Source organism: Staphylococcus sp. HMSC072B07, assembly GCF_001815505.1.
Taxonomy (GTDB): domain Bacteria; phylum Bacillota; class Bacilli; order Staphylococcales; family Staphylococcaceae; genus Staphylococcus; species Staphylococcus simulans.
Map to the genome: position 1 here is coordinate 1 of NZ_KV820899.1, position 85,038 is coordinate 85,038.

81 protein-coding genes, 1 tRNA gene, 1 other RNA gene, 1 pseudogene, 2 riboswitches and 1 other annotated feature are annotated in these 85,038 nt (G+C 36.9%); of the genes and pseudogenes, 55 read left to right on the forward strand and 29 right to left on the reverse strand.

Annotated elements, in window-relative coordinates; translation table 11 throughout:
* From HMPREF3031_RS12940 to HMPREF3031_RS02045, 3 genes and pseudogenes are all read right to left on the reverse strand, one after another.
* Positions 1–142: pseudogene (locus tag HMPREF3031_RS12940) on the reverse strand (ornithine carbamoyltransferase subunit F); the annotation flags it as partial.
* A gap of 275 nt (positions 143–417) precedes the next feature.
* The gene (locus tag HMPREF3031_RS02040) at positions 418–756 is read right to left on the reverse strand and encodes a type II toxin-antitoxin system PemK/MazF family toxin (RefSeq protein WP_002480319.1); all 339 of its coding nucleotides are present in this window, start codon (positions 754–756) and stop codon (positions 418–420) included.
* Complete coding sequence (locus HMPREF3031_RS02045) at positions 750–1,007, reverse strand: AbrB/MazE/SpoVT family DNA-binding domain-containing protein (protein ID WP_002480320.1); 258 nt, start codon at positions 1,005–1,007, stop codon at positions 750–752. The genes HMPREF3031_RS02040 and HMPREF3031_RS02045 overlap by 7 nt, the downstream gene beginning before the upstream one ends.
* Before the next feature lie 153 nt (positions 1,008–1,160).
* On the opposite strand from HMPREF3031_RS02045, the gene HMPREF3031_RS02050 reads away from it, so the two are divergent.
* From HMPREF3031_RS02050 to HMPREF3031_RS02075, 6 genes are all read left to right on the forward strand, one after another.
* Positions 1,161–2,144: a thermonuclease family protein gene (locus HMPREF3031_RS02050; protein WP_070684289.1), complete on the forward strand. Its 984-nt coding sequence runs from the start codon at positions 1,161–1,163 to the stop codon at positions 2,142–2,144.
* A 161-nt stretch (positions 2,145–2,305) separates the two neighbouring features.
* Entirely contained in the window at positions 2,306–2,602 is a 297-nt protein-coding gene (rpsF, locus tag HMPREF3031_RS02055) for a 30S ribosomal protein S6 (protein ID WP_002480322.1), read from the forward strand.
* Positions 2,603–2,623: 21 nt separating this feature from the next.
* Positions 2,624–3,142 carry a single-stranded DNA-binding protein gene (ssb, locus tag HMPREF3031_RS02060; protein ID WP_002480323.1) on the forward strand — a complete coding sequence of 173 codons (519 nt, stop codon included), beginning with the start codon at positions 2,624–2,626 and terminating at the stop codon, positions 3,140–3,142.
* Positions 3,143–3,195: 53 nt separating this feature from the next.
* Complete coding sequence (rpsR, locus tag HMPREF3031_RS02065; RefSeq protein ID WP_002480324.1) at positions 3,196–3,438, forward strand: 30S ribosomal protein S18; 243 nt, start codon at positions 3,196–3,198, stop codon at positions 3,436–3,438.
* Positions 3,439–3,981: 543 nt separating this feature from the next.
* Positions 3,982–4,593 (forward strand): hypothetical protein, encoded by a 612-nt coding sequence (locus tag HMPREF3031_RS02070; protein ID WP_002480325.1) that lies wholly within the window; start codon positions 3,982–3,984, stop codon positions 4,591–4,593.
* A gap of 336 nt (positions 4,594–4,929) precedes the next feature.
* Positions 4,930–5,517 carry a histidine phosphatase family protein gene (locus HMPREF3031_RS02075; protein WP_002480326.1) on the forward strand — a complete coding sequence of 196 codons (588 nt, stop codon included), beginning with the start codon at positions 4,930–4,932 and terminating at the stop codon, positions 5,515–5,517.
* A gap of 56 nt (positions 5,518–5,573) precedes the next feature.
* Here the strand turns inward: HMPREF3031_RS02075 and HMPREF3031_RS02080 are convergent, their stop codons facing one another.
* Positions 5,574–6,740: an ArgE/DapE family deacylase gene (locus HMPREF3031_RS02080; RefSeq protein WP_002480327.1), complete on the reverse strand. Its 1,167-nt coding sequence runs from the start codon at positions 6,738–6,740 to the stop codon at positions 5,574–5,576.
* Positions 6,741–6,898: 158 nt separating this feature from the next.
* Here HMPREF3031_RS02080 and HMPREF3031_RS02085 point away from each other — a divergent pair, with 158 nt between their 5' ends.
* Positions 6,899–7,339: a carboxymuconolactone decarboxylase family protein gene (locus HMPREF3031_RS02085; protein WP_002480328.1), complete on the forward strand. Its 441-nt coding sequence runs from the start codon at positions 6,899–6,901 to the stop codon at positions 7,337–7,339.
* 65 nt (positions 7,340–7,404) lie between these two features.
* Here HMPREF3031_RS02085 and HMPREF3031_RS02090 read toward each other — a convergent pair whose 3' ends face one another.
* The 6 genes from HMPREF3031_RS02090 to HMPREF3031_RS02115 form a co-directional block, all read right to left on the reverse strand.
* Positions 7,405–8,028, reverse strand: coding sequence for an NDxxF motif lipoprotein (locus tag HMPREF3031_RS02090; RefSeq protein ID WP_002480329.1), 624 nt, complete (start codon positions 8,026–8,028; stop codon positions 7,405–7,407).
* A gap of 63 nt (positions 8,029–8,091) precedes the next feature.
* The gene (locus HMPREF3031_RS02095; RefSeq protein WP_023014895.1) at positions 8,092–8,628 is read right to left on the reverse strand and encodes a phosphatase PAP2 family protein; all 537 of its coding nucleotides are present in this window, start codon (positions 8,626–8,628) and stop codon (positions 8,092–8,094) included.
* Positions 8,629–8,823: 195 nt separating this feature from the next.
* The gene (locus tag HMPREF3031_RS02100; protein WP_002480331.1) at positions 8,824–9,150 is read right to left on the reverse strand and encodes a hypothetical protein; all 327 of its coding nucleotides are present in this window, start codon (positions 9,148–9,150) and stop codon (positions 8,824–8,826) included.
* Positions 9,151–9,308: 158 nt separating this feature from the next.
* The gene (gene ahpF, locus HMPREF3031_RS02105; protein WP_002480332.1) at positions 9,309–10,832 is read right to left on the reverse strand and encodes an alkyl hydroperoxide reductase subunit F; all 1,524 of its coding nucleotides are present in this window, start codon (positions 10,830–10,832) and stop codon (positions 9,309–9,311) included.
* A gap of 16 nt (positions 10,833–10,848) precedes the next feature.
* Positions 10,849–11,418 (reverse strand): alkyl hydroperoxide reductase subunit C, encoded by a 570-nt coding sequence (gene ahpC / locus HMPREF3031_RS02110; protein WP_002480333.1) that lies wholly within the window; start codon positions 11,416–11,418, stop codon positions 10,849–10,851.
* A gap of 381 nt (positions 11,419–11,799) precedes the next feature.
* Positions 11,800–12,576, reverse strand: coding sequence for a 2-keto-4-pentenoate hydratase (locus HMPREF3031_RS02115; RefSeq protein ID WP_002480334.1), 777 nt, complete (start codon positions 12,574–12,576; stop codon positions 11,800–11,802).
* Positions 12,577–12,720: 144 nt separating this feature from the next.
* Between HMPREF3031_RS02115 and nfsA the strand changes: the two genes are divergently transcribed.
* A complete protein-coding gene (gene nfsA / locus HMPREF3031_RS02120; protein WP_002480335.1) occupies positions 12,721–13,476 on the forward strand; it encodes an oxygen-insensitive NADPH nitroreductase in 756 nt (251 codons plus the stop codon).
* Positions 13,477–13,628: 152 nt separating this feature from the next.
* Here the strand turns inward: nfsA and HMPREF3031_RS02125 are convergent, their stop codons facing one another.
* The 4 genes from HMPREF3031_RS02125 to HMPREF3031_RS02140 form a co-directional block, all read right to left on the reverse strand.
* Entirely contained in the window at positions 13,629–14,954 is a 1,326-nt protein-coding gene (locus tag HMPREF3031_RS02125; RefSeq protein WP_371099726.1) for an L-cystine transporter, read from the reverse strand.
* Between the two features lie 360 nt (positions 14,955–15,314).
* A complete protein-coding gene (locus tag HMPREF3031_RS02130) occupies positions 15,315–16,286 on the reverse strand; it encodes a hypothetical protein (protein WP_002480337.1) in 972 nt (323 codons plus the stop codon).
* A gap of 116 nt (positions 16,287–16,402) precedes the next feature.
* On the reverse strand, positions 16,403–17,068 hold the full coding sequence (locus HMPREF3031_RS02135; RefSeq protein ID WP_002480338.1) for a hypothetical protein: 666 nt from the start codon (positions 17,066–17,068) through the stop codon (positions 16,403–16,405).
* 133 nt (positions 17,069–17,201) lie between these two features.
* The gene (locus HMPREF3031_RS02140; protein WP_070724570.1) at positions 17,202–17,564 is read right to left on the reverse strand and encodes a general stress protein; all 363 of its coding nucleotides are present in this window, start codon (positions 17,562–17,564) and stop codon (positions 17,202–17,204) included.
* Positions 17,565–17,796: 232 nt separating this feature from the next.
* Positions 17,797–17,898, forward strand: a riboswitch (purine riboswitch).
* A 393-nt stretch (positions 17,899–18,291) separates the two neighbouring features.
* Between HMPREF3031_RS02140 and xpt the strand changes: the two genes are divergently transcribed.
* The 6 genes from xpt to HMPREF3031_RS02170 all read left to right on the forward strand — a co-directional run bounded on the left by xpt (position 18,292) and on the right by HMPREF3031_RS02170 (position 26,038).
* A complete protein-coding gene (gene xpt, locus HMPREF3031_RS02145) occupies positions 18,292–18,882 on the forward strand; it encodes a xanthine phosphoribosyltransferase (protein WP_002480340.1) in 591 nt (196 codons plus the stop codon).
* On the forward strand, positions 18,879–20,147 hold the full coding sequence (pbuX, locus tag HMPREF3031_RS02150) for a xanthine permease PbuX (protein ID WP_070724571.1): 1,269 nt from the start codon (positions 18,879–18,881) through the stop codon (positions 20,145–20,147). The genes xpt and pbuX overlap by 4 nt, the downstream gene beginning before the upstream one ends.
* A gap of 33 nt (positions 20,148–20,180) precedes the next feature.
* Entirely contained in the window at positions 20,181–21,647 is a 1,467-nt protein-coding gene (gene guaB, locus HMPREF3031_RS02155; RefSeq protein ID WP_002480342.1) for an IMP dehydrogenase, read from the forward strand.
* Between the two features lie 16 nt (positions 21,648–21,663).
* The gene (gene guaA, locus HMPREF3031_RS02160; protein ID WP_002480343.1) at positions 21,664–23,205 is read left to right on the forward strand and encodes a glutamine-hydrolyzing GMP synthase; all 1,542 of its coding nucleotides are present in this window, start codon (positions 21,664–21,666) and stop codon (positions 23,203–23,205) included.
* Positions 23,206–23,678: 473 nt separating this feature from the next.
* Positions 23,679–24,458 (forward strand): VOC family protein, encoded by a 780-nt coding sequence (locus tag HMPREF3031_RS02165; RefSeq protein ID WP_002480344.1) that lies wholly within the window; start codon positions 23,679–23,681, stop codon positions 24,456–24,458.
* 518 nt (positions 24,459–24,976) lie between these two features.
* Positions 24,977–26,038, forward strand: coding sequence for a PTS sugar transporter subunit IIC (locus tag HMPREF3031_RS02170; RefSeq protein WP_031262374.1), 1,062 nt, complete (start codon positions 24,977–24,979; stop codon positions 26,036–26,038).
* 82 nt (positions 26,039–26,120) lie between these two features.
* On the opposite strand, the gene chrA is transcribed toward HMPREF3031_RS02170, so the two are convergent.
* Both chrA and HMPREF3031_RS02180 read right to left on the reverse strand, forming a co-directional pair.
* Positions 26,121–27,278, reverse strand: a complete 1,158-nt coding sequence (gene chrA / locus HMPREF3031_RS02175; RefSeq protein ID WP_070724573.1) for a chromate efflux transporter — start codon at positions 27,276–27,278, stop codon at positions 26,121–26,123.
* A 151-nt stretch (positions 27,279–27,429) separates the two neighbouring features.
* Positions 27,430–27,834 (reverse strand): NUDIX hydrolase, encoded by a 405-nt coding sequence (locus HMPREF3031_RS02180; RefSeq protein WP_002480347.1) that lies wholly within the window; start codon positions 27,832–27,834, stop codon positions 27,430–27,432.
* A gap of 163 nt (positions 27,835–27,997) precedes the next feature.
* On the opposite strand from HMPREF3031_RS02180, the gene HMPREF3031_RS02185 reads away from it, so the two are divergent.
* The 10 genes from HMPREF3031_RS02185 (at position 27,998) to HMPREF3031_RS02230 (ending at position 40,028) form a co-directional block, all read left to right on the forward strand.
* The gene (locus HMPREF3031_RS02185; RefSeq protein ID WP_002480348.1) at positions 27,998–28,594 is read left to right on the forward strand and encodes a complement inhibitor SCIN family protein; all 597 of its coding nucleotides are present in this window, start codon (positions 27,998–28,000) and stop codon (positions 28,592–28,594) included.
* Positions 28,595–28,727: 133 nt separating this feature from the next.
* Complete coding sequence (locus HMPREF3031_RS02190) at positions 28,728–30,626, forward strand: glycosyltransferase family 2 protein (RefSeq protein WP_002480349.1); 1,899 nt, start codon at positions 28,728–28,730, stop codon at positions 30,624–30,626.
* A 279-nt stretch (positions 30,627–30,905) separates the two neighbouring features.
* Entirely contained in the window at positions 30,906–31,631 is a 726-nt protein-coding gene (locus HMPREF3031_RS02195) for a phosphoadenylyl-sulfate reductase (RefSeq protein ID WP_002480350.1), read from the forward strand.
* Between the two features lie 159 nt (positions 31,632–31,790).
* The gene (locus tag HMPREF3031_RS02200; protein WP_037556148.1) at positions 31,791–33,626 is read left to right on the forward strand and encodes an assimilatory sulfite reductase (NADPH) flavoprotein subunit; all 1,836 of its coding nucleotides are present in this window, start codon (positions 31,791–31,793) and stop codon (positions 33,624–33,626) included.
* Positions 33,627–33,644: 18 nt separating this feature from the next.
* Positions 33,645–35,351 (forward strand): NADPH-dependent assimilatory sulfite reductase hemoprotein subunit, encoded by a 1,707-nt coding sequence (locus tag HMPREF3031_RS02205; RefSeq protein ID WP_002480352.1) that lies wholly within the window; start codon positions 33,645–33,647, stop codon positions 35,349–35,351.
* Between the two features lie 102 nt (positions 35,352–35,453).
* Positions 35,454–36,215 carry a uroporphyrinogen-III C-methyltransferase gene (gene cobA, locus HMPREF3031_RS02210; RefSeq protein ID WP_002480353.1) on the forward strand — a complete coding sequence of 254 codons (762 nt, stop codon included), beginning with the start codon at positions 35,454–35,456 and terminating at the stop codon, positions 36,213–36,215.
* Positions 36,216–36,373: 158 nt separating this feature from the next.
* Positions 36,374–37,288 (forward strand): sulfite exporter TauE/SafE family protein, encoded by a 915-nt coding sequence (locus tag HMPREF3031_RS02215; RefSeq protein WP_002480354.1) that lies wholly within the window; start codon positions 36,374–36,376, stop codon positions 37,286–37,288.
* Between the two features lie 15 nt (positions 37,289–37,303).
* Complete coding sequence (gene sat, locus HMPREF3031_RS02220) at positions 37,304–38,503, forward strand: sulfate adenylyltransferase (RefSeq protein WP_002480355.1); 1,200 nt, start codon at positions 37,304–37,306, stop codon at positions 38,501–38,503.
* Between the two features lie 2 nt (positions 38,504–38,505).
* Positions 38,506–39,105, forward strand: coding sequence for an adenylyl-sulfate kinase (cysC, locus tag HMPREF3031_RS02225; RefSeq protein ID WP_002480356.1), 600 nt, complete (start codon positions 38,506–38,508; stop codon positions 39,103–39,105).
* Between the two features lie 140 nt (positions 39,106–39,245).
* Positions 39,246–40,028: a (S)-acetoin forming diacetyl reductase gene (locus tag HMPREF3031_RS02230; protein WP_002480357.1), complete on the forward strand. Its 783-nt coding sequence runs from the start codon at positions 39,246–39,248 to the stop codon at positions 40,026–40,028.
* Between the two features lie 52 nt (positions 40,029–40,080).
* Here the strand turns inward: HMPREF3031_RS02230 and HMPREF3031_RS02235 are convergent, their stop codons facing one another.
* Entirely contained in the window at positions 40,081–40,551 is a 471-nt protein-coding gene (locus tag HMPREF3031_RS02235; RefSeq protein ID WP_002480358.1) for a thioesterase family protein, read from the reverse strand.
* 390 nt (positions 40,552–40,941) lie between these two features.
* Here HMPREF3031_RS02235 and HMPREF3031_RS02240 point away from each other — a divergent pair, with 390 nt between their 5' ends.
* From HMPREF3031_RS02240 to HMPREF3031_RS02285, 10 genes are all read left to right on the forward strand, one after another.
* Positions 40,942–41,574, forward strand: a complete 633-nt coding sequence (locus HMPREF3031_RS02240; protein ID WP_002480359.1) for a DUF5067 domain-containing protein — start codon at positions 40,942–40,944, stop codon at positions 41,572–41,574.
* 122 nt (positions 41,575–41,696) lie between these two features.
* A riboswitch (SAM riboswitch) is annotated at positions 41,697–41,796 on the forward strand.
* Between the two features lie 75 nt (positions 41,797–41,871).
* Positions 41,872–42,054, forward strand: a complete 183-nt coding sequence (locus HMPREF3031_RS02245; protein ID WP_002480360.1) for a hypothetical protein — start codon at positions 41,872–41,874, stop codon at positions 42,052–42,054.
* Between the two features lie 16 nt (positions 42,055–42,070).
* Positions 42,071–42,508, forward strand: a complete 438-nt coding sequence (locus HMPREF3031_RS02250) for a 2-thiouracil desulfurase family protein (RefSeq protein ID WP_002480361.1) — start codon at positions 42,071–42,073, stop codon at positions 42,506–42,508.
* A gap of 70 nt (positions 42,509–42,578) precedes the next feature.
* Positions 42,579–42,813: a binding site (T-box leader), on the forward strand.
* Between the two features lie 73 nt (positions 42,814–42,886).
* Positions 42,887–44,011 carry a 5-methyltetrahydropteroyltriglutamate--homocysteine S-methyltransferase gene (locus HMPREF3031_RS02255; protein ID WP_002480362.1) on the forward strand — a complete coding sequence of 375 codons (1,125 nt, stop codon included), beginning with the start codon at positions 42,887–42,889 and terminating at the stop codon, positions 44,009–44,011.
* A 216-nt stretch (positions 44,012–44,227) separates the two neighbouring features.
* Positions 44,228–44,551, forward strand: a complete 324-nt coding sequence (locus HMPREF3031_RS02260) for a PadR family transcriptional regulator (RefSeq protein ID WP_002480363.1) — start codon at positions 44,228–44,230, stop codon at positions 44,549–44,551.
* Positions 44,544–45,104, forward strand: a complete 561-nt coding sequence (locus HMPREF3031_RS02265) for an HAAS signaling domain-containing protein (RefSeq protein ID WP_002480364.1) — start codon at positions 44,544–44,546, stop codon at positions 45,102–45,104. Before HMPREF3031_RS02260 ends, HMPREF3031_RS02265 begins: the two co-directional genes overlap by 8 nt.
* The gene (locus HMPREF3031_RS02270) at positions 45,101–45,904 is read left to right on the forward strand and encodes a DUF4097 family beta strand repeat-containing protein (RefSeq protein WP_002480365.1); all 804 of its coding nucleotides are present in this window, start codon (positions 45,101–45,103) and stop codon (positions 45,902–45,904) included. Before HMPREF3031_RS02265 ends, HMPREF3031_RS02270 begins: the two co-directional genes overlap by 4 nt.
* A gap of 166 nt (positions 45,905–46,070) precedes the next feature.
* On the forward strand, positions 46,071–46,619 hold the full coding sequence (locus HMPREF3031_RS02275) for a hypothetical protein (protein ID WP_002480366.1): 549 nt from the start codon (positions 46,071–46,073) through the stop codon (positions 46,617–46,619).
* Between the two features lie 183 nt (positions 46,620–46,802).
* Positions 46,803–47,792 carry a ring-cleaving dioxygenase gene (locus HMPREF3031_RS02280; protein ID WP_002480367.1) on the forward strand — a complete coding sequence of 330 codons (990 nt, stop codon included), beginning with the start codon at positions 46,803–46,805 and terminating at the stop codon, positions 47,790–47,792.
* A gap of 39 nt (positions 47,793–47,831) precedes the next feature.
* The gene (locus tag HMPREF3031_RS02285; protein WP_031262377.1) at positions 47,832–48,431 is read left to right on the forward strand and encodes an alpha/beta hydrolase; all 600 of its coding nucleotides are present in this window, start codon (positions 47,832–47,834) and stop codon (positions 48,429–48,431) included.
* 190 nt (positions 48,432–48,621) lie between these two features.
* Here HMPREF3031_RS02285 and HMPREF3031_RS02290 read toward each other — a convergent pair whose 3' ends face one another.
* Complete coding sequence (locus HMPREF3031_RS02290) at positions 48,622–49,239, reverse strand: LysE/ArgO family amino acid transporter (protein WP_002480369.1); 618 nt, start codon at positions 49,237–49,239, stop codon at positions 48,622–48,624.
* A 413-nt stretch (positions 49,240–49,652) separates the two neighbouring features.
* On the opposite strand from HMPREF3031_RS02290, the gene HMPREF3031_RS02295 reads away from it, so the two are divergent.
* The 4 genes from HMPREF3031_RS02295 (at position 49,653) to HMPREF3031_RS02310 (ending at position 53,519) form a co-directional block, all read left to right on the forward strand.
* Positions 49,653–50,153: an isoprenylcysteine carboxyl methyltransferase family protein gene (locus HMPREF3031_RS02295; protein WP_002480370.1), complete on the forward strand. Its 501-nt coding sequence runs from the start codon at positions 49,653–49,655 to the stop codon at positions 50,151–50,153.
* Between the two features lie 158 nt (positions 50,154–50,311).
* Complete coding sequence (locus tag HMPREF3031_RS02300; RefSeq protein ID WP_002480371.1) at positions 50,312–51,037, forward strand: alpha/beta hydrolase; 726 nt, start codon at positions 50,312–50,314, stop codon at positions 51,035–51,037.
* 281 nt (positions 51,038–51,318) lie between these two features.
* On the forward strand, positions 51,319–51,882 hold the full coding sequence (locus HMPREF3031_RS02305) for a TetR/AcrR family transcriptional regulator (protein ID WP_002480372.1): 564 nt from the start codon (positions 51,319–51,321) through the stop codon (positions 51,880–51,882).
* Positions 51,883–52,187: 305 nt separating this feature from the next.
* A complete protein-coding gene (locus HMPREF3031_RS02310) occupies positions 52,188–53,519 on the forward strand; it encodes a sodium-dependent transporter (RefSeq protein WP_002480373.1) in 1,332 nt (443 codons plus the stop codon).
* A gap of 109 nt (positions 53,520–53,628) precedes the next feature.
* On the opposite strand, the gene HMPREF3031_RS02315 is transcribed toward HMPREF3031_RS02310, so the two are convergent.
* Entirely contained in the window at positions 53,629–54,417 is a 789-nt protein-coding gene (locus tag HMPREF3031_RS02315; protein ID WP_180363386.1) for a CPBP family intramembrane glutamic endopeptidase, read from the reverse strand.
* 310 nt (positions 54,418–54,727) lie between these two features.
* Here HMPREF3031_RS02315 and HMPREF3031_RS02320 point away from each other — a divergent pair, with 310 nt between their 5' ends.
* Positions 54,728–55,633 (forward strand): PLP-dependent cysteine synthase family protein, encoded by a 906-nt coding sequence (locus tag HMPREF3031_RS02320; protein WP_070724575.1) that lies wholly within the window; start codon positions 54,728–54,730, stop codon positions 55,631–55,633.
* Positions 55,634–55,648: 15 nt separating this feature from the next.
* Entirely contained in the window at positions 55,649–56,797 is a 1,149-nt protein-coding gene (locus HMPREF3031_RS02325; protein ID WP_070724576.1) for a bifunctional cystathionine gamma-lyase/homocysteine desulfhydrase, read from the forward strand.
* A 71-nt stretch (positions 56,798–56,868) separates the two neighbouring features.
* Here HMPREF3031_RS02325 and merB read toward each other — a convergent pair whose 3' ends face one another.
* Complete coding sequence (gene merB / locus HMPREF3031_RS02330; RefSeq protein ID WP_002480377.1) at positions 56,869–57,468, reverse strand: organomercurial lyase; 600 nt, start codon at positions 57,466–57,468, stop codon at positions 56,869–56,871.
* 106 nt (positions 57,469–57,574) lie between these two features.
* Between merB and HMPREF3031_RS02335 the strand changes: the two genes are divergently transcribed.
* Positions 57,575–58,354, forward strand: coding sequence for an arylamine N-acetyltransferase family protein (locus HMPREF3031_RS02335; RefSeq protein WP_002480378.1), 780 nt, complete (start codon positions 57,575–57,577; stop codon positions 58,352–58,354).
* A 90-nt stretch (positions 58,355–58,444) separates the two neighbouring features.
* Here the strand turns inward: HMPREF3031_RS02335 and HMPREF3031_RS02340 are convergent, their stop codons facing one another.
* Entirely contained in the window at positions 58,445–60,919 is a 2,475-nt protein-coding gene (locus HMPREF3031_RS02340; RefSeq protein WP_002480379.1) for a 5'-nucleotidase C-terminal domain-containing protein, read from the reverse strand.
* Positions 60,920–61,437: 518 nt separating this feature from the next.
* Here HMPREF3031_RS02340 and HMPREF3031_RS02345 point away from each other — a divergent pair.
* Positions 61,438–62,445, forward strand: a complete 1,008-nt coding sequence (locus tag HMPREF3031_RS02345) for a LysM peptidoglycan-binding domain-containing protein (RefSeq protein ID WP_002480380.1) — start codon at positions 61,438–61,440, stop codon at positions 62,443–62,445.
* An 89-nt stretch (positions 62,446–62,534) separates the two neighbouring features.
* Here the strand turns inward: HMPREF3031_RS02345 and HMPREF3031_RS02350 are convergent, their stop codons facing one another.
* From HMPREF3031_RS02350 to gltC, 6 genes are all read right to left on the reverse strand, one after another.
* Positions 62,535–62,831: a HesB/YadR/YfhF family protein gene (locus HMPREF3031_RS02350; RefSeq protein ID WP_002480381.1), complete on the reverse strand. Its 297-nt coding sequence runs from the start codon at positions 62,829–62,831 to the stop codon at positions 62,535–62,537.
* 358 nt (positions 62,832–63,189) lie between these two features.
* A complete protein-coding gene (locus HMPREF3031_RS02355; RefSeq protein WP_002480382.1) occupies positions 63,190–63,462 on the reverse strand; it encodes a hypothetical protein in 273 nt (90 codons plus the stop codon).
* Positions 63,463–63,542: 80 nt separating this feature from the next.
* A complete protein-coding gene (locus HMPREF3031_RS02360) occupies positions 63,543–64,325 on the reverse strand; it encodes a YibE/F family protein (RefSeq protein ID WP_002480383.1) in 783 nt (260 codons plus the stop codon).
* Positions 64,322–65,434 carry a YibE/F family protein gene (locus tag HMPREF3031_RS02365; protein WP_002480384.1) on the reverse strand — a complete coding sequence of 371 codons (1,113 nt, stop codon included), beginning with the start codon at positions 65,432–65,434 and terminating at the stop codon, positions 64,322–64,324. The genes HMPREF3031_RS02360 and HMPREF3031_RS02365 overlap by 4 nt, the downstream gene beginning before the upstream one ends.
* A gap of 95 nt (positions 65,435–65,529) precedes the next feature.
* Entirely contained in the window at positions 65,530–65,925 is a 396-nt protein-coding gene (locus HMPREF3031_RS02370; protein ID WP_002480385.1) for a hypothetical protein, read from the reverse strand.
* A gap of 198 nt (positions 65,926–66,123) precedes the next feature.
* The gene (gltC, locus tag HMPREF3031_RS02375) at positions 66,124–67,008 is read right to left on the reverse strand and encodes a glutamate biosynthesis transcriptional regulator GltC (protein WP_002480386.1); all 885 of its coding nucleotides are present in this window, start codon (positions 67,006–67,008) and stop codon (positions 66,124–66,126) included.
* A 147-nt stretch (positions 67,009–67,155) separates the two neighbouring features.
* Between gltC and gltB the strand changes: the two genes are divergently transcribed.
* The 8 genes from gltB to ffs all read left to right on the forward strand — a co-directional run bounded on the left by gltB (position 67,156) and on the right by ffs (position 78,370).
* Complete coding sequence (gene gltB, locus HMPREF3031_RS02380) at positions 67,156–71,646, forward strand: glutamate synthase large subunit (RefSeq protein ID WP_002480387.1); 4,491 nt, start codon at positions 67,156–67,158, stop codon at positions 71,644–71,646.
* A 24-nt stretch (positions 71,647–71,670) separates the two neighbouring features.
* A complete protein-coding gene (locus HMPREF3031_RS02385) occupies positions 71,671–73,143 on the forward strand; it encodes a glutamate synthase subunit beta (protein ID WP_002480388.1) in 1,473 nt (490 codons plus the stop codon).
* Positions 73,144–73,278: 135 nt separating this feature from the next.
* Positions 73,279–73,371, forward strand: a tRNA-Ser gene (locus HMPREF3031_RS02390).
* 178 nt (positions 73,372–73,549) lie between these two features.
* A complete protein-coding gene (locus tag HMPREF3031_RS02395) occupies positions 73,550–73,939 on the forward strand; it encodes a VOC family protein (RefSeq protein ID WP_002480389.1) in 390 nt (129 codons plus the stop codon).
* 138 nt (positions 73,940–74,077) lie between these two features.
* Entirely contained in the window at positions 74,078–75,505 is a 1,428-nt protein-coding gene (treP, locus tag HMPREF3031_RS02400; protein ID WP_002480390.1) for a PTS system trehalose-specific EIIBC component, read from the forward strand.
* Positions 75,506–75,602: 97 nt separating this feature from the next.
* Complete coding sequence (gene treC / locus HMPREF3031_RS02405) at positions 75,603–77,249, forward strand: alpha,alpha-phosphotrehalase (RefSeq protein ID WP_002480391.1); 1,647 nt, start codon at positions 75,603–75,605, stop codon at positions 77,247–77,249.
* Positions 77,250–77,291: 42 nt separating this feature from the next.
* Positions 77,292–78,014: a trehalose operon repressor gene (gene treR, locus HMPREF3031_RS02410; protein WP_002480392.1), complete on the forward strand. Its 723-nt coding sequence runs from the start codon at positions 77,292–77,294 to the stop codon at positions 78,012–78,014.
* An 88-nt stretch (positions 78,015–78,102) separates the two neighbouring features.
* Positions 78,103–78,370: signal recognition particle sRNA large type (gene ffs / locus HMPREF3031_RS02415), an RNA gene on the forward strand.
* Positions 78,371–78,465: 95 nt separating this feature from the next.
* On the opposite strand, the gene HMPREF3031_RS02420 is transcribed toward ffs, so the two are convergent.
* A complete protein-coding gene (locus HMPREF3031_RS02420) occupies positions 78,466–79,374 on the reverse strand; it encodes a LysR family transcriptional regulator (RefSeq protein ID WP_002480393.1) in 909 nt (302 codons plus the stop codon).
* Between the two features lie 126 nt (positions 79,375–79,500).
* Here HMPREF3031_RS02420 and HMPREF3031_RS02425 point away from each other — a divergent pair, with 126 nt between their 5' ends.
* Positions 79,501–80,682, forward strand: coding sequence for an MFS transporter (locus tag HMPREF3031_RS02425; RefSeq protein ID WP_002480394.1), 1,182 nt, complete (start codon positions 79,501–79,503; stop codon positions 80,680–80,682).
* 48 nt (positions 80,683–80,730) lie between these two features.
* Here the strand turns inward: HMPREF3031_RS02425 and HMPREF3031_RS02430 are convergent, their stop codons facing one another.
* Positions 80,731–80,916, reverse strand: a complete 186-nt coding sequence (locus HMPREF3031_RS02430; RefSeq protein ID WP_002480395.1) for a hypothetical protein — start codon at positions 80,914–80,916, stop codon at positions 80,731–80,733.
* A 224-nt stretch (positions 80,917–81,140) separates the two neighbouring features.
* Here HMPREF3031_RS02430 and HMPREF3031_RS02435 point away from each other — a divergent pair, with 224 nt between their 5' ends.
* From HMPREF3031_RS02435 to recR, 4 genes are all read left to right on the forward strand, one after another.
* Entirely contained in the window at positions 81,141–81,668 is a 528-nt protein-coding gene (locus HMPREF3031_RS02435) for a GNAT family N-acetyltransferase (RefSeq protein ID WP_002480396.1), read from the forward strand.
* Positions 81,669–81,736: 68 nt separating this feature from the next.
* Complete coding sequence (gene dnaX, locus HMPREF3031_RS02440; RefSeq protein ID WP_070724578.1) at positions 81,737–83,467, forward strand: DNA polymerase III subunit gamma/tau; 1,731 nt, start codon at positions 81,737–81,739, stop codon at positions 83,465–83,467.
* Positions 83,468–83,676: 209 nt separating this feature from the next.
* Positions 83,677–83,994, forward strand: a complete 318-nt coding sequence (locus HMPREF3031_RS02445; RefSeq protein WP_002480398.1) for a YbaB/EbfC family nucleoid-associated protein — start codon at positions 83,677–83,679, stop codon at positions 83,992–83,994.
* Between the two features lie 6 nt (positions 83,995–84,000).
* Positions 84,001–84,597, forward strand: coding sequence for a recombination mediator RecR (gene recR, locus HMPREF3031_RS02450; RefSeq protein WP_002480399.1), 597 nt, complete (start codon positions 84,001–84,003; stop codon positions 84,595–84,597).
* Positions 84,598–85,038 lie beyond the last annotated feature (441 nt).

Here is an 85,038-nt window from a genome sequence, read left to right on the forward strand (position 1 = left end):
TGTTTTTTCCTTTAAGTGTTTGTTGCTCAATACCGGCGTATTTCGCACGTTTCAAATCCTCTGAAAGGTTTAATAAATATTCTACTTCTTTTTGGCTGAAATCTAATAATGTTAGGAAATGTCTGTTTCTTAAGTTTTGCATTCTACTACAACTCCTCTTTGTGATATATTACACCTTCATTATAAGTGACTTATTTTTCAAGACAATGAAATAAATATAGTTTTAAAAAACTTTACAGAACTCTAATTATTCCTAAACAATTGCGATTCTATAATTTTGAAAATTAGGCTTTAATTGTAATCTGCTTCTTGTGGTTAGAAATAAAGGTGTGAGACATTGGTTTTGATTTATTATACACTATAACGAATAAAAATGCGTAATTATTCATAAAAAAGCACACTTTTTGAAAAAGCGTGTTAGAAATGCTCCATTTTCAGAATGTGCGTAATAATATCGTCGATTTTGTGCATGACTTCGTGCGTTGTACGATCAACGATTTTATAATGCCTCGAGCTTAAATCTAAAGTACGTATTTGACCGACATCGACAGTACCCTTAATTCGATGTTCCATAGAATATAGTTCAACATCAGTAGGATATTTAACAGCTCTACTTGTAATAGGAGAAACCCATACTAAACCTGTCTTTTGATTGAATTCATTTCTGCTTAGAACCACACAAGGTCTATATTTACCTTTCTCGCGACCAAGTGTGGGATTCAGATTAACTTCTATAATTTGATATTGTTTTACCATTGCTCACGCTCCGATGCTTCGCCCCATTCATGCGTTTTGTAATCTGAGTAATCGCCGCCCTGTTGAAAGAAACGGTTCCACTCTTTAGTAAAATCTTCATGGTTTACTTTTTTTAAAACGATAGTATCGTTGATTATTTCGTGAACTAATTGATCTCCAGGTTTTAAATTTAAAGATTCTATCACAGTATCAGGCAATGTAACGGCATGACCTTGTTCAGTTTTGAAAATTCGTGCATGTTCTTCTGACATAAATAACACCTCTTCAGACTTATCATATCTTATTTAACTTAAAATCGGCAGAAATAATGTTGGATTTATTATAAAGTGTAGATTGAATCTTATTAATAATAAAGAAATAGTTTAGAATAGAAAGAAACAAGTGCTAAAGAGGAGGTGTACAAGATGTTGGGAATACTAGGTGTGTTGTGTTTTATTATATTTATAATTTACATAGCCATGTTTGTCTTTTTATGGATAAAAGGTAAGCAGAAGAAAGCAGCAGGTATCATTGCTTTAGTAGCATTTATTTTAAGTATGATGTTCTTTGGAATGTCTGAACCAGATACAAAGCCTGAAACAACGAATAATCAAACTGCAGATACAACACAAGATCAATCAAAAGACGAATCGAAAGATACACAAAAAGACAATCAGTCAGAACAACCTAAAGCAGCTCCGAAATCAGAACAAGAATCGGACAATGGCCAAAAGAAAGAAACGAGTGAACCTAAATCTGAACCGCAAACACAACCTAATGGTTTAGTTAGAGAAGAAGTTGAATTCACACGTCCTGTAGATGGAGATACAGTAAGATTGAGATATGAAGGAAAAGAATCTGCCTTCAGATTATTGTTGATTGATACACCGGAGACGAAACATCCTAGAAAAGGTGTAGAACCATATGGTAAAGAAGCGTCTGATTTTACCAAGAATATGTTGATGCATGCTTCTAAGGTTGAAGTTGAGTTTGATAAGGGCGGTAAGACAGATAAATATGGCAGATATCTAGCATATGTCTATGCCGATGGTGTGATGGTAAATGATGCATTAGTCAGACAAGGTTTAGCAAAAGTAGCTTATATTTATCCGCCAAGTGTTACGTATTTAGACCAATTACAAGAGAGTCAACGTTTAGCGCAACAGGAGCGTCTGAATATTTGGAGTGGTAATGTCCCAGAAAATAATTATCAAAGTAGCCTACCGTCAGGCTCCCAAGGATCTCAAAATCATTCACAAAACAGTGCGTCTCAAAATGGAGGAACGAAGTATTATGCTAACTGTACAGAATTGAGAAAAGACTATCCTGGAGGAGTGTCTAAAGACCATCCGGCTTATAGAGATAAAATGGATGGAGATAAAGATGGATGGGCATGTGAGATAAATTAATGGGTATGAAAAAAGTAGAATTCGTTTGAATTCACATAATAAAAATGATTGTAAAAAGTAAATGGCTATGCTATAATTCTTGATTGTGAGTAATGAAAATTATTCCTTGCTTACTCCAATTGAGAGTAAGCCGTATAGTCCACGAGGAGGTGCAGATAAAAATGAGAACATATGAAATTATGTACGTTGTTCGTCCAAACATTGAAGACGAAGCGAGAAAAGCATTAGTTGAACGTTTCAAAAATATTTTAACTAACGACGGTGCTGAAATCATTGAAGAAAAAGATTGGGGCAAACGTCGCCTTGCTTACGAAATCGACGATTTCAAAGAAGGTTTCTACAACATTGTACGTATCAACACTGAAAACAGTGAAGCTACAGATGAATTCCAACGTTTAGCAAAAATCAATGACGATATCATTCGTTATATGGTTATTCGCGAAGACGAAGATAAGTAAAAACAGAATGGGGGCGTTTAAATGATTAACAGAGTTGTATTAGTAGGCCGTTTAACTAAGGATCCTGAATACAGAACGACACCCTCAGGCGTAAGTGTAGCGACTTTTACTCTAGCGGTTAATCGTACGTTTACGAATGCGCAAGGGGAACGTGAAGCGGACTTTATTAACTGTGTTGTTTTTAGAAAACAAGCAGAAAACGTAAGCAATTACTTGTTTAAAGGAAGTCTTGCAGGCGTTGATGGTCGCTTACAATCACGCAGTTACGAAAACCAAGAAGGACGCCGTATCTTTGTTACTGAAGTTGTATGTGACAGTGTTCAATTCCTTGAACCAAAATCACAAAACCAACGTCATGGCCAACAATCTGGCGGTAATAACCAATTCCAGAGCTATGGTCAAAACTATGGTGGTCAACAACAAGGACAAAATACGTCATCTTATCAAAACAACAATTCATCCAACGCTGGTCAATCAGACAATCCATTCGCAAATACGAACGGACCTATTGACATCAGTGACGATGATTTACCATTCTAATACGTGTAATGAACGTAAAATTTGAAAATATCGATTAAAGGAGGCAGTTAACCATGGCAGGTGGACCAAGAAGAGGCGGACGTCGTCGTAAAAAAGTTTGTTACTTCACAGCAAACGGAATTACACACATCGACTATAAAGATACTGACTTATTAAAACGTTTTATCTCAGAACGCGGTAAAATTTTACCACGTCGTGTAACTGGCACTTCAGCTAAATATCAACGTATGTTGACTACAGCTATCAAACGTGCTCGTCATATGGCTTTATTACCATATGTTAAAGACGAAAACTAAGATAAAACTTATAGATAAACCCCGTAGGCATAGGCTTACGGGGTTTTTTCATGTTCAAAAATAATAATAAAGGACGAAATAAGGATAGAAAATATTAATCTAAAAGAGGTAAGATTCTCTAAAGTTTGTTTTTTTAACAGAAAAAATACGCCCGACTTCGCGAGCGTATTATAAAAGTCATTAAGTATTTATGGATTATTTTTTAGGAGCAAAAGTGTCTACTAAGTTCACGATTAACTTGATAATACCACCAATAATATCTGCGATCATCATGATAAGCAACCTCCTTTTTTTATCTTAATTTTATTCTAGATGATTTTTCTATTTCATTGCGCAAAATTCCTTAAGTCATCATTTAACCTACTTAACTGTTAAATTTTGACTCTGGAAATAACAGTTACGTTCCCTAAGTGTTCTAAAAGTATAAGTATGATGAGTTGTACACTGTGTTTATTGCGTTTATGGACGGGTAAAATATTTTTGAAATGTATCCACTACATTGGACAAGTGAATAAATGTCAAGTTGAAAAGGAGCATCTTAATATGAGTAGACAAGGATTAAATAAAAACGATAAGAATGAAACATCTCATCCAACGCACTACGAAGGATTAGATCATAGCGGTAAAAGTGAAGAACACTTTGATCTGCATAAAGCGAATGATTTATTAACAGAGTACAAAGAAAATGAAAATAAGTGGTCAAAAGAAGAACGTACTAAAGAATTAGAATTAATCGAAGATGAAATCAAAAAACAAAAAATGTTGGTTAAAGATAGAGTGAAACCAGATAGTCAACCAGAAAAAGATCGTTTAGCTAACTTATCAGATAAAGTGACTGAACAAGTATTCGGTATTTTTGAACATACAGATGATTTAGAAGAGGCTAAAAGATTTTTAGAGTCTCATTATCAACGTGGTAAAGTTGATATTGCTTATGGTCGTTCTTTCATTTTAGTTTGTGAAGATTCACTGCTTGCACAAGCAAAAAGCGAATACTCAAGCAATAAAGATAATGAAGAGTTAGTTAATTTTATCTCTGAAAAGAATATTGAATTAAGTAAAGAAATTATGTCAGATGATTACGTTCATTTATTAGAAGTAGAGCGTGAATTCTTAAAAATCTTGATGAAAAATAATCAACTTGACGAAATTTAAAAGTTAAATAAAAATGTATGAGACCTTAACCCTGTAGCATTGATGCATATCAATATTACAGGGATTTTTTTATCTGATTTTATTTTCATTAGCTATCTGTATAGGTTGAAAGGAATGTTTGGGTGTTGTTAATGTAAGAAGTACATAAAATATAATCACTTGTACACAAGAGACCGTACAAGAATGTTAAAATTAGATAACAAACAAACATTAAGTCGATAAAATTATATAAAAACATGTTATCATTACGTTAAATCTATTTGCTCAGTGTCATAATGAAGTAAAGTGAATTGAGTAAACGGCAGAGGATAACGAGATTATAGGAGTGAACACAACGTGAAGCTTTATTTGATACGGCATGGAGAATCAACCGCAAACTATGATAATCATCATGGAAATCAATACTTTACTGGACAATTAGATGTCTCTTTAACAAAAGAAGGCGTACGTTCTGCACAAGCATTAAAAACATATTTTGAAGGTATACATATAGACCATATCTACATTTCTGATTTAACCCGTACGATTCAAACATATGAAAATGGTTTTGACAGTGCGAGTCCACATACTTTTTCACCATTATTAAGAGAACGCTCTCTAGGGGAGTTTGAAGGCTATCCAAGAGAAACACTGCGTGACAATCCCGTTTATAGTCGTTATTTTGAAGATCCACGATACAGCGACTTTCGAAACAGTTTTACACAACGTGCACCTGGCGGTGAAAACTATTCAGATGTATTAGGAAGAATAGATGAATTTTTTAAAGATATATTGGATATTAAAGACGAAGTAGTAGTGATTGTGGCGCATCAAATTTGGATACGTTGCTGCTTGTATTATTTAGGTGTAATTACTGAAGAAGAATTATTCGACAAACACATTGAGAATTGTGATCCGATTCTTGTAGATACTGAAAACATATAAAAGCGGTTGAATCCTTTGTTTTGGATTCAACCGCTTAACATTTATCTTGATTGATTTTATTTTAATTTGTCGATTGCTTGAGGTAATAACTCTTCAAACAAATCAATGAAGTTTAAATAAACATCTTTATAAACGTATTCATCAATTCGGTGTGCTTGGCTTGTTTCGCCAGGACCGAACATAATAAGTGGGAAGTCTTTTCCTTTATCAAGCATTAAGTCAGCCGCATCTGTGACACCTGGTGAAGCTTGTTTAGGAATAGATTCACCTAAATATTTTTTACCGAGTGATTGTGCTAGGTCTACTACTGGATTATCACCAGTTGTGAAGACTGCAGAACGTGACATATACGTATCAATGTCTAAATCACAATCACTGTATTTTTCTTTAACATCTTTTGCGACTTGTTCGAATAAGTCTTGGTAGCCATCATTGTCTGCTTCTGGAATTGTTCTGATATTAAATTCTGCTACTGCGCGGTCAGGAATAGAGTTGACTTGTGTACCACTATTAAAGATTGTCGCATTTGCGACAGGTTCGCCTAACTCTTCATTTGTCGCAGTAATTTTAGCTTGTGCTTCATTAATGCGATGCACAAAGTCTACTAATGGATTCAACGCATTATAACCGAGTTGAGGCATAGAACTATGCACAGATGAACCTTTTGATGTGACACGGATATCCATAGAACCTTTGTGTGCATAAATAATTTTATCTTGAGATGGTTCTGAAATAAGCAATGCATCTACATCATCCATATAACCATCTTTATAGAAGGCTCTAGCTCCGTCACCTTCAATCTCTTCGCCTACTGTCGCAAGTAAACGGATTGTGCCTTCTTTTGGTAAGCCTTGGTCGTGTAATTCAATTAAACTGATCACAAATGCAGCTAAACCAGATTTCATATCTGCTGCACCACGACCGTGTAGACGTCCTTCATCATCTTCAGTTAGTTTGAAAGGTGGTGTTTGCCAATCTTCTGGGTTACCTGGTGAAACAACATCCATATGACCAGATACCCCGATAACAGGGCTGCCGCTACCAATTTCAGCTACAAGGTTTGCGCGTGTATCTGTTAATTTAATAATTTTAGCGTCGATATTATGTTTTTTGAAAAGGTCTTGCAGATACTCTGCGACGTCTAATTCATTATCGTTCACAGATTCAATACCGACTAAATCTCTTAATATATGAATACGTTCATCTGACGTTAATTTACCCATATCATCAGCTCCCTCATAAATTTTCATACAATATAAGCGTAAAATATCGGATAATAGTATTCAAACAATTCGCACTTTTGAACGTTAAAATAAATAAGCGTAAACTCGGAGGTAGACGGAAAAATAATAAATGAGTCGAAGACATTGGAGGAATCGTATTGGATAATAGAATTCAATATCAAAACGTTGCGAAAGATAAGGTTAATATTCTATACGAAATAGAAAAACAATTGAAAAAAGCGAGCATCGATCATCACTTACAAGAATTAGTGAAAATTCGTGCTTCTCAAATTAATGGCTGTGCCTTTTGTTTGGCGATGCATACAAGCGATGCACGTAAAATCGGTGTAAGTGAGGAAGAAATTTTCTTATTGAACGCATGGCATGATACGAATATATATTCTGAGAAAACGAAACTGGCTTTAGAATTAACAGAAGCTATTACTTTAATTTCACAACATGGCGTATCTGATGAGCTATATCGCCGCGTACGGGAAGTATACTCAGAAGAAGAATATACAGATTTAGTCTTTGTGATTAATCAAATCAACTTCTGGAATAGACTCTCTATTTCAATGGGTAATGAACATAATGTTTAATATCATATAAAGAAGCGCGCGAGCACTGTTTAATGAGTGTTCGCGCGCTTTTGTATGTTCAATGATTATTTATCAATCGCTTGAGTAGATAGCTTGTGTTTCTTTAAGAAAGCTTTGATTTTCTTTTGTTGTTTTAAATTTACGTCACCTGCGTAGTTTGTAGGAACATCGACGACATTGATTGTTTTTTGTGGACTATAACTCAACTCTTCTAACTGTTGATCTGCACGTGCAACTTTATAGTTAACAGCGCTGAAGTATTTATTAATACGTTCGATATCTTCTTTTTGATTAGAAGGAACTTTATTATCTTTTAAGAATGCTTCGAAATTCATTTGATTCTTCGTTGTAATGTTAGCTAATTCTCGTAAATCTGTATCTAACTGATCTGAGACTTTTTGACGACCATCATATTGTTGGTCTAGCTTATGTTGTAAGACGTATTTGTTATCAATGATATCGTTATTCGCTTCTAAGTAACGTTTTAAATAATCACGCGTTTCTTGTTCAGTTAAATCTTTACCTTTTTCAGAGGTTTTAAAGATTTCTATTTTGTGAATCGGTGTCGCATTTTTCGGCGCATATTTTGCGTGATGTTCTTGTTTTTCGTCTTTTTGTGCACAAGCTGTAAGCGTCACAGCTAACATTAATGTGAAAGCGATGATTAATAGTTGTTTTAGTTTGCTCACTTTTGTTTCTCCTTCACTGTTCTATATGATTACTTTCATTATAGCTTAACATCCTAGCATGCGTTAAGTATCTCGTTGCCATGGAGATTCCAGTCTTGAAGTGAAAGGAACATCGAGTTGATATTTCGCGATGAAATGTTGCGCAACGTGCAGCATGAGATAGCCGAATAACACAGCACCGACGGTATCAGAAAAGTAATGCGCATGAACGTAAATGCGTGAAACCATCATAATGAAAATCATCAGATACGCGATATAATGCCAATAACGTTTGCGCATTAACGTTAAGAAGACCACTGCCGCAACGACAATTGTTAACGTATGCAAACTTGGGAAACTGAATCCTGAGATATATTCCACAGGACGTGCGCGATGAATAAAGTACTTCAATCCAATTCCTAATAAAAGTGTCACAATTGCCCAAGTCATTGTTATCAATGAGAGCTTTTTATTCTTGAAGAATAAAATAATTAAAATGACAGCCATAAAACCAACTAAGTGCCATGGTTGAAATAGGTTAGAGTAGACGATTAAGAAGCGGTCCATAAATGGTACTTGATGTAAGAGTCTGACGAAGTTATAAATCGGTTCGTCTATCATAAGGATGAAGTCCAATTTCACCAGCAGCATTAAAATAATAAAAATAACGAGGGTAATGCCGATATGTTTGGTATGTAGGACCTTCATAATAAAACCTAACTTTCTTTCTTGATTTAGATAAATTATAGCTTACTGTCTCATCTTTGCCATCCTACTTTGGAATGAACTAAACCTAACGGTAGGTGATAGGTTTGATTAATCATGGGATTGAATATATTTTTCAACTTTACGCAGTATAAAGAAGAGCAGTGCTAAATATACACCGAGTTCGACTAAAATGAGCCATGCGTGGCCAAGTTTGATAAGTATAAATAAGTCGAGGACGCTTAATGGAAGACTGACGTATAAAAGACGTTTGAAGTAACGTGTTTGCAGTGACTGATAAAAGCGTTGCAGCTGTTCCCAATTGAGGTTTCTAGGAAACGTGCGGGTTCGATTCAAACCGATGAAAAGATTGTTAAAATTGACAGTAGAACGAGAAGCTTGGCTGAGATGAACTATAGAAACAAGTAATAATAACATAGACAACCAAAGCTCCTTTTCTCAGCTATATTGTAGTGAATTATATTAATTGTAACATGAATATGTATAAAAAAAGACAGACAAAGATAGCTTTCTTAAAGAAATTTATCTTTGCCTGTCTTATTAGTTATCCGTCTTAATCAAATGATAGGGAGAGATTAGTTACGGATAATATAATCAAATGCGTTCAGTGCAGCGTCTGCACCTGTACCCATTGCGATGATAATTTGTTTGAAGCGATCGTCTGTTACGTCGCCTGCCGCGAATACACCCGGCATACTTGTTTCTTGTTTACGGTCTACGATAATTTCGCCATGGTCGTTTGTGTCAATTGCACCGTGCAACCATTCAGAGTTTGGTAATAGACCGATTTGGACGAAAATACCATCTACATCAATTTGATGTGTTTCGCCAGTTTTGTTGTCTTCATATTTAAGACCGGTAACATGATCGTCACCAAGAACTTCTGAAGACTGTGCATTTTTCAAGATTGTAACGTTTGATAATTCACCTAAACGTTTTTGTAAAATCTCATCTGCACGTAAGAAGTCTTTGTATTCTACAAGTGTAACGTGTTTTACAATACCTGCTAAGTCAATAGCAGCTTCAGCACCAGAGTTGCCGCCGCCGACAACCGCAACATTTTTACCTTCGAATAAAGGTCCGTCACAGTGAGGGCAGTATGCAACACCTTTGTTGCGTAACTCGTCTTCACCTGGAATGTTCAAGTTTTTGAAGCGTGCACCTGTAGCAATAATAACTGTCTTACTTTTTAGTTTGGCATCATTTTCTAAAGTAACAACAATGCCGTCTTCAGTTTTCTCAACGTTAGAAGCACGGATACCATCCATCACATCAATATCGTATTCATTGATGTGTTGCTCTAAAGCAGATGAGAATTCTGGACCTGTTGTTTCTTTAACTGTGATAAAGTTTTCGATACCTGCAGTTTCAGTCACTTGACCACCGATACGATCTGCCACAATACCTGTACGTAAACCTTTACGTGCAGTATAGATAGCAGCTGTACCACTTGCAGGACCGCCACCGATGACTAATACATCGAATGGTTCTTTATCATTGAATTCAGCAGGGTCTGCTTGGCTGCCTAACATGTTTAAGATGTCAGAAATAGTCATGCGGCCGTTACCGAATTCTTCACCGTTTAAGAATACAGCAGGAACTGCCATAATATCTTCAGATTCTTCTCTGAAGACTGCGCCATCAATCATGGTATGCGTGATGTTAGGGTTTAACACACTCATCATGTTCAATGCTTGAACCACATCCGGACATTTTTGACAGCTTAAGCTGATAAATGTTTCGAAATGAAGTGGTCCTTCAAGCGCTTTGACTTGATCGATAACACTTTGTTCTTCTTTCGGAGGGCGTCCGCTGACTTGTAATAAAGCCAATACGAGTGAGTTGAATTCATGACCTAATGGCACACCGGCAAATACTATGCCTGTGTGCGCATCAGGAGTATCTACACTGAAACTTGGTGTACGTTTCAGTGTATCCTCTTTAACAGTGATATGCGATGACATATCAGCAATTTCATCTAACAGGTCTTTCAACTCTTTAGATTTGTCGCTGTCATCATAGCTCGCTGTTAAAACCACGTCGCCTTCCATTAATTCAAGAAGTTGAGATAATTGTGATTTTAACTCTTTATCCAGCATTTATATGAATGCCTCCTTAAATTTTACCTACTAAGTCAAGACCTGGTTGTAAAGTTTCGCCGCCTTCTTCCCATTTAGCTGGGCAAACTTCACCTGGATGTTGACGTACATATTGAGCAGCTTTAATTTTGTGAACTAAAGTGCTTGCGTCACGGCCAATACCGTCTGCGTTAATTTCTGCAGCTTGTACTACGCCATCAGGGTCAACGATGAAAGTACCACGTTGAGCTAATCCTAGTTCTTCATCTAATACATCAAAGTTACGAGTGATTGTTTGTGATGGGTCACCAATCATTGTGTATTGTAATTTGCTGATAGCATCTGAGTGGTCATGCCAAGCTTTGTGTACGAAATGAGTATCTGTTGAGATTGAGTACACATTAACACCTAATTTTTGTAATTCATCATATTGGTTTTGAACGTCTTCTAATTCAGTTGGGCAAACGAATGAGAAGTCTGCTGGGTAGAATACTAAAACGTTCCAAGAACCTTTTAATGTTTCTTCTGAAACTTCGATGAACTCATCTTTTTTAGGATCATAAGCATTTGCTGTGAATGGTAAAATTTCTTTGTTAATTAATGACATAAAATACATCCTCCTAGAAATTAAAAAGTTTTTTTGATTAGAAAGCTAATCAGGATAGCTAAATTATCCTAATTATTTATTTATAATAATTCTAATCTCCTTGATTCCTATTATCACATTATCGTCAGAAATAGTCAATACTCGTGATTGTGTAAGTGGAATAATGCATAAAACACTGTAAATACTAGTGTATTAGAAATATTAACGACTTTTAGAATGTGTGTAAAGCAAAGAAATTCATAGGAAATTAACAATTATTTCTCAATATCAATTAGAGATTAATTTTCTCAATAAAGATGACTGATTATTAATCGCAATCTCTACAATAACGTTATACCCCGTTTCTGTCTCTATAATAACAGAAAGGGGTATTGTAACTTATTATTCAAATGTGACCTCAATTGAGCCTGGGTAACTATATTCTGCACGATACGTACCTTTTTCAGCTGGAACAGGTGGAACAAATGTACCAGAAGAAACAATTTGGCCTTTAAGCAGTTGTTTATCTTGTGATGCAAGTTTTTTAACTAACCATTTTAATGCTTCAATTGGATTACCTAGTACATCTGAAGAAACACCTGTCGCAATTTCTTCATTATCTTTTGTTAATTTTAAAGTGATATTTTCAAAGTCTTCATATGAGACACGATCAGCAGCTTCACCTAATGCGACTAAACCTGAAGCTGTGTTATCAGAAATTAAGTCGCCTAAAGTGAAGTTAGGGAACCAATCTTTATAGCGTGCATCTGGTATTTCAATACCTGGCGCTACTTTAACGCTGTTTAAGATATCTTCGTCTGATGCATCGGGACTAATATCATTTAATATCACGAACACGAGCTCAGGTTCGATAAGCGGTGCGAATAATTTGGATAATTGAACTGTTTCACCTGATTTTACAACTTTATCAGATAAAATTGTTCCGTAAGCCGGCTCATCTGTATTCGCGTAAGCTTGCGTTTCTGCACTGGTCATACTTACTTTGTAGCCTGCGATTTCACTGTTGTTTGCTTGTGTCAATTCACTGATTAAAGCATCTTGGATTTGATAGGCTACCGATTCGCTGATGCCATATTTTTCTGAAACGAAGTCAATCGGTTCATGATTTTGTTGTGCTTTAAACAATGCATTTACAATTTCTTTTTTGTATTGGACCATAGGTATCTCCCCTTATTCTGAATATTACTATTATTAGAATAACTTTTATTGTCTTAACTTTCAAAGCATTAAATTTTTATGACTTATGAAAAGAGGGTAAAATAAGAGTGCTAAAATCATTTGAAAGGTAGGAATGAAAATTCTATGTCAGATGTAATCGATCAAATTATGATGAAACACCACTCTGTAAGAAAATTTAAAAATGAACCTTTAAGTAAAGAAACGGTTAAAAAGTTAGTGGAAGCAGGCCAAAGAGCTTCTACATCAAGCTACTTACAAACATATTCTATTATTGGTATTACAGACCCTGAAATTAAAAAAGCATTGAGAGAAATTTCAGGTCAACCTTATGTAGAAGAAAGCGGCTATTTATTTGTCTTTGTGATGGACTATCACCGTCAAGATTTAATCAACAATGAAGTTGAGCAAAACTTACAAAGTTCATTTGAATCTGCAGAAGGCTTACTTGTCGGTACAATTGATGTTGCGTTAGTTGCACAAAATATTTCAATTGCGGCAGAAAGCTTAGGACTTGGTATGGTTTATTTAGGTTCATTACGTAATGATGTTGCTCGCGTGAAAGAGCTATTGAACTTACCTGAATATACATTCCCATTATTCGGAATGGCACTAGGTGTTCCTGCAGATGATGAAAATGGTTCACCAAAACCACGTTTACCATTTGAAGCTGTCTTCCATGAAAATGGATACAACCAAAACGATGACGAAGAATTAGGTTATATTAAAGATTATGACAAAGAAGTCAGCGCATATTACGACAAACGTACAAATGGAGAACGTAAAGAAACTTGGTCAGAACAAATTGCACAATTCTTAACAATGAAAGAACGTGCAGATATGTTAGACGAACTGCATAAGTCAGGTTTCATTAAAAAATAAGTGTTCATTCATCAGACACTTGATTAAAAGTAGAGAAATTAAAAAATCAGCCCTATCACGCTCACTTTAATTGTGAACGCGATAGGGCTGATTTATTTTACATAAAGCCTAATATTTAACTCGTACTTATAAGAAGTTGGCCTTCTTATCTCTTAATAGTCTGTACTTAAGTCATTATATTGATTTTCATTAAATTTCTTTTTATCCAAGTTGCCAGTTAATTTAGCACTGCCGACACCTGCGAGCATAGAGTCATTGACGTTTAATGCTGTACGACCCATATCAATTAATGGTTCTACTGAAATTAGCACACCAGCTAATGCGACAGGCAAGTTCAATGTTGAAAGTACTAAGATCGCAGCGAATGTTGCGCCGCCGCCAACACCTGCAACACCAAATGAAGAAATAATAACAACCGCAATGAGTGTCACAATAAACTGCAAGTTGACTTCAACATCTGCAACCGGTGCGACCATCACTGCTAACATTGCTGGATAGATACCTGCACAACCGTTTTGGCCGATAGATAAACCGAAAGATGCTGATAAGTTCGCAATACCTTCAGGTACACCTAAACGTGATTTTTGTGTTTGTACGTTTAATGGCAGGGCACCTGCACTTGAGCGTGATGTGAATGCGAAAATTAATACTTCAGCGACTTTACGAACATAGCGCCAAGGATTCAAGCCGAGGATGCTGACAATAATTAAATGAATGATGAACATCGTAATTAAAGCCGCATATGAGGCCAATACGAACTTACCTAATGTCCATAACGCTCCGAAATCACTCGTCGCAATGGTATTTGCCATAATGGCTAAGATACCGTAAGGCGTTAAACGTAAAACGAAAGTCACAACTGACATGATTACTGAATAGATAGCTTCAATTGCACGTTTTACGATATGACCATTTTCAGGTTGTTTACGTGCGACACGTAAATATGCGAAACCGATAAATGTCGCAAAAATAACTACAGCGATTGTAGATGTTGTACGTTGACCTGTGAAATCTAAGAATGGATTTCTTGGTAATAATTCTAAGATTTGTTGGGGTAGCGTACTTGCGGTCATATCTTTTGCTTTCTGAGCAAGTTCTGTACCGCGTGATTGTTCTGCACTGCCTAAATCAATAGATGAAGCATCTAATCCGAAGACAAGTGCTGAAATAATACCAATTGTTGCTGCGATTGCAACTGTTCCAATTAGGAACACAAAGATGTAGAAACCGATTTTCGCGAATTTTTCACCTAATTGAATTTTAGTGAAAGCTGCGACAATCGAAATGAAGATCAGTGGCATAACGATCATTTGAAGTAATGCGACATAACCATTACCTACAATGCCGAACCAATCTGTTGTAGTGGTTGTGATTTTAGAACCAGCACCATAAGCCAGGTGCATAATAGCGCCAAGTACAATTCCGATACCTAGTGCGGTGAAAACACGTTTTGAGAAAGAAACGTGTTTTTTTGCCATAACAAAAAGTCCAGCGAGAAGCAGAACGAAGATGACAATATTAAGAATAGTGAAACCCAATTGAATCAAACTTCCTTTCATAAATATTTATCTTAATAGCAAAAGATAAGACTTGATTTGAATTCAAATAACTGCTCAAAGAAGGAAGTTCATTTTATGATAACTGAACTTAGCAGATATGTATCAACTTTTTTATACAACAGTATAGGATAGTTGTAAAGTCCGTTTAAATACATAGTAAATATATCGTATATATAAGAAAGGGTCAATGGCGGTTTTTAACTGTTTCTTTAAAAATACTGTGAACAAAATAAAAAAATCCAACCCGAATTATCGGATTGGATTTGAATAGTGTTTAATTTACATACCGAATAAACGTGCGAAGAAACCTTTTTTCTCTTCTTTCTTATGATGTGGAACAGTAGGTTCATGTTGATTGTCAATCGGTATTTCTGGTTCAGGTGTTGTTGAATTTGGTGTACCTTGAACTTCTGTCTCAGGTGTTTCATTTTCTGATTTAGTTGTTTCAGATGCATCAACTTCTGGTTGTTCTGAAGTACTTTCAGATTTAACTGGTTCTGTTTGTGTCGGTTGTTCAGTTTCAGCTGATGCTGTGGCACCTTTATAATCAGAAAGCGGTGTTTCTGTAGTTTTTTGAGTTTGTTCTTCTGAAGATGTTGTTTCAGTTTTAACTTCTTCTGTTGAAGGTTTAGTTTCTTTGACTTCAGCAGTCTTAGCCACTTGTTCCTCTGCTTTAGGTTCAGTTTTAGTTTCAACAGTAGGTTGTGGTTGTGCTAAAACTTTTTCAGTATGAGATTTCATAGCTTCAGTGTTATCTTGAACTGCTTTTGCTTGATCTTTTTGTGCTGTTTCAATCGCTTTAAGTGTTTTTTCGTGTTGATCAAGCTTATCTGTCATTTGTTGTTGTAAAGTTTGTAAATCTTTTTGTTGTTGGTGCACTTGAGAAATCATTTGGCCTAGCATTTGACGTTCTTCACGCATCTTAGTGATGTCGTTATGTAAGTCACTTAATAATTTTGCGAAGTTTTGATCGCTAGGAAGTTGATTTTGATCATCCTCTTTAACAACAATTTGTAAGAAATCATTTTCTTTCTCTAATTCTTCGAAAGCTAAGTCGTAACTATTTGTTTGCTTAACTTTATCCGCAATCTCTCTGAATAACTCGATGTCTTCTTCTTGGAAGTCAGTTGCTTCACGACCACGGTATTCTGTTTTCTTTAAATGGTAACCGCGTTCTTCTAAATGTTGTACGATTTTACGTACTTGTTTCTCACTTAATTCGACGCGTTGGGCGAATTCTTTTGTTAGCATCTGATCTATATCCTTTCACTCTATGATTTTAAGTGGGACGTATGTCTTACGTCACACAAACGTTAGTCTAACCTCTATGTTAGTTTAACCCGATTTCCTTTTGATTTCAAGGGTTCTCACGATTTTCGAAGATCCATTTGTTCAAGTAGCGGATAAACGGTTTTGCGTGAAAGGTGATTTGCGAAAACATATTTTAAAATATAACAAGATTTAACACTAGTACCGTAAATGTCTTTAGTCAACGGAATGCGTGTGTGCAAGAATAATTTCAATGGAATTGGTTCGCCGCCTGGCTCTATAGCAGGACGAATATAATCGATTTCTCTTTGTTCTTCAAAGCCATGTTCTTTTAAGAAAAGGTGACGTTGCATAAGCAGATCTGCATCAGGTTCATCTAAAGAATCCGGAATCGGTAATGCTTCCATCATAAAGAAATTTACATCGCGGTCATGCACACGGTTGGCTAGATTATCCAATCCTTCTTGGAGCTTCTCTAATGTTTCAGTTAAATAACGTTCTCTTTCTGGTGTGTCTACAGCAACTAGATACATAATAAATGCTGCATTTGTAGTAGCTTCGTAGTGGCCCGTGGCAAAACTGACAACTTCATCGTTATCTAAACCGACTAAGAAGACGTAATCATTTTGGGTGCGTTTATTTTCAAGTGATTGTTTGAATACATGGTGTTTTTGTGACACATTTCCGAATTGATAGTTATCAAAGAGATTTAAAGCTGCCTCATACAATGGATCGGATGTTTGTTTCACTAATTTAAAGTCCATAGCGCTGCCCTCCCATTTTTCTTTTGATTATAGCATATTGATACACTGGGCTTATATGTAAATAAAAAAAAATCAGCAGACTAAGCTGCTGATTATCATGAATGCAAATTAAATTTCATATTCTTTATCGTGTTTATCTTTTTTTGGTTTCGTATTCGTCTTTGAACTCTTTTCGGCTGATATCATGTTTATCAGCAAGCACAACGATATTACCATTAAGTAATTCGCGTTTTAGAATTTGACGTTCTGTGTCTGATAAGTCGTATTGTAATAAGACTGCTTGTTCACCGTCTTCCCCAGTTAGAAGGCGAGCAATTCTGTCACTGAACGTTCCGCTTGTAGATTGCACTGTCATGTCCGTGCTTGCTATACTGCCAAGGTTTAATTTGTTTTTGCTGATAACTGAAATCTCGTCTTTGGTATACCCCTCATCTAATCTGCGTTTTAAAGTATCAAAAATTTCGTCTTGTGATGTAAGTACAGTAATGTTTGCCATGTTAAAGCTCCCCCTCTGTGAAATATGTTTAATGTTATAATGTATACCCTTTTTTTATATAATTGAACCATCTAAATTATACTATTATACGGCTAAGCTATCAAATAAATATAAGAAAATTCACACTATTATCAACGCAAGGACGTATTTTCTTCGATGCACAATTAGATTTTATGGAAATATGATGAATTAAGTTTCAGTTATTGAAATAAAGCTTGAAATTTGATATTATCATTAAATAATTTACCTTACTCATATAATCTAGAGAATTAGGCTTTAGAAGTTTCTACCATGTCGCCTTAACGACATGACTATGAGTCACTGATACAATACAACACAATGGTGCTTTCAAAACAAACGGGTAGACACGTGTTCATTCTACAATATAAGTTGAGGACTATTTGGGAGATGGGACTTATATTTTAGTGTTCACAAACATCGAGCGATTAAGTTTTGAAACGCGGAGAACAATAACAGCTTCTCAAACCGTCATTTATAAGTTGCTTTGGCAACACGCTTGAAGGGGTTGAACTTGCGTTAACCACAGAAGGCGTCAACAAGAATGGTCTTATATCTAATAAATATAAGATGATTTAAATTGACCTCCTGACTCCAAAGTGAACTTCATATTGATAATGATGTGTATTGCCTGTGCCACTCATAGATCCTGAAACTCATAGAGTAGTTTGGGATTTTTTTTATACACAAATTTAGGAGGTTTGTTGACGTGGAAGCGTTGAAAAAGAAGGTTAAAGAAGACGGCGTCGTCATTGGCGAAAAAATCTTGAAGGTAGATGGGTTTTTAAACCATCAAATTGATGCAGTGTTAATGTATGACATTGGCGAAACATTTTATGAACAGTTTAAAGATCAAGGCATCACTAAAATCTTAACTGTTGAAGCATCAGGCATTGCGCCAGCTATTATGGCAGCATATCGTTTTGAAGTACCATGTCTTTTTGCGAAGAAGGCTAAGCCAAGTACTTTGGCAGATGGATTTTATCAGACAGATATTCATTCGTTTACGAAAAACAAGACGAATCGTGTCATTATCTCTGAAGAATTTTTAGGAGAAAATGATCGTGTATTGATTATCGATGACTTTTTAGCGAATGGAGATGCGGCACTTGGTTTGAATCGTTTAGTTGAACAAGCAGGTGCAGAAACAGTCGGTATCGGTATTGTCGTGGAAAAAAGTTTCCAACAAGGCCGTAAACGATTAGAAGAAGCTGGCTTAAAAGTTTCTTCGCTTTGCCAAGTCGCATCGCTTCAAGGCAACCAAGTAACTTTAGTAGGTGAAGGTGAAGAGAACGCATGAAGAATTTCATCTTGAGTCTACAACATTTACTTGCAATGTATGCAGGTGCTATACTTGTTCCAATTATCGTCGGGACGAGTTTGAAATTCACACCAGAACAAATCGCGTACCTTGTAACAGTCGATATCTTCATGTGTGGGGTAGCCACATTTTTAGAAGCGAATAGAGTAACGGGTACAGGTTTACCGATTGTTTTAGGGTGTACCTTTACTGCGGTTGCACCGATGATATTAATCGGCCAGACCAAAGGTTTGGACGTATTATACGGGTCACTCTTTGTATCAGGGATTTTAGTGGTCTTAATTGCACCTGTCTTTTCTTACGTTGTTAAATTCTTCCCACCTGTCGTAACAGGTAGTGTGGTAACGATCATCGGGATTAATTTAATGCCGGTTGCTATGAACTATGTAGCAGGTGGACAAGGGGCAAAAGACTACGGCGATATGAAAAATATCATTTTAGGTTTTTCAACGTTGTTGATTATCTTGCTTTTACAACGTTTTACACATGGTTTCTTAAAGTCTATTGCAATCTTAATCGGGTTGATTGCAGGAACTTTGCTCGCTGGTGCTTTTGGTGTTGTCGACTTGAATCAAGTTGGAACAGCACATTGGTTCGAGTTCCCGAAACCATTCAGATTCTCAGGCTTTGCGTTTGATATCGGTGCGATTTTAGTATTCTTTATCGTCGCATTAGTCAGCTTGATTGAATCAACAGGTGTATACACAGCGTTAAGTAAAATCACAGGAAGAACTTTGACGCGTAACGACTACCGCAAAGGTTACACTGCGGAAGGGCTTGCGATTGTGATTGGTTCTATCTTCAACGCATTTCCATATACTGCATATTCTCAAAATGTCGGTTTGGTTTCACTTTCTGGCGTGAAAAAGAATAATATCATCTATGGAATGGTCATCTTACTCTTAATTTGCGGTTGTATTCCAAAGTTAGGCGCGTTAGCAAATATTATTCCATTACCTGTACTCGGCGGGGCGATGATCGCGATGTTCGGTATGGTAATGGCTTATGGTGTCAGTATCTTAGGCAGTATCGATTTCAAGAAGCAGAATAACTTGTTAGTTATTGCTGTGGCTGTCGGTTTAGGAACAGGTATCAGTGCTGTTCCGGAAGCATTTAAAGCAATGGGCGAACAATTCGCTTGGTTAACACAAAATGGAATTGTACTAGGTGCTATCTCAGCAATCGTACTTAATTTCTTTTTTAACGGCTTAAAGTATCAACAAAACGAAGAAAATGTGAAATAATGTAATTAAAACAAATAATGGAGGCTGTATTCAATGTGGGAAAATAAATTTGCTAAAGAATCTTTGACGTTCGATGATGTACTGTTAATTCCAGCGGAGTCTGATGTATTACCTAAGGAAGTAGATTTAAGTGTTGAGTTATCAGACAGAATCAAATTGAAAATTCCAGTTATCTCAGCTGGTATGGACACTGTAACTGAGTCAAAAATGGCAATTGCTATGGCAAGACAAGGCGGTCTTGGTGTCGTTCATAAAAACATGAACATCGAAGATCAAGCTGATGAAGTACAAAAAGTTAAACGTTCTGAAAATGGTGTTATTTCTAATCCATTTTACTTAACACCAGAAGAAAAAGTTTATGAAGCTGAAGCCTTAATGGGTAAATACCGCATTTCAGGTGTACCGATCGTAGACAATAAAGAAGACCGCAACCTCGTTGGTATTCTCACAAACCGTGACTTACGTTTTATTGAAGATTTCTCAATCAGAATTTCAGATGTCATGACAAAAGAAGACTTAATCACAGCTCCAGTCGGCACAACTTTAGACGAAGCAGAAAAAATCTTACAAAAACACAAAATCGAAAAATTACCATTAACTGAAAATGGTAAATTAGAAGGACTTATCACTATCAAAGATATTGAGAAAGTTCACGAATATCCAAACGCTGCTAAAGACGCACAAGGCCGTTTATTATGTGCAGCAGCTATCGGTATTTCTAAAGATACTGACATCCGCGCAGAGAAATTGGTTGAAGCAGGTGTTGATGCATTAGTTATCGATACTGCACACGGTCACTCACAAGGTGTTATCGACCAAGTTAAACACATTAAAGCTAAATATCCAGAAGTAACAGTTATCGCTGGTAACGTTGCGACAGGCGAAGCTACAAAAGCATTATTTGAAGCTGGCGCAGATGTTGTTAAAGTAGGTATCGGACCTGGTTCTATTTGTACAACTCGTATTGTTGCGGGTGTAGGTGTACCTCAAATTACTGCAGTGTATGACTGTGCAACTGAAGCACGTAAACACGGCAAAGCGATTATCGCTGACGGCGGTATCAAATACTCTGGTGATGTTGTAAAAGCATTAGCAGCTGGTGGACACGCAGTAATGTTAGGCAGCTTGCTTGCAGGTACTGAAGAAAGCCCAGGAGAAACTGAAATCTTCCAAGGTAGACAATATAAAACTTACCGTGGTATGGGTTCATTAGGTGCAATGGAAAGTGGTTCAAATGATCGTTACTTCCAAGAAGATAAAACACCTAAAAAATACGTTCCAGAAGGTATTGAAGGCCGTATCGCATATAAAGGTTTATTACAAGACAACATCTATCAATTGATGGGCGGTGTGAGAAGCGGTATGGGTTATACAGGCTCTCACAACTTGAAAGAATTACGTGAAGAAGCAATGTTTACACGTATGGGACCTGCTGGTTTAGCAGAAAGCCACCCACACAATATCCAAATCACAAAAGAATCACCAAACTACTCAAGATAAAAGGAGAAACTGATTTATGGAAATGGCGAAAGAACAAGAGTTAATTCTTGTATTAGACTTTGGTAGCCAATACAACCAATTAATTACACGTCGTATTCGTGAAATGGGTGTGTACAGTGAGTTGCACGACCATGAAATTTCAATTGAAGAAATTAAAAATATGAATCCAAAAGGTATTATCTTATCAGGCGGACCAAACTCAGTTTATGAAGAAGGTTCTTACACAATTGATCCTGAAATCTTCAATTTAGGCGTACCTGTACTTGGTATTTGTTATGGTATGCAGTTAACAACAAAATTATTAGGTGGAAAAGTTGAGCGTGCGAATGAACGTGAATATGGTAAAGCAATTATCCACGCAAAATCTGATGAAATCTTCTTCGGTTTACCAGAAGAACAAACAGTATGGATGAGCCACTCAGATAAAGTGATTGAAATTCCAGAAGGCTTTGAATCTATCGCAGATAGTCCAAGCACGCCTTACGCAGCAATCGAAGATAAAGAACGTCGTATCTACGGTGTTCAATTCCACCCAGAAGTGCGTCATACTGAGTATGGTAATGACATTTTACGTAACTTTGTGCGTCGTGTATGTGATTGTACAGGCGAATGGACAATGGAAAACTTCATTGAAGTCGAAATTGAAAAAATCCGTGAAAAAGTTGGAGACCGTAAAGTGCTTTGCGCAATGAGCGGCGGTGTAGACTCTTCAGTTGTTGCAGTACTCTTGCATAAAGCAATCGGCGATCAATTAACTTGTATCTTCGTAGACCACGGTTTACTTCGTAAAGGCGAAGGCGACATGGTTATGGAACAATTCGGTGAAGGTTTCAACATGAACATCATCCGTGTGAATGCGAAAGATCGCTTCATGGATAAATTAAAAGGTGTGTCTGACCCTGAACAAAAACGTAAAATCATCGGTAACGAATTCGTATATGTCTTCGACGATGAAGCATCAAAACTAAAAGGTGTAGACTTCCTTGCTCAAGGTACGCTTTACACTGACGTCATTGAATCAGGTACAAAAACAGCACAAACAATCAAATCTCACCATAACGTAGGTGGATTACCTGAAGACATGCAATTTGAATTGATTGAACCTATCAATACATTATTCAAAGACGAAGTACGTGCTTTAGGTATCGAACTTGGTATTCCTGAACACTTAGTTTGGAGACAACCATTCCCAGGTCCAGGACTTGGTATCCGTGTTCTAGGTGAAATTACTGAAGAAAAATTAGAAATCGTCCGCGAATCAGACGCCATCTTAAGAGAAGTGATTCGTGAAGAAGGTTTAGAGCGTGAAATCTGGCAATACTTCACAGTACTTCCAGGCATGCGTTCAGTAGGTGTAATGGGCGATTACCGTACGTATGACTATACAATCGGTATCCGTGCCGTAACTTCAATTGATGGTATGACAAGTGACTTTGCGCGAATCGACTGGGAAGTCTTACAAAAGATTTCAAGTCGTATCGTTAACGAAGTAGATCACGTCAACAGAGTAGTCTATGACATTACTTCTAAGCCACCAAGCACAATCGAATGGGAGTAACCAGTCTGAATATATAAAACGAAAACCCTTTAACCGCAATGGTTAGAGGGTTTTTTAAGAATACTTTACTTTTAAAATCAACACGAATTCTCAAAAGTGAATGTGTATATTATAATTTAGGTAACAAATATGATGCTAACATGATAAACACCGATCCCGATAACTATTCGCAGTAGTTACCGGGCTCTATTTAGGTGTATTGGCTATGCCGTTGCTTTTTAATACGATTATTAGCCAATAGGAAAATAACGTGATTGTTACCCCTGAAGGTCAAGTAAATACATATGGATTGGGTGTAAGCAGTCTAACCCCTTTTAATAGTGATAGTTAGAGTTTTTTCATTGCCTTATAGACAAATATAAAAGGAAAAATGGCTTAAAGCAATTTGGGTGTTTGATAATCTTAAGCTCTTTTTAAGCAAACTTCTCTTTATTGAGGTATAATTATTATACTTAAATAAAGAGAGGTACATTATGAACTTTCATCAATCAACAATCAAACATGTTAATCGAATCGAAATAAATGTTGCAGATATAAAACGCCAAACCGATTTTTACAATCATATACTGGGTCTTAAAGTTATCTCATCCACACCGACACAAACAGTTTTAGCAGTAGGTACGGATGGTCATGAAGTTGTCTTAAAACAACTAGATAATGGACGCTTTGCGAGTAAGACAGAAGCAGGATTATTCCATATCGCGTTTCTATTAAGTGATGTTAAGCAACTTGGAGCGCTCATTAAACATCTTTCAGATGAAAAGATACCGATTGCTGGGGGAGATCATCTCGTCAGCGAAGCGATTTATTTTAATGACTTAGAAGGTAATGGTATAGAAGTTTATACCGATCGTCCATCTGAGTTATGGCAATGGCAAAATGAACTAGTAGTAATGGATACGTTACAACTAGAAGTCACGCGTATTTTAACTGAAGCAAAAGGTGCAAAATGGGAAGGTATGCCTGCAGATTCGAAAATAGGACACCTTCATTTAAAAACGCATGATTTAAGTGCCTCAAGTGAATTCTATCTACAATTAGGATTTCAAGTTGCGTCTGCATTACCACAAGCATTATTTTTATCTGATCAAAAATATCATCACCATATAGCTATTAACACTTGGCAGTCGAACCAACCGCTAAAAGATGCTGAAAAGACATATGGATTGACTGCATTTAATATTGTAGACGCCAAAAAAGGCATAGAAAAATATAAAACACCTGAAGGATTAAATTTAAGTATCCAAGCATAATCAAATGAATCAAATGAATAAAATTAGAAACCTCTTAAAATGGAGGTGCCTCCTAATTGATTTTGAGAATTTTAACAACCACTGAAGGTTAGAGTAACTCTATGAAAAATAATGATGTTTTTGGACTTTTGTTATAATCGCGCTATGGATTAAGTGTTCATTTTTATGAATGCGTGAGCTATGGTGCGATTTTTCTTTATAATTCATAGACAATCAACCGTTAAGGTCAGTAAAGCATTGAGAAAAGCGTAAAATCACATATCAATAAAAAAGTTTTGAATACATTATGTTATATCTGTTATGTTCATGAATTATTATTATAAATGCGCTTATATTGTGTATGTTGATGTTTTTAAATCGTAGTTAATAACTAGGATTAGCGAGTTGTTTTGAAATTTCGTGAATAAGTACTTTATAAAAATTATTAGAAAATTCATACTATAATGAAAATAACATTTGCTTTCGTGCGCTAAAAGGTATAAGCTTGAATGAACACATGTAAAAAGGGGCTGTGCAAAATAGATATATTAATCGGTACAGGTTTATTGTTACTTATTTTAGTATTTTTCACTGTGTTCACGTATTATGCGCCAGATGGGCGTGCAGTCATGGGGGCTTTAGCAACAGCAGCAATCGCAACATTCTTAGTTGAGGCGTTGCAAGGGTTTGTATTGGGAGATATTTTCGATATTAAGTTTTTAAAGGAAACGGGTAGTCTAGCTGGGACATTGAGTGGGGTCATTGTCGCATTCCTAGTCGCATTATCGAGAAAGATCAATCCACAAAACTCAGCGTTGCTTGCGGTCGCATTTGCGGAAATCGGGCTGATTCCTGCATTGTTTGCGGCTTATCTGATGTCGTTTGTGATTCGCTTTATTGAAAAGAAAATTACAAACGGTATGGACTTTATTATCGTAGTATTATTCTGTATTCCAGTTGGACGATTGTTAGGGGTTTGGTTCACGCCACTAGTCGATGGTTCATTATTGAAAATCGGCGGTATTATCGATGTGGCGATGAATACAAGTCCATTGCTGATGGGTCTGATTCTTGGTGGTATTGTGACAGTTGTTGGAACATCACCACTAAGTTCTATGGCATTAACAGCAATGTTAGGCTTAACAGGTGTACCAATGGCAGTTGCGGCGTTAACAGCGTTTGCGTCTAGCTTTATGAATACAACGTTACTACATCGTTTGAAAATCGGTAACTTGAAATCAGTTATTTCTATTGCGATTGAGCCACTGTCAAAAGCAGACTTAGTGTCTTCTAATCCAGTGCCAATCTATGTGACGAACTTTATCGGTGGAGGACTAGCTGGTATGGTCATTGCTTACTCGGGGTTAGTCAATGATGCGCCAGGTACAGCAGCACCGACACCAGGTATTCTCGTTATGTTTGGTTTCAACCCAGCACTCGACGTATTAAAATACGCAGCCATCGCAGCTGCAATTTGTTTCATTGTCGGTTGGGTAATGTCATATGTATTTAGAAACTATCCAATCCGTAACAGTGAAGTGACGGGTTATAAATCTAAAATCATAGAAAACAAAGCTAATCCAACAGTGAATGAAGCATAGAAATAAAGAAACAACACACTAAAGGGACATACCTGATGTGTGTTGTTTTTTTAGTGCTAAAAATGACACGAACTATTAAGCTTTAATAGAACAATACGCCTATTCCAATTCCAATGAGTACGATTGCCCATGAAGGTAGTTTGAAATAAGCTAATAAGACAAATAATATCGTTGCGAATGTGAAATCTAAAGGTTGTTTAACCGTAGAAGTCCAAATAGGTTGGTAGAAAGCCGAGATTAAAATACCAACCACACCTGCGCTGATCCCTTTCAAAAAGCCTCTGGCATAAAGGTTGGACTTAAAACTATCCCAAAATGGCAAGACACCAAACAACAGTAAAAAGGCAGGTAAAAAGATTGCGAATGTCGCAAGCAACCCTCCTAGAACGCCTCCGATATTTGTGCCGATATAAGACGCAAAAGTGAATAATGGGCCAGGCACAGCTTGTGCTGCCGCATAACCTGTAATGAACTGATCAGAAGAAATCAATCCTTGCGGTACAAACTCCTTTTCTAACAGTGGCAACACGACGTGGCCGCCACCAAAAACAAGTGAACCAGAACGATAGAAACTGTCGAACATTTTAATCCATATATTTTGAGTGGTTGCGCTTAAGATAGGCAATACAACAAGCAAAGAAACAAATAACGATAAAGAGATAATCCCTAATCTTTTAGGTAAATAGAACACTTTAGAATCAGCGTCTGGCGTTGATGTAGGCTTAAGGAATAAGACACCATATAAGCCAGTTATAGCCAGCGCAACCACTTGAATATAAATACTATTGATCAATAATGAGAGTGCTAACACAAACATAGCCAATGCGATGGTTGTTTTCGTATTAGTTAATTTCTTGCCCATACCAATAATTGCTTGTGCCACAATTGCGACAGCAACAAGTTTCAATCCTTGCATCCAAGTAAAGTGTGTATCCCCATTCACAAATAAAGTTGAAAATAACATTAAAACAATCACTGAAGGCATAGTGAATCCTAGAAATGCGAGAATACCACCGAATACACCACCTCTGATGGTACCTATACCGATACCGACTTGACTGCTGGCAGGGCCTGGAAGAAATTGGCATAACGCGACTAAGTCAGAGTACTCTCTTTCATCCAACCATTTTCTTTTCTTCACATATTCATCATAAAAATAACCTAAATGCGCTGTAGGTCCACCAAAGGACATCAAACCAAGTTTTAAAGCTACAGTAAAAATGGTGAAATAATGAGACATAGGCAACTCCTTATATAAATTAGCATCAACTTATAGATTTTGCGTTAGTCTTCATTATATTTCGAAATGCGTAAAGGTGATGTATGGATTTTGTAAAGTTTATGAATGACATGTATTTGAGTTTTATGATCAATTCTATAGTATCTCTATATCAAAAGGATACTAAGAAGGGTTGTTCGTCTTCTGTTAAACATAAACGAATGCGTTCTGTGAAATTCCCCCAAGTGACCTTTTGCATGACTTCTTCATAAGTAAAGAATCCAACTTCTAAACTTTCATCGCTAGTCGTAAGTGTGCCGTCAATGTAGATTCCTTTAAATAAATGATTGATGATACTGTGTTCAGTATTTTGAAAGACACCACAGTATGTCGTGAGTTTGATGGTGACGCCGGCTTCTTCTTTCACTTCACGAATGACACCCTCTCGAATGGTTTCACCATTTTCAATTTGCCCGCCAGGAATTTCCCAGCCACGCAAAGGACTTTTGATTAAAAGTATTTTATTCTCATCATTTGTGACCACACATGAAGCGGAAACAATATGTTTTGGGGTCATCTTAATCCTCCTAGAGTTGTGTTATTGAATGATACTCGTTAAAAGTGAACAGCTAGTGTCTAAAAATATGTAAAAAATAATTTATAGTTAATAATTAGTTAATTCAATTGTAGTGTATATCTGTTTTATAATAAAAGCATGTAAATTAAAGGAGACAACAACGATGAATTTTAAACAATTTTTACTGACAGGCCTCGCAAGTGTATTACTTGGATCAGCAGGTGCACATGTATTTTCATATCAAGCAGAAGCTGCCCAATTCGGCGCACACGAATTTCGTGATTACAGCGTACAACCTAAAGAAAACTTGAAAAACTTATTGAACGCGAGTCACTATTATAAAGACATGGCGAAAGAATCAGGTGCAACATTCTACCAGAATAAATTAAACCAAGCGATTTATTTTGCTAAGAAACAACAAAAGTCTAATAATGATTCACAAGTTGTGACAGCAATTAATCAACTTTCAGCTATCTATAATGAGGTATTTCAATTGCATTTGCAAACTGAAAAAGGCAGTGCCGACATCTTAAGTAAAAAAGCAGAACTACAAAACCTAATTGTAAAAGCAAACCATTTATTAACTGAAAGTCATCTTTCAATGAATCAAGATGAAGCGCAGCTAAAACAAACTGCTGCGCAAGCACAAGCTGTATTAAACCAAACAGCACCAGACTTTGAATTAGTGAATGCGATTAACGCAGTTCAACAACACATTCAAAATGTAGAGTCATATCAGGCATTTGTAGCACATCATTAATAAAGATATAAGCGATAGAACACAGTAATCTCTATAGGGTTGCTGTGTTTTTTTATGTTCAGTTTTTTGACTGAGGGGTATATAGGTAAACATAACTACACATATGAGAGACAACATCCAAGGGGGGAATGTTATGTCTAAGGCATTATCGATTATTGTTCCTGTATATAATAAATCTCAGTTTTTACAACAATGTGTATCATCTATTGATGAGTTAAAGTTGAATCATGATGAGATAGAAGCCATCTTTGTTGACGATGTTTCAACAGATGACTCATTGGAACAATTAAAACAGTTTGAACAAACGCGTGATTACATGCGTGTTATAGAGTTAGAAGTAAACAGCGGCAGTCCAGCTAAGCCGAGAAATGTGGGGATGGAAGCGGCTGAAGGCACTTATATTACGTTCTTAGATGCAGATGACTGGTTAGATACAGAAGGTTTTCCGAAGTTGCTTGACCAAGCTTTAACTACAGAGAGTGATATAGTGTTCGGTCAAAGTTTAAAACATAAGGACCAGTCTGTGAGCCAAATTGCGCGCTTTAGTGCTTATACAAAAGAAGAAGGACTTGTGCCTTACGAAATTGATAAAATCTTTCGTGCCGTCGGTCCACCTGGAAAAATAATAAAACAATCAGTGATTCAAGATCATCATCTTTATTTTGAACCGATGAAATACGGAGAAGATAAGCTGTTCTTTACCGAAGTAATTGCGCACGCTAAAACAGCCGCTATGAATGATATCGTGGTCTATCATGTGAATCGATATGGTGCGAATCAATCATTGGTCAGTGAAACAGATATTTTTGAAAAAACAGCTTTTAATTTAGAAGTGTTAAAGCAGTTGTTAGATTTAGACATCCCGGAGACTGCACGCAAACATGCGATCAGTCGAATAGTAGAAATGGATTATTTATCACGCTTATTCATGAATCGTCGCTTCTTAAAAAGCGCAGAGAAAAATAAATTCTATGAAGCTTTTGATCAGTTAGTTTCAACTTTAGACCAACATGACTTAGATATTAAAGATTACTTGACTGAACCGAAATATGAAAAAGTATGTGAATGCTTATTAAATAGCGATAAAGAAAAAGTAGAAGCGTTGATTACTTTATTAAGCGAAGGTATACGAGCACCACATTATATTGCAGACGGATTAGTATATTATCATTTGCCGGAAGACTTGCACACCGTTGAACCCTTATACGAACCCTTCTATGCGGTCTATAGCGGCACACATCTTAAAGATAATCAGTTCTATGAGGTTATTACGTTATATAAAGAAGATTCGACAGAAGTCGACGCAGTGCATTTGGTGAAGCTTTCTGATGAATCCGTTACGCAGGAAGTAACGTTTGAGCAGCAAGACAATCAACTCTGGATACCTTCAGATGCATTAAACGTAGATTTCGATTTTAATCTGCAAGTTATTTATGATCACTACAAACCATTTTTAGTACACATGATGTTGCCAAGCATTACGGAAAATCATGCTTTAAAACGTCAAGGTCAGAAAGTAGAATACGTTTCAACACAACAAGAACAAGCATCATCAGCTGAACCTAATGAGGTGGATATTACTAAATATTATGCAGAAAACCCAGGGAAAGTATGGGCGACTAAGAAGTTTAAAGTGTATGGTGATACTGAATTTACACAAGAACAAGCTCAATCTATGGAAGTCGGTGAGGTGTTTAATGTATCAGAGATACAGTATTCTAAAAAAGGGACACCGCGATTAGTATTAGAGGATGGGAACGTGATTACTGCGAATAAAAAGTTTGTCGAACAGTTAGACAGTGATCTGTCTGAACATTATATTGTAGACTGGCCAATCACGATTCAAGTCATTAAAAAGTGTAAAGCTTATGAAGATCGTAACTTTAAAACTGAAGCAGAATTCCAACCGAAGTTAAATGACACGATAGAAATAGATAAAATTGTGTGTTCTTCTAAAGGGACACCGCGTTTAAAAACAAAAGCGGGTTATTTTATCACCGCAAATCGAGATTTTGTGCAGGTTGTAAAGTAAGAAGAAGGGATGAAAATCTCTTCTTCTTTTTGTTTGGATAACGTGGTAATGCGTTAAAGTATCATTAATTATTTTAAAGAAATCGGTTATGAATAGTATAAAATAACGTATATTGCTAGAAGGTTATTAAGTTTGTGAAATTATTATAAATATTGTTGACAGGGGATAGAGAAAACGGTAAGATTCAATACATAATTATTTTCTGACAATTCGAATATCATTGTATCAATTTGAATTGTAGGGTGCTATATCTATATACTATGAGGGGAGAGTATTTTATTGACTTCTAAAATTACTTATACAGACTTCACCTCAGACCCTTTTGAATCATTAGATGTTTCAGATGAAACAAAAGGTGCGTATCATGTTCTGAAATGGGCATATGATACTTACGGAGATGAAATTGTATATGCTTGCAGTTTCGGAGCAGAGGGCATCGTTCTGATTAACTTAATTTCGCAAGTAAAACCAGACGCACGTATCGTCTTTTTAGACACGGGTCTCCATTTCGATGAAACGTACGATTTAATCGACCGTGTTAAAGCAAAATATCCTAAATTGAACATTGTTATGAAGAAGCCAGATTTAACACTTGATCAACAAGCTCAAGAATATGGCGGTAATCTTTGGCGTAGAGATCCAAACCAATGTTGTTATATCCGTAAAGTTAAACCGCTTGAAGAAGTATTAACTGGCCAAACAGCTTGGGTATCAGGATTGAGACGTGAACAATCTCCAACAAGACGCAACACAAACTTTGTGAATAAAGACGACCGTTTTGAATCTATTAAAGTTTGTCCGTTAATCCATTGGACTTGGGATGATGTATGGGATTATATTAAATCGAATGATTTACCTTATAATGCTTTACATGATCAGAACTATCCAAGCATCGGATGCGCACCATGTACTTCACCTGTTTTTGAAGGCGGCGACTCTAGAGAAGGCAGATGGCAAAACAACATGAAAACTGAATGTGGTTTGCACATCGGACGTAAATCTTAATTTGAAAGTTACAATTAATTTTTTTGTATATAATTCCTAGTGGATATGTTGGAATTTTTAAAGCACAATGACTATACTTGAATTAAGTGTAGATATTTTTTTAGTTTCAATTCCTACTAAAAAACTAAGGATAAAATCTATCATATGGGGGGAAGACACTTGAATTTATCAGCAACAAATAGTCCGTTCAACGATGAACAGGCGCAACTCATTAATCAAGCGTTATCAACATTATCAAATGACCAGAAGCTCTGGCTTAGCGGTTATTTAACGGCACATCTCCAAGATGGCACAGCAACACAAGCACCTGCTTCTAGCGCAGCAGCAACGCAGGCACCAGCAGCACCAGCGCAACAACAAGCTGTAGAACCACGCAAAGTCACTGTATTATTTGGTTCTGAATCTGGTAACGCACAGTGGGTGGCAGAATTACTCGAAAGTAAATTAAAAGAAAACGATTTTGATGCCACATTAACTGAAATGGACCAATATAAAACGAAAGATTTAAAAAATGTTGAAGACCTACTTATCGTGACGTCAACACACGGTGAAGGCGATCCACCGGATAACGCATTATCTTTCTATGAATTCTTATACGGACGTAAAGCACCTAAATTAGAAGGCGCACGCTTCTCAGTACTTGCTTTAGGTGACCAATCTTATGAGTTCTTCTGTCAAACAGGTAAAGACTTTGATGCACGCTTAGAAGAGTTAGGCGCTGACCGTATTTTACCGCGTGTCGATTGTGATATTGACTTCGAAGAACTCGCTAATGAATGGATTGAAAACATTATTAATGAGTTAGGTGATCAAGAAGTAAAGCAAGTGGTTCAAGAGGCACAAGATGCGCCTGTTGAAGATGCTTCTGGACCCATTTACTCAAGAACATTTCCTTACGAAGCAGAAGTCTTAGAAAATATTAATTTAACTGGTCGTGGTTCTGATAAAGAAGTTCGCCACCTTGAATTATCATTAGAAGGTTATGGCGATGACTACGCACCAGGCGATTCCATTAATATCTTACCTGAAAATGATCCAGAACTTGTGGATGAAATTATCGATATGCAAGATTGGGTGGCAGAAAAAGATATTACTGTGAATACACAAGGTGACAAAATGTCGTTAGAAGAAGCATTGACGTCATACTTTGAAATCACAAAATTAACGAAACCATTAATCGAAAGTGCAGCACAGCTCTTTGATAATGAAGACTTATTAGATAGAGCCTCTGATAGTGAATGGGTGAAAGATTATATCTACGGTCGTGACTTAATAGACTTATTGAATGATTTCCCTACAGAGTCACTACAACCGAACCAATTACATCAAGTCTTAAGAAAAATCCCTGCACGCAGTTACTCTATTTCAAGCAGTCATAAAGCAAATGAAGATGAAGTACACATTACAGTATGTGCAGTACGTTATGAAGCACATAATCGTAAACGCTCAGGTGTCTGCAGTGTACAACTCGCAGAACGTGTAGAGCCGGGCGATAAATTAAAAGTATACTTGAAGAAAAATCCTAACTTTAAATTCCCATTCGATGAGAACACACCAGTCATCATGATTGGACCAGGTACAGGTATCGCTCCATTCCGCAGTGTCTTACAAGAACGAGAAGAATTGGATTTAACAGGTAACACATGGTTGTTCTTTGGTAACCCACACTTTACAACAGACTTCTTATACCAAACCGAAATTCAAGATTGGTTGAAGAGCGGTGTGTTAGAAAAAGTAGATTTAGCCTTTTCACGTGATCAAGAAGAAAAACGTTATGTTCAGCATTTAATCGATGAAAACAGTGCAGAATTTTATGAATGGTTAAGAAATGGCGCAGCAATTTATGTCTGCGGCGATGAAAAACACATGGCGAAAGATGTACATCAAGCCATCATTCATGTATTGGAAAAAGAAGGCGGCTTATCTGAAGAAGAATCAGAAGAGTACCTATCAGAATTGAAAAAAGAAAAACGCTATCAACGTGACGTGTATTAATTTTTGAGGAGGCAAATTATGGCTGAGAATAACAATGATTTATATAAAGGCTTAGATGATTTAGAACGTAATAAAGGCGAAAGCAATTATTTGCGCGGTACCATTGCACAGGGTTTAAAAGACCCTGTGACTGGTGCAATCGCTGATGATGATACCAAGTTATTAAAATTCCACGGCAGCTATATGCAAGATGACCGTGACTTACGTCAAGAACGACGCAAACAAAAATTAGAACCTCTTTACGCATTTATGATTCGTGTACGTATCCCTGGAGGCCGTGTTTCCACGGATCAATGGTTGAAGCTAGATCAATTGGCAGATGATTATGCAGGTGAACAAATTCGTTTAACCACACGTCAAACCGTACAGTATCACGGGATTTTAAAACGCAACTTAAAAAAATCAATGCAAGCGATTAACGCAGCTGTACTTGATTCAATCGCAGCGTGCGGTGACGTCAATCGTAATGTCATGTGCAACCCTAATCCCTACCAATCTGATGTGTATAGTGAAATAAATGATTATGCGGATAAAATCAGCGGACATTTATTACCGAAGACAACAGCGTACCATGAAATTTGGTTAGACGGTGAAAAAATCATCGATTCTAAACAAGAAGATCATGAACCTATGTACGGTAAAACATACTTGCCGCGTAAATTTAAAATCGGTATTGCGTTACCACCTTCTAACGATATTGATGTCTATTCACAAGACATCGGCTTAATCGGTATCGTTGAAAATGATGAATTAACCGGCTTCACAGTAACTGTCGGCGGCGGTATGGGCAGTAAGCATGATGATTTAAGAACACATCCTCAAGTCGGTAAAGTATTAGGTTATATTCCTAAAGAAACAGCACCGGAAGTTTGTGAGAAAATCTTAACGATTCAACGTGATTTCGGTGACCGTGCAGACCGTCAACAAGCGCGTTTCAAATATACAGTGGAACGTAAAGGCGTGGATTGGATTCGTGAAGAATTAAATCGTCGTTTAGGCTGGGAAATCGAAGATGCGAAACCATTTGAATTTGACAGTAACGGTGACCGTTTAGGTTGGGTTGAAGGTTCAGGTAAGTATCACTATACATTATTCATTCAAAATGGTCGTATTAAAGATACAGAAGACTTTAAGTTGAAAACAGCGATTAAGAAATTAGCGCAAACACATAAAGGTGAAATTCGCATGACACCGAACCAAAACCTGATTTTTGCGAATGTTGAGAAAGAAGATAAAGCCGCTATTGATGCGATTATCGAAGAGTATGGTTTAACAGACGGCAAAAATTACAGTGGTTTACGTCGTAACTCTATGGCTTGTGTGGCCTTTCCGACTTGCGGGCTTGCGATGGCAGAGTCAGAACGTTATTTACCTTCTTTAGTGACTAAAATTGAAGACATTTTAGATGAATTTGGTTTACGAGAAGAAGAAATCACGATTCGTATGACAGGTTGCCCGAACGGCTGTGCACGTCCTGCATTAGCTGAAATTGCTTTTATTGGTAAAGCACCTGGTAAATATAATTTCTATTTAGGCGGTAGCTTTATCGGTGAACGTTTGAATAAATTATATAAAGAAAATATCGGAGAAGCGGAAATTTTAGAAAGCTTACGTCCAATTTTAGAACAATACAGTAAAGAGCGTGAAACAGGGGAACACTTCGGTGACTTTGTAGTACGTAAAGGTATTGTAGAAAAAGTTACAGATGGTCGTGACTTCAGATAAGCAGTAAGCATTACCTCAGAAAGTGACGTATCTACGCACTTGGATACGTCCTTTCTCCAGTAATGCTCAACATCTATTTAAATAAAACAAAGAGGTGATCGAATGGGAAAAGTATATATCGTAGGCGCAGGTCCCGGAGATCCGGATTTAATCACAGTAAAAGGTGTCAAAGCTATAGAACAAGCCAATGTGATTCTATATGATCGCCTCGTTAATAAGGCCTTATTGCAATACGCAAAGCCGAATACAAGATTGATTTATTGTGGGAAAGACCCGAGTGGTTTATCAATTCCTCAAGTAGAAATCAATGCATTAATGGTGAGTTTCGCACGTAAAGGTCTTACTGTAACAAGATTAAAAGGCGGAGATCCTTTCTTGTTCGGTAGAGGTGGAGAAGAAGCGGAAGTTCTGGCAGAACATCACATCGCTTTTGAAATTGTACCTGGTATTACCTCAGGTATCGCCGCACCTGCTTATGCAGGTATCCCAGTTACACATCGAGACTATAGTTCTTCTGTCGCATTTGTGACAGGTGTTAATAAAGAGAAAACGTTAAAAGAAGATTATTGGAAACATTTAGCATTAGGTCCTGAAACACTGTGTATTTACATGGGGGTCAGCAGGTTGCCTGAAATCTGTCGCTTGTTAGTGCAACATGGCAGACCGAAAGATACACCTGCCGCATTGGTTTATCAAGGAACAAGCGGAGTTCAACAAACTGCAGTCGGTACTTTAGAAACCATTGTTGATGTCGCAAAAGATTTTAAAAATCCATCGATGATTGTAATCGGTGAAGTCGTACAATTACGTGAGAAAATCAGCTGGTTTGAATCTGTTTCAGCCCAAGCAGCAGCGCATCAATAAATGTGTCATTCCGACAAGCAAGACATATTAAGTTCATTTTTTTAACTTTAATTCCTTGTAAACTGATAAGAATAGTATTATCTGTGTGCTACACAACATAAATAATATGAAAATTCTAACAATCAAAACTTGATTATTGAAAGAAAGGAGCAAAGACAATGAAAAAACTATTAATTATTGCCTTCGTAGGGTTTTTTGCACAATTGGTTGACGGTTCCCTCGGCATGGGCTTCGGCGTAACATCATCATCGATTTTGTTATCGCTTGGTTTAGCACCAGCCATTGTATCAGCGACAATCCATTTTTCTGAAATTGCGACAACAGCAGCATCAGGTGTTTCGCACATGTCATTCTCTAACGCAGATAAGCGTTTAATACTGAAATTAGCGGTGCCGGGATCGATGGCAGCTTTCATTGGTGCAGCGGCAGTCAGCCATCTGCATGCAGGTTTAGTTAAGCCTGTCGTTGCTTTGTTCCTGATTACCATCGGTATTTATATTTTAGTTCAATTTGCGTTTAAACGCGGACAAACTAAAAAGCTGACAAGAGGGTCAGAGTTGAGTAATAAATTTATGTTTCCGCTTGGTGCGACTGCTGGATTTTTAACAGCTATCGGTGGAGGCGGCTGGGGACCAGTCAATACTTCTGCATTACTTGCACGTCGTGATATCAATGTTCGTCATGTTATCGGCAGTGTATCTATCAGTGAGTTTTTCGTAACGATTGCAGCGTCTATCAGTTTCTTGATTTTCTTACCTCTTCATTTAATTAATTGGGGATTGGTTCTGGCATTAAGTGTCGGCGGCGTTGCGGCTGCACCATTTGCGGCATGGCTCGTTAAGATCATCCCAGTGAATGTCTTAGGTATTTTTGTCGGCGGTTTGATTATCTTTACCAACAGCAATACTTTGTTGAACGCATTTGGTGCACCGGGTGAAGCGATTGCTTTCGTAAGAGTCGCAGTGGTTATTGGTTGGTTTGCATTATTGTTTGTCATTTTGCGCAAAGAAGGTAAATTATCGAACTTTTTTCACAAAAAAGAAGCAAATAAAGTAGGAAGAGTAAAACAATAAGAGGAGATGAGTTAAATGGCTACAACAACACAAATTTTAGAACATACGAACACACCGCATGGTGGTAAGTTAATTAATCGTCAACTTGAAGGAGCAGAACGTGAAGCATTAATTGAAGCAGCAGAAGCTTTTAAAACATTAACGTTAAACGCATGGAGTTTATCCGACTTAGAATTAATCGCAATTGGCGGTTTCAGTCCATTAACAGGATTTATGGGAGAAGCGGACTATCAAAACGTCGTTGAAAACTTACATCTTGCAGATGGAACGTTATGGAGTATTCCAATTACTTTACCAGTTAATGAAGCAGAAGCGGACCAATATGAAATTGGAGAACAGATTGCGCTTTATGGAGAAGATCAACAGTTATACGGTGTCTTAACTTTAGAAGAAAAATATACGTATGATAAAGAAAAAGAAGCACAAAATGTTTATGGAACGACAGAAGAAGCTCATCCAGGCGTCAAAAAAGTATATGACAAAGGTAATGTGTATCTAGCAGGTCCGATTCAATTAGTAAATCGTCCAGACCATAGTGAGTTTGAAGAATTTGAATTAGATCCGATTGAAGTACGTCAAATGTTCCATGATTTGGGATGGAAAACAGTCGTAGGTTTCCAAACACGTAACCCAGTACATCGTGCACATGAGTATATCCAAAAAAGTGCGTTAGAAACAGTTGATGGTCTCTTATTGAATCCATTAGTAGGGGAAACAAAGTCTGATGATATCCCAGCGGATGTTCGTATGGAAAGTTACCAAGTGATTTTAAAACACTATTATCCAGAAGATCGTGCACGCTTAGCGATTTATCCAGCTGCGATGCGTTATGCAGGACCGCGTGAAGCGATTTTACATGCGATTGTGCGCCAAAACTATGGTTGTACACATTTCATTGTAGGACGTGACCATGCAGGTGTAGGTGACTATTATGGTACATATGAAGCGCAAGAGTTGATTACGAAATATCAAGAAGAGTTGGGTATTCATATTTTAAAATTTGAACATGCTTTCTATTGCACGAAGTGCGGTAATATGGCGACAGCGAAAACGTGCCCGCATGGTGCAGAACATCATGTGCATTTAAGCGGGACAAAAGTCCGTGAAAAATTACGTAATGGAGAATCTTTACCGAAAGAATTCTCACGTCCTGAAGTCGCTGAAGTGTTAATTCGCGGTTTACGCAGACATAGAGAACAAAATGAGGAGGCGTAACGATGACAAAATCTCAAAACATTACATGGCATGATTCAGAAGTAACGAAAACAGAACGTCAAGCTCAAAATGGCCATAAGAGTGTAGTCCTATGGTTCACTGGTTTATCCGGTTCAGGTAAGTCTACCATCAGTGTCGCTTTAGAAAAAGCATTATTCGAACGTCGTATTCATGCGTATCGTTTAGATGGGGATAACATCCGTCATGGTTTAAATAATAACCTCGGTTTCAGTCCAGAAGACCGTAAAGAAAATATCCGTCGTATCGGTGAAGTCAGTAAATTATTAGCAGATGCAGGACTGATTACATTAACGGCGTTCATCTCACCTTATCGTGAAGATCGTGATCGTGTCCGTGAAATTTTAGAAGATGGCGAATTTATCGAGGTATATGCGAAAGCCAGTGTTGAAACGTGTGAGCAGCGTGACCCGAAACAGTTGTATAAAAAAGCACGTGCAGGAGAAATTAAGAACTTTACTGGTATTGATGCGCCATATGAAGCGCCAGAACATGCGGAAATTGTCGTGGATACAGAGACAACTTCTGTGGAAGAAGCGGTTCAGCAGATTCTAAACTATTTAGAAGACAAACAAATTATTTAATATCCCGAGCACACACAAACCTTAAATTGTGTGTGCTTTTTTGGTGGCTATTATCACGGTTAAGTTTTGCGATTATTCTGAAATTGAATTAAAATAGAAGTGTACAATAATATATGGAACAACAAGGAGAGTCGAACAACATGGCAGAAGTAAAAGGCAAAGTAGCAATGGTGACAGGCGGCGGACAAGGTATCGGAGAAGCAATTTGTCGCAGACTCGCAAAAGACGGGTTTAAAGTAGGGGTGGCAGATTTTAATGAAACAACTGCAGAAGCGGTTGCACAAAGCTTACGTGATGAAGGCTATGAAGCACTTGCGGTTAAAGTAGATGTATCAGATCGTGATCAAGTCTTCCAAGCAGTCAATACAGTGAAAGAGCACTTCGGAGATTTTAATGTGATTGTTAATAACGCTGGATTAGGACCACAAACACCACTTGATACAATTACGTATGATCAATATCGCAAAGTTTTCGATGTAAACGTCGGCGCAATTTTCTGGGGCATTCAAGCAGCGGTTGAAGCTTTTGAATCATTTGGTCACGGTGGTAAAATTATTAACGCTTCTTCTCAAGCAGGACAAGTCGGAAACCCAGGACTTGCATTATATGGCGCAACTAAATTCGCAATCCGTGGTATTACACAAACTGCAGCACGTGACTTAGCTGATAAAGGTATTACTGTGAATGCGTATTGCCCAGGTATCGTTAAAACACCGATGATGGAAGATATCGCACAAAAAACAGCTGATGAAGCAGGTAAACCATATGAATGGGGTATGGAACAATTCTCTAAAAATATCGCATTAAAACGTTTATCAGAACCTTCAGATGTAGCAGCATGTGTATCTTATCTTGCAGGACCAGATAGTGATTATATGACTGGCCAAGCTTTAATTATTGATGGCGGTATGGTCTTCAATTAATACAAGACATAAAGAAAGGCAAGTGCACCTAAACAGGACACTTGCCTTCTTTTTATTTTCTAGGAATACCAATCGCATGACCGAGTTGTTTCGGTGTTTCAAATTCCCCTTGTTCCTCATAATATGTTTTGATGTTATCAAAAACAAAATCTGGAAAAGCACTGCTGCGACGTTGTTGGTTATCAATAGCCATCATGATAACCTCATACGTTGCAGTCGGTATTTGATCTTGATTAAACATCTTTAAAAAGAAATGTACACGTTTATGGTCATAGTCATAAACATAAACTTCTACCGTAAACGTTTCATCTAGCAACATTTCTTTTAAGTAAGTGATATGTGCTTCTAAATTAAAAATTGTTGTGTCATGTTTTTGTCGGTAATCAATCGAGAACCCCATTTTCGCAAAGAAACCGACGACCGCATCACTGAAAATTGAAAAATACTGTGCATCATGTAAATGTTGATTATGATCAATCCAAGAAGGATGCACCTTATCCTCATAAGTATAAATGTACCCCATATTTAATTTTCCCCCTTTAATGCATATAACTGCAGTGTATCATATAAATGAAATCGATAGCTTGGACGTACTTTCTTTAGACTATGATGACATTCGTATGAAGTGACTAAAGTAGGAGAAACGTTCCTGAAATTGAAACAGGATTAGAATTATTTTATTCGCACATTCTAAAAATGAATTCAAATTATCAATTTAAGTAATAGATACAATACCAACTATTTTGCTGAAGTGTATTATCAATGAAATTTATCATCGAAAAAGTATAGTAAATGTTAAAGAATGTATAAAGAATAGAACTAAAATATTCTTCTGTATAAAGTTAACTATTTTATGAAATTTGTGTATAATGATTTGTAATAATGCAACACATTAAACAAATGGGGGGATATCATGAAGAGGCTATTATGTTTATTAAGTGCATCAGTATTAATTTTAGCGGCTTGTGGTGACAAAAAAGAGGAGTCGGAGAAAGAGGAAACATCTAGTTTAGATGCGAAACAAGCAAAAACAAAAGAAAAAGCTAAAATTAAAGATAACGCAGTTGAAATCAAAGGGGTAAAGGTGAAAATTGTGGGTACAGAAATTGTGCCTAAGGGGACAACAGAATATCAAGATGATGATGTTTTAGTTGTAAAATATGAAGTGACGAATAACAGTAAAGATGACAATGAAGTTAAACCAACTAGGTCTTATTTGAAAGTGTTTGAAGCGTATCAAGATAGTAAAGATTCAGAAAAGCGCTTAGATTACGGTCATGTAAGAGGAGAAACTTATGATAGTGAAAGAGATAAAGGTGAAGATAATATTAAAAAAGGAAGTACAATTTCATCTATTGAAACGTACAAGTTAAATGATTTAGAGTCACCTGTGTTATTAAAAGCGAAAGATCAAGAGAACTACGAGGATCCAAACATCGGTTCAATCAAAATTAATATTAAAGACAAGAAATCATCTGATAATAAATCATCTGATAAGAAGTCATCTGAAGACGATATTAAAAGTGAGGATATGACTGACTTATAAGAAATTAAAACACTGGAATAAACGATATTTCAGTGTTTTATTATGTTGGTTTAAATCAATAAAGTTTATCAAATAAGTTGAAAAAATAAGTTAATACGGTATGATAGTAATAAATAAAATAGTTCTTATTAAGAGTGAGTGGAGGGACTTGGCCCTGTGAAGCTCCAGCAACAACCGCAAGGTGACGTGCTAAATCCAACAAGGTAACTTGAAAGATAAGAAGACGTACGTGAAGCGCTTCTTCTTGCAAGGAGGGCTATTTTATTTATCCAAAATGAGAAAAAGGTGGTAAATAAAATGACAACATTCGCTAAACAACAAATCAGAGAGAAAATGCAAGAGCTGGAACAATGGGAGAATTATGAACCAATGAATATGGCTAGCAGTATGGGAAGAAAAGCCCAAATTCATGATATTGAGGCAACAATCAGACAAATGGTTCCATTGGAAGTGATTAAAGATTGGCTAGAAGAAAAGTAAGAAAGAAGAGAAGTTCATGATCGCAATCAGTGCGTGTTTAATTGGAGAGAATGTACGTTACGACGGCAGTCATAAATTGAATGATACATTACGCCAACTTGTTCAAGAGGATAAAGCGATAGCGCTATGTCCTGAAGTATTAGGCGGTTTGACTACACCGAGACTAGCAGCTGAAATTGTTGGCGGGGATGGTTTTGATGTGTGGTCAGGTCGTGCTAAAGTCATTGCGACGACAGGTGAAGATGTTACGGAGGCATTTAAAGAAGGTGCATTAAAGACATTGGAATTGCTACAAGCACATCAATGTACGGCAATGATTCTAAAGTCGAAAAGTCCTTCTTGTGGAACCTTGAAATCCGGCGAGGGTGTCTGTACAGCGTTATTAATACGGCACGGAATTACAATTATGAATGAATTAAACTGGAGAAAAAAATTAGATTTCACGTCGATTTAATTTTTAGTGTGAATTTTCTTATTGACAGAATATTCTTTTAACTATAGACTAGGATTAATTCAAATAATATTAATTGATTATGATGAGTAAAGTACATATTGAAGAATTAACAGAGAGCTTTTGGTTGGTGTGAAAAAGTAATTCGACAATATCGAAAATGGACTCTGAATCTGTCAGCTGAATCGTTAAGTTGGCACGTGTTAGCAAACGTTACCACTGCTCGAGTATGATAGTACTGTTAAGGAGAAGTATGGACTTCTTGAAACTGGGTGGTACCGCGCAGAATCGAATTCTACGCCCCTGTAAAGCTTTAGTATAGGCTTTATGGGGGCTTTTTTATTATTTGAAATAAGAACATAAACATAGGGGGAAGTTAAGATGAGTGAATTATTACGTTATGATATTGTAGGAAGTTTCTTAAGACCAGAGGCATTAAAAGAAGCGCGTGCAGCGTTCGAAAAAGGAGAAATCGATCAAGCTGCCTTAAGAGAAGTAGAAGACCGTGAGATTAAAACATTGATTGAGAAGCAAGTAGAGAATGGTTTGAAATCAATTACAGATGGAGAATTTCGTAGAAGTTGGTGGCATTTAGATTTCTTCTGGGGATTGAATGGTGTAGAAACAGTCAAAGATGAAGGCGGATTTGAGTTCGATGCGGTTCAATCTCGTATTGAAACAGCACGTTTATCAGGCCCGATTTCAGGAGACAATCATCCGTTTGTGGCAGACTTCAAATTCTTATTAGCTCATACACCAGAAGGTATCGAGGCACGTCAAACTGTACCAGCACCTGCCAGACTCTTCTCAGAGCTGACACGAAAAGAAAATATTGAAGCAACACGCAAATATTACGAAACAGATGACGCATTAATTGATGCCATTGCGGATGCATATCAAACAGTGATTGAAGATTTATATGAAGCGGGTCTCAAAACGATTCAATTTGACGATACAACATGGGGGCGTTTAGTCGGAGACCAAACTGAAATTAACGGTAAAAACGGTGACCAACAAGAAAAAGAACGCTTAAAACAATTATTCAAAGACGTGAATAACCGCGCAATTGAACGTTTACCTAAAGACTTGCGTGTTCAAACTCATATTTGTCGCGGTAATTACCGTTCCACATGGTTCGCATCAGGCGCATATGACAGTGTCGCAACACCGTTGTTCGACCAAGAAAATGTAGATGCTTATCTTTTAGAATACGATAGTGATCGTTCAGGTGGATTTGAACCGCTTCAATACGTATCAGATGATAAACAAGTCGTATTAGGTCTCATTACTTCTAAAGATGGTGAATTAGAAGATATTGATGAAGTCATAAAACGTATTAAAGAAGCGTCACAATATATCCCGTTAGACCGTTTAGCTTTAAGTACACAATGCGGCTTCGCATCAACAGAAGAAGGTAATAACTTAACTGAAGCACAACAATGGGCTAAAATTCGTTTAGTCAAAAGTATTGCGGAAGAAGTATGGCCTGAAAAAGTAAAAGGTTAAATCATCAATACATTAATGAATGATAGAAGATGAATTTCACTAGAGAAGGTGGAATTCATCTTTTTTTATTCATTTCTTTAAGTTAACTTCACAAAAGTCACCAAGCTGACAAAGATTTTTAATCACTACCTTGTATTATTTAATAGTAAGGGGTATATTATAAGTGAACTACTATTAAACATTAAACAGTACTGAATAATGTGTTGGAGGTTTGCTATGAATATACAATTTAAGAAAGGCGCACTTGAATTTTTAGTCTTGCTTATTATTCAAGGTGAAGATCAGTATGGCTATTCACTTGTACAAAAGATAACACCGCGTATCACAATCGCAGAAGGTACCGTCTATCCTTTAATGCGCCGTTTAGTTAAGGAAGGTTATTTAACAACTTATTTTAAACCGTCGACAGAAGGACCAGCACGCAAGTATTACCGAATTACCGAAGAGGGTCATGAACGTTTAGAAGCACTACTTGAAGAATGGAAGGCCTTTACAGAAGCTGTAGATTTATTTATTGAGGAGAGTGAGAGAGATGAGTAAACAAGAATATTTACAGTTATTAAATCGTTATTTAACGCGCGTTTCACCGGAAGAACGCCAAGATATTTTAAACGAGTATGAAACACACTTCATCAGTGGTAAAGAAGCAGGAAAAACTGAAGAAGAAATTTCCCGGGAATTAGGTAATCCGAAAGACATCGGGCGTGAAATGAGTGCGAATGCGGCGGTAGATAAAGCAGAATCTTCTCGCAATGCCGGCAATGTCACGAATGCTGTGTTAGCGGTTATGGGATTAAGTATTTTAAACTTCTTCGTTATTACCATTGTAATTGCGACATGGTTCGGTGTGCTTTTATCTTTAGGTGTGGCGACGCTTACTTTTCTAGCTGCACCTATATTCTTACTGGTCAAAGGCATGATAGATGGATTTGGAGAAATTATTCCTCTAGATATCTATGTTTCATTTACATGCTTTGGAATCGGATTGATGTTATTTACAGTAACGTACCTTGCTTATAAATGGAGCTTCGTTCTCTTTATGAGATATTTACGTTGGAATATTAAAGTTGTGAAAGGAAGTGCGCAATCATGAAAAAAGCATTGTTGATTATCTTTAGTATAGGCTTAGTGATTACAGTCGGTTTCGGAATTGCGGGCTATGTAGAAGGAAAAAAGCAACTTAAAAAAGCTGATAATCCAATTCATTACACAAAAGACTATAAGCATGAAGATGCGAAAATAAAAAACTTGAAAATCAATACGGATACATCAAACGTCATCATTAAAAAAGGTAACCACTTCCATGTTAAAGGGGAAGGTGGTATTAAAGGAAAAACAAAAATTAACAGTACTATCAAAGGTGATACATTAGCGGTTGAATCAAAACTTCCAAACCCTACGATTAATTTTACATTTGGAAATATCACAAACAGCACCATCACAATTACAGTACCTGAACGTCAATTGTCAGATGTGACAATTTATAATGATACAGGAGACATGACAATTGAAGGTTTAAAAGCGAATCATTTAGAAGCACAGTTGGACACAGGAGAGTTAGTGTTAAAAGCAGTTGATCTTAATAAAGTAGATTTAACAAGTGATACAGGTGATATTGAAATCACACAAACACTTTTCAAAAATATGAGAATTGGAAATGATACTGGCGATACTGAAGTCAAAGGTATCAAAGGCGATGTGAATCTCCAAGTACAATCAGACACAGGTGATATTGAGGTAGATTATGCAGAACCACCTAAAAATACTAAGGCTATTCATAAAGAAGATGTAGATATGGATATTCATCAACCTGCTTTAAAAGCAAAACGTTATGGCAATGCTTCGCACACAATTGAATTAGAATCAGATACAGGTACAGTAGAAATTAATTAAAGTTATCACTATGAGCACCTAAGCAGAGAAGTTCTGTCTAGGTGCTTCTTTATATTGATAAAATTAATATTTTTAAATTTATTTTTGTATATAAGTTTAATTACTTTTTTCTCGTTTATGTATACGTTAGAATGTCTTTTGCGAAAATGAAAGAAAGGAGAAATATATGATTAATCTGTTATCAGCCATTGGATCTATCGGGACATTTATTATGGCTTTGTTCTATTTAGTGTCTGTATCGATTCAACTCTATCAACTGCGTATTTCATTTACGCCAGCCATTGGTTTTAATCAAATTTTACTGCAGACAAGTAAAAATGATCGATTGAAGTTATTTAATATCAGCGCAGCAAACCAAGATAGCAATCGCTTTTTAAAGCTGTATAACTTAGGCGGCGGTGCCGCAAAAGAAGTGATAGTCACAATCACACACATGGGTAAAGAAGAAGTACTTCAAAGGAAATATGTCAGTATTTTACCAAGTAAAGAGTATTATCTTGTGCCTATTAATGAAGGTGTCTTTCATGAATTAGAAGAAACGATTCAACAGAATGGCTATGAAGCAGCTTTAAAAGTAGATATAAACTTCAAACACAACTTAAGCCGTAAAACACAGCATATAGAGTTATTCGGTAAAATCGATAGTTTCAATCAATTAGATGAAAATCCAATCTATGAATTGCAGTTTGTTCAAAAATCTGCGATTAACCAATAGTGAATGGGCTCCAAAATATCAAGTTTGGGGTCTTTTTTTATGTATGAGCATAAATACTTGCATTATTCCTAAAGTAGTATTATTATATTAAGTATAATAAGTATATCAGAAGAACAACGTCCTCATTATAAGATAGAAAAGAGTAGAAAAGGGAAGTTATTCAAAGATAAGGAGATGAAATAAATGAACAACAACAACTTAAAAGGTATGCACCATGTCACTGCGATTACAAGTGATGCGATTAAAATATATGATTTCTTTACAGACGTATTAGGTCTAAGATTAGTGAAAAAAACAGTAAACCAAGATGATATCCAAACGTATCATTTATTCTTTGCGGATGATGAAGGGAATGCAGGAACAGATGTCACATTCTTCGATTTCCCTGGAATTCCTAAAGGTACACATGGAACAGATGAAATTGCACGTATTACATTACGTGTACCATCAGATGCGGCGATTGAATTTTGGAATGACCGTTTAAGTGAGTTTGACGTGAAACATGAAGCGCCAACAGAACTATTCGGTAAAAAAATCTTACGTTTTGAAGATTTTGATGGCCAACTTTACACATTAATTTCTGATGAATCAGATTCAGCAGACAGTGTAGAACCAGGTGTTGCTTGGAAAAATGCGCCAGTACCAGAAGAATATGCGATTGTCGGTTTAGGACCTATCGAATTAAACGTGAGCCGTTTCGATCCATTCAAACAAATTTTCGAAGAAGTATACGGCTATAAAGAAGTTGAATCTGAAGGCGACTATCATTTATTCGAAACAGGAAAAGGCGGTAACGGCGGACAAGTTATCGTACGTAAACTTGGCGGCAACCCAGGTATGCAAGGTTATGGTACAATCCATCACACTGCGTTCCGTGTGGCTGATAAAGATGAATTAGATGTCTGGATTGACCGTATGAATAAATATCAAATCGGCAACTCTGGATTTGTAGAACGTTACTTCTTCAAATCACTTTATTCTAAATTCTATCCAGGTATCTTAATTGAAATTGCGACAGATGGTCCAGGTTTCATGGGAGATGAACCATACGAAACAGTAGGTGAAATCTTATCATTACCACCATTCTTGGAACCAAAAAGAGAACAAATCGAAGCACAAGTACGTCATATTGAAACAACGCGCCACAACCAACCAGGCCGTACAAATCAATAATTTATCACTAAGGAGGCAGGTATCATGGCTTTAGATACAATGAAGCACATTTTTAGAAAAGGTCAAAGTTCAGATCAACCTACATTCATCTTATTACACGGAACAGGTGGAGACGAATCTGATTTATTCCCGCTCGCATTACGTTTGAACCCAAACTATAACATGTTAGGTGTGAAAGGAAATGTGGATGAAAATGGTATGACACGTTTCTTCAAACGTCATGGTGAAGGTCAATATGATTGGAAAGACTTAGAAGAACGCGGCACAGAATTATATGAGTTCTTACAAGCAGCCGCAAAAGAATATGACTTTGATTTAGAAAATGCAATCTTAGTTGGTTTCTCAAACGGTACGAACATTGCGATTAACTTACTATTACGTGAGGAAACTAAATTTGCGAAAGCATTATTATTCGCAGGGCTTTATCCAACACACATTGACCATGTGAAAGATTTAAGTGGCACAGACATCTATCTTTCAATGGGTACGCATGACCCTATCGTACCTGTATCTGAAAGTGAACGTTTAATTGATTTATTCCAACGTTCAGGTGCGAATGTTACAACACATTGGACACAATCACACGGCATTACTGAAGAGTCACTTAATGAAGCAGTGAAAGTTGTGAACGAACAATAAACTTAAATAATAGCTTAATAGACACGTGATTGAAGGACCTCCAGACCAATTCAATCAAACCCCGTAATCAAGCACTCAGGCTTTTTGACTAAAATTCAAAAAGTGCTGAGTGCTTTTTAATATGTGAAAGTATAATAAAAAGCTTCTGCAGACACAGAAGCTAAATTAATACGGATAGATCTTTTTAAATTCAGAGTATTAAAGCGAGAATATTCTTTAATATAATCAACGCGACCAAAAAAACGATAACGCTGGATACTTTGTTAAGAATTAAAATGAATTTGCCAGACTTATCGACAGTGCCGACTATACGTCCTAAAACTGCCAAGAAGATAAACCAAATCCAAGAAATGGAGATGGTGGCGATAGAAAAGGCCAATTTGTCATCCCCTTCATAGATTGAGGCGCTTGTCCCAATGACACCGACTGTATCCATAATAGCGTGTGGGTTAAGTAAGGAAACAGAGAGTGCAAATAGAATTTGTTTCTTAGGACTCATCGGTTCAATTTCATCAATATTAGAAGGCTTTTCTTTCCAAAGTGACCAAGCCATATAGATTAAGAATACAAAACCAATGATATAGATCACTAATTGTAACGTCGGCATAGACATTAAAATCAAAGACACACCGAGTATTGCGACTACAATTAAAAATGTGTCACAAAATCCTGCAGTGAGGATGACAGGTAAAGCATGCGTCAATTTTTTCTGATTCGCACCTTGGTTAAACACAAAGACATTTTGTGCGCCTAAAGGCAAAATCAGACCTAACGCTAACAAAACACCATGAAGTATCGCTTGTAACATAAATGACTACCCACTTTCTCTATACAATGTCTCTTTGATTTTGTGATTGGGCTAAGCGTGTACATAAAGAGGGATTGTATGTATGTTAGTTAATTTGTAGTATATACAAAAACTAAACGGTGAACAACGCATAACAAAAAGACAAATAAGATAGGTATATAATTCAGTCTCTCATTCGTTTGTAATCTATTTTGTTAACTCGAATTAAGAATTTATTAAACTTTGGTTTATGGTGTATGCAGATACAAAACGCTACACTGAAAATAGGAAATTAAGTAATTATTTTCTATGGATTTTCATTAGTTGACTGCTATATGAAACCAATTATCCTTATTCGTTGGATATCCGGATTTTGGCTATCGTTCAAAATTCGGATTTTTTATTTCTTTGAGAAAAGGCAGGTTACGCTTTTTATGGTTTTAATGATTCTAGGTTTATTCTTTATTATTCGCTTATACTCTTTATCCATCTCTATTCGTCATGAGCGTGAATTGATTGCGCAAGGTGCAGTGCAATATGGCGCAAAGAACTCAAAATATCTTGCGTTATTACATATTTTAATTTATGTGGCCAGCTTTGTTTATGCGACAATCGCTCAACCCGCATTTAATGTAGTATCACAAATTGGCCTCGTATTACTGATCGTCAGTTATGTGATGTTGTTTTGGGTCATTCGTACACTAGGTCCAATTTGGACGTTGAAGGTCTACATACTTAAAGAACATCATATTGTAAAATCAGGGCTCTTTAAATTCGTTAAACATCCCAATTACTTCTTAAATATTATTCCTGAATTAATCGGTGTGATTTTATTAACACAAGCTTATCCAGTAAGTGTACTGCTTATTCCGTATGCAGTTTCACTATATGTACGCATTCAACAAGAAGAAAGCGCGATGGCACATCTTAAATAAATAACATAACGGTGTAAGACTAAGAACAAATTTTAAACGTTCTTAGTCTTTTTTGTTAAGAGTTTTACAATATTTAATGGCGTTTAATTGAAGGTGGAAATAAGGAGGAAAGAGAACCTATAATAGAATTAATACGAATGTGTTGGAGGTGAGTAAGTATGTTGAAGGTGAAAGCACCGAAACATCTCTTTTTGGAAGGGGGAGATGAAGCGGTGTTGTTGTTGCATTCTTTTACTGGGACTGTACAAGATGTCAAAGAAGTAGCAGAAGCATTACATAAAGAGTGTTATACCTGTTATGCGCCTTGTTATAGGGGGCATGGTCTGCCTGTTTCTGAGTTCGTACAATATGATATTAGAGATTGGTGGGAAGATGCAGAAGCGGCTTATGGTTTTCTACATGCAAAGGGATACCGTAAAATCACTGTTCTTGGCGTGTCGTTAGGTGGTATTTTTGCATTAAAAATAGCTGAACAATTTGACGTAGATCGTGTGATTGGGATGTCAGTGCCTTATCATAAATCTGCAGAAGGTGTGTTAAGCAGATTGAACCATTATGGTACACGACTACAATACTATATTGGTTGTACTGAAGAGGAACAAGCAGAAGAAATGGCATATGTGCCTGCTTATCAAGAGGGTGCCGCCCATTTTGAAGCGTTTGTGAATCAAACCATGAATGAGCTTGGCAGAATCAAAGCACCGACGCTGTTATTATACGGTGGAAAAGATGATGTTTCGTATAAGGAAAGTGTAGATAGCATCGCTAAAAAGTTGGTTCATGCATCGGATATTGAAACTGGATGTTTTGAGGATTCAGGTCATTTAATGACAAGAAGCACAGAGAAACAAAAAATCATAGAAAAAATCATTAATTTTATGTAAGATTAAAATGAATTTTTGTGAAACCGTTTTACTTAACAACGAAAGTAGCGTAAAATCATACAAGATAATGTTTTTTTCAGAGTGTTCGTATATGATAAGATGGCCATAAGAGTACTTTTACTATTAAATTTTCTACGAACACTCGAACCGTGTGTTGACTGTGATAGTTAAATATAGAGTATTCGATTGTAAATCAACAAACAAAAACTAATTACCCTGAAAAATAGATATTTCCACCCAAGAAGAAGAGAAAGAGAAAGATGAATTGGAGGGATTTCGTTATGAAAAACGAAATAGTCAACAACGCGATTGAGCTATTTGCGAAAAAAGGATACTATGGTTGTACTTTAGAAGAAATAGCCAACAGTGTATCTATAAAAAAAGCGAGCTTATACTATTATTTCCCAAGTAAAGCTAATATTTATGAAGCATGTTCAAATAGAATTATCCAATATTTTAATAGAATCTTAGACTTACAAGAAAATATATCGCAACGTACTTTAGAAAACTTACGTCAATTTATCATAGATATGGTTTTTAAACCTAACATCAGTTATTTACGTATGTATATACAATTTAACCAAGCACCAAATGAGTTTAAAGAACAACTGTATCAAGGTATTGCTACGCTGCATAGTAAATTGAGTCGTATTTTAGAACTATATTATGAAGCTAATGATATTTCAATGCCAATCAGAGAGTTTAAAGATTTAATGTTAGGTATCATGGAAAGCGGCTTTATCAGAACAACTTTCGTTAATTACTTTGATGAATTAAGCTATCGCAGATATACTATGGAAAAAGATGTTGAATCAACATTGAACGCTTTGTTGGAACTCAAATAAGTTCATACCCATCATAACTTTAAAGCAAGATGAGATTATCCAAAAGGGTAATCTTTTTTTATGCCATTTTGAGTTGAAAATGAATGCATAAGCAATGTTAAGTAGCTTTAAGAGATACGGGATAGAAAAAATCGAAAATATATGAGAAAGCCTATGATGACAAGGTTACAACAAGATATTCTGTTTAATTGCTAGTTGAGGGATTGCTATATTTGTGTTATAGTATACTTACTTACATGAACGCTTTAACGCTTTAAAGTAAATTAGTTTTTTTAACCTGAAAATAACAGAAAAGGATGAGCAGCGTGTCGAAACAATCACAGTGGAAAACCTCAACCGGTTTTATTTTAGCAAGCGCAGGTTCGGCCATCGGATTAGGGGCCATGTGGAAATTCCCATATATGGCTGGTATCTATGGCGGCGGTGCGTTTCTACTTATGTTTTTAATATTTACAATTTTTATAGGCTTGCCGTTACTCATTATGGAATTTACAATCGGTAAGCTTGGAAGAACTTATACAACCGCTATTTTCGGTAAATTATCAAATAAGAAATGGACAAATGTTATCGGCTGGAGCGGTAACCTCGCTGTCTTTGTCTTATTTGGTTTCTATAGCGTTGTTGGTGGTTGGATTATGATTTATATCGCACAAGTTGCGATGCAGATAATAGGACTAAGAGACGGGACACTTGGCAGTATTCAATTTGAACAAGTCATCTCAAGTCCGCTTTATACCATGTTAGGACAAGGTTCTTTTATCTTAGTGACGATGGTAATTGTTATGTTAGGTGTTGAGCATGGGCTTGAGAAAGCATCTAAAGTTATGATGCCTTTGCTGTTCATCTTTTTAATATTAATTGTGGTACGTTCACTCTCATTAGAAGGTGCTTCTGAAGGTGTACGTTTCTTATTAGAACCACGTATGGAAGAGCTATCTATGGAAGGTATTCTCTTTGCGCTTGGCCAATCATTCTTCGCCCTCTCATTAGGAACGACAGGGATGATTACGTACGCAAGTTATGCCCCTAAAGAAATGACGATTAAAACTTCTGCGTTATCCATTGTAATTATGAATATTATTGTGGCTTTACTTGCAGGTTTAGCGATCTTCCCTGCAATCAATGCGTTTGGTTATAAACCAGAAGAAGGTCCTGGCTTACTCTTTAAAGTACTGCCGCATGTATTTGAGAAAATGAGCTTTGGTCCAGGATTTTATTTCATCTTCTTGATTTTATTCTTATTCGCAGCGTTAACATCATCCATTTCATTACTGGAATTGAATGTGTCTAACTTTACTAAGAATGACAACCGTAAACGTGGTAAAGTAGCTTTAATCGGCAGTATATTAGTCTTTATTATCAGTATCCCAGCAACTTTATCATTTAGTACATTAAGTCATGTACACTTTTTAGCGGGTACGATTTTCGACAATATGGACTTTTTAGTTTCTAATATTTTAATGCCTTTAGGCGCACTTGCGACGACTTTATTTGTCGGTCAATTATTGAAAAAAGAAGACCTGAAATCAGTATTTGGTAATGATCGTTTGAAAATTTTTATGCCTTGGTATTACTTAGTTAAATATGTCTTGCCTGTGGTAATACTCTTAGTTTTCGTCATCCAATTCTTTAATTAAAATAAAATGAATCACAAAAGAAAATTCCCGTTGCATCATGCATGCAGCGGGAATTCTTTACTATTTAGCCTCAATATCTAACTTAATTTGAGAATGTATCCAGTAAGTTTTATGGAGTCTCCACCTTATTGAATTTACGCTTTAGCTTTATATATTGGTGGTGCTTCCACTTATGACGCAACTGTTTAAAGTCATCAGATTTAAGATAGACAAGTAACCCTATAAGTGAAGTTAAAACTAACAAGATATTAATAACAACATTAATTTGTTCATAGCCATATTCATAGAGGTGAACGCTAGAATTATTAAGTATGTGCAGTAAGATAGTGATTTTGATATCTCTAGTTAATGCAAAAACGATACTGTAAATGAATCCTGGAACTAAATAAGGGAAAACATGCTGGTAATCGCCTGAGACTACCACATGAAGAAAGCCGAAAATGATTGTAGAAAGTGTTACATAAATTGCCATTCTCAAAAACATGGATTTGCGGTTAGTTTCGTTAAACAGAAAAGAAGTGGCGGTTAAAATAATGATAAAAAGCATACCTCTAAATATTACTTCTTCTATGATAGGTGCATTAAAACTAGTACCAAGAAATGAAGAAGGAAAATCAACAGCTTGCTCTTTTAAAATCCTTTGATTCTCTGACTCGCCTGTGTAAACAAGTCTACTTAGAATACTTGTGGAAAAATAGGAAACAGTAATCAAGGAAAATTTGATAGACCAACCTAATTTTGTTGATTGAACGTATTTGGGGTTGAATAAAGAAGGTATATGACATATTTTCAAATAATACTGATAAACGAATAAAACGAGTATCGGAATAATAATATAAAGTACACATAGTGTTATCGGATTTTCAAAGTGATCAGTCGCAAATAATAAGCTATACATAAAAGCACTCATGAGTAGTATTGATATGATAATCCATTTAATTGCTAGAAAAATAGTTTGTATGAAGTTTTTAAAAGTATTGTGCGTGTGAAGCACGTTGCATCCTCTCCTAACTTTTAATTTTATTTTGATTATTTGTGAATAGACACAATGAAGTTACATCAATATTTTTAAGTTACACTTTAAGAGAAAATTGCATTTACAACTGCATTGCGCTATAATTCATACCAGTACGATAGGAATAATGGGAATGAATGATGGGGAAACAGGAGTCGGGCCTGTCATCATACATTTCACGGGGAGGACATCTATGATTGGATTTGATTTAATCGGCAATACACCTTTGGTTAAATTAGAGTCGTTCAGTGATGATAAAGTATCAATTTATGCAAAACTAGAACAATTCAACCCTGGCGGCAGTGTAAAAGACCGCTTAGGCAAATATTTAATTGAACAAGCAATGGAACGTGGACAAATTAAGCGCGGTGACACAATAGTGGAAGCCTCAGCAGGCAATACGGGTATTGGCTTAGCAATTGCGGCGAACCACTATAGTTTACAATGTGTGATTTATGCGCCGATCGGTTTTGCGGCAGAAAAGATTTCAATTATGGAAGCATTAGGAGCAAAAGTAATTCGTACACCGCAAAATGGCGGTATGTTAGGTGCGCAACAAGCGGCACGTGATTATGCGGCTGAACATGGTGCGTATTATACGAATCAGTTTGAGTCAGAAGATAATCCAGGTGCGTATCGAGATACGATGGCACAAGAAATCTTAAAAGAATTGCCGAAAGTAGATTACTTTGTGGCAGGTGTTGGTTCAGGCGGAACATTTACAGGAACTGCCGAAGTATTAGCACAACACGGTGTTAAAAATGTCATTGTTGAACCTGTCGGGTCAGTGTTAAACGGTGGTAAAAAACGCCTGCATGACACAGAAGGTATCGGTTCTGAAAAATGGCCGGGCTTCTTAGATAAAGGTTTAGTAACGGACATTTTAACTATTACAGATGAAGATGCCTTTCATAATGTAAAACAACTTGCGCTACAAGAAGGACTGTTAGTAGGCAGTTCCTCAGGTGCTGCATTACAAGGTGCATTAGAAATTAAAGCACGTATAGACAAAGGAACGATTGTCACAGTCTTCCCAGACGGCAGTGATCGTTATATGTCTAAATCGATTTTTAATTATTCGGGAAAAAATAAGGCGTAAAGGAGTTAAAGATTTATGAATAAGAAAACACAAATGGTACATGGCGGCCATACAACAGATGATTATACAGGTGCGGTAACGACACCGATTTATCAAACAAGCACTTATTTACAAGATGATATCGGGGATTTGCGTGAGGGTTATGAATATTCACGTAGCGGTAATCCAACACGTGCTGCCCTAGAAAGTGCGATTGCAGATATAGAATATGGACATTTTGGTTTCGCATTCGGCTCAGGTGTAGCCGCGATGTCTGCAGTTATCATGTTATTAGATAAAGGTGATCACATCGTTGTGAATTCTGATGTCTACGGCGGTACATTCCGAGTGTTGACAAAAGTGTTCAATCGCTTCGGTATTGATGCGGACTTTGTAGATACAACAGAAGTTGAAAAAATTGAAGCAGCGATTAAACCAGAAACAAAAATGTTAATGGTTGAAACACCATCTAACCCATTATTACGTGTGACGGATATTAAAGCTTCAGCAGAAATTGCGAAAAAGCATGATTTAATTTCTGTAGTGGATAATACATTCATGTCTCCTTATTTCCAAAATCCATTAAAATTAGGTGCAGACATTGTCTTACATTCTGCTTCTAAATATATCGGTGGCCACAGTGATGTTATCGGTGGTTTACTCGCAACAAGCGATGAAGATTTAGCTGAACGTCTTGGCTTCATTCAAAACTCAACAGGCGGTGTGCTTGGACCACAAGACAGTTATTTATTAATTCGTGGTATTAAAACATTAGGTTTACGTATGGAACAAGTCAGCCGTAGTGCAGTGGCAGTTGCGAAAATGCTTGCGGAACACCCTAATGTTCAAAAAGTATATCATCCAAGCTTAGAAAGTCATCCAAATCACGATGTACATGAAAACCAAGCATCAGGTCATACAGGTGTTGTGTCATTTGTAGTTTGTGATATTGATGCCGCAAAGGCAGTGATTCGTGAAACAGAATACTTCACATTAGCTGAAAGCTTAGGTGCAGTGGAAAGTTTAATTTCAGTACCTGCTCTAATGACACACGCTTCTATTCCAAAAGAAGTACGTGAAAAAGAAGGTATTGAAGACGGTTTAATCCGTTTATCTGTTGGTATTGAAGATACAGAAGACTTAGTCGCTGATTTAAAACAAGCTTTAGACCAATTACAAAAATAATTTCATATAAAGATGTATAGATAAAGGTGCCTTCCAAGTCGGAGAGGCACCTTTATTATTTAAGCAATTTGCTATTCATTGATTTCGCGAATTTCGAAAATCTCTTTAGCAACCGTATCTGCTTCAGTAAGTGGTAAAGCGTGATAAGTTGTATGATTTTCGACCGCAATATTTTGATTGATATGTGTGTGATAGTATTGATCTAATGCGTTTTTATTGATGAAAAATTGAATTTCAGGACAACAACTGTCTGCACACTGTGTTTCTGAACATAAGTTTTTAAATAATACATAGATAGCTGGATTCTCAGTGTTAAGTTGACCGTTTTTAAGTGAGATTTGAATCGGTTCTTTCGTTTCTGCGCATTGTGCTTCTATATGAATCGGTTCATTCAAGGCATAGTGAATGCCTAATGCATCAATCGCACACATCGCATAGACAGTGGTATGATCTGAAAGCTGAACTTTAAATGAAGTTGGATGTGTCGCAAAAGGATAGAGACAAGTGATAAGGTGGTCTTGTACAACAATCACATGTTTATCAAGTAATGTTTGATAAGCGTCTGTAAATGCAGGGGGAGTAGTCGGTTGTTTAACAATCTCTCGAATTAAAGATTGTCTTTGTTGATGTTCATGCGGTGTAAGTAACGCATCAAAATTAAAGTAATGCATCTAAAACGACTCCTTTCTCTTTAATCGTAATAATTTCGATTTAATTCTACGCCTATTAAACATATTAAACAAATAAAACAAAATATATAGAAAGGGAAGATAAAGTATGGTGGATTTTGCAAGACTAGAACAATATTTAGAAATAGATACTGATCAATACCATGATACAAGTTTAGAAACATTAAATGCCTATATCAGACAATATGCGCTGCATGTACCCTTTGAGAATATCAATGTACAAAATGGCTGGCCGCTTGCGTTAACAGATGAAGCGATGATGCATAAAGTTGTTGATGAACAACGTGGAGGCTTTTGTTATGAAATGAATTATTTCTTTAAACATTATCTGGAATATAAAGGTTTTGAAGTGAAGGCATTATCTGCAACTGTGTTAAGTCCAAAAGGGTGGGCGCGTGAAGGTTCGCATATGTCACTTCAAGTCGTAATTGAAGGTGTACCGTATGTTGTAGATGTCGGTTTTGGAGATATGCCGAAGTTTGCGTTGCCGATGGATGAAACGAGTATGCAGGACGTGACAGGCAGTTATCGTGTGCATCACGTCGATGAGACACATTATGATATTGAAAAATGGTCTAATGATAATCATCAATGGCAGACTAGTTATCGTGTATTAAATGAGCCGAAACAATTAGATGATTTTAAAGATGGCATTGAATTTAACCAATCCAGTCCAGATTCTATCTTTGTGCAAGGTTTATTGATCACAATAGCAACCGAAGTCGGACGTAATACGTTGACTGAAAATCATTTAACATTATTGGTCAATGGTGAGAAGACTGTTCAAGATACAACGCCTGATAATTATCAAGCATTCTTAGAAAAGTACTTTGGAATTCCTGAAATGACGATTCAGACATTTGAATAGTCATACGGTTATGAGATGAAAACAGTAAAATCATAAGTGAGAAAAAGAAACAGCACAACCTCTGAAAAATCAGAAGTTGTGCTGTGTTTTTTATGCCGCATGATCTCGTTTGCGTGAGATATATGCCACACCTAAACCTGTCAGTACTAAACCGATTGGCCATACTGGAAGATCATTGCTTCCTGTATCCGGTAAAGTCTGTTCAGTGTTTGAGTCATTTTTCGTAGTTGAAGCTGTTTTAGCTTGTTGTTGTGCATGGTTGGCATGCAATGGGTAAACATTTGAAGCTTTTGTTGTTAGATGAGACTGAATTGTCTCTAGGTTTGTCACAGCTGAGTTAACCTGTGCTGTAGTTGTTTGATGTGCTGTCATTGATGCGCTGTTTTGTGACGCATTAACTTGTGATGTACCTGCTTGTGCTGTTGTTGTAGCTGCAGGGAACGGAATTACATTTGAAGTTGAAGCTGTTGGTTGCGTTGTTTGTGTGCTTGCGACAGGTTGTAATGCTGGTTGTGTCGGTACTGCTGGTGTTGTTGTATTTGGTGCTGGTTGTGCAGTATCGCCAGTTGCTGGTTGTGTTTCTGTATCTGCTTGTTCCTCTGTTTGTGCCACAGGTGGTTGACCGTTGATAATACGGCTGATTTTGTCAGTGTCGTATTGTGATAAGTCTGCTTCTCTTAAGTAATCTGAGAAGACTTTATCTAAAGAGCCGCCTTCTTCACGTAAACCGCCTAACATGTCGTAACCGTCGCCGCCTGAAGCGGTAAAGTCATTTGTAGTCATGTAGTAAGTACGGTTAGGATCTAACGCTTCAAATTGTTGTGTCTGTTTGTTTAATACTTCGATTTTTAACACGCGTTCGCCAGGTGCTTTATTAATATCGTAATAAACACGAATTGATTTAGAAATATGCAAGAACGCGCCGTTAGCGCCTAATTGTCCATTTTCAACAGGTGCGCTTAAACTATGTTCAAACATTTTTTCGACATCTGTCCCTTTGACTTGGATTTGTGAAATCGTGTTGCCGAAAGGTAAGACAGTAATGATATCGCCTAGTGTAACATCTTGGTTTTTGTCGATAGAAGCACGGATTCCGCCTCCATTTGTGACTGCGAAATCAGCAGGATGGGAAAAGCCGTTTTGGCTGTATGCTTCCATACTGTCCGCAATTGCGTTACCTAAGTTTGTTTCGTGTCTGCGCACGTCATCACGTTCACCTTGGAATTGAATTGTATTATTAGGAATGATTACTTCTGAAACTTGAGCTTCGAATTTCGCTTTAGCTTCATCAAGTTGTTGTTGTAAAACAGGGTCTGGTGTAACATCTGCTGTATCTTTAACGTTGATTAATGAAGCATTCAAGTTAGAGATAGTCCCATTTTGATAATTGAATTCAACTTTACCGATATTAGCGAGTGCTGTTCCTGTTTGTGCTAGTAAAGTATTACGATTAATTTTGCCATTTTCAATAACTGAGTGAGAATGGCCGTCTAATACGATGATTTCGTTGTCATAGAAACGACGGTCACGTGCGAGTGTATCCGCAAGTGTATCTCCGCGCCACTCTGCTTTAGTCGAAGGATCAATGCCTAGGTGGGATAAAATAACAAAGATATCTGTTTGAGCTTTAATTTGATTCATGATGTTTTGGACAGCAGGAATCGGTTCTGTAAATGTGACACCTTTAATGTTATCTGGGTGTGTTTTGACAGCTGTTTCTGGTGTCGTCACACCGATAATGCCGTAGTTAATCCCATTTTTGTTCACGATTGTGTAAGGGTCAAACATAAGCTTCCCATCTTTATATGTATTTGCGGAAAGAATAGGGAAGTTTAATTGTTCTTTGTACTTTTGTGCTTGTTCAACACCGAAGTCAAATTCATGGTTACCGACTGCCATTGCGTCGTAACCTACTTCGTTCATAGCATTTGCCATGTCTGCACCTTTCGTATTGTTTGAAATTGGTAAGCCTTGGAAAGCATCACCAGAATCTAACATTAAATCAGGATTTTCTTGTTGTTTGACTGTTTTTAATTTAGCCATCCCGATGACACGTCCGTCTTCTTCTAAGATACGTCCATGCATATCGTTCGTGTGAAGAATTTTCGTGTGTTGTGTCGTTGTAGGTGCCGGTTCAGCTGCTTTAGGTTCAGTTACAGCTGGTGTTGTATCTGGAGTAGCTTCAGTTGAAGGTGCTGTCTTTTGCGCTGGTTCATTTGATTGAACGGTTGCTTCTGTTTTAGGTTCAACCGTCTGTGTTTGTGTTGCCGGTGGTGTTGTTTTATCTGTAGGTGCCTGTTCTGTTGTCACTGCCGGTTCATTTGAATCAGTCTTTGACGCAACATCTTCTGCAGGTTGTTCTGGTGAAGCTGATGATTGGACAGGTACAGGTGCTTGTGTTGATTGCGTTGTTGTGTCAGATGCAGGTGTCGGTGCCGGCTGTTCGACTTTTACATCTGTTGTATTAGTTTCAGGTTGCGTTGTTTCTGCCGCGAAACTTGTGAAACTGAATACCATGAACAACATCGCAACTAAGAAGCAGGTTCTGATAAGTAGCTTGTGCATGAGGAGCCTCCTTTTCTATATCTCGTATGAAGTTATATATGCATGTCATGCATACAACACTATCTTATCAATGAAAGTTGTAGAGGGGTATTGTCTTTTTGTTAATTTTGTAAATTATTTAATCAAATTGTGTGATTAATATGATGAAGCTTTGTATTGGATAATAAAAGATAGAAAGTCTTCTTGAAAAGTAGGTTTTTGAATACGTTATGAGGCTGTAACCTTTCAAAAATGTATTAAATAGAAGAGATACGAATAGTATGAGATTCAGGATTATTAGGTCTACACAAAGCTATTACATCAATAAGTTAAGCGCTTACATTACTATTTAAAAAAGTTAAAAGAATCTTTTGTAATACAAATGTCATCTAATAATAATATAGCCTTGCTCAATGATGTGTATAATAATTAAGTGTATAGGTGGAAAAGAGAGAAAACGGTTATTGAACTTCTGTTGGGGCAGAACAGAAGATTCAAGACTGAAAGAGAGAATATACTATTGTCAGGAGGCATTTCCATTGCAAAAGAAAATTATTGCTGCTGTTGTAGGAACAAGTGCGGTTTCCGCTATCGCAACAGCTGGAGCTGCAGATGCAGCTACGACTTATAGAGTCCAAGCTGGTGACTCTTTATGGTCAATTGCTCAACGTCATAATACGTCAATTGCGAACATTAAATCATTAAACAACTTAAGTTCAAACTTAATCTTCCCGAATCAGGTCTTAAAAGTAGCTGGTTCTGCTAATACAAGCAGTCAACGTACTTCAGGTGGATCATCAGTTTCAGGTGGTTCAACTTATACAGTACAACCGGGTGATTCATTATCATTAATCGCGTCTAAATACGGTACAACTTACCAAAATATTATGCGATTAAATGGTTTAAACGGTTTCTTAATTCATCCAGGACAAGTATTGAAGGTGTCAGGTACAGCATCTAACAGTACGACAACTTCTAATACGACACGTGTTTCAGGTGGTTCAGTATATACAGTGCAACCAGGTGATTCATTATCATTGATCGCATCTAAATACGGTACAACTTACCAAAACATTATGAGTTTAAATGGTTTGAATAACTTCTTTATTTATCCAGGTCAAAAATTAAAAGTGACAGGTACAACTGCAGCGAATACAAATTCGCCATCACCAGGTGTATCAACATCAACAGGTGGATACTATTCACCAGTTTTCAATCACTCTAATTTATACGACTGGGGTCAATGTACATGGCATACGTTTAACCGTCGTGCTCAAATCGGCAAACCAATCAGTACTTACTGGTGGCATGCATACAATTGGGACAATGCAGCACGTGCAGATGGTTACACAGTAGACCGTAACCCGACAGTAGGATCAATCTTACAATCAGATGCAGGTTACTTCGGCCATGTTGCTTTCGTAGAACGTATTAATGGTGACGGCAGTGTATTGGTGTCTGAAATGAACTTTACAGGCAACCCAGGTTACACAACTTACCGTACAATTCCAGCAAGCCAAGTCGGCTATTATAATTTCATTCATTAATTTGGATGTTAAACCCAGAGGTGGATAGGCCTCTGGGTTTTTAATATGAAAAACGAGAGGAACTGGTTATACCAATACCTCTCGTTATTTTATAGTTTTGTGCTTTTGTATTCAATTTCATCTGTTTCAGAGTTGTAATCTACTAATAAGTCTAGCCCTTTGAAGAACCATTCATCAGAATCGTTGATATAGAATGTGATGCGGTCGACTGTAACTGATACAGATGCGTTTTTGTCATGCGGTTCAATCTTGAATGCAGTTGTAAAATGTTCATGTAAACCAGTGTGTACATAAGCTTGTACGTAGAAGTTGACCTTATCTCCTGGCTCTAAGTCTAATTCGTTTCTAAACCATTTCAATGCTTCGTCAGTGATTTGAAGTTTCATGTTGTTACCTCCTAGGTGTTGCTGCATACTAAACTGTGTCGATAGGCAGAAGTACTATTGAAATATATCTCTATTTACCACCGATTATAGCAGTCTTTTGAAGAAAAGTCTTGTACAATCTGTATTTAAAGCTATTAAAAAATGAATTGATAATCAGTTGTAATAGATTGGACAAATTAGTTGAATGAAAGTGAAACTTTGTGTGTTAAGTTGGATGAATAGGTTGTCATAACTACCAAAGACAGCGATTTAATTCAGTGGAACTTCAAATAGAATAAATGGAATAAGTTGTATCATCGAAAAAATGAAGGCTCTATTTTATATCCAAGTGACATAAAATAGAGCCTTCATTTTAAATTTATTTTGATTTTAATGATTTGAAGCGGTTATAAGAAGTGACAACGACTGTTGCTAAGTTAGCGAATGAGAATACTTTTGTAAGGAAGCGTCCTGATTTTAATGCTGTATAGAAATCAAGAATGCCTCCTGTGACGTTAATCGCTAAACCGATGCTTGATAATTTACGATTTTTAGAATCATAGGCATAAGCATTATAAGCTTCAATACCATAACCGACAATATTTAACGTATTAGATAAACGACGTAATTTTGATTTAGGTTGTTTTGCCATGAAAAATAAACCTCCTATCCTGATTAGATACCTACACATTATAACATTGTGCAAAATGTATGACGATAGATTGACTCACCTTAGTTTTGTGTAGTCTGAACGACTTTAGCTTTTGTTTGACGTTTGATTAGCCAAGCAGTTATCCAGGCGGTAATCGGTATACTCATCGCAACCGCGATGCCTCCAAATAGGATAGAAACAAATTCTTGTGCGAATATTTTAGAGTTAATGATATGGCCGAAAGAGTAATTCAATTTAAAGAACCAAAAGAATAACGTTAATTGGCCACCAAAGTATGCTAAGTAAATGGTATTTGCGGAAGTAGCTAAAATTTCTCTGCCTATACGCATGCCTGACTTAAACAATTCTCGTCGATTTAATTCAGGGTTCGTTTCGCTTAATTCATACATTGGTGAACTGATTGTTATGGCAAGGTCTACCACTGCCGCAATGACCGCAAGCAAGGTGGTGAAGACCATAAACTGAACCATGTTAATACCGATATTCATAGAGTAAACGTAGGTTTCGTCTTGTTGTTCGGCCGCAAACCCTTGTAAATGACCGAATGCCACGGCTAGATATATTGCGCTTAATAAAACAAGTGTCGTAATACAAGTACTATAAAAGGCAGCTTGTGTTTTAACATTATTGCCATTTAAACCAAATAAGTTCAAACTTGCGACTACTATGCAGAAGATTAAAGCGATAATCGGAATGGGTAACTGCAATACAATCGCAATCAAAGCAAGCAATACACAGACAAAGTTCAGAAATAACATGGCGTAAGAAATGGCGCCTTTTTTACCACCGAAGATGATCATTAAAATCAAAAGAATTAAGGCTAAAATAACTACCGCATTCATGTTTGCTCACCCCTTACTTTCACCCAGAGTTCCATTAATAAAATCGTGACAGGTATCGTTAACACAATACCAATTCCGCCAATGAGTGCACGTGCAATTTCTAATGACCAATTCATAGAAATAGTGTAGGTAATCGTATTGGCGTTTCTTAAATAGATCAACATCATCGGCAAGCTGCCTGCTAAATAAGAGAAGAGTAAGATGTTAGTCATCGTACCCATAATATCTTGGCCGATATGTCGGCCGGCTAGTGCCCACCTTTTTAAATCAATCGCAGGTGTACGTTCTTTGATTTCATACATACCGCTTGCGATAGTAATTGCTACATCCATCACAGCACCTAATGTACCGACAATTACTGAAGCCATAAAGACTTCTTTAGGCGGTAATGTCAGTAAATCCATTGTTTCATATTTAATACCAGAACCGCCTGTAGCTTGAATCACCAACTCTGCAATACCGACACAAATAAAGGTGCCGAATAGAGTACTGATAACGGTAATGAGTGTCCGCCAATGCCAACCTGTGACTAACAGTAATGTAATGACAGTTGCTAGTATCACTGCCAAACTCATTAACCAAAAGAGGCTGACTGAGGGTACCGCATTGTGAATCGCAATGGCGCCTAAGATAGCGCCACTATTAATAATCAGCGATAAAATTGATTGTATGCCGACTTTGCGGCCAACCCATAATACTATCAGTAAGAAGATACCAGTGATGGCTACCACTAATGTATCGCGTTTCTTTTCTATAATCGTCGCATCATTCGGATGCTTATTAATATGTAACAGCACTTTATTATGCACATGAAACTTTTCAGAGTCCACTTGTGATTGATAATAAGTGTGCTTAATGGTTCCGGTTTGACCTTCGAACTTTCCATTTAATACTTTGAAGTTAAGCTGTTCCGTATATTTTGTATCTTGATTATGATGTTCATCCGTTACATCAACCGACTTTTGGTGATGAATTTTTGTAATTTCACCAATAGGCATGTGGTAAAAACGGGCATTAAATAATGTGAATAGCAGACTTGCGATAAAAATAACCGCAAAGCTGATCAACACCCAAGAAAACGGCTGATGCAGTCTTTGTTTGAATGACATAATCGTCACCCTTTCTAAGATTCTCAATCAAATATTAACAACGTGATTATAAGCTTAATGGAAGCAGAATGCCAATGATTTCAAATATATTATTTTTACAAAAACTTTCCATCTTTATAAATAACACGTTCTTTTTGTCCGTCAATGAACTTATTATAATGTGCTTGTTGGAAGTCCGTGAGCAACATTCGAGATGTACTATATTTCACGATTTCATCGCCGACCTTCACAAACATTTTTCTATACAGCAAACCATCTTTCAAATAAATTTCATCAATGCTTGTCTTGTCTACGAGTGCTATTTCAAGGAAATCAAAAGTGAAGAAATCAACCGTCACCACTGCGAAAAAATCTTCTTCTCCTAAATAATAAATTTCTAAATTGTTACGTTTGTTTTGACCGACGAGTAAGCGTCCCTCTTTAAATTCATGTTCTGGATGATGAAGTTTCAAACATTCTAATAAATCTTTTTCTTTAAGTTTGTAACGCATTGAAAAGTTCCTTTCTATCTTTTATTTGTATTATAACTTTAAATCTATAATAAAGTAGTCATTTTTGGAAGCGTTTGTTTAATAGAAATTCAAATGATTTAAGAGTCAAAATTAACAAACAAAGAAACCTCTACGGTGCGCCGAATTATATCGACATGTCGTAGAGGTTTTAATAAGAACAGAATATTATTGTTCATTTTAATGATAAACCGAAGTATGAGAAAGCAGGGTAGTAATTTCTTTGAGTAAAGCAGTCAGTTCTGGTTTATGATTATCTTTTCTGACGATTGCGCATAACGTTCGTTTGAGTTCTGTGTGCGCTAGGCTTAAACGTACAAACTGTTCGCTTACTGGTAAAGCAATATATTGTGGTGTAATGACATAACCGCGATGATGTCTCAATAAATAGTTTGCTAAACGTTCAGTTGAAATACGATATGTAGTACATTTCGCTGTGTTTTCAAGAAGATGTATCAGTGGCTGAGGTAAATCTGCCATTAAAAATATCGGTTGTGTATTCAGTTGTTTTAAAGGCGGATTGACTGTCGCAGTTAATGGATCTTGTTTTGGCACATATAATTGATAGTTATCTTCGAATAACGGTATGATTTCAATTTCATTATATTTCTTTAATGAAGAAGTTAAATCAACAAATGCTACATCTAAATCACGATTCAGAGTTGATTTTAATAATGTTTCATTTGATTGCCTCATAGGGAGGAGTGTTGTTGTATGTTCTTTTTCAAATTTTTGTATGAGTAATGTTAAGAGTTGTGAGACATAGCTTTCGACATAACCGATTTTAATACGTTTAGCTTCAGCTTCTTGTTCGTGTCGAAACATATTTAAAGTTTGTTCAGTTTGTTCGACAATTTTCGTTGCTTGGGTCATAAAGCGTTGACCAGCTTCGGTTAAATAAATATTTCGGCCTTCTCTTCTGAATAATTTTGTATTTAATTCTTCTTCTAATTGTGAAATTTGGCGACTGATGGCTGATTGCGCAATGTTCAGTTCTAAAGCAGCTTCAGATAAATGTTCTCTTTTAGCAACTTCAATGAAGTATTTAAGTTGTTTAAATTCCATGATTTTCTGCACCACACTTATTGTTCTAATTATTAGAATGATATCATCTAATTTTTGAATTGAACAGAAGAATACCCTCCTATATTATAATAGTTATCGATAATAATCTGAAAATTCATACAACGCATATTTAAAGGAGGAGCAAGCATGGTAAATGAGCAGAATCAAGGTTTGTACGATGCAAGAAACGAACATGATGCTTGCGGCATAGGATTTTATGCAAACATGGACAATTTACGATCGCATGATATTGTCATTAAGTCACTAGAAATGCTGCGCCGTTTGGATCACCGTGGGGGAATCGGTGCTGACGGGATGACTGGTGATGGAGCAGGAATTATGACTGAAATTCCATTTAAATTTTTCAAAGAACAGACAGACTTAGACTTGCCTGAAGAAGGTAACTACGCTGTCGGTTTCTTTTTCGCTAATGAACGCATTGCAGGTTCAAGACACGAAACAATCTTTAAAGCCTATTTTGAAACTGAAGGTCTTCGCGTGATCGGGTATCGCGATGTGCCTGTGGATGTTTCAGCTGTTGCACCGCATGTTGCTGAAACAATGCCGGTAATTCAACAGGTCTTTATCGATTTAAATCATAGTGCAGATGCGGCGAAACGCTTATATCTCGCACGTAAACAAATTGAATTTTACGGTGATGAACAAGAGTTGGAACTATACTTCACAAGTTTATCTCCGAAAACAATTGTATATAAAGGTTGGTTACGTTCTGACCAAATTAAAGGATTATATGAAGATTTAAATCATCCTGATTATGAATCTAAATTAGGTTTAGTACACTCTCGTTTCAGTACGAATACATTTCCTAGTTGGAAACGTGCCCATCCTAACCGTTTGTTGATGCATAATGGTGAAATCAATACGATTCGAGGCAATGTCAACTGGATGCGTGCACGTCAGAAACGTTTAGTTGAAACCATTTTTGATGAAAATGATCGACCAAAAGTACATGCTGTATTAGATGTAGACGGCAGTGACTCTGCAATTGTCGACAATGCGCTTGAGTTTTTATCGCTTGCGATGGAACCTGAGAAAGCTGCGATGTTATTAGTGCCTGAACCATGGCAATACAGCAAAGCTAACCAAAGTGCTGTCCGTGCTTTTTATGAGTACTACAGTTATATGATGGAACCATGGGATGGCCCAACGATGATTGCTTTCTGTAATGGTGACAAAATCGGTGCTTTGACTGACCGTAACGGTTTACGTCCAGGTCGTTATACAGTTACGAAAGACAACTATATTATCTTCTCTTCTGAAGTCGGTGTAATCGATGTAGAGGAAGAAGATGTTGCGTTTAAAGGTCGCTTGAATCCAGGTCGTTTATTACTTGTTGATTTTGATAAACACGAAGTGGTACATAACCATATGTTGAAAGCAGAAATCGCAAGCGAGTTGCCTTATGAAACATGGTTGAAAAAACATAAAGTCGATTTAGATTTGGAAGTGCCGTTTGAATCAAAAGGTTGGGATTTTGAAACGGTTGAACGTTTACAAAAACAATTCGGTTATACACGTGAAGAAATTCATAAATATATGGCTGAATTAGTACGTGGTAAGAAAGATCCAATCGGTGCGATGGGTTATGATGCTCCACTTGCGGTATTGAATGAACGTCCTGAATCATTATTCAATTACTTCAAACAATTATTCGCACAAGTTACGAATCCGCCAATTGATGCGTATCGTGAAAAAATCGTAACAAGTGAATTGTCATACTTAGGTAAAGAAGGTAACTTGCTTGTACCTGATACAGATGCGTTGAATCGTCTTCAATTGAAACATCCTGTTTTAACAGAAGCGCAATTAAAAGTAGCAGAGAACGGACCATTCCGTGCGAAACATTTATCTACAGTATATAGTGGCAGTTTAGAAGATGCGCTAGAAGTGTTGAGAGAGAAAGCGGTTGAAGCGGTTAAAGCGGGTTATGACATTTTAGTCTTAGATGACAGCAGTTTACGTGATGAACCTGGCTACGCGATTCCGATTTTACTTGCAGTCAGCTACTTGCATCAGGCGTTGATTACTGAAGATTTACGCCAAGAAACAAGTTTAGTTGCGAAAGGTGGAGAAATCCGCGAAGTCCACCATGTCGCTTGTTTATTAGGTTATGGTGCTAACGCAGTTGTACCTTATTTAGCACAAGAAACAATTGCGGCATTGGTAGAACAAGGTGAATTATCCGGACCTGTTGAAGCACAAGTGAAAACTTATACAGACGTGTTAGCTGAAGGGGTTATAAAAGTCATGTCTAAAATGGGTATTTCAACGGTTCAAAGTTATCAAGGTGCACAAATCTTTGAAGCAGTCGGTTTATCACATGACGTCATCGATAAATACTTCACAGGTACTCAATCTAAGTTATCTGGTTTAACGATTGATTTGATTGATGAAGAAAATAAAAAACGTCAAGGTCGTAAAGAAGAACATCTTGAATCAGGCAGTACGTTCCAATGGCGTCAACAAGGTCAATATCACGCTTTCAACCCAACTACTATTAGGTTGCTGCAACATGCATGTCGTGAAAATGACTATGACATGTTCAAAGAGTATTCAAAAACAGTGAATCACCAACGCACTGATCGTATTCGTCATTTAATGAAATTCAAATCACGTACACCGATCAGTATTGATGCGGTTGAACCGATTGAAGATATTGTGCACCGATTCAATACAGGTGCTATGAGTTATGGTTCAATTTCTGCCGAAGCACATAAAACTTTAGCAGAAGCGATGAACTTAATTGGCGGTAAGAGTAACAGCGGTGAAGGTGGAGAGGACCCTGAACGTTATGTGAAAGGTCCAGAAGGTGAAGATTATACAAGTACAATTAAACAAGTTGCATCAGGTCGTTTCGGTGTAACAAGTGATTATTTACAACATGCGACTGAAATTCAAATTAAAGTCGCACAAGGTGCTAAACCAGGGGAAGGCGGACAGTTGCCAGGTACGAAAGTTTATCCTTGGATTGCTGAAGTACGTGGTTCAACGCCAGGTATCGGTTTGATTTCACCACCACCTCATCATGATATTTACTCAATTGAAGACTTAGCGCAATTGATTCATGACTTGAAGAATGCGAACCCTCAAGCGAATATCGCTGTGAAATTAGTATCTAAGAGTGGTGTCGGTACAATTGCGGCAGGTGTTGCCAAAGCCTTTGCTGACAAAATCGTCATCAGCGGTTATGACGGCGGTACAGGTGCTTCACCTAAAACAAGTATTCAACATGCTGGATTGCCTTGGGAAATCGGTCTAGCAGAAACGCATCAAACATTAATGATGAACGATTTACGTTCACGTATCCGTTTAGAAACAGACGGTAAGTTATTAACTGGACATGACGTAGCTTATGCTTGTGCATTGGGTGCTGAAGAGTTTGGTTTTGCGACAGCACCGTTAGTTGTTTTAGGTTGTGTCATGATGCGTGTGTGCCATAAAGATACATGTCCTGTCGGCGTGGCTACACAAAACGAAGATTTACGTCAACTCTTTAATGGTCGTGCACATCACGTTGTTAACTTTATGCACTTTATTGCACAAGAATTACGTGAAGTACTCGCTGAACTTGGTTTACGTTCTGTTGAAGAATTGATTGGCCGAACTGATTTATTAGAAGCAAATCATTCGGTAGCTAATGAAAAAGCACGTTCACTTGATGTGGCACCGTTGCTTTATCAAAATGAAGGACCGACATCCAAACAAATTGAGCAACAGCATCACTTAGAAAAAGGTTTCGATCAAACAGAATTGATTCCGGATGCTGAAGCAGCAATTCAAGACGGTACTTTATTTAGAGGGACATATAAGTTGTGCAATGAGCAGCGTGATGTAGGCGTAACTGCCGGCAGCTTGATTACTCGTGCACATGGAGCGGAAGGTTTACCCGAAGATACAATCTATGTTGAAACTACAGGCCATGCAGGCCAAAGTGTCGGTGCATTTACACCTTCAGGATTAACAATTCATCATACAGGTGATGCCAATGACTATGTTGGTAAAGGTTTATCCGGAGGTAAGATTATCATTAATGCGCCAAATGAAGAACGTGAAGAAAATATTATTGTCGGTAATGTATGCTTCTATGGCGCTACAAGCGGTAAAGCCTTTATTAACGGTTATGCCGGTGAGCGTTTCTGTATCAGAAACAGTGGTGTTCATGCAGTTGTAGAAGGTATCGGAAATCATGGTTTAGAGTATATGACTGGCGGTCGTGTCATCGTATTAGGTAATGTCGGTGACAACTTCGGTCAAGGTATGAGTGGCGGTGTCGCTTACATCTTCCCTGATGATGTGGAACACTTCAAATCGTACAATGCATTGCCAACACTTGATTTCGATACCATTACTGAACCAGAAGAATTTTCAATTATTAAAGACATGTTAGAAGAACATGTTCAATACACAGACAGCAAAAAAGCCAAAGCAGTATTAGCTGATTTTGATCATGTGGCTCAAAAAGTTGTCAAAGTTATTCCAAAAGACTACAAATTAATGATGCATAAAATTGAAGATCAAGAACGTAAAGCAGACAATTCTAAAGCAGCAATTTTGAATGCCTTCTACGATACACGTAAAGCAACAGACTTAGAAGGACCATTCTCAGTTGTTTATTAACGAAATAAGAAGGAGTGTTTAGATATGGGTGAATTCAAAGGTTTTATGAAATATGACAAACAAGCACTGCCGGAACTTTCGTTAGCAGAGCGTTTAACGAACCATCTTCAATTCCAGCAGCGTTTCACTAAAGAAGATGCACAGCGTCAAGGTGCGCGTTGTATGGATTGTGGTACACCGTTTTGTCAAACAGGTCAAAGTTTAGGACGACAAACAATCGGTTGTCCAATCGGTAACTATATTCCAGAATGGAACGATTTAGTTTATCACGGTGATTTCAGAGAGGCTTATGAACGTCTCTCTGAAACTAATAACTTCCCTGACTTTACAGGACGTGTCTGTCCAGCACCTTGTGAACAAGCGTGTGTGATGAAAATTAATCGAGAGTCGATCGCAATCAAGGGGATTGAGAGAACGATTATTGATGAAGCATTTGAAAATGGATGGGTACAACCGCGCGTACCAGAGAAACGCTTAGGACAATCCGTTGCGATTGTCGGAAGTGGACCTGCTGGTTTAACAGCTGCGGATGAATTAAATGCGAAGGGGTATGATGTGACAGTTTATGAACGTGCACATGAACCAGGCGGCTTATTAATGTACGGTATTCCAAATATGAAATTGGATAAAGCAGTTGTTCGTCGCAGAGTTCATTTGATGGAAGAAGCGGGTGTGAAATTTATCACTGATACAGAAGTTGGTGTCGATATTTCCCGGGAAACATTAGATGAACAATTTGATGCGATTATCGTTTGTACTGGATCACATCAAGCGAGAGATTTACCGCTTGAAGGCCGTATGGGACAAGGTATCCATTTTGCCTTAGATTATTTAACAGAACAAACACAAATCTTAAATGGTGAATTGAAACCAGAAGATGCGACAATCAGTGCAGAAGGTAAAAATGTGATTGTAATCGGTGCCGGTGATACAGGTGCCGACTGTGTCGCAACAGCTTTACGTGAAAACTGTAAATCTATTGTACAGTTCAACCAGTTCACAAGATTACCAGAGCGTTATGAAATAGAAGGTAATCCATATTGGCCGATGTCTATGCCAGTCTTTAAAATGGATTATGCACATAGTGAATACGAAGAAAAATTCGGTTTTGAACCACGTGCATATGGTGAAAACTCTATGCGTTACGACGTTGATAAGCTTGGTAATGTACGTGGTGTGTATACGCAAACATTGCGACAACTACCAGATGGTTCAACAGAAATGAATGATACTTTACGTCATTGGCCAGCTGACTTAGTCTTGTTAGCAATTGGCTTTATCGGTACTGAAAATACCGTACCGAATGATTTTAACTTAAAAACAGAACGTAACAGTATCGTTGCGAATGATAAAGATTATGCGACAAGTCAACCGCATATCTTTGCGGCAGGTGACGCGAGACGTGGTCAAAGTTTAGTCGTTTGGGCGATTAAAGAAGGACGCGGTGTTGCGAAAGCTGTACACAAATATCTACAAAAACAAACTGTATTCAGTTAATAATACAACACACAGCTATAATCAAATGGCTGTGTGTTTTAATTTTGCGTCATTCTCACAAAACTTAACATTAATTTTTTAAGCAATGTTGACTTCTTTTTATAAATATCATATAATAGTTCTTGTGCTTATTTTGGAGGAATACCCAAGTCCGGCTGAAGGGATCGGTCTTGAAAACCGACAGGGGCTTAACGGCTCGCGGGGGTTCGAATCCCTCTTCCTCCGCCATTATTTTTAAATCCAAGACTAATAGATATAAAAAGGCAATCACTCAACTGTTACGTTGAATGATTGCCTTTTTAGTTTCTGTTATAACTTCAACGTTATAGGGTTTGGTTCAACTATAGGTTTAAATTGTGCAAAATTAAGGAATGAAAGAGTGACGAAACAACGGAGGTACACTCATATGGAAATTAAAGTTTCAAGTGTTTTTGTGGAAGATCAAGACCATGCATTAAAATTTTATACTGAAGTATTAGGGTTTCAAAAACATGCAGACGAACCTGCGGGAGAATACAGATGGCTGACAGTTGTATCACCAGAGAATCCTGAAGGCACTGAATTATTATTAGAACCTAATCAACATCCTGTCGCAAAGGCTTATCAAGATGGTCTGAAGCAAGAAGGGATTCCTTGCACGATGTTTGATGTAGAGGATGTACAAGCAACTTATCAAAATTTAAAAGAACACGGTGTAGGGTTCACCATGGCACCTATGGATATGGGAAATGGTGTAAAGTTTGCGGTGTTTGATGATACTTGCGGTAATTTAATTCAAATTATAGAGCGTCCATAGTGATGGTGTTTTAGCGAAGAAGCGGTAATCTTTTTGTAGGATTATCGCTTTTTTAAAAATATTTCTGATGAAAGCCTTTACATAACTTGTCTAGACAAGTACAATAGATTCAAAGATAAAATAAAGGGAGTGAGTCAGATGGCTGTAAAAGATAAAGATGTTAAACAGATTGTGGAAGCAATCGGGGGAGCTGAAAACTTAGAGACAGCGACGCACTGTGTCACGAGATTACGTTTAGTATTAAAAGATGATGATAAAGTAAATAAGGATGAATTAAGTGAGAATCCGCTCGTTAAAGGACAATTTAAAGCGGATAATCAATATCAAATTGTCATTGGCCCGGGGACAGTCGATGAAGTATATAAACGTTTTATGAATGAAGTCGGTAAAGAAGGAGCTTCTAAAGATGAAGTAAAAGCAGCGGCTGCGAAAAAAGGTAATCCGTTGCAGAGACTCGTAAAATTATTAGGGGATATCTTCATCCCAATCTTACCAGCTATCGTAACTGCCGGTTTATTAATGGGGATTTATAACCTTTTAACAATGGAGGACTTATTCGGTCCGCAACCATTAGTGAAACAATTCCCGCAAATTCATGACTTCGCAGACATTGTGAACGTGATTGCGACAACCGCATTTATCTTCTTACCAGCGTTGATTGGTTGGAGTAGTATGCGTGTATTCGGTGGTAACCCAGTACTTGGTTTAGTATTAGGACTTGTCTTAATGCATCCGCAATTGGTATCACAATATGCTTTAAATGAAGGATCTAAGATTCCTGTTTGGCATATCTTCGGATTAGATGTAAAACAGTTAAACTATCAAGGACAAGTATTACCCGTATTATTAGCTTCTTATGTTTTAGCACAAATTGAAAAAGGCTTAAACAAAGTCGTTCATGACTCAATTAAGATGTTAGTTGTAGGCCCTATCGCATTATTAGTAACAGGGTTCCTTGCATTCTTAGTTATTGGACCGATTGCTTTATGGATTGGTACAGGTATTACAGATGTCGTTACATTCTTATTCAACCGCGCAGGTTGGTTAGGCGGCGCGATTTACGGCTTATTCTACGCACCGCTTGTAATTACAGGTTTGCACCACATGTTCTTAGCTGTGGACTTCCAATTAATGGGTAGCTCATTAAAAGGGACATACTTATGGCCGATTCTTGCGATTTCAAATATCTGTCAAGGTTCAGCAGCGCTTGGTGCTTGGTACGTCTACAAACGTCGTAAGATGGTAAAAGAACAAGGTTTAGCGATTACATCAAGTGTGTCTGGTTTACTAGGTGTTACAGAACCGGCAATGTTCGGGGTAAACATTCCATTAAAATATCCATTTGTTGCGGCAATTTTAACATCAGGTGTGCTCGGTGCTTTCATCGGTGCCAGCAAAGTATTAGGTAACGTTGGTGTCGGCGGTGTGCCCGCAATCATTTCTATCCAAAAAGAATACTGGGTAGTCTATGCGATTTGTACAGTTATTGCGGTGATTGTACCAGCCATTCTAACAGTCATCTTCTCAAAATTTGCGAAAACAAAAGCAAAAGAAATGGTAGATTAAGTTATTATAGATATATAAAACGTACGTTTAAAAAACAGAACATCATATAAAAGGTGTTCTGTTTTTTTATAAAGAGAGAGGAAAAGGTGATCATACTATGAAACATAACGATTGGAGAAAGTCTGTTGTTTATCAAATTTATCCAAAATCATTTAACGACACGACAGGAAATGGTGTAGGAGATTTAAACGGGATTATTGAAAAGATGGATTATCTAGAGTATTTAGGTGTCGATTACCTTTGGTTAACACCAGTGTATCAATCACCGATGAATGACAATGGTTATGATATCAGTGATTACTATAATATTAATGAAGACTTCGGAACGAAAGAAGAGTTAAGACGTTTACTAGATGAAGCGCATGCGCATAATTTAAAAGTGATGATGGATATCGTCATCAATCACACGTCAACAGAACATGAGTGGTTTAAATCAGCGATTTCATCAAAAGAAAATCCATATCGTGATTATTACTTCTTCCGTAAGCCCGCAAAAGAAGGTACGCCTCCGACAAACTGGGAGTCAAAATTTGGGGGTAATGCATGGAAGTATGATGAAAAAACCGATGAATATTACTTACATCTTTTTGACGTGACGCAAGCAGACTTGAACTGGGAAAATCCTGAAGTGAGAGCAGCATTATACGACATGATCAATTATTGGATTGATTTCGGTGTAGATGGTTTCCGCTTTGACGTTATCAATTTAATTTCCAAAGATGAATTCAAAGATTCTGAAGCGATTGGGAAAGAGTTCTATACAGATGGTCCACGTGTACATGAATTCATTCATGAAATGAATCGAGAAACATTCGGAGGCAAAGACTTAATGACAGTCGGAGAAATGTCTTCAACTACGATTGAAAATTGTATTAAGTATACGAAACCAGAGCGTGAAGAATTAAATAGTGTGTTTAACTTCCATCATTTAAAAGTAGATTATGAGAATGGTGAAAAATGGACGTATGCAGATTATGATTTCTTAGCACTTAAACGCATTTTGATGGAATGGCAAGTGGGTATTCATGAAGGCGGCGGTTGGAACGCGATCTTTTGGTGCAATCACGATCAGCCCCGTGTTGTTTCTCGTTTTGGAGATGATTCAACAGAGGAATTACGTCAAAAGAGTGCGAAAATGTTAGCTGTAGCACTGCATATGCTGCAAGGGACACCTTATATTTATCAAGGTGAAGAAATCGGAATGACTAATCCGCATTTCACAAGTATTGATCAATATCGCGATGTTGAATCGTTGAATGCGTATCGTAATTTAAAAGAACAAGGTGTAGAAGAAGCACGTATTATGCAGATTCTTGCGCAAAAATCTCGTGATAATTCACGTACACCTATGCAGTGGACACCGGCTGAAAATGCTGGCTTTACAAGTGGTACACCTTGGATTGATATTCCAGACAACGCACGTTATATTAATGTTGAAGATGAAATTGAAAATGAACATTCTGTTTTACAAACATACCGTGAATTAATCCGCTTACGTCATGAACATGATATTATAACGTATGGAGATATAACGCCGTTATATATGGATGATAAGCAATTAATGATTTATCGTCGTACGTATCAAAATCAACAATGGTTGGTAATCGCAAACTTTAGTAAAGAAGCGGCTTTATTACCAGAAGATCTTGAAACAACAGGAGAGGTTGTTTTAGAGCGCGGTACGATTGTAGATGGAGAAATTGAAGGTTATGGTGCGATTGTCATTGCACAAGAGGATAACTAGGCACTATAACGATTAAGACGAATGAAGGATAGAGTGAGAACGATGATGACGAAACCGAAGAAATTCACCAAGATTTATGATGATTTAAGAACGCAAATTGTAAATGAAAAGTTGGAATATGGGGCACAACTGCCTTCTGAACATGATTTGGTCACAATGTATCACGCTTCTCGTGAAACAGTACGTCGTGCACTGAATTTATTGGTCAGTGAAGGTATGATTCAAAAAATCAGAGGCAAAGGCTCAATTGTGATTTATCAAGGTGTTAAAGAATTTCCGTTTTCTAAGCTGACAAGTTTCAAAGAGGTCCAACAAAATTTAGGGATTACTTTAGAAACAGAAGTGAAATTATTAGAAACTGTACGAGCACAAGAAGTTCCTGCTGTCCAAGAAGCACTAGATTTAACTAACAATGCCGTGTTGTGGCATCTTGTGCGTTATCGTAAAATGGATGGCAGAGTCAAAATTATAGATGAAGATTACTTGGTGGAAGCTGTCGTTCCAGGTTTAACAGAAACGATTGTGAAGAATTCGCTTTATGAATATATTGAGCAACAACTTAAACAAGAGATTAGTTATTCTAGTAAGGCCATTACGTTTGAGGCGTTTGGAGAAGCGGAATATGAAGCTTTCGGACAAGTAAATCCACCTTACACTGCCACCGTCAGAGGTGTCGTGCATTTAAAAGATACAACGAAATTCCAATACAATATCGCAAAACATATTGCGACTGAATTCAGATTTGTGGATTTCTCAAGAAGATAAGGAAGAAAATGAAGCACTTATTAAGAGGAAGATTTACAAATCATTAATACTTGCATTACCTGCTTAATATATAGTAAGATATAACTTGCCGTGCTAGGTGGGGAGGTAGCGGTTCCCTATTCTCGAAATCCGCTTATGCGAGACTGAATACTTTGCCTAGGGTGTGTACTTGTGAAGTCTGCCCAAAGCACGAGGTGTTTGAAGATTTCGGTCCTATGCAATATGAACCCATGAATCATGTCAGGTCCTGACGGAAGCAGCATTAAGTGGATTATCATATGTGCCGTAGGGTAGCCGAGATTTAGCTGTCGACTTTGGTAACGTTCATGATACACATTCAAAGCAAAGTTGCGCGGTTTTTTTATGTCTATAATGAACCAATATATAAAGAAGTGCTTTCATAAGGTAGGTTGAAACTTATCTTATGAAAGCACTTTTTAATTTGGATTATTTAATGGTTGTCATGGGCAGCTTTAACTAAATACTTCGTGAACTCTGAAATCTGTTTTTGTTTCTCGGAATCTTCCATATAAAGGACTCCGTATTCTATCATTTGATTAAATGGTGCACCTACAGAAACTGTAGTAATCATATCACGTTGATAATAAGGCGTGCTTTCTACCATTAAATCCGACAGAATACTGATACCTAAGCCTTCCGCAACAGAATTGAATAATACACCGACGTTTTCAGTGGAAAATAATAGGTTGATTGAACCATTCTTTTCTTCGAAATTTTGGATGTTCTTTTTATAGAAGTTGCGATCATATAGAATGAATGGGAAGCCTTTGATATCTTCTAGTGAAAGTTGTTTATAGTAAGCAAGTTTAGAGTCACTTGGGACAATAGCGGTAAAACCGCTAGAGAATAATGGCGCATAACGTGCACCACGTACGTCTAAGTCTTCTTCTTTTAAGATAGTATATAAACCGATGTCAGCTTCTCCGCTGACAACTAAACGTTGAACTTCATCATTTTCAGCTTCAGTAATTTGTACATCAATATTGGGGTTGTCTCTTTTAAATGTAGACATTACACTTGGGACGATAGTCATAAATAAACTTGGAACTGTAGCAATTGAAAGGGTCCCTTTCATTTCTGAATTCAAAGTTTCAATTTTCTCGTAAAGTGTGGATTCTTGTTCTAACAGATCTAAGATGAAGGGATATATTTCTTTGCCTTGCGGTGTTAAAGTTGTACCACTTTTTTGACGTTGAAACAGCTTTAAATTTAATTCGTCTTCTAAATGAGAGATAGACTGACTTAACGCGGATTGCGTGATATGTAATAAGGTTGCTGCTTTTGTAATTGAACCTGTTTCAGTGATTGTTTTAACATAATATAACTGTGTGAAATTCATAACTATACCTCTTATTCATTAGTTCTGCTTATGAAAACATTAATAAATTCCATTATACATTAGTGTTATTTATGATTATAATAGTTTCATTGAAAATTTTGTGACGTATAGAGGGAGTGTACAAATATGTATCGTCATTTGTGGACGAAAGATTTTATATTTATTACATTGATTAACTTCTTAATGTATATCATTCATTACGCCTTAATCGTAACTGTAACTTCTTTTACAATAGATACTTTCCATGCGGGAGAAGGTATGGGTGGCTTAGCTGCTGGTATCTTTATTATTGGAATGTTATTCGGGCGTTTATTTACTGGGAAATATATTGATCAGCTTAATTTGAAAAAGACACTTTTAGCAAGTTTGGTCTTTTCATTTGTGGCCATAGCGTTGTATTTCCTTATTCATAGCTTATTAGTTTTAATCATTGTGCGTTTAATCCATGGTATAGCATTTGGGATGGCTTCTACAACAACAGGAACGTATTCATCTACGATTGTGCCAGAAGATCGAAAAGGTGAAGGTATCGGCTATTACGCACTAAGTACAACAGTAGCTTCAGCGATTGGTCCTTTCTTAGGTATTTTAATCAACCAACGCTTCAGTTTTGAAAGTAACTTCATTGTATGTTTAATCTGTATCTTACTTGCTGGGGTTTTATCACTCTTTATCTCTAATATTAGACAACCTATGGTAGATGCAGAGAATAAAGAAGTGAATTCAGCTAAAGGCATCGGCCAATTTCTACAAAAACAGGCCATACCGATTTCTATTGTCATTGTCTTTGTAGGGATTGCATATTCAAGCGTACTCGCATTCTTAGATTCGTATGCCAGTCACATTGGTTTAGCGGCTGCCGCAAGTTTCTTCTTTGTGGTTTACGCATTTAGTACGTTCGTTGTCAGACCGATTACAGGTAAAGTGTTCGATAATTATGGTGCGAATAAAGTTGTTTATCCTGTGTTAGTACTATTCGTCATTGGCTTAGTGTTATTAAGTGTGACGCATAGCAGCTGGATGTTATTATTCTCAGCTATATTCATCGGTATTGGTTATGGTACATTAATTCCATCTTTCCAAACGATTGCGATTCAAGCCTCACCACCTGAAAAGATTGGACTTGCGACTTCAACATTCTATATCTTTGCGGATTTAGGTGCTGGTGCTGGTCCAACGTTACTCGGCATTTTAATTGGTAGTGTAGGCTATCGAAACCTTTATATGTTAATGGCATTATTACTAGTTGGTGTAATTGCGCTTTATTATTTCATGCATGGTCGTAAACATAAAACAATGGAATATTAATCAAAAATGCGGTGTACCTGTAAAGAGGTATACCGCATTGTTCTTAGTTCAAAGTGTTTTTTCTTTTAAAATTTCTTCTGCGCTTTTGAATTGAATACCATAGCGTAAAAAGACGATGCCACAAATCAAGCCTGGCAGAACTGCCCATATATTATACAAAACAACAAAATTGGCTAGACACAATACAATAAACACGATGCCTAAAAGGGTATAAGCTTTATTTTTCATTACCATGTGTGTCGCCCCCTTAATGGATTTTGACAATGCTGACTTAGTTAACTCATATCTTATCACATAATTTACATTAATTTTACAAATATTATATAATTTCTTCAAAAAAGGAGCGTCATGGGTTTTTAGCGATTGACGAAAATGCATAAACCCATATTAATAAGAGAAAAAAGTAAGTTGCGTTATAATGTACTTATTACTTTTTACTGAATAACGGAGGGGAACGTATGCAGATATTTCTAGGTACAGTAACAGAAAACGATTATCCAGTGATTGCACACTTAAAAGACAAAAAAGATAGTGAAGGGCTCTTCGAAGGGGAATATTACGAAGATAGTTTGCGTGAATTAAGACGCTTGCCTAACTATAATCATGATTTTGAAATGATTGCGCGTACTGATGATAATGAAATCGTTGGTCATATTTTGATGATGCAAGAGTTGATTCGAAATGAAGAAGATATACAGCGCCCTTTAATGATACGTTCATTATCTGTGAAAGAGGATTATAGAGAATATGGAATCGGCAAGGCTTTGGTAGAAGCAGTAGAAAGCCGAGCAAAAGAGGCTGGCTATAATGAAATTATTGTAGAGGGTGAACCAGATTATTTTAGATCGCTCGGTTTTATCCCTTTAAGTAATTTCAGTGTAGAAGTTCCAGAGGGTGAAGATATAGATCAATATAGTGTTTATCTATTGTGGGATACTTTAGATGCGCATCCACAAGGACAGTTAATCTTTGAAAATGAAGTTTGATTTCTATAATCGCATTGCATCCTGTCTGCGTGCTATAATAATGATGATTTGTATTCGGAGGTGCGAAAGTGAATTATCAAGCTTTATATAGAATGTATCGACCACAAAGTTTCAGTGATGTGGTTGGACAAGAGCATGTAACTAAGACGCTCCGTAACGCGATTGCTAAAGGTAAACAATCGCATGCTTATATTTTCAGTGGTCCTAGAGGGACTGGGAAAACGAGTATTGCGAAAGTATTTGCGAAAGCAATCAACTGTCCTAACAGCGTTGACGGAGAACCCTGTAATGAATGCGACATTTGTAAGAGTATTACGCAAGGCTCTAATTCAGATGTCATTGAAATTGACGCAGCAAGTAATAATGGTGTCGATGAAATCAGAAACATACGAGATAAAGTGAAATACGCACCATCACAATCAAAATATAAAGTCTATATTATCGATGAAGTGCATATGCTGACAACGGGTGCATTTAATGCGTTGTTAAAAACGTTAGAAGAACCGCCAGCACATGCTATTTTTATTCTGGCGACAACGGAACCGCATAAAATTCCGCCTACTATTATTTCACGTGCGCAACGCTTTGATTTCAAAGCTATCAGTTTAGATCAAATTATTGATCGTTTGCGTTATGTTTCGGAATCTCAACATATTGAATTCGATGAAGAAGCGATTGCGTTTATTGCGAAAGCATCAGAAGGTGGTATGCGTGATGCATTGAGTATCATGGACCAAGCGATTGCATTCGGTGATGAACACTTAACATTGCAAGATGCGTTGAATGTAACTGGTAGTGTAGATGAAGCTTCTCTGAATGCTTTATTAAATGATGTCGCAAATGGAGAAGTGAAAGCAGCTTTTGCACGCTATCATCAATTTATAGAAGACGGTAAGGAAGTCAATCGTTTAATTAATGATCTGATTTACTTTGTACGTGATACGATTATGAATAAAACAGCCCAAAATCAAACAGAATATGATGCTTTGATGGGCTTTGACTTTGATACCTTATATAAAATGATTGATTTAATTAATGATACATTAGTATCTGTGCGTTTTAGTGTAAATCAAAACGTACACTTTGAAGTATTATTAGTTAAATTGGCGGAATTGATTAAAGCGGGTGGAGCTTCTAAAACATCAGAGCCTCAAACTTCAATGAATCAACCGCAAGCAACGCAAACAGCAGGTGCCAATGATGTTAATAGTGCTTTATTACAACGTTTAGAACATCTTGAGCAAGAATTGCACGCTTTAAAACAACAAGGTGTTCCACAAGTGAACACTCCACCTAAGCAACAAACAGCCTCTAGAGGGCGTCGTAAGAGTAAGAACAGCTACTCTATGACGCAAATTGCGAAGGTACTAGATAATGCGAATAAAGAAGATATTCAATTATTAAAAGAGCATTGGCAAGAAGTAATTGATCATGCGAAAAATCACAATCAAAAAGCGTTGGTGAGTTTATTGCAAAACTCTATTCCAGTCGCAGCGAGTGAAAAAAGCGTCTTGGTTCAATTTGAAGCAGAGATTCATTGTGAAATCGTAAATGACGATGATGAGAAACGTAAAAACTTAGAAGAAGTTGTACGCAGTATTATCAACAAAGATGTTGCAGTTGTCGGTGTACCTGCAGACCAATGGATGCAAGTACGCTCTGAATATCTTCAAAATCGAAAACGTAATCAACAAGCAAACCAAACAGAAACGAAACAAGAAGCACCTCAAGATGATATTGTTCAAAAAGCCAAAGACATGTTTGGTGAAGACACTGTTCATGTCATGGATGAAGAATAAAGTAAATACAGCACACAGCCTTTCAGATACCATCATTGTCGAAAGACCTGTGTGCTTTGTGTTATAATTTGCATATCAATAGAAGAGATAGGAGAGTAAATAATGGGTTTCTTCCATTATAAGTAAAAAAATCGATTGAATACGATTGAACTCTTGTATCTTAGACTTATGTTGAATAATAAAGCTAGAATCTAAGGAGGAACTATATTATGCGCGGTGGCGGAAATATGCAACAAATGATGAAACAAATGCAGAAAATGCAAAAGAAAATGGCTGAAGAGCAAGAAAAATTAAAAGACGAAAGAGTTAAAGGTACAGCAGGCGGCGGTATGGTGACTGTAACTGTAACAGGTCATAAAGAAGTCGTGGATGTTGAAATCAATGAAGAAGCAGTCGACCCAGATGATGTTGAAATGCTTCAAGATTTAGTGTTAGCTGCTACAAATGAAGCGATGAATAAAGCAGATGAATTAACATCAGAACGCTTAGGCAAACACACTAAAGGCTTGAACATTCCTGGAATGTGATAAGCCATGCATTATCCAGAACCAATTTCGAAACTTATTGATAGTTTCATGAAATTGCCAGGCATTGGGCCGAAAACGGCACAACGTCTGGCATTTCATGTCTTAGATATGAAAGAAGATGACGTCGTTCAATTCGCAAAAGCACTTGTAGATGTCAAACGTGAATTAACATATTGCAGTACATGTGGTCATATTACTGAAGAAGACCCTTGTTATATTTGCCAAGATAAACAGAGAGATCGTTCTGTCATTTGTGTGGTTGAAGACGACAAGGATGTTATTGCAATGGAAAAAATGAGGGAGTATAAAGGGTTATATCATGTATTGCATGGTGCAATCTCTCCAATGGATGGTATCGGGCCGGAGGATATTAATATTCCTTCATTAATAGAACGATTAAAAGATGAAGAAGTAAAAGAATTGATTCTTGCGATGAATCCTAACTTAGAGGGTGAATCGACAGCAATGTATATTTCTCGACTTGTGAAACCAATCGGTATTAAAGTCACAAGATTGGCGCAAGGTCTTTCTGTAGGCGGAGACTTAGAATATGCAGATGAAGTGACTTTGTCACGCGCAATTGCTGGCAGAACAGAGATGTAAAATCAGTGCAGAAGTGTCATAATACTAGAGGTTCAACCTCTTATTATGCCCTTCTGCACTTTTTTAAAACTTTTTTAGAAAAAAATAAAGTTTGGTTTTTGTGAGGAATGTTAAGAGGTTGTGAAGGGTTATAGAAATGTAAGGGGATATTTAACGAACATTAAAAGTTTCATCAGAATAAAAGTACGGAAAATAGCGTCATCGAGTAGTTTAAGAGCGAAAAAAAGATGGGTTTTAAGGGTTGCAAAAAAACGCAGAAGCTAGTATAGTTAATACCTGTTGAACGAACGAAACAAATAACTTCAACAATCACATAGAAAAAACTTCTTAAAAAACTTTTAAAAAAGTGTTGACTTTGAAGTTTTAAGAGAGTATAATTGATTCTTGTGAGTCGGAAAAATAAACCGAATGAACATTGAAAACTGAATGACAATATGTCAA

Coding starts and splice junctions, on each gene's coding strand:
- pbuX (WP_070724571.1), top strand. CDS start 18,879: ATGAAGAATTTCATCTTGAGTCTACAACATTTACTTGCAATGTATGCA.
- recR (WP_002480399.1), top strand. CDS start 84,001: ATGCATTATCCAGAACCAATTTCGAAACTTATTGATAGTTTCATGAAA.
- HMPREF3031_RS02235 (WP_002480358.1), bottom strand. CDS start 40,551: ATGGGGTACATTTATACTTATGAGGATAAGGTGCATCCTTCTTGGATT.
- HMPREF3031_RS02285 (WP_031262377.1), top strand. CDS start 47,832: ATGAAGCACATTTTTAGAAAAGGTCAAAGTTCAGATCAACCTACATTC.
- HMPREF3031_RS02280 (WP_002480367.1), top strand. CDS start 46,803: ATGAACAACAACAACTTAAAAGGTATGCACCATGTCACTGCGATTACA.
- HMPREF3031_RS02180 (WP_002480347.1), bottom strand. CDS start 27,834: ATGACCCCAAAACATATTGTTTCCGCTTCATGTGTGGTCACAAATGAT.
- HMPREF3031_RS02135 (WP_002480338.1), bottom strand. CDS start 17,068: ATGGACTTTAAATTAGTGAAACAAACATCCGATCCATTGTATGAGGCA.
- nfsA (WP_002480335.1), top strand. CDS start 12,721: ATGTCAGATGTAATCGATCAAATTATGATGAAACACCACTCTGTAAGA.
- HMPREF3031_RS02205 (WP_002480352.1), top strand. CDS start 33,645: ATGGCTGAGAATAACAATGATTTATATAAAGGCTTAGATGATTTAGAA.
- HMPREF3031_RS02420 (WP_002480393.1), bottom strand. CDS start 79,374: ATGAATTTCACACAGTTATATTATGTTAAAACAATCACTGAAACAGGT.
- HMPREF3031_RS02070 (WP_002480325.1), top strand. CDS start 3,982: ATGAGTAGACAAGGATTAAATAAAAACGATAAGAATGAAACATCTCAT.
- HMPREF3031_RS02255 (WP_002480362.1), top strand. CDS start 42,887: ATGAGTGAATTATTACGTTATGATATTGTAGGAAGTTTCTTAAGACCA.
- HMPREF3031_RS02045 (WP_002480320.1), bottom strand. CDS start 1,007: ATGTCAGAAGAACATGCACGAATTTTCAAAACTGAACAAGGTCATGCC.
- gltC (WP_002480386.1), bottom strand. CDS start 67,008: ATGGAATTTAAACAACTTAAATACTTCATTGAAGTTGCTAAAAGAGAA.
- HMPREF3031_RS02395 (WP_002480389.1), top strand. CDS start 73,550: ATGGAAATTAAAGTTTCAAGTGTTTTTGTGGAAGATCAAGACCATGCA.
- gltB (WP_002480387.1), top strand. CDS start 67,156: ATGGTAAATGAGCAGAATCAAGGTTTGTACGATGCAAGAAACGAACAT.
- HMPREF3031_RS02445 (WP_002480398.1), top strand. CDS start 83,677: ATGCGCGGTGGCGGAAATATGCAACAAATGATGAAACAAATGCAGAAA.
- cysC (WP_002480356.1), top strand. CDS start 38,506: ATGACAAAATCTCAAAACATTACATGGCATGATTCAGAAGTAACGAAA.
- HMPREF3031_RS02355 (WP_002480382.1), bottom strand. CDS start 63,462: ATGGCAAAACAACCTAAATCAAAATTACGTCGTTTATCTAATACGTTA.
- HMPREF3031_RS02430 (WP_002480395.1), bottom strand. CDS start 80,916: ATGGTAATGAAAAATAAAGCTTATACCCTTTTAGGCATCGTGTTTATT.
- HMPREF3031_RS02350 (WP_002480381.1), bottom strand. CDS start 62,831: ATGAAACTTCAAATCACTGACGAAGCATTGAAATGGTTTAGAAACGAA.
- rpsR (WP_002480324.1), top strand. CDS start 3,196: ATGGCAGGTGGACCAAGAAGAGGCGGACGTCGTCGTAAAAAAGTTTGT.
- treP (WP_002480390.1), top strand. CDS start 74,078: ATGGCTGTAAAAGATAAAGATGTTAAACAGATTGTGGAAGCAATCGGG.
- HMPREF3031_RS02335 (WP_002480378.1), top strand. CDS start 57,575: ATGGTGGATTTTGCAAGACTAGAACAATATTTAGAAATAGATACTGAT.
- HMPREF3031_RS02275 (WP_002480366.1), top strand. CDS start 46,071: ATGATTAATCTGTTATCAGCCATTGGATCTATCGGGACATTTATTATG.
- HMPREF3031_RS02250 (WP_002480361.1), top strand. CDS start 42,071: ATGATCGCAATCAGTGCGTGTTTAATTGGAGAGAATGTACGTTACGAC.
- HMPREF3031_RS02320 (WP_070724575.1), top strand. CDS start 54,728: ATGATTGGATTTGATTTAATCGGCAATACACCTTTGGTTAAATTAGAG.
- HMPREF3031_RS02230 (WP_002480357.1), top strand. CDS start 39,246: ATGGCAGAAGTAAAAGGCAAAGTAGCAATGGTGACAGGCGGCGGACAA.
- HMPREF3031_RS02215 (WP_002480354.1), top strand. CDS start 36,374: ATGAAAAAACTATTAATTATTGCCTTCGTAGGGTTTTTTGCACAATTG.
- HMPREF3031_RS02260 (WP_002480363.1), top strand. CDS start 44,228: ATGAATATACAATTTAAGAAAGGCGCACTTGAATTTTTAGTCTTGCTT.
- HMPREF3031_RS02125 (WP_371099726.1), bottom strand. CDS start 14,954: ATGGCAAAAAAACACGTTTCTTTCTCAAAACGTGTTTTCACCGCACTA.
- HMPREF3031_RS02290 (WP_002480369.1), bottom strand. CDS start 49,239: ATGTTACAAGCGATACTTCATGGTGTTTTGTTAGCGTTAGGTCTGATT.
- HMPREF3031_RS02050 (WP_070684289.1), top strand. CDS start 1,161: ATGTTGGGAATACTAGGTGTGTTGTGTTTTATTATATTTATAATTTAC.
- HMPREF3031_RS02300 (WP_002480371.1), top strand. CDS start 50,312: ATGTTGAAGGTGAAAGCACCGAAACATCTCTTTTTGGAAGGGGGAGAT.
- HMPREF3031_RS02305 (WP_002480372.1), top strand. CDS start 51,319: ATGAAAAACGAAATAGTCAACAACGCGATTGAGCTATTTGCGAAAAAA.
- HMPREF3031_RS02140 (WP_070724570.1), bottom strand. CDS start 17,564: ATGGCAAACATTACTGTACTTACATCACAAGACGAAATTTTTGATACT.
- HMPREF3031_RS02270 (WP_002480365.1), top strand. CDS start 45,101: ATGAAAAAAGCATTGTTGATTATCTTTAGTATAGGCTTAGTGATTACA.
- HMPREF3031_RS02340 (WP_002480379.1), bottom strand. CDS start 60,919: ATGCACAAGCTACTTATCAGAACCTGCTTCTTAGTTGCGATGTTGTTC.
- treR (WP_002480392.1), top strand. CDS start 77,292: ATGATGACGAAACCGAAGAAATTCACCAAGATTTATGATGATTTAAGA.
- HMPREF3031_RS02115 (WP_002480334.1), bottom strand. CDS start 12,576: ATGGTCCAATACAAAAAAGAAATTGTAAATGCATTGTTTAAAGCACAA.
- HMPREF3031_RS02130 (WP_002480337.1), bottom strand. CDS start 16,286: ATGCTAACAAAAGAATTCGCCCAACGCGTCGAATTAAGTGAGAAACAA.
- cobA (WP_002480353.1), top strand. CDS start 35,454: ATGGGAAAAGTATATATCGTAGGCGCAGGTCCCGGAGATCCGGATTTA.
- sat (WP_002480355.1), top strand. CDS start 37,304: ATGGCTACAACAACACAAATTTTAGAACATACGAACACACCGCATGGT.
- HMPREF3031_RS02095 (WP_023014895.1), bottom strand. CDS start 8,628: ATGATAGACGAACCGATTTATAACTTCGTCAGACTCTTACATCAAGTA.
- ahpF (WP_002480332.1), bottom strand. CDS start 10,832: ATGCTGGATAAAGAGTTAAAATCACAATTATCTCAACTTCTTGAATTA.
- ahpC (WP_002480333.1), bottom strand. CDS start 11,418: ATGTCATTAATTAACAAAGAAATTTTACCATTCACAGCAAATGCTTAT.
- HMPREF3031_RS02080 (WP_002480327.1), bottom strand. CDS start 6,740: ATGGGTAAATTAACGTCAGATGAACGTATTCATATATTAAGAGATTTA.
- merB (WP_002480377.1), bottom strand. CDS start 57,468: ATGCATTACTTTAATTTTGATGCGTTACTTACACCGCATGAACATCAA.
- HMPREF3031_RS02185 (WP_002480348.1), top strand. CDS start 27,998: ATGAATTTTAAACAATTTTTACTGACAGGCCTCGCAAGTGTATTACTT.
- guaB (WP_002480342.1), top strand. CDS start 20,181: ATGTGGGAAAATAAATTTGCTAAAGAATCTTTGACGTTCGATGATGTA.
- guaA (WP_002480343.1), top strand. CDS start 21,664: ATGGAAATGGCGAAAGAACAAGAGTTAATTCTTGTATTAGACTTTGGT.
- HMPREF3031_RS02245 (WP_002480360.1), top strand. CDS start 41,872: ATGACAACATTCGCTAAACAACAAATCAGAGAGAAAATGCAAGAGCTG.
- HMPREF3031_RS02325 (WP_070724576.1), top strand. CDS start 55,649: ATGAATAAGAAAACACAAATGGTACATGGCGGCCATACAACAGATGAT.
- HMPREF3031_RS02370 (WP_002480385.1), bottom strand. CDS start 65,925: ATGCGTTACAAACTTAAAGAAAAAGATTTATTAGAATGTTTGAAACTT.
- HMPREF3031_RS02240 (WP_002480359.1), top strand. CDS start 40,942: ATGAAGAGGCTATTATGTTTATTAAGTGCATCAGTATTAATTTTAGCG.
- HMPREF3031_RS02100 (WP_002480331.1), bottom strand. CDS start 9,150: ATGTTATTATTACTTGTTTCTATAGTTCATCTCAGCCAAGCTTCTCGT.
- HMPREF3031_RS02360 (WP_002480383.1), bottom strand. CDS start 64,325: ATGAATGCGGTAGTTATTTTAGCCTTAATTCTTTTGATTTTAATGATC.
- HMPREF3031_RS02295 (WP_002480370.1), top strand. CDS start 49,653: ATGGTTTTAATGATTCTAGGTTTATTCTTTATTATTCGCTTATACTCT.
- HMPREF3031_RS02435 (WP_002480396.1), top strand. CDS start 81,141: ATGCAGATATTTCTAGGTACAGTAACAGAAAACGATTATCCAGTGATT.
- treC (WP_002480391.1), top strand. CDS start 75,603: ATGAAACATAACGATTGGAGAAAGTCTGTTGTTTATCAAATTTATCCA.
- HMPREF3031_RS02165 (WP_002480344.1), top strand. CDS start 23,679: ATGAACTTTCATCAATCAACAATCAAACATGTTAATCGAATCGAAATA.
- ssb (WP_002480323.1), top strand. CDS start 2,624: ATGATTAACAGAGTTGTATTAGTAGGCCGTTTAACTAAGGATCCTGAA.
- rpsF (WP_002480322.1), top strand. CDS start 2,306: ATGAGAACATATGAAATTATGTACGTTGTTCGTCCAAACATTGAAGAC.
- HMPREF3031_RS02315 (WP_180363386.1), bottom strand. CDS start 54,417: ATGTATAGCTTATTATTTGCGACTGATCACTTTGAAAATCCGATAACA.
- HMPREF3031_RS02425 (WP_002480394.1), top strand. CDS start 79,501: ATGTATCGTCATTTGTGGACGAAAGATTTTATATTTATTACATTGATT.
- HMPREF3031_RS02385 (WP_002480388.1), top strand. CDS start 71,671: ATGGGTGAATTCAAAGGTTTTATGAAATATGACAAACAAGCACTGCCG.
- HMPREF3031_RS02265 (WP_002480364.1), top strand. CDS start 44,544: ATGAGTAAACAAGAATATTTACAGTTATTAAATCGTTATTTAACGCGC.
- HMPREF3031_RS02040 (WP_002480319.1), bottom strand. CDS start 756: ATGGTAAAACAATATCAAATTATAGAAGTTAATCTGAATCCCACACTT.
- HMPREF3031_RS02190 (WP_002480349.1), top strand. CDS start 28,728: ATGTCTAAGGCATTATCGATTATTGTTCCTGTATATAATAAATCTCAG.
- chrA (WP_070724573.1), bottom strand. CDS start 27,278: ATGTCTCATTATTTCACCATTTTTACTGTAGCTTTAAAACTTGGTTTG.
- HMPREF3031_RS02365 (WP_002480384.1), bottom strand. CDS start 65,434: ATGTCATTCAAACAAAGACTGCATCAGCCGTTTTCTTGGGTGTTGATC.